General features: G+C 67.5%; 101 protein-coding genes, 1 tRNA gene and 1 pseudogene (2 of these 103 cut by a window edge). 54 read left to right on the plus strand and 49 right to left on the minus strand.

The genetic code is table 11. The features are described from left to right. The 7 genes from FHS28_RS11010 to FHS28_RS11040 form a co-directional block, all read right to left on the minus strand. Positions 1-1,320: the 5' portion of a penicillin acylase family protein gene (locus FHS28_RS11010; RefSeq protein ID WP_088452710.1), read on the minus strand. It extends 1,095 nt beyond the left edge of the window; 1,320 of the gene's 2,415 nt are visible here — the first part of the coding sequence; its start codon is at positions 1,318-1,320; the stop codon falls past the left edge of the window. Beyond that, complete coding sequence (locus FHS28_RS11015) at positions 1,317-1,931, minus strand: response regulator (protein WP_088452708.1); 615 nt, start codon at positions 1,929-1,931, stop codon at positions 1,317-1,319. Before FHS28_RS11015 ends, FHS28_RS11010 begins: the two co-directional genes overlap by 4 nt. A 194-nt stretch (positions 1,932-2,125) precedes the next feature. Next, positions 2,126-3,676, minus strand: a complete 1,551-nt coding sequence (locus tag FHS28_RS11020; RefSeq protein ID WP_088452706.1) for an ABC transporter substrate-binding protein — start codon at positions 3,674-3,676, stop codon at positions 2,126-2,128. A gap of 8 nt (positions 3,677-3,684) precedes the next feature. Next, complete coding sequence (locus FHS28_RS11025) at positions 3,685-4,524, minus strand: ABC transporter ATP-binding protein (RefSeq protein ID WP_088453131.1); 840 nt, start codon at positions 4,522-4,524, stop codon at positions 3,685-3,687. After that, the gene (locus FHS28_RS11030; protein WP_088452704.1) at positions 4,521-5,483 is read right to left on the minus strand and encodes an ABC transporter ATP-binding protein; all 963 of its coding nucleotides are present in this window, start codon (positions 5,481-5,483) and stop codon (positions 4,521-4,523) included. Before FHS28_RS11030 ends, FHS28_RS11025 begins: the two co-directional genes overlap by 4 nt. Then, a complete protein-coding gene (locus FHS28_RS11035) occupies positions 5,480-6,361 on the minus strand; it encodes an ABC transporter permease (protein ID WP_088452702.1) in 882 nt (293 codons plus the stop codon). Before FHS28_RS11035 ends, FHS28_RS11030 begins: the two co-directional genes overlap by 4 nt. Next, positions 6,358-7,350, minus strand: a complete 993-nt coding sequence (locus tag FHS28_RS11040) for an ABC transporter permease (protein ID WP_246409911.1) — start codon at positions 7,348-7,350, stop codon at positions 6,358-6,360. The genes FHS28_RS11035 and FHS28_RS11040 overlap by 4 nt, the downstream gene beginning before the upstream one ends. Positions 7,351-7,483: 133 nt before the next feature. Here FHS28_RS11040 and yjjJ point away from each other — a divergent pair, with 133 nt between their 5' ends. Beyond that, a complete protein-coding gene (gene yjjJ, locus FHS28_RS11045; protein WP_088452699.1) occupies positions 7,484-8,881 on the plus strand; it encodes a type II toxin-antitoxin system HipA family toxin YjjJ in 1,398 nt (465 codons plus the stop codon). Here the strand turns inward: yjjJ and FHS28_RS11050 are convergent. From FHS28_RS11050 to FHS28_RS11060, 3 genes are all read right to left on the minus strand, one after another. Beyond that, positions 8,867-10,210: an MATE family efflux transporter gene (locus tag FHS28_RS11050; RefSeq protein WP_088452697.1), complete on the minus strand. Its 1,344-nt coding sequence runs from the start codon at positions 10,208-10,210 to the stop codon at positions 8,867-8,869. The two genes, yjjJ and FHS28_RS11050, sit on opposite strands and share 15 nt — an antisense overlap. Positions 10,211-10,547: 337 nt before the next feature. Continuing rightward, the gene (locus FHS28_RS11055) at positions 10,548-10,793 is read right to left on the minus strand and encodes a hypothetical protein (protein WP_184294581.1); all 246 of its coding nucleotides are present in this window, start codon (positions 10,791-10,793) and stop codon (positions 10,548-10,550) included. 234 nt (positions 10,794-11,027) lie between these two features. Beyond that, on the minus strand, positions 11,028-12,155 hold the full coding sequence (locus FHS28_RS11060) for a phospholipase A (RefSeq protein WP_184294583.1): 1,128 nt from the start codon (positions 12,153-12,155) through the stop codon (positions 11,028-11,030). Between the two features lie 195 nt (positions 12,156-12,350). Here FHS28_RS11060 and FHS28_RS11065 point away from each other — a divergent pair, with 195 nt between their 5' ends. From FHS28_RS11065 to FHS28_RS11150, 17 genes and pseudogenes are all read left to right on the plus strand, one after another. Then, positions 12,351-13,526, plus strand: a complete 1,176-nt coding sequence (locus tag FHS28_RS11065; protein ID WP_184294585.1) for a phosphodiester glycosidase family protein — start codon at positions 12,351-12,353, stop codon at positions 13,524-13,526. After that, on the plus strand, positions 13,523-15,037 hold the full coding sequence (locus tag FHS28_RS11070) for a hypothetical protein (protein ID WP_088452689.1): 1,515 nt from the start codon (positions 13,523-13,525) through the stop codon (positions 15,035-15,037). The genes FHS28_RS11065 and FHS28_RS11070 overlap by 4 nt, the downstream gene beginning before the upstream one ends. A 93-nt stretch (positions 15,038-15,130) precedes the next feature. Next, entirely contained in the window at positions 15,131-16,015 is an 885-nt protein-coding gene (locus FHS28_RS11075) for an N-acetylmuramic acid 6-phosphate etherase (RefSeq protein WP_088453127.1), read from the plus strand. Positions 16,016-16,107: 92 nt separating this feature from the next. After that, positions 16,108-17,439 carry an MFS transporter gene (locus FHS28_RS11080; RefSeq protein ID WP_310736772.1) on the plus strand — a complete coding sequence of 444 codons (1,332 nt, stop codon included), beginning with the start codon at positions 16,108-16,110 and terminating at the stop codon, positions 17,437-17,439. A gap of 65 nt (positions 17,440-17,504) precedes the next feature. Continuing rightward, positions 17,505-19,049: a glycoside hydrolase family 10-like protein gene (locus FHS28_RS11085; protein ID WP_088452687.1), complete on the plus strand. Its 1,545-nt coding sequence runs from the start codon at positions 17,505-17,507 to the stop codon at positions 19,047-19,049. A gap of 593 nt (positions 19,050-19,642) precedes the next feature. Next, the gene (locus tag FHS28_RS11090) at positions 19,643-22,096 is read left to right on the plus strand and encodes a TonB-dependent receptor (RefSeq protein ID WP_088452685.1); all 2,454 of its coding nucleotides are present in this window, start codon (positions 19,643-19,645) and stop codon (positions 22,094-22,096) included. A 235-nt stretch (positions 22,097-22,331) separates the two neighbouring features. After that, on the plus strand, positions 22,332-23,516 hold the full coding sequence (locus FHS28_RS11095; RefSeq protein ID WP_088452683.1) for an N-acetylglucosamine kinase: 1,185 nt from the start codon (positions 22,332-22,334) through the stop codon (positions 23,514-23,516). After that, on the plus strand, positions 23,513-24,397 hold the full coding sequence (locus FHS28_RS11100; RefSeq protein ID WP_088452681.1) for an N-acetylmuramoyl-L-alanine amidase: 885 nt from the start codon (positions 23,513-23,515) through the stop codon (positions 24,395-24,397). Before FHS28_RS11095 ends, FHS28_RS11100 begins: the two co-directional genes overlap by 4 nt. 29 nt (positions 24,398-24,426) lie before the next feature. After that, positions 24,427-25,437 (plus strand): ABC transporter permease, encoded by a 1,011-nt coding sequence (locus FHS28_RS11105; RefSeq protein ID WP_088452679.1) that lies wholly within the window; start codon positions 24,427-24,429, stop codon positions 25,435-25,437. Beyond that, a complete protein-coding gene (locus tag FHS28_RS11110; RefSeq protein ID WP_088452677.1) occupies positions 25,434-26,336 on the plus strand; it encodes an ABC transporter permease subunit in 903 nt (300 codons plus the stop codon). Before FHS28_RS11105 ends, FHS28_RS11110 begins: the two co-directional genes overlap by 4 nt. A gap of 50 nt (positions 26,337-26,386) precedes the next feature. After that, positions 26,387-27,421 (plus strand): annotated as a pseudogene (locus tag FHS28_RS11115) (ABC transporter ATP-binding protein); the annotation flags it as partial. Next, entirely contained in the window at positions 27,418-28,416 is a 999-nt protein-coding gene (locus FHS28_RS11125; protein ID WP_088452673.1) for a dipeptide ABC transporter ATP-binding protein, read from the plus strand. The pseudogene FHS28_RS11115 and the gene FHS28_RS11125, both read left to right, overlap by 4 nt. Positions 28,417-28,797: 381 nt before the next feature. Further along, positions 28,798-30,393, plus strand: coding sequence for an ABC transporter substrate-binding protein (locus FHS28_RS11130; RefSeq protein ID WP_184294587.1), 1,596 nt, complete (start codon positions 28,798-28,800; stop codon positions 30,391-30,393). 6 nt (positions 30,394-30,399) lie between these two features. Beyond that, on the plus strand, positions 30,400-31,299 hold the full coding sequence (locus tag FHS28_RS11135) for a LysR family transcriptional regulator (protein ID WP_088452669.1): 900 nt from the start codon (positions 30,400-30,402) through the stop codon (positions 31,297-31,299). 36 nt (positions 31,300-31,335) lie between these two features. Beyond that, positions 31,336-31,956, plus strand: coding sequence for a M15 family metallopeptidase (locus tag FHS28_RS11140; RefSeq protein WP_088452667.1), 621 nt, complete (start codon positions 31,336-31,338; stop codon positions 31,954-31,956). Positions 31,957-32,066: 110 nt separating this feature from the next. Continuing rightward, a complete protein-coding gene (locus tag FHS28_RS11145) occupies positions 32,067-33,182 on the plus strand; it encodes a S66 peptidase family protein (RefSeq protein WP_088452665.1) in 1,116 nt (371 codons plus the stop codon). 60 nt (positions 33,183-33,242) lie between these two features. Then, positions 33,243-34,115, plus strand: a complete 873-nt coding sequence (locus tag FHS28_RS11150) for a hypothetical protein (protein WP_088452663.1) — start codon at positions 33,243-33,245, stop codon at positions 34,113-34,115. Here FHS28_RS11150 and dacB read toward each other — a convergent pair. Continuing rightward, positions 34,045-35,598 (minus strand): D-alanyl-D-alanine carboxypeptidase/D-alanyl-D-alanine endopeptidase, encoded by a 1,554-nt coding sequence (gene dacB, locus FHS28_RS11155; protein WP_088452661.1) that lies wholly within the window; start codon positions 35,596-35,598, stop codon positions 34,045-34,047. The genes FHS28_RS11150 and dacB overlap by 71 nt on opposite strands. A gap of 159 nt (positions 35,599-35,757) precedes the next feature. Between dacB and FHS28_RS11160 the strand changes: the two genes are divergently transcribed. Next, entirely contained in the window at positions 35,758-38,568 is a 2,811-nt protein-coding gene (locus FHS28_RS11160) for a TonB-dependent receptor (protein ID WP_310736773.1), read from the plus strand. Positions 38,569-38,755: 187 nt separating this feature from the next. On the opposite strand, the gene FHS28_RS11165 is transcribed toward FHS28_RS11160, so the two are convergent. The 3 genes from FHS28_RS11165 to FHS28_RS11175 form a co-directional block, all read right to left on the minus strand. After that, on the minus strand, positions 38,756-39,676 hold the full coding sequence (locus tag FHS28_RS11165; RefSeq protein ID WP_184294589.1) for a S66 peptidase family protein: 921 nt from the start codon (positions 39,674-39,676) through the stop codon (positions 38,756-38,758). Between the two features lie 18 nt (positions 39,677-39,694). Beyond that, positions 39,695-40,945 carry a D-amino acid dehydrogenase gene (locus FHS28_RS11170; protein WP_088452655.1) on the minus strand — a complete coding sequence of 417 codons (1,251 nt, stop codon included), beginning with the start codon at positions 40,943-40,945 and terminating at the stop codon, positions 39,695-39,697. A gap of 102 nt (positions 40,946-41,047) precedes the next feature. Further along, positions 41,048-42,238: an amino acid aminotransferase gene (locus tag FHS28_RS11175; protein ID WP_184294591.1), complete on the minus strand. Its 1,191-nt coding sequence runs from the start codon at positions 42,236-42,238 to the stop codon at positions 41,048-41,050. A gap of 127 nt (positions 42,239-42,365) precedes the next feature. Between FHS28_RS11175 and FHS28_RS11180 the strand changes: the two genes are divergently transcribed. Then, a complete protein-coding gene (locus tag FHS28_RS11180; RefSeq protein ID WP_088452653.1) occupies positions 42,366-42,773 on the plus strand; it encodes a PaaI family thioesterase in 408 nt (135 codons plus the stop codon). 60 nt (positions 42,774-42,833) lie between these two features. On the opposite strand, the gene FHS28_RS11185 is transcribed toward FHS28_RS11180, so the two are convergent. Continuing rightward, positions 42,834-44,237 (minus strand): glutamate carboxypeptidase, encoded by a 1,404-nt coding sequence (locus tag FHS28_RS11185; protein ID WP_088453121.1) that lies wholly within the window; start codon positions 44,235-44,237, stop codon positions 42,834-42,836. Between the two features lie 239 nt (positions 44,238-44,476). On the opposite strand from FHS28_RS11185, the gene FHS28_RS11190 reads away from it, so the two are divergent. After that, complete coding sequence (locus FHS28_RS11190) at positions 44,477-44,788, plus strand: putative quinol monooxygenase (RefSeq protein ID WP_088452651.1); 312 nt, start codon at positions 44,477-44,479, stop codon at positions 44,786-44,788. Between the two features lie 415 nt (positions 44,789-45,203). Here FHS28_RS11190 and FHS28_RS11195 read toward each other — a convergent pair whose 3' ends face one another. Beyond that, positions 45,204-45,692 carry a glutathione peroxidase gene (locus tag FHS28_RS11195; RefSeq protein WP_088452649.1) on the minus strand — a complete coding sequence of 163 codons (489 nt, stop codon included), beginning with the start codon at positions 45,690-45,692 and terminating at the stop codon, positions 45,204-45,206. An 81-nt stretch (positions 45,693-45,773) separates the two neighbouring features. Continuing rightward, positions 45,774-46,634: an EamA family transporter gene (locus tag FHS28_RS11200; RefSeq protein ID WP_088452647.1), complete on the minus strand. Its 861-nt coding sequence runs from the start codon at positions 46,632-46,634 to the stop codon at positions 45,774-45,776. A 650-nt stretch (positions 46,635-47,284) separates the two neighbouring features. On the opposite strand from FHS28_RS11200, the gene FHS28_RS11205 reads away from it, so the two are divergent. After that, a complete protein-coding gene (locus FHS28_RS11205; protein WP_088452645.1) occupies positions 47,285-48,226 on the plus strand; it encodes a hypothetical protein in 942 nt (313 codons plus the stop codon). Positions 48,227-48,381: 155 nt separating this feature from the next. Here the strand turns inward: FHS28_RS11205 and lplT are convergent, their stop codons facing one another. Next, on the minus strand, positions 48,382-49,659 hold the full coding sequence (gene lplT, locus FHS28_RS11210) for a lysophospholipid transporter LplT (protein ID WP_088452643.1): 1,278 nt from the start codon (positions 49,657-49,659) through the stop codon (positions 48,382-48,384). Between the two features lie 239 nt (positions 49,660-49,898). Between lplT and alr the strand changes: the two genes are divergently transcribed. Genes alr through FHS28_RS11225 form a run of 3 tightly spaced genes read left to right on the plus strand, consistent with a single transcriptional unit; the run spans position 49,899 to position 52,202 of the window. After that, entirely contained in the window at positions 49,899-51,002 is a 1,104-nt protein-coding gene (gene alr / locus FHS28_RS11215; protein ID WP_088452641.1) for an alanine racemase, read from the plus strand. Positions 51,003-51,022: 20 nt separating this feature from the next. Beyond that, entirely contained in the window at positions 51,023-51,430 is a 408-nt protein-coding gene (arfB, locus tag FHS28_RS11220) for an alternative ribosome rescue aminoacyl-tRNA hydrolase ArfB (RefSeq protein ID WP_088452639.1), read from the plus strand. Position 51,431: 1 nt separating this feature from the next. Continuing rightward, positions 51,432-52,202 carry a hypothetical protein gene (locus FHS28_RS11225; protein WP_088452637.1) on the plus strand — a complete coding sequence of 257 codons (771 nt, stop codon included), beginning with the start codon at positions 51,432-51,434 and terminating at the stop codon, positions 52,200-52,202. 60 nt (positions 52,203-52,262) lie between these two features. Here FHS28_RS11225 and FHS28_RS11230 read toward each other — a convergent pair whose 3' ends face one another. Further along, on the minus strand, positions 52,263-53,144 hold the full coding sequence (locus FHS28_RS11230) for a DMT family transporter (RefSeq protein ID WP_184294593.1): 882 nt from the start codon (positions 53,142-53,144) through the stop codon (positions 52,263-52,265). 196 nt (positions 53,145-53,340) lie between these two features. Next, complete coding sequence (locus tag FHS28_RS11235; protein WP_088452633.1) at positions 53,341-53,967, minus strand: LysE family transporter; 627 nt, start codon at positions 53,965-53,967, stop codon at positions 53,341-53,343. A gap of 144 nt (positions 53,968-54,111) precedes the next feature. Between FHS28_RS11235 and radA the strand changes: the two genes are divergently transcribed. From radA to FHS28_RS11270, 7 genes are all read left to right on the plus strand, one after another. After that, positions 54,112-55,473 (plus strand): DNA repair protein RadA, encoded by a 1,362-nt coding sequence (radA, locus tag FHS28_RS11240; RefSeq protein ID WP_088452631.1) that lies wholly within the window; start codon positions 54,112-54,114, stop codon positions 55,471-55,473. 176 nt (positions 55,474-55,649) lie between these two features. Beyond that, positions 55,650-56,081: a hypothetical protein gene (locus tag FHS28_RS11245; protein ID WP_088452629.1), complete on the plus strand. Its 432-nt coding sequence runs from the start codon at positions 55,650-55,652 to the stop codon at positions 56,079-56,081. A 31-nt stretch (positions 56,082-56,112) separates the two neighbouring features. Next, on the plus strand, positions 56,113-57,036 hold the full coding sequence (locus FHS28_RS11250; protein ID WP_088452627.1) for a branched-chain amino acid transaminase: 924 nt from the start codon (positions 56,113-56,115) through the stop codon (positions 57,034-57,036). A 14-nt stretch (positions 57,037-57,050) separates the two neighbouring features. Further along, positions 57,051-57,257 carry a zinc-finger domain-containing protein gene (locus tag FHS28_RS11255; RefSeq protein WP_088453119.1) on the plus strand — a complete coding sequence of 69 codons (207 nt, stop codon included), beginning with the start codon at positions 57,051-57,053 and terminating at the stop codon, positions 57,255-57,257. 14 nt (positions 57,258-57,271) lie between these two features. After that, the gene (locus FHS28_RS11260) at positions 57,272-57,733 is read left to right on the plus strand and encodes a YybH family protein (RefSeq protein WP_088452625.1); all 462 of its coding nucleotides are present in this window, start codon (positions 57,272-57,274) and stop codon (positions 57,731-57,733) included. Positions 57,734-57,741: 8 nt separating this feature from the next. Continuing rightward, positions 57,742-58,815, plus strand: a complete 1,074-nt coding sequence (locus tag FHS28_RS11265) for a YheT family hydrolase (protein WP_088452623.1) — start codon at positions 57,742-57,744, stop codon at positions 58,813-58,815. A 24-nt stretch (positions 58,816-58,839) separates the two neighbouring features. Then, entirely contained in the window at positions 58,840-59,379 is a 540-nt protein-coding gene (locus FHS28_RS11270; protein WP_088452621.1) for a DUF2946 family protein, read from the plus strand. Between the two features lie 131 nt (positions 59,380-59,510). On the opposite strand, the gene FHS28_RS11275 is transcribed toward FHS28_RS11270, so the two are convergent. Then, complete coding sequence (locus FHS28_RS11275) at positions 59,511-60,074, minus strand: c-type cytochrome (RefSeq protein ID WP_088452619.1); 564 nt, start codon at positions 60,072-60,074, stop codon at positions 59,511-59,513. A gap of 356 nt (positions 60,075-60,430) precedes the next feature. Between FHS28_RS11275 and FHS28_RS11280 the strand changes: the two genes are divergently transcribed. The 4 genes from FHS28_RS11280 to FHS28_RS11295 all read left to right on the plus strand — a co-directional run bounded on the left by FHS28_RS11280 (position 60,431) and on the right by FHS28_RS11295 (position 70,128). After that, positions 60,431-60,505 (plus strand) — tRNA-Arg (locus FHS28_RS11280). A 650-nt stretch (positions 60,506-61,155) separates the two neighbouring features. Continuing rightward, positions 61,156-61,551 carry a hypothetical protein gene (locus tag FHS28_RS11285; RefSeq protein ID WP_088452617.1) on the plus strand — a complete coding sequence of 132 codons (396 nt, stop codon included), beginning with the start codon at positions 61,156-61,158 and terminating at the stop codon, positions 61,549-61,551. A 475-nt stretch (positions 61,552-62,026) separates the two neighbouring features. Further along, the gene (locus FHS28_RS11290) at positions 62,027-67,846 is read left to right on the plus strand and encodes a HAMP domain-containing protein (protein WP_088452615.1); all 5,820 of its coding nucleotides are present in this window, start codon (positions 62,027-62,029) and stop codon (positions 67,844-67,846) included. Beyond that, positions 67,843-70,128: a hybrid sensor histidine kinase/response regulator gene (locus FHS28_RS11295; protein WP_246409916.1), complete on the plus strand. Its 2,286-nt coding sequence runs from the start codon at positions 67,843-67,845 to the stop codon at positions 70,126-70,128. The genes FHS28_RS11290 and FHS28_RS11295 overlap by 4 nt, the downstream gene beginning before the upstream one ends. Before the next feature lie 268 nt (positions 70,129-70,396). Here the strand turns inward: FHS28_RS11295 and FHS28_RS11300 are convergent, their stop codons facing one another. The 6 genes from FHS28_RS11300 to FHS28_RS11325 all read right to left on the minus strand — a co-directional run bounded on the left by FHS28_RS11300 (position 70,397) and on the right by FHS28_RS11325 (position 74,667). Next, the gene (locus tag FHS28_RS11300; RefSeq protein ID WP_088452611.1) at positions 70,397-71,173 is read right to left on the minus strand and encodes an anti-sigma factor family protein; all 777 of its coding nucleotides are present in this window, start codon (positions 71,171-71,173) and stop codon (positions 70,397-70,399) included. Beyond that, positions 71,170-71,721: an RNA polymerase sigma factor gene (locus tag FHS28_RS11305; RefSeq protein WP_184294595.1), complete on the minus strand. Its 552-nt coding sequence runs from the start codon at positions 71,719-71,721 to the stop codon at positions 71,170-71,172. Before FHS28_RS11305 ends, FHS28_RS11300 begins: the two co-directional genes overlap by 4 nt. Then, the gene (locus FHS28_RS11310) at positions 71,714-73,174 is read right to left on the minus strand and encodes a YncE family protein (protein ID WP_375140733.1); all 1,461 of its coding nucleotides are present in this window, start codon (positions 73,172-73,174) and stop codon (positions 71,714-71,716) included. Before FHS28_RS11310 ends, FHS28_RS11305 begins: the two co-directional genes overlap by 8 nt. A 14-nt stretch (positions 73,175-73,188) precedes the next feature. Further along, positions 73,189-73,599: a DUF305 domain-containing protein gene (locus FHS28_RS11315; RefSeq protein WP_246409984.1), complete on the minus strand. Its 411-nt coding sequence runs from the start codon at positions 73,597-73,599 to the stop codon at positions 73,189-73,191. A gap of 217 nt (positions 73,600-73,816) precedes the next feature. Further along, entirely contained in the window at positions 73,817-74,173 is a 357-nt protein-coding gene (locus FHS28_RS11320; protein WP_184294597.1) for a DUF4148 domain-containing protein, read from the minus strand. A 260-nt stretch (positions 74,174-74,433) separates the two neighbouring features. After that, positions 74,434-74,667 (minus strand): hypothetical protein, encoded by a 234-nt coding sequence (locus FHS28_RS11325; RefSeq protein WP_088452605.1) that lies wholly within the window; start codon positions 74,665-74,667, stop codon positions 74,434-74,436. 118 nt (positions 74,668-74,785) lie between these two features. On the opposite strand from FHS28_RS11325, the gene FHS28_RS11330 reads away from it, so the two are divergent. Next, on the plus strand, positions 74,786-75,025 hold the full coding sequence (locus tag FHS28_RS11330) for a hypothetical protein (protein WP_184294599.1): 240 nt from the start codon (positions 74,786-74,788) through the stop codon (positions 75,023-75,025). A 154-nt stretch (positions 75,026-75,179) separates the two neighbouring features. Continuing rightward, positions 75,180-76,211, plus strand: a complete 1,032-nt coding sequence (locus FHS28_RS11335) for an aldo/keto reductase (RefSeq protein ID WP_088452603.1) — start codon at positions 75,180-75,182, stop codon at positions 76,209-76,211. Between the two features lie 42 nt (positions 76,212-76,253). On the opposite strand, the gene FHS28_RS11340 is transcribed toward FHS28_RS11335, so the two are convergent. Next, the gene (locus FHS28_RS11340) at positions 76,254-77,168 is read right to left on the minus strand and encodes an AraC family transcriptional regulator (RefSeq protein WP_088452601.1); all 915 of its coding nucleotides are present in this window, start codon (positions 77,166-77,168) and stop codon (positions 76,254-76,256) included. A gap of 72 nt (positions 77,169-77,240) precedes the next feature. Between FHS28_RS11340 and FHS28_RS11345 the strand changes: the two genes are divergently transcribed. Next, positions 77,241-78,080 carry an SDR family oxidoreductase gene (locus tag FHS28_RS11345; RefSeq protein ID WP_246409920.1) on the plus strand — a complete coding sequence of 280 codons (840 nt, stop codon included), beginning with the start codon at positions 77,241-77,243 and terminating at the stop codon, positions 78,078-78,080. Between the two features lie 68 nt (positions 78,081-78,148). On the opposite strand, the gene FHS28_RS11350 is transcribed toward FHS28_RS11345, so the two are convergent. From FHS28_RS11350 to FHS28_RS11365, 4 genes are all read right to left on the minus strand, one after another. Beyond that, positions 78,149-78,880 carry an ATP-binding cassette domain-containing protein gene (locus FHS28_RS11350; RefSeq protein WP_088453113.1) on the minus strand — a complete coding sequence of 244 codons (732 nt, stop codon included), beginning with the start codon at positions 78,878-78,880 and terminating at the stop codon, positions 78,149-78,151. Positions 78,881-78,891: 11 nt separating this feature from the next. After that, a complete protein-coding gene (modB, locus tag FHS28_RS11355) occupies positions 78,892-79,560 on the minus strand; it encodes a molybdate ABC transporter permease subunit (RefSeq protein ID WP_088452597.1) in 669 nt (222 codons plus the stop codon). Between the two features lie 9 nt (positions 79,561-79,569). Further along, complete coding sequence (gene modA, locus FHS28_RS11360; RefSeq protein ID WP_246409922.1) at positions 79,570-80,466, minus strand: molybdate ABC transporter substrate-binding protein; 897 nt, start codon at positions 80,464-80,466, stop codon at positions 79,570-79,572. Between the two features lie 152 nt (positions 80,467-80,618). Beyond that, positions 80,619-81,371, minus strand: a complete 753-nt coding sequence (locus FHS28_RS11365) for an SDR family NAD(P)-dependent oxidoreductase (RefSeq protein ID WP_088452595.1) — start codon at positions 81,369-81,371, stop codon at positions 80,619-80,621. A gap of 133 nt (positions 81,372-81,504) precedes the next feature. Here FHS28_RS11365 and FHS28_RS11370 point away from each other — a divergent pair, with 133 nt between their 5' ends. Beyond that, complete coding sequence (locus tag FHS28_RS11370) at positions 81,505-82,416, plus strand: LysR family transcriptional regulator (protein ID WP_088452593.1); 912 nt, start codon at positions 81,505-81,507, stop codon at positions 82,414-82,416. A 57-nt stretch (positions 82,417-82,473) separates the two neighbouring features. On the opposite strand, the gene FHS28_RS11375 is transcribed toward FHS28_RS11370, so the two are convergent. Further along, on the minus strand, positions 82,474-83,373 hold the full coding sequence (locus tag FHS28_RS11375; RefSeq protein ID WP_088452591.1) for an MBL fold metallo-hydrolase: 900 nt from the start codon (positions 83,371-83,373) through the stop codon (positions 82,474-82,476). 87 nt (positions 83,374-83,460) lie between these two features. Here FHS28_RS11375 and FHS28_RS11380 point away from each other — a divergent pair, with 87 nt between their 5' ends. Genes FHS28_RS11380 through FHS28_RS11390 form a run of 3 tightly spaced genes read left to right on the plus strand, consistent with a single transcriptional unit; the run spans position 83,461 to position 84,756 of the window. Beyond that, the gene (locus FHS28_RS11380; RefSeq protein WP_184294601.1) at positions 83,461-83,823 is read left to right on the plus strand and encodes an ArsR/SmtB family transcription factor; all 363 of its coding nucleotides are present in this window, start codon (positions 83,461-83,463) and stop codon (positions 83,821-83,823) included. Positions 83,824-83,826: 3 nt separating this feature from the next. After that, a complete protein-coding gene (locus FHS28_RS11385) occupies positions 83,827-84,261 on the plus strand; it encodes a YeeE/YedE family protein (RefSeq protein WP_088452587.1) in 435 nt (144 codons plus the stop codon). Positions 84,262-84,282: 21 nt separating this feature from the next. Further along, the gene (locus FHS28_RS11390; RefSeq protein WP_088452585.1) at positions 84,283-84,756 is read left to right on the plus strand and encodes a DUF6691 family protein; all 474 of its coding nucleotides are present in this window, start codon (positions 84,283-84,285) and stop codon (positions 84,754-84,756) included. A 22-nt stretch (positions 84,757-84,778) separates the two neighbouring features. Here FHS28_RS11390 and FHS28_RS11395 read toward each other — a convergent pair whose 3' ends face one another. Together FHS28_RS11395 and FHS28_RS11400 are read right to left on the minus strand one after the other, a co-directional pair. Continuing rightward, complete coding sequence (locus FHS28_RS11395) at positions 84,779-85,132, minus strand: winged helix-turn-helix domain-containing protein (protein ID WP_246409924.1); 354 nt, start codon at positions 85,130-85,132, stop codon at positions 84,779-84,781. Beyond that, entirely contained in the window at positions 85,129-87,258 is a 2,130-nt protein-coding gene (locus tag FHS28_RS11400) for a sensor domain-containing diguanylate cyclase (RefSeq protein WP_184294611.1), read from the minus strand. The genes FHS28_RS11395 and FHS28_RS11400 overlap by 4 nt, the downstream gene beginning before the upstream one ends. 325 nt (positions 87,259-87,583) lie before the next feature. Between FHS28_RS11400 and FHS28_RS11405 the strand changes: the two genes are divergently transcribed. Genes FHS28_RS11405 through FHS28_RS11420 form a run of 4 tightly spaced genes read left to right on the plus strand, consistent with a single transcriptional unit; the run spans position 87,584 to position 91,591 of the window. Beyond that, on the plus strand, positions 87,584-88,981 hold the full coding sequence (locus FHS28_RS11405) for a circularly permuted type 2 ATP-grasp protein (protein WP_221193933.1): 1,398 nt from the start codon (positions 87,584-87,586) through the stop codon (positions 88,979-88,981). Further along, a complete protein-coding gene (locus tag FHS28_RS11410; protein WP_088452579.1) occupies positions 88,975-89,943 on the plus strand; it encodes an alpha-E domain-containing protein in 969 nt (322 codons plus the stop codon). Before FHS28_RS11405 ends, FHS28_RS11410 begins: the two co-directional genes overlap by 7 nt. Before the next feature lie 7 nt (positions 89,944-89,950). Next, positions 89,951-90,787: a transglutaminase family protein gene (locus FHS28_RS11415; protein ID WP_088452577.1), complete on the plus strand. Its 837-nt coding sequence runs from the start codon at positions 89,951-89,953 to the stop codon at positions 90,785-90,787. Positions 90,788-90,838: 51 nt separating this feature from the next. Next, on the plus strand, positions 90,839-91,591 hold the full coding sequence (locus tag FHS28_RS11420) for a proteasome-type protease (protein WP_088452575.1): 753 nt from the start codon (positions 90,839-90,841) through the stop codon (positions 91,589-91,591). A gap of 34 nt (positions 91,592-91,625) precedes the next feature. On the opposite strand, the gene FHS28_RS11425 is transcribed toward FHS28_RS11420, so the two are convergent. From FHS28_RS11425 to FHS28_RS11455, 7 genes are all read right to left on the minus strand, one after another. Continuing rightward, the gene (locus FHS28_RS11425) at positions 91,626-92,408 is read right to left on the minus strand and encodes an amino acid ABC transporter ATP-binding protein (RefSeq protein WP_088452573.1); all 783 of its coding nucleotides are present in this window, start codon (positions 92,406-92,408) and stop codon (positions 91,626-91,628) included. Beyond that, entirely contained in the window at positions 92,392-93,045 is a 654-nt protein-coding gene (locus FHS28_RS11430) for an amino acid ABC transporter permease (protein ID WP_088452571.1), read from the minus strand. The genes FHS28_RS11425 and FHS28_RS11430 overlap by 17 nt, the downstream gene beginning before the upstream one ends. Further along, on the minus strand, positions 93,038-93,754 hold the full coding sequence (locus FHS28_RS11435) for an amino acid ABC transporter permease (RefSeq protein WP_088452569.1): 717 nt from the start codon (positions 93,752-93,754) through the stop codon (positions 93,038-93,040). Before FHS28_RS11435 ends, FHS28_RS11430 begins: the two co-directional genes overlap by 8 nt. A 19-nt stretch (positions 93,755-93,773) precedes the next feature. Further along, positions 93,774-94,643 (minus strand): transporter substrate-binding domain-containing protein, encoded by an 870-nt coding sequence (locus tag FHS28_RS11440; protein WP_088452567.1) that lies wholly within the window; start codon positions 94,641-94,643, stop codon positions 93,774-93,776. Beyond that, entirely contained in the window at positions 94,640-95,425 is a 786-nt protein-coding gene (locus FHS28_RS11445) for a GntR family transcriptional regulator (protein ID WP_088452565.1), read from the minus strand. The genes FHS28_RS11440 and FHS28_RS11445 overlap by 4 nt, the downstream gene beginning before the upstream one ends. Positions 95,426-95,648: 223 nt before the next feature. Further along, a complete protein-coding gene (gene nadC / locus FHS28_RS11450) occupies positions 95,649-96,509 on the minus strand; it encodes a carboxylating nicotinate-nucleotide diphosphorylase (protein WP_088452563.1) in 861 nt (286 codons plus the stop codon). A 6-nt stretch (positions 96,510-96,515) separates the two neighbouring features. Beyond that, positions 96,516-97,214: a fumarylacetoacetate hydrolase family protein gene (locus FHS28_RS11455; protein WP_088452561.1), complete on the minus strand. Its 699-nt coding sequence runs from the start codon at positions 97,212-97,214 to the stop codon at positions 96,516-96,518. Positions 97,215-97,313: 99 nt separating this feature from the next. Here FHS28_RS11455 and FHS28_RS11460 point away from each other — a divergent pair, with 99 nt between their 5' ends. From FHS28_RS11460 to FHS28_RS11470, 3 genes are read left to right on the plus strand one after another with little or no spacing between them, the layout of a single operon-like run. Continuing rightward, positions 97,314-98,678, plus strand: coding sequence for a septal ring lytic transglycosylase RlpA family protein (locus FHS28_RS11460; RefSeq protein WP_088452559.1), 1,365 nt, complete (start codon positions 97,314-97,316; stop codon positions 98,676-98,678). 57 nt (positions 98,679-98,735) lie between these two features. Further along, positions 98,736-99,884, plus strand: a complete 1,149-nt coding sequence (locus FHS28_RS11465; RefSeq protein WP_184294613.1) for a GGDEF domain-containing protein — start codon at positions 98,736-98,738, stop codon at positions 99,882-99,884. Further along, on the plus strand, positions 99,881-101,110 hold the full coding sequence (locus FHS28_RS11470) for a GGDEF domain-containing protein (protein ID WP_088452555.1): 1,230 nt from the start codon (positions 99,881-99,883) through the stop codon (positions 101,108-101,110). The genes FHS28_RS11465 and FHS28_RS11470 overlap by 4 nt, the downstream gene beginning before the upstream one ends. Here FHS28_RS11470 and FHS28_RS11475 read toward each other — a convergent pair. Both FHS28_RS11475 and FHS28_RS11480 read right to left on the minus strand, forming a co-directional pair. Further along, positions 101,081-102,841, minus strand: coding sequence for a tetratricopeptide repeat-containing diguanylate cyclase (locus FHS28_RS11475; protein WP_088452553.1), 1,761 nt, complete (start codon positions 102,839-102,841; stop codon positions 101,081-101,083). The two genes, FHS28_RS11470 and FHS28_RS11475, sit on opposite strands and share 30 nt — an antisense overlap. Positions 102,842-102,883: 42 nt before the next feature. Next, positions 102,884-104,404, minus strand: coding sequence for a CoA-acylating methylmalonate-semialdehyde dehydrogenase (locus FHS28_RS11480; RefSeq protein ID WP_088452551.1), 1,521 nt, complete (start codon positions 104,402-104,404; stop codon positions 102,884-102,886). Positions 104,405-104,658: 254 nt separating this feature from the next. On the opposite strand from FHS28_RS11480, the gene FHS28_RS11485 reads away from it, so the two are divergent. Together FHS28_RS11485 and FHS28_RS24155 are read left to right on the plus strand one after the other, a co-directional pair. Further along, on the plus strand, positions 104,659-105,714 hold the full coding sequence (locus FHS28_RS11485; protein ID WP_088452549.1) for a LysR family transcriptional regulator: 1,056 nt from the start codon (positions 104,659-104,661) through the stop codon (positions 105,712-105,714). A 568-nt stretch (positions 105,715-106,282) separates the two neighbouring features. Then, a complete protein-coding gene (locus FHS28_RS24155) occupies positions 106,283-107,011 on the plus strand; it encodes a YecA/YgfB family protein (RefSeq protein ID WP_310736774.1) in 729 nt (242 codons plus the stop codon). A 216-nt stretch (positions 107,012-107,227) separates the two neighbouring features. Here the strand turns inward: FHS28_RS24155 and FHS28_RS11495 are convergent, their stop codons facing one another. The 3 genes from FHS28_RS11495 to FHS28_RS11505 form a co-directional block, all read right to left on the minus strand. Beyond that, positions 107,228-108,556, minus strand: coding sequence for an Hsp70 family protein (locus FHS28_RS11495; protein WP_088452547.1), 1,329 nt, complete (start codon positions 108,554-108,556; stop codon positions 107,228-107,230). A 96-nt stretch (positions 108,557-108,652) separates the two neighbouring features. Continuing rightward, positions 108,653-109,978: a D-amino acid dehydrogenase gene (locus tag FHS28_RS11500; RefSeq protein WP_088452545.1), complete on the minus strand. Its 1,326-nt coding sequence runs from the start codon at positions 109,976-109,978 to the stop codon at positions 108,653-108,655. A 14-nt stretch (positions 109,979-109,992) separates the two neighbouring features. After that, a complete protein-coding gene (locus FHS28_RS11505) occupies positions 109,993-110,607 on the minus strand; it encodes a LysE/ArgO family amino acid transporter (protein ID WP_088452543.1) in 615 nt (204 codons plus the stop codon). A 123-nt stretch (positions 110,608-110,730) separates the two neighbouring features. On the opposite strand from FHS28_RS11505, the gene FHS28_RS11510 reads away from it, so the two are divergent. After that, positions 110,731-111,663 carry a LysR family transcriptional regulator ArgP gene (locus FHS28_RS11510; RefSeq protein ID WP_088452541.1) on the plus strand — a complete coding sequence of 311 codons (933 nt, stop codon included), beginning with the start codon at positions 110,731-110,733 and terminating at the stop codon, positions 111,661-111,663. A gap of 98 nt (positions 111,664-111,761) precedes the next feature. Here the strand turns inward: FHS28_RS11510 and FHS28_RS11515 are convergent, their stop codons facing one another. Next, positions 111,762-112,001 (minus strand): hypothetical protein, encoded by a 240-nt coding sequence (locus FHS28_RS11515; RefSeq protein ID WP_184294615.1) that lies wholly within the window; start codon positions 111,999-112,001, stop codon positions 111,762-111,764. A 280-nt stretch (positions 112,002-112,281) separates the two neighbouring features. On the opposite strand from FHS28_RS11515, the gene FHS28_RS11520 reads away from it, so the two are divergent. Beyond that, positions 112,282-112,503, plus strand: a complete 222-nt coding sequence (locus FHS28_RS11520; protein ID WP_184294617.1) for a hypothetical protein — start codon at positions 112,282-112,284, stop codon at positions 112,501-112,503. 135 nt (positions 112,504-112,638) lie between these two features. On the opposite strand, the gene FHS28_RS11525 is transcribed toward FHS28_RS11520, so the two are convergent. Then, positions 112,639-113,043 carry the 3' portion of a universal stress protein gene (locus FHS28_RS11525; RefSeq protein WP_088452539.1) on the minus strand. Its footprint extends 18 nt past the window's final position, so only the last 405 of its 423 coding nucleotides appear in the window; its start codon lies beyond the right edge, outside the window; it ends in the stop codon at positions 112,639-112,641.

Genomic DNA, 113,043 nt, shown 5'->3' on the forward strand with positions numbered 1-113,043 from the left:
CGCATGGATCATCGACGCCGCCTGGCGGGCCTGATCCAGCGTATCCGCACGGTTGAGCCGGTAGAAGGCGTCCAGCACCGGATTCTCGGTTTCGAGGAAGGCCCACCACATGGCGATGGGCCGGCTGCCCTTGTCGCCGGGCAGCGCGTCGTTGACGATCGGGCCGTGCGGTGATCGGCGCAGCGTGATCATCTGGTCGGGCTGGCCCTTGACCTTCAGGATCTCCTGGCGGGACGTCATCGCCACCCATCGACCACCCACCCAGACCTCGTTCGGATTGGCCGGATTGACCTTCTCCGCGACGAAGTCGACGTCGTCGTTCTGGAACATGGTGAGCGTCCAGCCGAAGCGCTGGTTGTGTCCCAGCAGCGCCATCGGCGTCAGCGCCAGATGGTGGCCATACAGCTCGTATTGCGGCGTCTTGAGATGCGCTTCCCACCAGACGGCAGGCGCTGAATATGCGATGTGTGGATCCCCGGCCAGCAGCGGCTTGCCGCTGGCGGTGCGGCTGCCGGCCACCACCCAGCCGTTGCTGCCTTCAAACTGCGGCAGGCCGGCGAGCGAGGCGGCGCGGTCGCTCAGGGCCGCCAGGCGGGTCATGGTGCCGGTCCAGTCGCCGGGGCCGCCGCGGCGGGCCACCGGCGGCTCGGCCAGCAGCGCGCCGCCGGTTTTCCAGTCCAGATCGAAGATGCGCAGGTAGTCCGGACCGAGCTGGTCGCGGATGGTCGTCATCGCGGGTTCGGTGCGGAAGGCGGCAGCAAAACTGTAGGCCAGATAACCGGCCACGCTCAGCGTGTCCGCGACGGTGAACGGGCGCTTGGGGATGCCCAGCACCTCAAATTCCAGTGGCGCCGGCCGGCTGGCCTGGTACTGGTTGATGCCGTCCAGATAGGCCTGCAGGGCGCGCATCGCGCCGGGCTGGGCCAGGACGGCCGGAGTGACCTGCGCCGCCATGCGGTCCGCCCGTTCCCGGATGCCCAGGGCGCGGAACAGCCGGTCCGTCTCAATCAGCTTGGGGCCCAGCACCTCGGCCAGTTCCCCACGCGAGAGGCGGCGCAGCATCTCCATCTGGAACAACCGGTCCTGCGCATGCAGGTAGCCCAGCGCCCGGTACAGATCGTCCTCGTTCCCCGCCTCGATGTGCGGCACGCCCCAGTTGTCGTACTGAACCTGGACCGTGGCCTTGAGGCCGGGCAGTTGCAGTTCTCCGTCACGGACCGGCTGCTTGCGCTGCAGGTGCCAGGTGGCGCCGGCCGCGAACAGGGCCGACAGCACCGTCACCGACACCGCGCCACGGCGCAGCCAGGTCCCAACGGTCATGCCTGGACCCGCCTCATGGTCGAGAGGGTGTCCACGCGCTTGAGCAGCTCACGGTCATTCCAGGGTTTGTGGAACATGCCGTACAGGCCCTGGATCTGGTGCAGACGTGCATGCAGTTCCTCATGGCCGGTGATGGCGATGATGGGCAGGTCTTCCGTCTCCAGCGAGCCCTGCACCGACTTGATCAGCTCGAAGCCGTCCATGTTGGGCATCTCGAGATCGGTCAGCAGCACGCCGAAGCGGGTCTTGCTCATCAGCTCCAGCGCTTCGGTGCCATCCTTGGCGGTCTGCGCTTCATAACCGGCATCGCTGAACAGCTTCAGCAGCTTCGCGCGCACCACGGCGGAATCGTCCACCAGCAGCAGCGGCAGGCGCTCGGACGGGTCGGTCGAGACCGGGACGGCCGCGGGCCGCGCCGGCGCGGCGCCACGGGGCGATGCCACCGGGCTGTGAAAACCGTCCGGATGCGGACGCGCCGGCGGCGGGGGCACCCCCAGGTCACGATGGTCACCCCGGCGGACGGTAATGATCCAGATCAGCACGGCCAGCGGCACCGCAATCAGCAGGGGCAACAGGAACGGCTGCAGGTACTCGGGCAATTCAAACGGCATGCGGCTCTCCACTCCGAACCCGGCAGGCTAGCACCCGCCAGGGACGCCACTGTAGGGGAAAAGCCCGCTGGGCCGATGGTCGGCATCCGGCAGCCGATAAGCTGATCACGGCACCCTCATTCATGGGGGCTCCCGCTGTGGTTCGGCCGCATCGGACTGCATCCATCTGCAACGTTCAATTCGCAGTGTGAAAGTCACCAGCTCAGCCGGGACAGGTCATTGGCGAACAACGGCGATCGTTGCCAGACGCCCTTGAGCGGCGCCTTGGCCACGGTGATCCATTGCGGCTGATAGAGAAATCCGGCGACCGCGTCCTGCGCGACCATCCGCTGAGCCTCGCCGAACAGGCGCAGCCGCTCGGCCGGGTCGGCGCTGGACTGCATGCGCTGGTAGAGGGCATTGAACTGGGCGTTCTGATAACCCCAGTAATAGCCCGGTCGGGCCAGGTTGCCGAAGTCGTAGGGCTCGACGTGGGAGATCACCGTCAGGTCGTAGGCCTTGTTGGTGTAGACGCCGGACAGCCACTGGGCCCACTCGATCTGCTCGATGCGAACGTTCAGGCCGATCTGGGCGAGCTGCGCCACGATCAATTCGCCGGCCTGACGGGCGTAGGGCACCGGCGGCAGCTTGAGCGTCAGCGATTGGCCGACCGCGCGGGCCTCTTCCAGCAGTTTGCGGGCCGCAGCCGGGTTGTAGGCGTTGATGCCGGTGCAATCGACATAACCCGGGGTGTCCGGTGTCACATAGCTGCCGATGGGCACGCCGAAGCCGTCCGCACTGGCCTGGATGATGGCCTTGCGGTCCAGCGCCATGACGATGGCACGGCGGACCCGCACATCCTTCAGCGGCGTGCGCAGGTGGTTCATCGCCAGGATGGTCTTGGCGCGTGAGGAGGAGGTGATCACCTGGAAGCGCTGCGGCTGCGCCTTGAACTGGGACAGGGCGCGGGCAGCGGCCACCCGGGGGAACAGGTCCACATCCCCAGCCAGCAGCGCGGCGACCTGGGCGGCGGGCTCGCCGATGAAGCGGAACACCACCCGGGGCACCCGGATGGCCGCGGCATCACGGTACGCCGGCCAGGCAGTCAGACTGAGGCTGGCGCCGCGCTGCCAGCGTTCCAGCTGATAGGGGCCGGTGCCCACCGGTGTCTGGGCGTTGCCGGCCGCGCTGCGCGGTTCAACGATCACGGCGGTCGACTGCGCCAGCAGGGCCGGCAGATCCGGCTCGGGCTGACGCAGGCTGAGCACCACCGTCAACGGGTCCGGCGTCTGGATGTTGGCGATGTTCGCAAACACCCGGCGGTCCTTGTTGAGGCCGTGGTCCGCCGCCGCCCGTTCAAAGCTGAAGCGCACGGCCGCCGCGTTGAACGGCTCGCCGTTCTGGAAGCGGACGTTGGGTCGCAGCTGGAAGGTCCAGGTGCGCTGATCCGGGCTGGCGGTCCAGGCAGTGGCCAGCAGCGGTGTGGCGCTGCCGTCGTCCGCCACCTTGGTCAGCGGCTCCAGGATGTTGTAGAGCACGACTTCCGCGATGGCGGAGGCGGCGCCGGTGGTTGGGTCGAGGCTGTTGGGCTCCAGGGTCATGCCGAGCACCACCGCTCGGGCAGCGGCAGCGCCCGCCGCGGGCGCCTGGCCCTTGGCGGTGCCTGGCGTCTGGGCCTCGGCCAGGGAGGCAGCGCCCAGCAGCAGCGGGCTCATGGCACCGCCCGCCATGCCGGCAGCGCCCAGGGTGAATCGACGACGGTCCATGAGGCGCATCATGCCAAAGCGGCCAACAGGGCCTGGGTATAGGCGTGCCGGGGATCGCCCAGCACTGCGCGGGTGGGGCCCTGCTCCACGACCTCGCCATGCCGCAGCACCAGGGCGTGGTCGCACAGCACCTCCACGGCCGGCAGGTCATGGCTGACCATCACCAGGCTGATGCCCTCCCGGCGCTGCAGGTCACGCAGCAGCACGAGGATCTGCGCCTGCACCGACACGTCGAGTGCCGACAGCGGTTCATCCGCGACGATCAGTGCTGGACGCGTCGCCAAGGCCCGGGCGATGGCCAGGCGCTGACGTTGTCCGCCGGAGAACTGATGAGGAAAGCGCTCGGCGGCATCGGGCTCCAGCTGGACGGCGGCGAGCACTTCATGCAGGCGCTGCTGGCGCTCATCGGCGGTCATCCGCAGCAAATGCAGCGGCTCGGTGATGCTGCGCCCCACCCGCCAGCGCGGATCCAGCGAACTGTAGGGATCCTGGAACACCATCTGGACGCGGGCGCGACGGGCACGGAGCACGGCGGCAGGCAAGGCGTTCACGTCATCGCCGGACCAGCGGACGTGCCCCTGGCTGGGACGCTCCAGGGCCATCAGGAGGCGGGCGAGTGTGCTTTTGCCGGCGCCCGATTCACCGATGATGCCGAGGGATTCGCCGGCGGCGAGGCGGAAGCTGACGCGGCGCAGCACGTCACGTCCGGCATAGCGTTGGGCGACGTCGTCGGCTTCCAGTAGCGGCGTGGCGCCAGCGGCATGCGGCTCAGCTGGCTCCTGCAGGCCTGGGTGTCGGTGGGGCTGCGGCTGCGGCGAGCCTGTGGACCATGCGCGGCCCTGCGTCATGGCGCCACCTCCCAGCACGCCAGGTGCCCCGTCCACGGCGGCGCTTCCTGTGCGCAGCGGGCCTGCGCCAGCGGGCATCGCGGATGGAACGGACATCCCGGGCCGATCTGCGATAGCGACGGCACACCCCCTGGCAGGACCTGCAGCGGCTGGTCCCGCCCGGCGCCCAGCCGTGGACGCGCGGCCCACAAGGCCTGGGTGTAAGGATGCCTCGGATGGGCGAGCACGTCAGCCGCCCTGCCCTGCTCCATCAGCCGGCCGCCATACATCACCGCCAGCCGCTGGACGCGGCGCGCGGTGAGCGCCAGGTCGTGCGAAATCAGCAGCAGCGCCATGCCGCGCTCCGTCACCAGCGACTGCAACAGGTCGAGGATCTGCAGCCGCAGGACGGCATCCAGCGCGGTGGTCGGCTCGTCGGCGATCAGCAGCTCCGGCTCGGCGGCCAGCGCCATGGCAATCAGCGCACGCTGTCGTTGACCGCCGGAGAGTTCGTGGGGATAGGCCCGAGCGTGCGTCGCATCCAGGCCCACGCGGGCGAGTTGGGCGAGGGCATGCGCCCGTGCGGTGGCGCGGTCCGGCGCGAGTCGATGCAGAAGGATCGGCTCCATCACCTGCGCCAGGATGCGCTGCAGCGGATTGAGCGCAGTCAGCGGCTCCTGGAACACCATTGCCACACGGCGCCCGCGCCAGTGGCCCCAGGCGTCTTCGTCCAAGGCCAGCAGGGATTGACCCGAGAGCGTGACGTCCCCATCGACATGCGCACCTGGCGGCAACAAGCCCATCAGCGTCAGTGCGGTGAGCGTCTTGCCACTGCCGGATTCACCGATCAGTGCGAGGCTTTCGCCGCGGTCGAGGGTGAGGTCGACGTGGCGCAGCGCTTGCAGCCGCGTGCCCCTGGGGCCGGGCAACGAGACGGAGAGGTCGTGGATGCGGAGCAGGCGTTGCAGAGGTTCGCTCATCGCGGCATGCCTTTCGGATCCAGCCTGTCGCGCAGCCCGTCGCCCAGCAGATTCAGCCCCAGCACCGCCAGGGTGATGGCGACGCCGGGGGCGATCGCCAATTGCGGCGCCTCGAACATCAGCGTCTGCGCTTCCGCCAGCAGCCGCCCCCAGCTCGCCATCGGCGGCTGGGCGCCCAGACCGAGGTAGGACAGCCCCGCCTCGGCCAGCACCGCGAGCGCGAACTGCGTCGTGCACTGCACCAGCAGCAAGGGCGTCAGCTGCGGCAGCACATGGGATTGCGTGATGCGCCACGGCCCCAGTCCGGCCACCCGCGCCGCCTGCACAAAGTCCCGCGACCACCAGCTCTTGGCGCTGCCATTGACCAGTCGCGCAAAACTCGGCATTGCATGCAGCCCGATGGCCACCATCGCGATCACCAGGCCCGGCCCCAACGCCGCCGCCAGCACGATGGCCAGCAGCAGGGCCGGAAACGCGAACCCGAGATCGCACGCCCGCAGGATCACCGCCTCCACCCAGCCCCGGCAGGCGGCTGCCACCAGACCCAGCAGCGTGCCGCCGACCAGGCCCAGCCCGACCGCCAGCAGTCCCACCAGCCAGACGCTTTGCGCGCCCACCATCAGCCGGCTGAGCTGATCACGCCCCAGCTGATCGCAGCCCAGCCAGTGGGCGCTGCTGGGTCCGGCCAGGCGCTGGCTCATGTCGATGGCGTCGGGCGGATACGGCGTCCACACGAGCGACAGCAAGGCGACGGCGAGCATCAACGCCGTCAGCGACAGCCCCACGAACAGCCGGACGGATCCTCCCGTGGAAGGACGAAGGGTGGCACGCAGCGTCGGACCGACCGACAGGACCCGGGACGATGGCGAGCGGTTCATGATGCGGTGCGCGTACGCAGGCGCGGGTCGATCCAGCCATGCAGCAGGTCCACGACCAGATTCAGCACGAGGACGGTGGCCGTCAGCAGCATGACGCCATTGCGCACCACCACCAGGTCGCGGTTGGCAATCGCCTTGGCCAGCAACTGACCGAGGCCCGGCAGGGTGAAGACGTTTTCAATGACGATGGCACCGGCCAGCAGGTTGGTGAACTGGAGTCCGCCCAGGGTGAGCAGCGGGATGGCCGCATGGCGCAGCCCGTGCCGCCACAAGGCGGCCCGGCGGCTCAGGCCCTTGGCGCGTGCGCTGCGCATGAAATCTTCCTGGGCCACGTCCAGCAGGGCGGATCGGGCGATGCGCGCGAGGATCGCGGCCTGCACCAGCGCCAGTGACACCGCGGGCAGCAGCAGCGCCTTCAAGCCGGGCACGACGCCGCCGCCCAGCCCGCTGTGCCAGCCGGGGAACCCGCCGGCCGCCAGCCATTGCCACTTCACTGCGAAGAGCAGCACCAGCAGCATGCCCAGCCAGAAGCTGGGGACTGCCAGTCCCAACTGGGTCACGGCCATCACCAGCTGGTCGCCCCAGCGCCCATGCTGGCTGGCGGCCCACCAGCCGGCGGCCAGGGCCAGCACCACCGTGAGCGTCATGGCCAGCGCGGCCAGCGGCAGCGTGACGGCCAGGCGTTCGAGGAGCAGGTCGGCGACGGGTGTGCCGTCGTAGGCGGAGGACATGCCCATGTCGCCGCGGGCGAGGCCGGTGAGCCATTGCCCATAACGGACCCATCGCGGTTGATCCAGCCCCATCTGGCGCTCCAGCGCGAGCACGGCTTCCGGTGACGCGTCAGGACCGAGGGTCAATTGCGCCGCATTGCCGGGCAACCAGTCCAGCGCCACAAAGATCAGCGCGGAAGCGGCCAGCAGTGTGGTCAGGAGCAGGGCCAGGCGCTTGGAGAGATACACCATGCGGGGCGGATCATAGGGGGTGAACATCCCGGCCGTGGGGGCGTCCATGGCGCCGCCGTGCAAGGAGGGTCAGAATCGTTTCACGAATCGTTTCATGCAGCCTGCAAAAGCCTGTCATTTATGTTTTAATTCAATGGCTTAGAGATAACGGGATCGTTTCATGGATATTCTCAGCGTGCTTCGGCAGTCCGGCCCTCTCCAGGCCGGAGCCCTGGCCACGTCGCTGGGGATCAGCCGGGCCACGTTGAGCCGACAAGTCAAGCAGGCAGGGCAAGGACTCATCGCCCTTGGCCAAGCGCGTCGAACCGCCTATGCGGCCAGACGCCCGGTCCGGGGGAACGCGCTGCCGCTGAGCCTGTTCAGTGTGGATTCAGTGGGGCGGCTGGCCGAGGTCGGGCAACTCTCACCCGTCTATCCGGACGGCACTGCGCTGGCACTGTCGGGCCCCTTCGAATGGCCCCTGGACGGTGCCATGGCCGACGGATGGTTTGAGGGCCTGCCGTATTTCATGCAGGACCTGCGACCCCAAGGCTTCCTGGGCCGACACTTTGCACGGCGATACGCTGCCGTGCTGCAGGTGAGCGAAGATCCGAACACATGGTCCGATGACGATGCACTGCATGTGATGGCAGTGCTCGGCGACGACCTGCCCGGCAACCTGCTGCTGGGCGAAGCCTCCTGCCGCCGCTGGCTCGACCATGTGCAACAGGTCACTTCAGGTCGCCGGGAGGCGGGGATCACCGACGAGCGTGTGCTCGAGGCCTATCCGGCGTTGGCGGCAGAGGCTCTATCCACCGGCATCGTCGGTTCTTCGGCCGGCGGCGAGTTCCCCAAGTTCACCGCCTTGCGCCAGTCTGCCGACGGCCGGATGCAGCATGTGCTGGTCAAGTTCTCCGGCGCCGATGACGCTCCCGGCACCTTGCGCTGGTCGGATCTGCTGATCTGCGAGCATCTGGCGGCGCAGGTGGTGGCCGGACGACTCGGTCTGGCCGCCGCCCAGTCGCGCATCCTGCAGGCCGGCGGTCGCACCTTTTTGGAAGTCGATCGCTTCGACCGCCATGGCGCCCTCGGGCGCTCGCCTGTGGTGTCCTGGTTCGCCATCAACGCGTCCGTCCTCGGTCAGCTGGGCAAGCCCTGGCCCGAGGCCCTCACCACCTTGCTGCCGACAAAATGGTTCACCGCGGAGACGGTGGCGCAGGTGCGGCGGCTGTGGTGGTTCGGCCGCTTGATCGGCAACACCGACATGCATGACGGCAACCTGTCGTTCGTGCCGACCGACACCCCCACGGACGCGCCTGCGCCGCTGGCCCTGGCGCCCGTCTACGACATGCTGCCGATGGCCTACGCGCCGGTGCGGGGCGTCGAGCTGCCGCCCGGGACCTTCCAGCCCCAGCTGCCGTTGCCCGCCGATGCCCCCGCCTGGAGTGACGCGGCAGAGGCCGCCAGCGCGTTCTGGGACCTCGCTGCTCAGGACCCCCGCATCAGCGCCGACTTCCGCCGCCTCTGCGGTGAGAACCTCGAGCGGCTGCGCGCGCTGCAGTCTTCAATGCGCATGTGAGCGCTGCAGCCGGCGGTGCACCGCCCGCGCCTTCGGCACCCACCCCAGCCGGGCCCAGCGGCGCCACATCAGCAGGCCGCGAATCCACTCATCCGCCGCATAGGCGATCCAGATGCCGACGAGGCCCAGCCCCATCACTTCGCCCAGCAGCCAGCTGCCGCCCGCCAGCACCACCAGCATCGAGCCCGCGCCGACCATCACCGGATAACGCGCATCACCCGCCGCCCGCAGCGCATTGATCACCACCAGATTGAAGGTGCGGCCCGGCTCCAGGATGATGGTCAGCGCCATCAGCACCACGGCCGTCTGGACGATGGACGTGTCCTGGGTGAACAGGTGCAGCAGCCAGGGCGACGCGAGCGCCATGACGCCGGCCACCGCCACGCTGATCGCCAGCCCGCGTGCCAGCGCCCGTCGCACCAGGCGGTGGGCTTCATGCAGCTGGCCGGCGCCGATCAGATGGCCCACGACGATTTCTGCGGCGAATCCCGTCGCCAGACCCGGCAGCAGCACAAAGTACATCAGCTGCGAGGCGTAGCTGTGCGCCGCCAGCGCGGAGGCTCCAAGGCGCCCCGCGACCGCGATGCTCACCATGTAGGCCAGTCGATAGGCAATGTTCTCCGCCGCCCCGGGCAACCCGATGTGCAGCACCGCAGCCAGTTCCTTGCGCGGCAGGCGCCACCAATCCGGCCAGGACGACCGCAGCGACAGCCGCTCCCGCCACAGCCAGCGATGCAGCTGCAGCCCCAGCGCCCGGCTGATCAGCAGCGCCACCGCAAAGCCGGACAGGCCGACGCGCGGCATCAGCACCACGGAAAGTGTCAGCTGCACCACCTGCATCACGATCAGCACGACCAGCGTGTCCCGGCTGCGCAGGTGCGCCCGCATGACACTGGCCATCGACGCATTCCAGGCATCGAACATCATGGCCGGGGCCAGCGCCATCAGGAAGGGCTGAGCCAGCGGCAGCACCGACGGCGGCGCGTTCATCAGCTGCAGCAGCGGTCCGGCAAACACCAGCGCCATCAGCGCGGTGGAGCCGCCGAGCCAGGAACTGGCGCCCAGGGCTGCCCGGGCAGTGGCATCGGCCACCTGCCGGCTGCCGCTGCCCAGCGCCTGGGTGATCACCACACTGATGCCGGCCCCGATGATGCGGAACAGGATGAACAGCGTGGCGGCGACCTGATTGGCCAGCGCAAAAGCGGCGCCGGCGGCATCCGACACGCGTGCGGCCAGCATGGTGCCGACCAGGCCGACGGCGATGTTCAGGCAAAGCTCCAGGAACAGGGGCCAGGCCAGGGAGAACAGGCGCGGGGACGAGGACGACATGAGGCAACAGCAGCTGGACGGACACAACGACGGCAGCGGCCATCAGCCGTTCGTCTACGCGCGCTGATTGTGGCGCCCGAGGTGCGGGCACGGTGCATCGTCCGGGTTACCAATCGCGGGCAGGTGTGGCGAGAGTGGCACTCTGGCCGGTTTCGGCGGAGATCAGGCCGTGGCGTTGCAGGGAGGCGTTGTAGCGACGCTGCAGTGCGGGCGACGGGCGACGGGCGACGGGCGACGAGCACGGCGCGGCGCGGCGATCCGGCGGACGTCCCGGGCGATTGCCGCGCTGACCGCGTCGGCCGTGCGAAGGAGGCGCACGCGCATGCGCAAGCTTCAGCTAGGCAGGCGTGTCCCGCCCCGGCACCGGGGGCGGCTCGCCGCGGATGAAGGCCGCGCGCTCATCCTCCGTGGCCGCCCTCAGCTCGATCAGCTCCGCCCGGTTCCCATACAGCTCATCGAGCTCTTCCTGAATCAGCCCATGCGGCGGCGCCACGACCCGCAGGGCGCGTATCCAGCGGCAAGGGCGACCGTCCAGGCGGTAGTCCACCACCCAGAGCACGCACCCATCCAGTACATGAGCCATCGAGCCAGCCTAGCCCGAGCCGCCGCGAAGCGCCATTGGGAGGAGCCTGCGGAGACCCCGGGTTTCATGCATTCCGGCACACGCAACAGCATGTAACCAGAATAAATGCGCAGCGGCTGGCGACCTTCATGTCCTCGTCAACGGGCTGTCACCCGGGTCGGGCCGCTGGCCGGTCAGGGCGACACACCGTCCGTGCGCAGCCAAACCGAACAGGGCGTCGCGGCCCTGCCCCGCTTACTTCCACTCGACGACCGAAATGCCCAGTCCGAGCCGGGTTTCGCGGAAGTTGTAGTCGATCAGGCTTTCCCCGTAACCACTGAACAGCTGGGCATAGCCATGCAGCCCGCCGGTGATCGGGAAGGCCCACTCGAACTGCGCCGACCCGCGCGACCGGTCACCGCCCCTCAGCGAGTGGCGCAGTTGCAGCGCAAACACATGGCGGTTCCACTTCTGGGTGATCAGCGCTTCGCCGCGGCCGATGTAGTCCTGAATGTTCGGGTTGTCGTCTCCGGCGGCAGATTCCTTGATCCGCATCCAGGGCCGCAGCGCCACGGTGGTGTCATTGCGCTCCAGGCTCAATTCCCCGATCACCCGGTTCCAGCTGCGCGACAGCGGCTGCGCCCGGCCGTTGGACTGGTGGTTCAGGCTGACGCTGGCCATCCGGGCAGTCCAGCCGAAAGGCAGCGCCACGCCCATGCCGTGGGTCAGGATGATTTCGGGCTCGTAGTTGGTCTCACGGAAGGGTCGGGAGATCTTGCCGTTGTAGACCTGCCAGCGGGACGACTGGGTGTAGCCGCCCCAGACCGCGAGCGTGCCGTGGTCGTTCAGGCTCCAGAGCTTGGACTTCAGGCTGACCTGGAACTTGGCTTCGTTCTTGTCCAGGTTCAGCGCCTCCACCACGCTGTTGTCCGGCGATGCGGAGTTGCGTGGGGCCTGGTTGGCGCGAGAGGTCCAGGACACCGGCAGCAAATAGACCGGCTTGTAAGGACGCGGGATGAAGGCCGGCAACTGGTCGCTGCAGGACAGTTCCCAGCGCTCGGCCAGGGTAGAGCCGAGATAGTCGCGGGCGCTGCCGGGCGAGCCGGCGGGTTTGGCGCAGGGATCGCGGGTGTCGTTGGCCGCAGGCAGGTTGCTCGTGGCCGCCGGGACCACGGCGATGTCGTTGGTGGCCACGCCGCCAAGGGTCGGCGGCGCGGTGACCGGCTCGGGCAGGCGGCGTCCGTGGGCACGGTCATAACAGGCCAACCGGTCGCGAGCATCCGGGATGCGGGTGCAGGCGTCGGCGGACAGGGGCGGATCGGCGGCGGTGGCTGGGTCGGCGGTGGCGGTCACCGGCGCATCAGCACCGGCGGCAGGCGTCACGCCTTGCGCCAGACATGGCCCCATCCCGACCGTACCGATCAGGCCTCCCATTGCAATCACGGCGCCAAGGCCGGTCGGACACAAGTGTTTCACTGAAAACTCCCATCAAGGCCGCGCCTTACGGCAAACGGAATGCCCGGGTGGGCGGAGATCGGACAGCGGGAGATGAGCCTGCGCTTCCATAGAATCCGCCGCATGGCCCCTTGCCGCTCGAAGCCTTCCCTGTCCAACAGCCTGCCGGGCGAGGTGGGTCCAGGGGTGCCCCGTTCCCGGCCGTTGACCCGGATGCTGGGCCTGCTGGCGCTGGCCGCCGGGCTGCTGTCGGGGTGCGCCAGCCCTGTCGGAGAACCGTCGCCGACCGATGCGCGTACGGGGGCATACGGCTCTTCCGGCCCGTCTGGCCCAACGGCCGCCCCATCCGCCTCATCCGTTCCGGCGGCCCCGCCCGCTGCCGCCGTCGTCCTGAGCTGGAGCCCGGTGGATGGCGCCACCGGATTGCTTTACGCCAGGGACGCCGCCACGAAGGGGCAGGTATTGCACTGGCTGCGCCTGGATCTGCAGGACCCGACCCTGGCGCTTCGCCTCACCCCGCCGCGTGACAGAGGCCGTCCGCTGGACCAGTTCGAAGGGGCGACGCAAGCACTGGCGGCGGTCAACGCCTCGTTTTTCACCAGCCGCTTCGAGCCGCGGGGCTGGACTTTGTCTGCGGGAGAAGCCTGGACCTCCATCCTGGCGGCGGACGACAGCCCGTGGCTCCACTGCGATACCCGCCAGCATTGCGACATGCAGCTGACGCCGCCCGTTCCCGCACCCCCGCCGGGTGGCCTAGCGGTGGCTGGGACGCCCTGGCTCATCCGCGACGGCTCGCCGCGGCAGGCGTCCGATGACAACAGCTGCAACTTCTGCAAGGTCCGCCATCCGCGGACGGCGATCGGACTGGATGCGTCGCGACGTTTCCTCACCGTCGTCGTGGTGGAAGGTCGGCAGCCCGGCGCGGTCGGCATGACACTGGCGGAACTCGCGCAGCATCTGCGGTCGCAAGGGGTGGCGCAGGCCTTGAACCTGGATGGCGGCGGCAGCACGGCGCTGCTGCTGCAGGGCCGGCTGGTCACCGGCCGGCCGTTCAATGAGCCAGGCCTTCGACCGCTGGCCAACGCGCTGATGGTGAGCCGGGCGGCTGGAGCCGCTGCACCGCGGCATGGCAAGGACGGTTCTGCGTCGGGCGCGGACCTGTCGTCGCGGACCGAGCGGCCGCCTTCCTCGGCTTCGGCATCAACTTCTGCGTCGGAACCAAGCGCTCGCGGTAGCGTCCCCCCACGACCTCTCCTCCTGAACCTTCAGATGTCCGCTTCCACGCCCCCACAGCCATGATCCCTGCCCTGCCCAGCCTGCCCATGCTCTCGCTGCCCCGGTGGGCGCAACCGCTGCTGAACCCGTCGTCCACCTGGCCGCAAGCGCCCACCGCGCAGCGTCACCGCGCATTGCGGCAGCCGGCGTTGCTGCGCGGTGCGACCCCTCGCGCCCTTCGCTGGGCACCGCTGCTCGCCGCGGCGCTGCTGGCCGCCTGCGCCACCAAAACGCCGCTTCCCGCCCAGCAACCGCCGGGCGGGCGGCCTACCGCCCCCACCAACGACTTCAGCCCCGCCGCCCTGCAGGCGCTCCGCCCCGCGCAATTCCGCTCGACCTTGGGCAGCGCGGCCCAGGTGCGTGAGCGGCTGGAACTCGACCGCTCGCGCATTCGCGGTGCCTCGTCCGCTGCCCGCAGCGCCCCGCAGGACACCGCAGCGCTGCGGGAACTGGCCGAAGCGCTGCGCCTCGTCGCCCACTACAACCTGGAACAGGACACCGCCCGCCCTGCCCTGCTCGCCGCGCTGCCGGGCCTCGACCGTCAGCCGGTGGAGGTGCAGCGGCCCCTGCTGACCGCGGCGTATACGCTCTATCCGCAAGATGCCGCTCCGCTGCTGCGCGACCTGCTGCCCCGCCTGACGACGCCGCGTGAATTCGCGATCGCCGCCTACACGCTGCTGCGCAGCCGCCAGCCGTCCGACCTGGCGCTGGTCCGCTCGCAGGTGATGCAACGCGAAACGTCGGAGCCGCGGATGCAGGCGCTGGTCCAGGCTCTCCTTATGGCCGAAGGCCTGCCTCAGGCTGCCCGTCCGCCGCTGGCCGACCTGCTGGCGGTCCGCCCCGGCTTCCCGGTGGTGTTCAGCTTCCAGCGTCCAGGGCGCCAGCAGATGGGGTTGGCGCTGGTCCGGCAGGCCGACGGCCGCTTCGTGCGCCGCGGCGACGGCGGTCTGGTCAACATCGCGCAGCTGGCGCTATCCAGCAGCGGCCTTCCGGGCACCCTCACCCTGGGCAATACGCCGCAAGGCCTGTTCGCCATTCAGGGCGCGGGCCGTGCGGCGACCAATCCGTGGATCGGCCCGACCCCGTATCTGCATTCCAAGGTGCCGGTGGAAGCCAGCGTGGCCGACTTCGAGCAGCGGCCGGCAGGAAGCACCGAGCCGGGCTGGTCGATCGACCGGTATCGCGCCCTGCTGCCCGCCACCTGGCGGGACTACGCGCCGATGCAGGAAGCCTGGCTGGCCGGTCTGGCCGGCCGGGACGAGATGCTGATGCACGGCAGCACCATCGATCCGCGCTACTACCTGGGCAACAGCTTCTTCCCCGGCACGCCCTCGGACGGCTGCATGGTGGCCATGGAATACTGGGATGGCAGCGGCACGATGGTCCACAGCGATCAGCTCGCACTGCTGCAGGCCTTCACCAAGGACGGGCGGGATCGCGGTTATCTCGTCCTCGTGGAACTGGATGCGTCGCCCCGCCCGGTGAGTCTGGCGGAGGTGATCGACGCGGTGGTGCAGGCCGAGAGCCGCCTGTAACCGGGACGGATAGCCGCCGGTTATGAGCCCAGCGGCGCCCTGTATTGGCTGATGCGGGGAAGCGGGACTAGAGTGGGCCTCGCCATGCTCAACATCCTCAACACCGAGACCCCCAGCCAACGGCATCCGGATCTGGATCTGTACGACAGCACCCGGCTGGTCGCCGCCCTGGTGGAGGATCAGCAAGCCGCCCTGGACGCCCTGCGGGCCGCAGCGCCCGCTCTGGCGGCAGCGGTGGAGGCGGCGGTGCCGCGCATCAGCGCCGGCGGACGCCTGCTTTATGCGGGGGCCGGTACCTCCGGGCGGCTGGGTGTGCTGGACAGTGTGGAACTGACACCCACGTTTTCCTGGCCGGGCGAGCGGGCCGTGGCCCTGATGGCGGGCGGGCCGTCGGCGATGTTTGTGGCCGTCGAAGGCGCGGAGGATGACGAGGCGCAGGGCCGGCGGGATGTGGAAGCCGTGGCGCCAACCGGCCAAGACGTGCTGCTCGGCATCGCGGCCTCGGGCCAGACCCCCTACGTGCTGGGCGCGCTGGCCGCCGGTCGTGCGGCTGGATGTCTGTGCGTGGGGCTGGCCAACAACCCCGGCACGGCGGTGCTGGCTGCCAGCGACCATCCCATTTTGCTGGACACCGGCGCCGAGCTGATTTCCGGGAGCACACGGCTGAAGGCCGGCACCGCGCAGAAGATGGCGCTCAATGCGTTCTCCAGCGCGCTGATGGTCCGCTTGAACAAGGTCTACGGCAACCTGATGGTGGACATGAAGGCCACCAACGCCAAGCTGGTGCGACGCGCCGTGGCGCTGACGATGCGGGCGGCCGGCGTGGATGAAGCCAGCGCGCGGCGGGCGTTGCAAGCCTGTGACTTCAGCGTGAAAACCGCGGTGGTGATGTTGCTGAAACAGCTGCCGGCGGATGAGGCGCTGCGGCTGCTGGAGGACCACTCGGGCAGCGTTCGGTTGGCACTGGCGCGGCACTGAGTGCGATGGCCGGTGCGGGCGGGAGGGCTGTCGGACGATGTGCGCCCTCGCAGCGGTGCGACACTGCACCCACATTGGCACCGTCAACCCCCGTGACTGCTCACAAGCCCGCCTCCCCGCCCGCCGGTTCACTGGCCGCTGGTTCATCGCCCGCCGCTTCCCTGTCGTCCCCCTGGGGCTGGGTGCCCTCGCTCTACTTCCTGCAGGGCGTCCCCTACATGGTGGTGATGATGCTCTCCACCGTGATCTACAAGAACATGTCGGTCTCCAACACCGACGTGGCGCTCTACACCAGTGGTCTCTACCTGCCCTGGGTGATCAAGCCGCTGTGGTCGCCGCTGGTGGAGATGTTCGGCACCAAACGCCTGTGGACGGTGGTGCTGCAGCTCGGCATGGGCGCCGCGCTGGCGGCGGTGGCGCTGACGCTGCCGATGAATCATTTCTTCCAGCTCTCGCTGGCCATGTTCTGGCTGATGGCCTTTGCGTCGGCCTCGCATGACATCGCCGCCGACGGCTTTTACATGCTGGGCCTGTCGCAGCATCAGCAGGCCGCTTTTGTGGGCGTGCGCTCCACCTTCTATCGGCTGGCCAGCATCGCCTGCAATGGCGGCATGGTGTGGCTGGCCGGGGAGCTTCATGAAGAGGGGCAGGACTGGGCGCAGGCCTGGCGGATGGTGCTCGCCACGGCGGCCGCCGTGTTCATCGGCCTGGCGGCGTATCACGCGTGGCGCCTGCCGCGTCCGGCGCAGGACGTGCGACCCGCCCCGGCCGACCGACAAGGCGGGATGTTCCTCACCATCTTCGCCGGGTTCTTCCGCAAGCCCGGGCTGGCGGTGATCATCGGTTTCCTGCTGCTCTACCGCTTTCCCGAAGCCCAGTTGCTCAAGCTGGCCGCCCCCTTCCTGCTGGATCCGATCGACAAGGGCGGCCTCGGGCTGGACAACAAGGCAGTCGGTCTGGCGTATGGCACCGTCGGCTTGCTGGCGCTGACGCTGGGCGGGCTGCTGGGCGGCTGGATCATCTCCAAGGTGGGCCTCAAGCGGGCGCTCTGGCCGCTGGTGATGGCGATGCATCTGCCCAATCTGGTGTTCGTGGCCATGGCCTGGAGCCATCCGGGGTCGCTATGGATCATCAGCGGCGCGCTCGCCGTGGAGCAGTTCGGTTATGGCCTGGGCTTCACCGCCTACCTGATGTTCATGATCCATGTGGCGGACGGGCCTCACAAGACCGCCCACTATGCGCTGTGCACCGGCTTCATGGCGCTGGGCATGATGTTGCCCGGCATGTGGAGCGGCTGGCTGCAGTCCCAGCTGGGCTATCTGCATTTCTTCCTCTGGGTGCTGGTGGCGGCGGTGCCGTCCCTGGTGATGACTGCGCTGATCCGGGTGCCGGATGACTTCGGGAAGAAACAGCCTGAGGCCTGATTCGGCAGGACCTGCCCTCAGGCGCGGTATCGTGCGGACTTCCCGCAACGAGGACTCCTGAACCGATGCAACGGCGACACCTGCTTCATGCGGCCCTGGGCTGGCCGGCGCTGAGCGCCGGTGCAGGGACGGGTCTGCTGCTGGGGGGGTGCGCCGCCCGTCCTCAACCGGGCCGTCCGGTGCCGCCGACGAGCGAACCCGTGGACGGCCCACCCGCGGCGCCGCGAGAGTTCCGCGGCGTATGGATCGCAACCGTCGCCAACATCGACTGGCCGAGCAAACGCGGCCTGCCGGCCGCGCAGCAGCAGGCGGAGATCCGACAGCTGCTGGACACCGCGGTGGACCTGCGCCTGAATGCGGTCGTGCTGCAGGTGCGCACCAGTGCGGACGCCCTCTACGCTTCGACCCTCGAGCCATGGAGCGAATACCTCACCGGGGTGCAGGGCCAGTCGCCGGGCTACGACCCGCTGGCGGTGTGGCTGGATGAAGCGCACGCCCGGGGCCTGGAGCTGCACGCCTGGATCAATCCCTACCGCGCCCGGCAAAGCGGAGGGCGCTCGGCCCCGGCCACCTCACATGTCAGCCGCAGCCATCCGGAATGGGTGCGGAGTTACGGGGATCAGCTGTGGATCGACCCAGGCGAGCCGGCCGCCGCCGAGCACACGCTGGCGGTCTGCCGGGATCTGCTGAGCCGCTATGCGGTGGACGGTCTGCACATCGACGATTACTTCTACCCCTATCCGGTACAGGATGCGGCCAAGCAGGAAGTGGATTTTCCGGATGAGCCCAGCTGGTCGCGTTACCTGTCGCAGGGCGGGCGGCTGACCCGGGCCGACTGGCGGCGTGACAACGTGGACCGGCTCGTGCAGCGGCTGCACGCCCTGGTGCGCGAGCTCCGTCCGGCGGCACGGGTGGGCATCAGTCCGTTCGGTCTGCCGCGGCCCGACCTCCGTCCGGCCGGCATCGAAGGCTTTTCCCAGTACGACAAGCTGTATGCCGACGTCGAACTCTGGATGGCGCGGGGCTGGCTCGACTACCTGGCGCCGCAGCTCTACTGGCCCCGGGCGCAGAAGCCCCAGGCCTTCGAACCGCTGCTGCGGGCCTGGCAAGGTCTCAATCCCCAGCAGCGGCACATCTGGCCGGGACTGTTCACCAGCCGCGCGGTCACCGACGCGGCCGGGTGGACGCCGGAGGAAATTGCTGCGCAGATCGAGATCTGTCGGACGGCTCCCGTCTCCGGCGGCCATGTTCACTTCAGCATGGTGCCGCTGGCGCAGAACCGCCGCGGCCTGACGCAGCAGCTGCGCCAGGGCGTCTATGCCCAAGCTGCGCTGCCGCCAGCGACGCCGTGGCTCCAGGCTCCACCTTGCGGACCGGTGCAACTGCTGCGCCTCGCCGAGGGTCAGCTTCAGCTGGTGACCCAGGATGGCGCACCTGCCCGGGTGTTCGCCCTATGGCGACGCGCCACGCACCGCGGCGAAGCGAGCTGGCGGCTGGACGTGGTGCCCCCCCATGGCCGGGTCCCGGCAGCCGAGACCGGGGAAACCCTCGTCGCCCTGGCACTCAATGCGACCAACACGGAAGGCCCTGCCGCCACCTTCGTGGTCTGAGCGGCTGTAACCGCGCTGAAATCTGTCGATTCCGCGCAACGTCGCAGTGTCTCTAGGGGCGATCCTCAACCCCCGAGAAAACCCTGTTGAAAGGCGATTTCCAGCGCCCGGGATGCCAATGGTCATGGGGTCTGGCGGCGCTTGTGGCGCTGCGCCATCACCCCCCGAATCCTGTCATTTCTTGTCACAAACCTTCAACATCCCGCCGTGAGACTCGCGTCCGTGAATCCGGGTGGGGGACTTTCGGTGAGCCGAAAACCCCCGCTGGCACAAAGTCGGCAGGACAGGAGCAAACCCTAGTGCGGCGGTGTTGGTCGCATTGCTGGGCTGTGACTCGACTGGTAGGCTTTTTGCTTGAGATCAAGCTGGGGTCGAGTTTCGACTTCGCACACAAGTAGAGGGTGGCTGGTTGATAGAGACCGGCGGTCGGGATTTTTCGGGCCGCAAGAACAGATGCAAAACGTTTGCGAGGTGGTTGGCCACCCCGGTTTTGCGCCAAAGGTCCGGAAGGGGCGAGGGATGCCTTCCATTGCAGCCGCGGATTCGGTGGTTTTCGTTTTCAAAAAATCGGTTCGTCGCACAGGAGCGCAAGAATGAGTCAGAACAAGTGGTTGGGTTTTAGCAAGACGGCATTGGCCGCCGCCGCTGCCATGGTGGTGGTGATGCCGGCGATGGCCCAGGAGGCCAAGAAGAAGGCCGACCAGTCGGAAGATGAAGGCGCTCCGCGCGCCAAGGAAGACACCGTCCGTCTGGGCACCATCGTCATCACCGGCGAAGGCGGCAAGCTGGGCACCGGCCAGATGCTGAACGAAGACGCCGGCAAGGCCCGCAGCACCGTCACCCGCGCCGCCATCGACAAGGACCGCTCCACCGGCAACCCGTTCCAGGCCCTGGCCATGCTGCCGGGCGTGAGCACCTTCAACCATGACGCCACCGGCCTGTTCGGCGGCGGCCTGACGGTGCGCGGCTTCGGCTCGGACCAGATGGGCTTCACCGTCAACGGCGTGCCGGTCAACGACTCCGGCAACTTCGCCGTGTATCCGCAGGAATATGCGGACCAGGAAAACCTTTGCACCCAGTCGATCTCCCAGGGGAGCCCGGACGTGGATTCGCCGCATGCCGGCGCCACCGGTGGCAATGTCAGCATCACCAGCTGCGACCCGGAAGACAAGCGCCGCGTCCGCGTGAGCCAGACCCTGGGCGACCTGAACCTGACCCGCACCTTCGTGCGTTACGACACCGGCCGCTTCCTCAACAACAGCGCCAAGGTGTTCCTGAGCTACTCCCACACCCAGGCGGACAAGTGGAAGGGTGAAGGCGAAGCGAAGAAGGACCACATCGACGCGGCCTTCCGCTGGGACATCAATCCCGACAACACGATCCTGGGCTCGGTGCTCTACAACCGTGCAGTGAACAACGCGTTCTACACGCTGAGCGCGGCCCAGATCGCCACGAACTACAACACGGACTACTCCAACACGTTCGCCGGCCACGCTGCACCGTCGCCCGGTACCGCCGTGAAGGATCCGACGCAGAGCCCCAACTACTGGAAGCTGGCCAACAATCCGTTTGAAAACGCTGTGGTGTCGGTCTCCGGCTCCTTCAAGCTGGCCGAAGCCACCTATCTGAAGGTGCAGCCCTACCTGTGGTGGGGCTTCGGCAACGGCGGCTGGTCGCAGCTGGCAATGAGCGAATCCGGTTTCCTGGATCCTTCCAAGGGCACCAACACGGCCAAGAAGGACCTGAACGGCGACGGCGACACGCTCGACACCGTCACCATGGCCCGCGCCAGCGTGACCCGCACCTCGCGTCCCGGCGTGACCACCGAAGTGAACACGACCCTGGGCAACCACAACCTGCGCGTGGGTGTGTGGTTCGAGCGTGCCGAGCACAAGCAGACCCAGCCGATCGTTTCCATCGACAACGCCGGCAATCCGACCGACATCTGGCTGCAGAAGGGCCGTGTCGCCCGTCCGGACGGCTCGCTGTATGAAGGCCGCGACTGGGACACCATCAGCACCGCCTATCAGGCCTACGTCAACGACAACTGGTCCTTCGACAACGACAACGGCTCGCTGTCGGTCGGCCTGCGTGCCCCGCACGTGAAGCGTGACGTGACCAACTACGCCAACGAAACGCTGGGCGTCAACTACAACATCAACAAGAGCTACAGCGAGCTGCTGCCGCAAGTGGCCCTGCGCTACAACCTGGCGGCGGCCCACCAGGTGTTCTTCAGCATGGCGAAGAACTTCCGCGCTCCGGCCAACTTCGCCTTCACCGGTTCGAACATCGCCGTGACCAACGGTGTGGCCTCGCTGATCCGCGAAGCCAAGCCGGAAACCTCGGTCATGACCGACCTGGGCTACCGCTATCAGACCAAGAACCTGTCGCTGTCGGCCACCCTGTTCAATTCGGCCTTCAAGAACCGTCAGGCCAACGCCTACGACCCCATTGCCGACAAGAGCACCTATCAGAACGCGGGCGACGTGAACAACCGCGGCCTGGAACTGGAAGCCGGCACGGGCAAGTACAAGGGCTTCAGCGCTTATGCATCGCTGACGATGCAACACAGCGAGATCAAGAACGATCTGCTGGTGGCCAAGGGCACACTGAAGAACGGTGGCAAGGAGGACGTCTACCTGCCGCTGTCGGGCAAGCAGTTCACGCTGACGCCCGAGCGCATCGTCTCGACCTCGGTGCAGTATGAATACGGCAACTTCTATGGCCGTCTGAAGGTCAAGCGTACCGGCCGCCAGGCTGCCACGATGATCAACGACGAGTGGATCCCCACCTACTGGATGGCCGACTTCGACGCCGGCTACAACTTCGGTGAGGTGAGCTTCGCCAGCAACGTGCAGCTGCGTCTGAACGTGAGCAACATCGGTAATGCCAAGTACCGCAACCTGTCGTCGGGTTCGGTGACCAACGCACAGAAGTACAACACCACACTGAGCGATGGCAGCGCCTACTCGGTGGCCTCCAGCGGCGTGTTCTATTACGTTGGTGCCCCGCGCTTCGCCTCGATCAGCCTGAGCGCCGACTTCTAAATCCTGCGGACGGCACGGACAGCGGCTCACGCCGCTGCCCCAAAACCCTCCTCAACCGCCCCGGTTCGCCGGGGCGGTTTTTTTTCGTCCGTCGCTGCGTGGATCGGTGGCGTCGGCTCGACGTTCGGCCGGCCGCGGCGCTGGGTCACCCATGACTCCAGCTCATAGGCGGGACCCGCATTGACAGTGGCGCAGAGCCCGCGACGCGCCTACCCTGGCCTCCGATCGGACCTCCATGCGTTCAACTGCCCCTCCCGCTGCAACTGCCATTGCCACTGCAACTGCCAGTGCCACTTTGGCACCTGTGCCTGCATCTGCACCTTCGCCAGCACATGGACCTGCAGGCGCACCTCCGGCTGCACCGGCGCCTGCGATCACCACCGCGACCCCAGTTGCACCGGCATGGGTCTCCGCCCCGATCGAGGCCACCGCATCGGCCGCCACTGGCCGGCCGGTCCTGGGCCTCGGCCTCGATGCCGGCGGCACCCAGACCCGCTGGTGCCTGGCCCATGCCAACGGCCAATGCGTCGCCCGCGGCGCGGTCGGCGGGCTGACCGCCCTGCTGCTGGAGAGCAGCGCCGGCCGGGTTGCCCTGGCCCAGACCCTACAAACGCTGGCCGCCGAGGTCTGGGCGGCCGCCGGCCGCGGTGGCGTTGGCGCCCTGGAGGCCGGCATCACCGGCCTGGGTGAACCCGACGGACCAGCCGGTCAGCAGCTGCGCGCCCTTTTCGCTCAGCACCTCGGACTGCCGCCTACCACGCTACGCTGTGACAGTGACATCGCCGCCGCCTTCCACGCGCTGTTCCAACCCGGGGAAGGCCACCTGGTCTACGCCGGCACTGGCGCCATCGCGGCCCACATCGACACCGATGGCGTCCTGCACCGCGCCGGCGGTCGGGGCCCTCTGATCGGCGACGAAGGGGGTGGCCTGTGGATCGCCCGCGAGGCGCTCGCCCTGGTCTGGCGCCGGGAGGACGACGCGCCGGGTGCTTGGCAGCAGTCCCGCCTGGCCCGCGGACTGTTCGAGCAGCTCGGCGGCGCCGACTGGGCCCTCAGCCGCCAGTTCCTCTACGGCGGTGATGCGGCCACCCGTCGCGGCGCCCTCGGTCAGCTGGCACTGGCCGTCGGTTCAGCCGCCCACGACGGCGATGCCGACGCCCTCGCCCTGCTCCACCGCGCCGGCACGGAACTGGCCCGCCTGGCACTGGCGCTGTGCCGCCGCCTGGGCCCCCGCCCCATCAGCGCTGCCGGGCGGGTGCTGCAGCTGCATCCGGCCATTGCCACCGGCCTGCGGTCGGCGCTGCCGCTGCATCTGCCGCTGTCCCTCGCGCAACCGGACACCGCCCTCTCCGCCGCGCGCCGCGCCGCAGTCTCCGCTACATTGCGCAGCACACGCTCTGCACCACTCACGTCACCATGAACTTCCGCACCCGACTGCTCACCCTCGCCGCCGCCGTGTTTCTGGCGGCCTGCGCCACGCCGACGCCGCAGATCGACCGCACCCATGTGTCGGAGAACCAGGACAGCCGCGTGCAGTTCCTGATCCTGCACTACACCGCCATCGACTTCGACAAGTCGCTCAAGGTGCTGACCACCGGCGGCAAGGTGTCGGCCCACTATCTGGTGAACGACAACCCGGTGAAGACCTATCAGCTGGTCGATGAGAACCGTCGCGCCTGGCATGCCGGCGCCAGCTACTGGGCGGGCGCCACCAACTTGAACTCGGCGTCCATCGGTATCGAAATCGTGAACCCGGGCTTCACCGAGACGCCGGCGGGCCGTGTCTACGCCGGCTACCCACAATCCCAGGTGGACGAGGTGATCCGGCTGGTGCGCCAGATCGTCCAGCGCCACCAGATCCGACCGGACCGCATCCTCGGCCACAACGACATCGCCCCCGGCCGCAAGCAGGACCCGGGCCCCGCCTTTCCCTGGAAGCAACTGGCCGATGCGGGCCTGATCCCCTGGCCGGACCCGTCGCTGCTCGAAGTGCGCCGCGCCGTTTTCCAGATCGTGCCGCTGCCGGACGTGCCGTGGTTCCAGCAGAAACTGGCCCAGGTGGGCTATCAGACGCCGCAGACCGGGGTGATGGACGCGGCCACGCGTGAGGTGATCAGCACCTTCCAGATGAAGTACCGCCCGACCAATGCCTCGGGGGAAATGGATGCCGAAACGGCCGCGCTGCTCGATGTGGTGACCACGCCGGGCGGCATGATCACGCGCCTGCCGGTCCCCGGCACGCCCGACACCCGCACCGATACCCAAACGAACGGCCGCCCCGACAATCGCTCGCCCTACTGACGCCGACGCCTTTCGCGCCTCGCACGCCCTTGTTCCAATTTCTCCTCAAGCGCCTGGCCACGCTGCTGCCGACCCTGATCGGCGTCACGCTGGTGGCCTTCGGACTGATCCGGCTGGTCCCGGGCGATCCGGTCGCCATCATGATGGGCGAGCGGGCGCTGGACCCGGCCACCCACGCCCGGATGATGCGGGAGCTGGGGCTGGATCAGCCGCTCTGGCGCCAGTATCTGGACTACGTCGGCGGCCTGCTGCACGGCGACCTCGGCCAATCGCTGGTCTCGCACGAGCCGGTGTCGCGGGAGTTCCTGGCGCTGTTCCCCGCCACGGCGGAGCTGGCCCTGGTGGCCCTGCTGGTGGCCATCGTCATCGGCCTGAGTCTGGGCATGGCGGCGGCGCTGCGGCGCGGCTCCTGGCTGGACCAGGGCGTGATGGGTCTGGCGACGGTCGGTTATTCGATGCCGGTGTTCTGGTGGGGATTGATCCTGATCATGACCTTCTCGGTGGGCCTGGGCTGGACGCCGGTCTCCGGCCGTGTGGCGGTGGACTATGACGTGCAACGCCTCACCGGCTTCATGCTGATCGATGCGGCGATGCATCCGGAGCCGGGCGCCTGGTGGTCGGCGCTGCGCCATCTGCTGCTGCCCGCCGCCGTGCTGGCTACCTCCAATGCCGCGGTGATCGCCCGCATGACGCGCTCCAGCCTGCTGGAAGTGCTGCGGGAGGACTACATGCGCAGTGCCCGTGCGCGCGGGCTGAGCCCCATGCGGGTGGTGCTGGTGCATGGGCTGCGCAATGCGCTGATCCCGGTCATCACGGTGATTGGCCTGAAAGTGGGCAGCCTGCTGGCCGGTGCGGTGCTCACCGAGACGATCTTCTCCTGGCCCGGCATCGGCAAATGGCTGATCGACGCGATCGCCCGGCGTGACTATCCGGTGGTGCAGGCCGGCATCCTGATTTCGGCCTGCTGCTTCATCTTCATCAACCTGCTGGTGGACCTGCTGTATGGCGTCGTGAATCCGCGCATCCGGGGGGGCCGATGAACGCGGCGGTCTCTCCGATCGACGCGGCCGCACCCGTCGGCCCGTGGCGCGAAGCCGCGACTGCCTTTGCCGCCAATCGCGGCGCGCTGGCCGCGTTTCTGGTCTTCGCGCTGATGGCCCTGGCGGCGCTGCTGGCGCCGTGGATCGCGCCGCATGACCCGATCCATCAATACCGCCTGCAGATGCTGCTGCCGCCGGTCTGGATGGACGGCGGCCAATGGCAGTTCCCGCTGGGCACCGACGAGCTCGGCCGCGACCTGCTCAGCCGGTTGCTGCACGGGGGGCGGGTGTCCCTGGGCATCGGGCTGGCGTCGGTGCTGATGTCGGTGGTGCCCGGTGTCTTGCTCGGCCTGCTCGCCGCGTTCCATCCCCGCTGGCTGTCACCGGCGGTGATGCGGGTGATGGACGTGATGCTGGCGCTGCCCGGCCTGCTGCTGGCCATCTGCGTCATCACCGTGCTGGGCCCGGGCCTGCTGAACACGGTGATTGCGATTGCCATCGGCAGCCTGCCGGAATATGTGCGCCTCACCCGCGCCACCGCGCTGGCCGAACTGGGCAAGGATTACGTGACCGCCACCCGCCTGGCCGGCGCCTCGACGCTGCGACTGATGCTGTCGGCGGTGCTGCCCAACTGCCTGGCACCGCTGATCGTGCAGGCCTCGCTGGGCTTCTCCAGTGCGATCCTGGAGGCCGCGGGCCTCGGATTCCTCGGCCTGGGCGTGCAGGCGCCGACACCGGAATGGGGCACGATGCTCTCCTCCGCGCGGGACTACATCGTGCGGGCGCCCTGGGTGGTGACCCTGCCGGGGCTGGCCATCCTGGCGTCGGTGCTGAGCGTCAACCTGATCGGCGACGGCCTGCGGGACGCGCTGGACCCTCGACTCAAGCGGGTGAGCTGATGGCGACGCTGATGCTGGAGATGTCGCAGCTGCAGGTCCGCTTTGGCAGATTCACCGCGGTGGATGGCGTGGACCTGAGCGTCAGCGCGGGAGAAGTGCTGGGCGTCGTCGGGGAGTCGGGCTCCGGCAAATCGGTGGCGATGATGGCGCTGATGGGCCTGGTGGACGCGCCCGGTGAAGTGCGCGCGACCACCCTGCGCTTTGACGGCCAGGACCTGTTGACGATGTCACCCGCGCAACGCCGCCGCTGCATCGGCCGGGACATGGCGATGGTCTTCCAGGACGCGCTGGCCAGCCTCAATCCGAGCTACACCATTGGCTTCCAGATCGAGGAAGTGCTGCGCCATCACCTGGGCCTGCGCGGCCGGGCGGCGCGAGAGCAGGCGCTGGCGCTGCTGCGTCAGGTGGAGATTCCGGACCCGGAGCGGCGGCTGGATGCGTATCCGCATGAGCTCTCCGGCGGCATGAACCAGCGGGTGATGATTGCACTGGCGATTGCCTGCAGTCCGAAGCTGCTGATCGCCGATGAGCCAACGACTGCACTGGATGTGACCATCCAGGCCCAGGTGATGGACCTGCTGCTGCGGCTGCAACGCGAGCGCGACATGGCGCTGGTGATGATTACCCACGACCTGGCGGTGGTGGCCGAAATGGCGCAGCGGGTGGCCGTGCTGTATGCAGGCCAGGTGGTGGAGACCGGGCCGCTGCCGCAGGTCTTCGACCAGCCGCGCCATCCCTACACCGCAGCGCTGCTGGCTGCGATCCCCGAGCACCGCCGGAGCAGTGGCGACAGTGGCGGTCAGGGCGACAGTGCCAGTCATGCCGGCAGTGGCGGTCATGACGGGAGCGCGGGCAGCGGAGATGGCAGGGGCGATGCGGACAGTGCGCGGCACCGGCGGCTGCCGGCGTTGCCGGGCATGGTGCCTGGGGCATCAGACCGTCCGTCCGGATGCCTCTTTGCCCCGCGATGTCCGCAGGTGCGGGATCGTTGCCGCAGCGAGCGACCGGCCCTGGAGGCGGGGGTTCGATGCTTCTTCCCGTTGAACGGGCCGGCGGCGCATCCCGCTTCGGGAGGCAGCCGATGAACGACTCGACCCGCGGCCAGCCGGCGCCGATCCCGTCAGCGCCCTTGTTGCGCGCCGAAGGCCTGACGCGTCACTACGCCGTCAGCCAGGGATGGTTCAAGCCGAAAGCCACGGTGCGGGCGCTGGAAGGTGTGAGTTTCGATCTGCAGCCAGGACGCACGCTGGCGGTGGTCGGTGAATCGGGCTGCGGCAAATCCACACTGGCGCGGGCGCTGACCCTGGTGGAGACGCCCACCGCAGGCCGACTGTTCCTGCAGGCCCAGGACGTCGCCGCGCCCCTGACGCGAGACCAGCGACAGGCACTGCGCCGACAGGTGCAAATGGTCTTCCAGAATCCATATGCTGCGCTCAATCCGCGCAAGACCATTGCCGCGACGCTGGCCGAGCCGCTGGTCATCAACACCCGCCTCTCCGCTGCCGAACGGCGGGAGCGGGTGGAAACACTTGCGCAGCAGGTCGGCCTGCGGCCGGAGCATCTGCGCCGCTATCCCCACATGTTCAGCGGCGGTCAGCGCCAGCGCATTGCGATTGCGCGGGCCATGATGCTGCAACCTGGCATCGTGGTGGCGGACGAACCCACCTCGGCGCTCGATCTCTCCATCCAGGCCCAGATCCTCAACCTGTTCATGGACCTGCAGCAGGCCCATGGCACCGGTTATGTCTTCATCTCCCACAACCTCGCGGTGGTGGAGCATGTGGCCGACGACGTGATGGTGATGTACCTGGGCCGCGTGGTGGAGCACGGCCCGCGTGATCGGCTCTTCGCCCAGCCGCTGCATCCCTACACCCAGGCGCTGATCAGCGCCACGCCGTCCCTGCGCGCGGCGGACCGGCGGGTGCGCATTCCCATCCATGGCGAGCTGCCCTCGCCGCTGCGGCCACCGAGCGGATGCGCATTCCACCAGCGTTGTCCGAGAGCGGTGGCGCGCTGTGCGGAGGTCCGGCCTGAATTGCGGCCGGTGGACGGCCGACTGGTCGCCTGCGACGTGCTCTAAAGCCCGCGGACCGGCCGCGTCCGGTCGGCGTCCGGTCGGCATCCTCGCCCCCCGCGGCGAACCGCTCCCATCCGTGATCAGGCAGTCAGTGTGGCTCCGCACGCCATTCGCGTGGCGTCCGCCTGCTGGTGTCCACGGGTCAGCGCGCGTGCGCTGCCCGCGCCGCCCCGGCCACCCATCGCCCCAGCCGCATAACCGGGTGTTATGGTTGAAGCGTGCCATTTCAGTTGTGGCCTGCCCGCGCCGCTTCCAACAATGGCGCGCCGACTGCCTGCCTTCATGCACCTGATTCGTCCCCGCTCACCTGCTGCCTCGCGCCCGGGATCCGCCCGATCCGCCTCGCTGACCCGGCGGGCCGCGCCGCTGCAGTGGGCAGCGCTCATGCGGACCGCATGGATGGGGGCGGTGCTGATCGTCACGGCAGGCCTGGCAGGAGTCGCGAACGCGGCCACCCCCGCCGACAAACCGCTCGTCTACTGCACTGACGCCAGCCCGGAAGGCTTCGATCCGGGGTTATGGGATTCGGCCAGCACCAACAACGTCAACAACCAGATCTTCCAGGGCCTGGTGCGATTCGAGCGCGGCGGCACGGCGCTTCAGCCCGCATTGGCCACCCATTGGGAGATCAGCCCGGACGCCCGCGTCTTCACCTTCCACCTGCGCCCCGGCGTGCACTTCCAGCAGCGCCCATGGTTCACGCCCACCCGTGACTTCAATGCGGACGACGTGCTCTTCACCTTCGGCCGCTTCCTGCAACCGGACCACCCGTTCAACAAGGCCTTTCCCGCCACCTTCATCTATCCGCAGAACCTGGGCCTGGCCAAGGCGGTGGCGTCCATGGAGAAGCTGGGCCCACTGACAGTGCGCTTCACGCTGCACCAGCCCAACGTCACCTTCCTCAGTTATTTCGCGATGGCCTTTGCCGGCATTCAGCCGGCGGAATACGGGGCGCAGCTGCTGCGGGAGGGTCAGGCCAGCCAGATCAACCGGCTGCCGGTGGGCACCGGCCCGTATCGCTTCCGCAGCTATGCCAAGGACGATGTCGTCCGCATGGAGGCCAACCCCGATTACTGGGGCCCTCCGCAGAAGACCCGTCGCCTGATCTTCACCATCAGCCGCGAGGCGGCGGTGCGGGTGCAGAAGCTGCTGGCCGGGGAATGCCAGATCACCTCCCCGCTGCGGGACATCGACGTCGCCGCGCTCGACCGCCATGCCGACCGTATCCGGCTGATGAAGATTCAGGCGCTGAACATCTCCTACCTGTCCTTCAACCTGCGCAAGCCACCGACCAACAACCGGCTGGTGCGCGAGGCGCTGGACATCGCCGTGGACCGCGACGCCATCTTCCGCGCCCTCTTCCCGCGCGGCGACGCGATGCAGGCGGTCAATCCGTTCCCGCCCGCCATCCCGGGCTACAACACACGGCTGCGCAATGAATACAACCCGGCCCGCGCGCGGGAGCTGCTGCGACAGGCGGGCTACCCGGACGGGCTGGACATCGACTTGTGGGCGCTGCCGGTCACACGGCCCACCAATCCCAACGGGCAGTTGATGGCGCAGCTCATTCAGCAGGACTGGGCGCGCATCGGTGTGCGGGCCCAGATCCGGACCTACGAATGGGGCGAGTACCTCAAGCGCGCCAACGCGGGCGAGCATTCGGTCTACATGAGCGGCTGGTCCGGCGAGAGCGGCGATGCGGACGATTTCCTCTCCCCCAACCTCAGCTGCGCCACCAACAAGACCGGCGTGAAGTTCTGCAATGCCGACTTCGAGCGGCTGATCGACACCGCTCGCGCCACCCCGGATGCGGCGCGCCGGATCGCCCTCTATGAACAGGCGCAGGAGATCTTCAAGCGGGAGCGTCCGTGGATCACGATGGCGCATTCCACCGTCTACATTCCCACCAGCCTGGACCTGCGGGGCTTCCGCATGCAGCCCAATGGCGGCGTGGTGTTCGAGAACGTCTACCGAGAGTAAGCCACCATGCGGCTGCGCCATATCGAGGTCTTCCACGCCATCATGCAGGCGGGCACCATCAGCGGTGCGGCCCAGCTGCTGCACATCTCCCAGCCGGCGGTGACCAAGGTGCTGCAGCACTGCGAGCTGCAACTGGGCATGCCGCTGTTCGACCGGGTGCGCGGCAAGCTCTATCCCACGCCGGAGGCCCAGCGCCTGTTCGTGGAGATCGACAAGCTCAATCGCGATCTGGTGTCCATCCGCCGCCTCGCGGCCAACCTGCGTGCGGGCGAGTCGGAATCGCTGCGGCTGATCGCCACGCCGGCGCTCGGCGTGACCGTCATCCCCGCCGCCATGACGCACTGGGCCCGGGCCTTTCCGCGCAGCCGCTGCCAGCTCAGCACCCACCACACGCGGGAGATCGTGTCTGCCCTGCTGCTGGGAGAAGCGGATCTGGCGCTGAGCCTGCAGGACCCGCGTCATCCCGGCATCAAGGCCGAGGTGCTGGCCACCGGAGAGCTGATGGCGCTGTGTCCGCTCAGCAGTCCGGAAGCCCAGGGCGACGGTCCGCTGCGGCTGGCGGACATCGAATCGGAACTGATCGCCATGGCGGAAGACGATCCGCTGGGCCAGATGCTGCATCACGCCGGCGAGTCGCTGGGGCAGCATCTGGACAGCCGCATCACCGTGCAGACCTACCAGCTGGCTCGGTCGCTGGTGGAGGCCGGCGTGGGCATGACGGTGGTCGATCCCTTCACCGCCGCTCCGGCTGATCGCCAGCGGGTGCGGGTGCGACCGCTGGAGCCGACGATGTCGGTGCAGCTGGTGCTGCTGACCTCGGCGAGTGCGCCGCTGGCCCAGGCGGCGCGGCGGCTGGTCGGCTACCTGCGCGACGCTGCCCGCAGCCACCTGGACAGCCTGGCCTGACGGCCGGCCTCTGCAACCCACTGTCGCGGACCTCCCATGAGCTTCACCGAACGCACCATTGCCTGCGAAGACATCGCGGACCATCCGGAGTTCCTGCCGCTGCTGTCGCTGCCCGGGGTGGCAGTGGACCTGCGCTACGCCACGCCGGACAACTTCGTCGGACGCAACGTGTATGGCGGCCTGGATTGTGCCTACCTGCGGCGCGAGGCCGCGGAGGCGCTCAGCCGTGCCGTTGACTGGCTGGCCCGGCATCAGAGCGGGGTGCAGCTGGTGGTGCTGGATGCCCTGAGACCGCAGCGGGTGCAGGAAGCGCTGTGGTCCGAACTGGAAGGCACGCCGCTGACGAAATACCTCGCCCATCCAGCGCGCCGGTCCATCCACTCCTTTGGCATGGCGGTCGACGTGACGCTGCTGGACGCGCAAGGTCGCGAACTCGACATGGGCACCGGCTTTGACGAGATGACGCCGGCCTCGCATCCGGAATTCGAGGCCGAACAGCTGGCGCAGGGGGGGCTCACCGCTGCGCAACTGACCCATCGCGGCTGGCTGCGCGCGGCGATGCGTTTTGCCGGCTTCCAGACCATTCCGACGGAGTGGTGGCACTTCGACTTCGGGGATCGCGAGCTGGTCCGTCGCACCTTGCCGCTGGTGATCTGATCCGGGCCGCCAGCCGCCGGCCAAACGCTGGCGGCCTCACACCCTCGCGCACCGCCCTCACCCCCGCGCGCTCGCCCGCGCTCCATTCACATTCATTTCCAGGAGACCGCATGACTTCCTCCCGCCGCCAGATCCTGCGCACCGCCGTGGCTGCCACCGGGGCGGGGCTCGGTGCCCTGAGCCCGCTCGCCGGCGCAGCCGCTGCGGCCTCAGGGACGACTGCTCCGACCGTCGCGCCCTTGGCCAATGGCCGCCCCATCGCCGCGACCGACACCCCGCCCACCCTTCGCGCCCGTCGCCTGCAACCCGGTGACACCGTGGGTCTGGTCAGCCCCGCCAATGCCACCTACGAACGGGAGCCGCTGGTCATCGCGGCGGAATCGCTGCAGGCGCTGGGCTTCAAGGTGAAGTTCGGCCCGCATGTGCAGGCCCGTTATGGCCAGTTCGGCGGCACCGACGCCCAGCGCGCCGGAGACATCAACGACTTCTTCGCCGACGACTCGGTGGCCGGCATCCTGGCCCTGAGCGGCGGTTCGGGCTGCAACCGCATCGTTGACAAGCTGAACTACGCGCTGATCCGCCGCAAGCCGAAGTTCTTCGGCGGCTTTTCCGACCTGACCAGCTTGGTCAACGCCATCCATCGCCAGACCGGTCTCATCACCTTCCACAGCCCGGTCGCCAGTTCGGAATGGAATGAGTTCTCGGTGCAGCATTTCAAGGCCGTGGTGATGGACGGCGCGCCGGACCTGCTGCGCAATGTCAGCGACAAGGGCGACCAGCTGGTGCCGACGGAAGACCGCATCAGCACCGTGCGTCCCGGCGTGGCGCAAGGGCGGCTGGTGGGCGGCAACCTCACCGTGCTGGCCTCGCTGGCGGGCTCCGCCTTTTTCCCGGACTGCCGCGGAGCGCTGCTGTTCCTGGAGGACACCAACGAGTACATCTACCGCCTGGACCGCTGCCTCTCCACCTTGCGCCTGGCGGGTGCGCTCGATCAACTGGCCGGTGTCGTGCTGGGCAAGTTCACCCGCTGCGGCCCGGGCGACGGTTATGGCACCCTGACGCTGGACGAAGTCTTCGACGATTACTTCCTGCCGCTGAACGTGCCGGTGTACCGCGGGGCGATGATCGGCCACATCCGGCGCAAATTCACCGTGCCGGTCGGGCAGATGGCCGAGATGGATGCGCAGGCGGGGACGGTGCGCCTGCTGTCGTCAGCGGTGAGCTGAGCACCCGAACAAGCGGGGCGCCATTGGCACTCATGGGCATTCAGGCTTTGAGGACATGCCATGTGGCACCCCACCGGTCCGGTCTGGGCCTCGGCGGCCGCTTCCGCCGCGTTCGACAACGGTGATGATGGCCGTGAGGCCCATCATGAGACCCACCGTGATGGCGACCGTGATGCCAGTCATGAAGGCAGCAGGGACGGCATCGGCAGTGTGCTCTCCCACCACCGGGACCGCATCGGTGACCCTGCGGGCGCTGCCCAGGCCCTGCCCGCCGCGATGGTGGCCCTGCCTGCGAACCTGCACCCGATGCTCCACGAGCTGGCCCATTGGAACTGCAGCTGGCGAGCCCTGGCCTCCCTGCATGAGCGCGGGCGGGGCCCCCTGCGGGAGTCGATCGCGCAGTGGTGTCGGCAGCAGGCCGATCACGCCGCCTATTGCGCGATGGATGGAGACTGCGGCTTACTGATGGAAGGGGACCGTTACCTGCGGCGGGCGCCAGAGATCCAGCAGGCCTTGAACAGGCTGTGGGCCATCAGAACGGTGGCGACGGAAGACTTGAACGTCTTTCTGCAGAACCGCCTGGCTCTCCACGACGCTTTGACAACGGTGGTCATTCGCAAGCTGGCGCTTCGGTGCAGCCCGGCGATCTTTGAAAACTTCCGCAGGCTGACCGATTGCATCGACGCCTGCGAATCTGCCGACACGGGTCTGATGACCCTGAATCAGGCGGCCTCGGTCTTGCGGCTGCACGCCGTCAGTGCCGACAGGCCGGTCTGGACGGCGGACGAGGTCTTACAAAGACTGCTTGCAACGTTCGTTCACCGTGCAGATCCGGCGCCGCGGCGATCGCTCCTGGGGGCCTCTATTGCGCCGCCACCCAGCTCACCAGCGCATCCAGGGTCGGGCGGGCTGCCGCGGCCCGCTCATCGTTGATTACGGCCACCACCACCCAGAGCTGGCCAGACGCATCCGGCACATAGCCCGCCAGCGCCACGACGTCCCGCAGGGTGCCGGTCTTCATCCGGGCACGGCCTTCCGCCGGCGTACCCTTGAAGCGCCGGGACAGCGTGCCGTCCGCGCCCGCGACCGGCAGCGTCGCCATCAGCTCGGGACCGTGGCGTCCGCGATGAACCGAGGCGAGCATCGCCGCCATCTTGGCCGGGCTGATGCGCTCGACACGCGACAGCCCGGCGCCGTTTTCCAGCACCACATCCCCCGGGTCCACGCCCTGGGTCATCAGCCATTCCTTGACCGCCCGCTGCGCGGCTGGAAGGGTGTCCTCCCCGGGCAGCGCTGCGGCAGCACCCAGACGCTGGAAGATCAGACGGGTGGTGGCGTTGTCGGACGCCTTGAGCACCGGGCGCAGCAGCTCGGCGAGCGGGCGGTCCTGGTGGCGCACCAGCACCCGGGCCTGGGCGGGCGCCTGCCCTTCGCGAACCTCGCCGGACAGGCTGCCACCCAGCGAGGTCCACAACTGACGCACGGCCTGCGCAGTGGTCCATTGCCGGTCCAGGACGTTCAGGGACTGGCGGACCTGACAGTCCCGCGGGAACGTGCCGCGCAGTGTCAGGCGGGCCGAGGCGGGGGGAGTGTCTCCATTCACGGGCCCCGCATGGGTCGGCACCTGGGCAGGGAACGGAACGGCGGCGGTCGGCAAAGCCGGCAGGGGCTGGAATTGCGGAATCTGCCAGCGGTCGTCCCAGTCCTTGCAGGCACCGTCGGCCAGTTGCAACTGCTGGGTATCGACCTCCAGCCCCCCGAACAGCGGGAACGGCCGGACCTGTACCTGCTGCGCATCCGACTGCAGGTCAAAGCTCAGCAGGCTGCCGTTCAGATTGAGGGCATCGGGAATCACGTTGTAGGGAAATTCGGGCTGCTCGTCGAAGTCAGGCGCGCCCAGCTCCGGTCGTGCGGGGCGGAACATCGTGCGGTCCACCACCACACCGCCGTCCAGCGCCGAGATGCCCTGCCGCTCCCGCAGCTCCCGCAACATCAACCAGAGCGCGGACCAGTCCAGATCGGCGTCCGCTCCGCCCTTGAGGTAGAGCGGCGTGCGCAAATGGCCGTCTGGCGCGGGCAGCAAGGGCGCTGCCGTGGGGTCGCCGTCCACCAGCAGCTCGGTGCGTCCGCGGCTGTTGGGGCCGAGACGGTCCAGGGCCGCGGCGGCGGTGAGCAGCTTCATCGTGGACGCCCCCTGCATCGGCCGGTCGGCATTCAGGCGCAGGCCGCCCGACGGTTGATTCAGCGGATACGCCATCACCGCCAGGGCATCCAGCGGCACCCCGCTGCGGGCATGCACCGCGGCCACCGGAGCGGGCAGTTCTCCGGGCCGGAGGCGCTCGGGGCCGGTCGCGCAGCCGCTCAGTGCCAAGGCTGACAGGATGGCGAGCCGCAGGGGCGTTGAAAGCACTTGCATGGACCGAACTGTATCGGGCTCCGGCCTTCACATTCCGTCCGGTTATACACAGACGACAAGCATTCATCGTGGCGTACACAACAAACTCGTGACGGTCCTATGACAGCGCAGCCGCCCTGTGCTTGATCATGCCTTCAGCTCGCAACCCAGGAGAATGTCGTGAAACTCAAGCCGCTCGCTCGTTGCCTCGTTGTCGTGGGTCTCGGGGCCCACGCCGCCGCCTGGGCGCAGGAAGCCCAGAAGATCGAGCGCGTGGAGATCACCGGCTCCAGCATCAAGCGGCTGAAGGACGAAGGCGCCCTGCCCGTCCAGGTCATCACCGACAAGGAACTGGCCCGCAAGGGCATCACCAGTGCCGAGCAGATGCTGCGCCAGCTTGGGGTCAACGGCACCGGCGCGGACAACGCCACGTCCAACAACAACGTCTTCGGCGCGGAAACCGACCGGCTCACCGGCGGCACCGCCAACGCCAACCTGCGCGGCCTGGGCCCGGGCAGTACCCTGGTGCTGCTCAACGGCCGGCGAGTCTCCACCTCCGGCATGAGTGGCGGCGCGGTGGACCTGAATTCGATTCCGATGGCTGCCATCCAGCGGGTGGAAATCCTCAAGGACGGCGCCTCCGCCATCTACGGCACCGATGCGGTGGGCGGCGTCATCAACTTCATCCTCAAGCGCGACTATCAAGGGGCCAGCGTCAGCCTCGACTATTCCACGCCGTTCGAGTCGGGCGGCGGTCAGCAGCGCAAGGCGTCCATCACCGGTGGCTGGGGTTCGCTGGAGCGGGATGGCTACAACATGATGGTCAGCCTGAGCCTGACCGACAATTCCATCCTGCGCGGCTCGGACCGCGACTGGGCCTCCGGCTTCAACCCGGCGCTGGGCCTGTCGCCCAATTCCTCCAGCAGCCCGTTTGCCAACATCATCACCGGCACCGGGACGGCGCTGGGCAGCGGCTCCGCCGTGGCCGGCAGCGGCGATGCGGTCAAGTTCACCCGCATCAACCTGCTGAGCCTGCAGGGGGCCTGCGATCAGGTCACCAACGGCGTGCAGTTCCAGCCAGGCCTGTGGACGCCTGCGTCTGCCAGCGCGGCGACCAAAGCCGCCAACTACGCCAGCGGCCGCTATCTCTGCAACACCGACTACGGCAGCCAGTTCATGCTGGCCGCACCGCGCAAGGCGGAGAACCTGGTGGCGCGCAGCACTTTCCGGGTCAACGAGAACACCGAGGCGTTTCTGGAGATCACCGCCTCGCGCAACCGGGTGAAAGCGGAGCTGACGCCCGCGCAGTTCAGCACCAGCGCCAGCACCGGCACGCTGTATCCGGTCAATGGCCCGTATTACCTCAATCTGAAGAACTACGGCGTCACCGATTTCGATCCGACCAAGCCCATCGCCTATCGCTGGCGTGCGCAGGACTTCGGCAACCGGGTGATCGAAAACGTGGATGAGAACTCCCGCCTGCTGGCCGGGCTGGAGGGCGACATCGGGGCCTACAGCTACAAGCTGGGCGCGTCCATCGCCGGGGCCAAGGGCTATTCGAACCTGATCGACGGCTATGTCTACACCGCGCCGCTGGTCAGTGCCCTCAGCCAGGGTCTGATCAATCCGTTTGTGGCGCCCGGGCAGACCCAGTCCAAGGCGGCGATGGACCTGATCGAGTCGATGAAGGCCCGCGGTCGACTGCAGGGCGGGGAAACCACCCTGCAGCAGTTGGACGGCTCCATCAGCGGCGACCTGTTCCGCCTGCCCGCCGGCATGGTGCAGTTCGCCACCGGCGTGGACCTGCGGCATGAAACCTACGAGTTCGCGCCGAACGCCGATGGCTTCAACTGCATCTCGACGCTCGGCACCGGCGCGCGGGACGTGTTGCTGTGCCCGGGCAACACGGCGGTGCCCAAGGTGTCGCGCAACATCGGTGCGGTGTATGGCGAGCTGGCCGTGCCGGTCATCAAGAATCTGGACCTGCAGCTGGCCTTGCGGCATGACCAGTACAGCAAGATCGGCGGCACCACCAATCCGAAGGTGGGCTTCCGCTGGCAGCCGGCGCAGATGGTGCTGTTCCGCGGCTCCTACAACACCGGCTTCAAGGCGCCGAGCTTCCAGCAACTCAGTCCCAACACGGCACCGCGCGACTACACCGGCACCTGGAGTGACCCGGTGCGTTGCCCGACCGATCCGACGCAGTGCTCGATCATCGGACTGGACTACACCGACAGCGGCAATCCCAACCTCAAGCCGGAGAAGTCCAAGCAGGGGACGCTGGGGGTGGTGGTGTCCCCCTTTGCGGACTTCAATGCCTTTGCCGATTACTGGCGGGTGGACCTGGACCAGCGCATCCGCAAGCTGACGGTGACGGATGTGCTGAACAACTACGCCCTGTTCCCGAATCGGGTGCAGCGGGATGCGAATGGCAATGCCACGCTGGTGGAGGCAGGCTGGATCAATGCGGCGGACAGCACCACCCGCGGCATCGACTGGGGCATGAGCTACCAGTTCAAGCATTCGACGGGTACCTGGCTGGCCAACCTGACCGGCACCCACATGCTGCAGGCCAAGGAGCGCGCGTTTTATGGTCAGCCGCTGCTGGACTACGTGGGCAAATTCTCGACACGCACGCTGTACCTGCGGGACAAGTTGAATGCAGACCTGACCTGGTCCCGGGATGTCTGGAGCGCGACGCTGAGCACCGTGTACAAGTCGGGGTATACCGATCAGGACATGAGCGCCAAGGGCGTGCTGCCGGCGACGGCCAATACGCGGGTGGCCAGCTACACGACGTTTGATCTGTTCGGCACCTACAGCGGCTTCAAGAACACGACGCTGACGGTGGGCATCCGCAATCTGCTGGATCGGGCGCCGCCGTTCACGCACCATGACGTGGACGACGTGGCGGGTGCGGGTTGGGATCCGCGCGTGGCGGACCCGTATGGGCGCACGCTGGCGGTGTCGATGAAGTACGACTTCAAGTGAGGGGACGCGGCGGCACCACGGCAGCTGTCATCGGCAGAGTTCGGCTGGACCCCGCGGAGCACGCCAAGCTGTACGCAGCAGTCGAGCGCTCGCACCGCATCCCCCTCGGCGGACCAGCTGCTGCAACTCCGCTTCGCCTATGTAGAACCGCGGAGCGACGACCACGGCTACAGGCGTCTACAGCGCCTCACCCGCGAGACGCCACCACTGCCAAGGTTCTCGCCCTCGCATCCAGCGCCACGCAGGCGCCCATCGGCAGCGGCAGGTTCGGCGTTGCATGTCCGGCGGGCCAGCCTGCCATGATGGGGCATCCCAGCGGATGCAGATAGTCCGCCAGCACCTCGTCCGGTGAGGCGGCATCGCTGAAGCTGCCCAGCAGCACACCGGCCAGACCGTTCAGGTGCCCCCCCAGGCGCAGCTGGCAGAACAGCCGGTCGATCTTGTAGGGGTCTTCGCCCACATCCTCGAGGAACAGCACACAGCCACGCAAGTCCGGCATGAAGGGCGTGCCCATCAGCGCGACCAGCACCGCGAGATTGCCCCCGGTCAGCACCCCTTGCACCACCGGGCCACCACGCGTCAGCGGATGCGGCGCCGGGGTGGGTCCCAGCACATCGCCCACTCGCAGACCCTGGCGCAGACAGGCCGTCAGCGCCAGCGCATCCGCCCAGCCTTCTTCACCGCGATGCCAGTCAGAAGCCGGCATCGGCGCGTGCCAGCCGATCCGTCCGGCCCCCTGCCGCAGCAGATGCAAAGCCGTCAGGTCGCTGTAGCCGATCAATGGCTTGCTGCTGGACTGGAGCAGCGCCACATCCAGGCGATCCAGCAGGCGCATGCATCCGTACCCGCCGCGCAGGCCCACCACCGCATCCACCTCGGGGTCGGAGAAGGCCGCGTGCAAATCACTCACGCGCTGCTCGTCACTCGCCGCCAGATGACCCAGCACGGCCGGACCTGAGCAGCTCGGGTACAGCTTCGCCCGCCAGCCCAGACGTTCCATCATCGGCAGCACCTGCGCCAGCGTCCCTTCACGCGGCGGGCCCGCGGGGGCGACGACGCCCAGACAAGCCCCGGACGGCAGCGGCGGCAGCAGGAAGTCGCTGCTCATGACACGTCCGCGCGCCATTCAGGCCGCTCGCAAGCCAAGTCCCTCCAGGTCCAGCGGACTGGGGCGGCCGGAAACCAGATCCGCCAGGATACGGGCGGAGCCAAAGGAGAAAGTGAAACCCAAAGCACCATGACCCACATTGAGCCACAAGCCGCGAACCGGTGTGGCGCCGAGCATGGGCGCCCCGCTGGGCGTGGCCGGACGGAGCCCCGCCCACGGCACAGCCTGTGCATAGTCCGCCGCCTTGGGGAAACTCGCCCGCACGGTGCGGTGCAAGGCGGCCAAGCGGCCAGGGTCCAGCCGCGTGTCGTCCCCCACCAGATCCACCATGGCCGCCACCCGGAGTTGCTGGCCGATGCGGGCATACAAGGTCTTGCGCTCGAAATCGGTGACGCTCACCGCGGGCGGGCGGTGATGCCCGGCGATCGGCGCCGACAGGCTGTACCCCTTGAGGGGATACAGCGGCAAACGCAGGCCCAGCGGCGCCGCCAAGGCGGTGCTCTGCAAGCCTGCCGCCAGCACGACGTCGTCCGCAGCGATTTCCCCCATCGATGTCCGCACCGCCACCACCCGGTCGCCCTGCTGGAGGAAGCCGAGCGCCTGCGCATGCATCACCCCGGCAAACCCGGGATGCTGCGCCAGCCGCTGCGCGAGTTGCAGGCACAGCGCATGGCAGTCCGCCACGGCCTCGCCGGCCGTGAAGATGCCGCCCGCCAGCCAGGGGGTCTCGCAGTCCGCCAGCGAAGGCTCCAGCGCCAGGCATTCGTCGCGAGACAAGGCACGCTCCGGCCCGCGGCCATCCGCACTCGCCGCGGCGCGCGCAAAACTTGCCGGCTTGCGATAGGCCACCAGCTTGCCCGGGCTGCGCAATTCGATGGCATTGAGCGCCGCTTCGCGCTGCAGCGCCATGAAGCTCTGCTGGCTGAATGCGCCCAGCGCCAGCAGACGTGCGGTCATGCGCCGATTGACATCGCCGCGGCAGCGCGCCAGAAAGGCGGCCAGCCACCGCCACTGCGCCAGGGTGCCGTCGGGCCGGAAGCGCAGCGGACCGTCCCGGTCCAGCAGCCAGCCCAGCGCCTTGAGCGGCACGCCGGCATCGGCCAGCGGCGAGACATATCGATAACTGAGCTGCCCGCCATTGGCCCGGCTGGCGCCTTCGGCCAGGGCCTCGGCGCGTTCCACCAGGGTCACCCGGTGACCGGCCTGGACAAGCGCCCAGGCCGTGGTCAACCCCACGACCCCTCCACCGATCACAACGACTTGTTTCATCCCTGCGGACATTCCTGAACTGTCCAGCAGGGTAAGGAGTTGCGGCGGTGTCAGCCAATGAAAGCCAGCACCTCACCCATAACTGCGGCCTATGAACGGCCTTCAGATCACCTGGCTGATCGCATGCGCCGTGGCTTCGACATTGCGGGTGTTCAGGCCGGCCACGCACATCCGGCCGGAGCGCAGGATGTAGACGCCGAACTCTTCGCGCAGGCGATCCACCTGTGCCGGGCTCAGGCCGGTGTAGCTGAACATGCCGCGCTGGGTGAGGAAGTAGTCGAAATTGCGCCCCGGCACCTTGGCCGACAGCACATCAAACAGGGCATTGCGCATGGCCAGGATGCGCTCGCGCATTTCCTCGACCTCGCCTTCCCACAGGGTGCGCAGTTGCGGGTCGGACAGCACCTTGGCCACCACCTGAGCACCATGTTGCGGCGGGTTGGAATAGTTGCGGCGGATGGTGAACTTGAGCTGGCCCAGCACGTTGGCGGCCTGCGCCGCATCCGGGCACACCACGGACAAGGCACCGCAGCGCTCGCCATACAGGCTCATGTTCTTGGAGAAGCTGTTGGCCACCAGGAAGCTCAGACCGGCATCGGCCAAGGCACGGATGGCAAAGCTGTCGGCTTCCAGGCTATCGCCATAGCCTTGATAGGCCAGGTCCAGGAACGGAATCAGCTCACGGGACTTGAGCACCGGAATGAGTGCATCCCACTGCAGCTGCGTCAGGTCCACGCCGGTCGGGTTGTGGCAGCAGGCATGCAGCAGCACGATGCTGCGGGCCGGCGCCTCGGACAGCGCCTGCAGCATGTCGTCAAACCGCAGGCCGCCGGTTTCGGCGTCGTAATAGGGATAGGTGCGGCATTCGACCCCGGAGCCTTCGAAGACGGCGCGGTGATTGTCCCAGGTGGGATCCGACAGGTAAATGCAGCTGTCGGGGAAATAACGCTTCAGGAAGTCGGCCCCCACCTTCAGGCCGCCGGACGAACCCACGCCCTGGATGATGGCCACGCGCTGCTCCCGCAGGGCGGCGCTGTCAACACCGAAGAGCAGTTTGCCCACTTCGGTACGGAAGTTGGCGGCACCTTCCATCGGCAGGTAAGGGCGGGCGCCCGCCTGTTCCACCACGGCAAGTTCGGCGCGACGCACGGAGTCCAGCATCGGGATGCGACCGTCGTCATCAAAATAGATGCCGATGGACAGATTGATCTTGGCCGTGCGGGGATCCTTCTGGAAGGCCTCGTTGAGGCTGAGGATGGGATCGCCAGGGTAGGCGTCGACGTGCTGGAACATGCTGATCTCCACGATGCGGACAAAGGGCAGTCCGGCATTATCCGGCAGCCCCGACAATCGCTCACGGCGCCCAGGCGCCCAGCCTGTCAGTACAACGGTTCAAGACTCCAGAAACACTCAGCTTTCCATGATCGATCAGAACGCATTCAATGAGCGTGGCGCGGCTTGCCTGCCCGGCCACATGGGCATCGAGATCCTTGAGGTGCAGTCCGGCGCGGTGAGCGCACGCATGCCGGTGCGCCAGGAAGTAATGGCGCCCAACGGCTATCTGCATGCCGGCAGCGTCGTGACGCTGGCGGACACCTGCTGCGGCTATGGCTGCATCGCCAGCCTGCCGGAGGGTGCGCAGAGCTTCACCACGGTGGAGCTGAAGTCCAACCACCTCGGTACCGCCCGGGACGGGGTGATTGAATGCCGCGCCACCGCCGTGCACATGGGCCGCACCACGCAGGTGTGGGATGCAACGGTCACCCACAACGGCAAGACCATTGCCCTGTTCCGCTGCACGCAGATGCTGCTGTATCCGAAGGCCTGAACCGCCCGGGGCGCGGTGACCTGAGGCCACCGCAGCCCACCGCGCCGGCACGGCACCGGCTCAGGGCCGGGGGGTCGGCGCGCCCTGGGCCCCGAGCGTCATCAGCGTGCGCGCCACCAGCACCATCTTGGGCGCAATGCTGTCCAGCTGCACGTATTCCGCCTGGGTGCTGTGCGCGCCAAAGCCTCGCACGCCGAAGCCCTCAACGACCGGCGCCCGGGTCGATACCGCAGCAAATGCCGCATCGGTGCCACCCCCGGTGGGTACGTCCTTCACGGCGAGCGGCAGGCCTTGCTCACCCGCCAGTGTCTTGAGCACCTCCGCCAGCGACCTTGACGCGGGCGACGCATGCAGCGGCGGACGTCGCCGCTCGAAGTTGAGCGACACCTCCGCCTCCGGCAGCAGCTTGTTCTGGATGCGCTTGCGCAACTCGGCCTCGACCCAGTCGAAGTCTTCCACCCGTTCCACCCGTACATCGGCCGACGCCTCCGCGCTGGGCGGGATCATGTTGCGCACGACGCCGGATCTGGACACCGTCCAGTGCACCTGCCGGCCCACCTTGGGGTCGGACAGATCGCGCGACTGCAGCACCTGATGGGAGAGCTCGTACAGCGCATTGACGCCCCGCTCCGGCGCCGCTCCGGCGTGAGACGAGCGGCCCTTCACCATCAAGGTGGCCGCGCCAATGCCGCTGGTGGCCAGGCGCAGCGTGTCCGGCCCGTCGGGGCCGCCACCGCCTTCGAAGGACATCACCACATCGTGCTCGCTGCCCAGCTGGGTGATGCGATGGCGCGAGGCGGGAGAGCTGATTTCTTCATCTCCGTTGATCAGCACGGTGATCTCGCCGCAGTCTTTCCAGCCCACGGACTTGAGCAGGGTCAGCACATGCAGGATGGTGGCGACGCCTTGCTTGTCATCCGCAATGCCAAGACCGTAGGCCCGCTGGCCTTCGATGCGGAAGGGCTGCTGCGCCAGCATGCCGCGCGGGTAGACGGTGTCCATGTGCGCAATCAGCAGCACCTTGCCACGTCCGCCGCCGCCCTTGAAACGGGCCTGCACCATCGGGCCGGGCTTTTCGGGGGTGTCGAACATGCGGTAGACGTCGGCGCCGGGCTCGAGCACGCTCACCTCACCGCCCAGATCCTTGAGCCGGTTCGCAATGACGGCGGCAATGCGCTCGAGGCCTTCGCGGTCCGAGCTGCCGGATTCGATCTCCACCAGCTGCTGCAGCGTTTTGAGCAGGGCCGGTTGCTCGCGCGCGGCCATGGCCTGGAGTTCCTGGAGGGAGACGGCGATGGGCCGGGTCTGCGATACCGAGGGCGGTGGGGATGGGGTCTGGCCCTGCGCCTGCGCCGGGTGGCTGCAGATCAGGGCGCCGATCGCCAGGAACAAGGCGGGGATCTGATAGGCGGAGCGGGCGTGGGCGCGAAGCAAGGGCGCGGGCACGGGCACGGGCACGGGCATGAGCATGGGCAGGCACCTCCGATGAACGAGTTCAGCCGATGCTAGGCCAGCGTTGGCGTGCCCGCACCCCGCCAGGCGTGAGGGTGTGCGAAGGCGGGGCAGCGATTTCCCCAGGTTCGGTGGCAGTCGGGTGGCAGCTTTCACTGGCAATTGAAACTGTCTCTCGGCCCGGCACCTGACAAGAACAGCATGGGGCCCGTAGCATGCGCAAGCCATTCCCCTTTGACCATTCACGCCCCATGCCAGACACCTCCGCCACCACCCCCATCAGTTTCATTGCCGTGCTCAAGGCGCGTCCGGGCCAGCGCGACGCGCTGTGCGAGGGCTTAGAGGCGCTGGTGATGCCGACCCGGCAGGAACCGGGCTGTCTCGACTATCAGCTGTTCGAACTGACCGATGCGCCGGGCACCTTCTACATGCGCGAATCGTTCAAGGATGAACTGGCGCTGGAAACGCACCGGGAATCGGCTCACTTTCAGGCCTTCGCCGCCCGTGCAGACGGCTGGCTGGTGGCCCCGCCGGAACTGATTCGTCTGACAGCCATCCGTTGAAGCGAAAGCCCGTCCGCCATCAGGGTCTACGCCTTAGGGGTGGCAGACCCGACGCGCATGCGGCACTCTGGGGCTGAGATCGGTCGCCAGGCGTTGCACACAAGGCGCCCGCGGCCTGCGGATCACCTCAGATTTCAGGGGGAACCCATGCGACTCACTCTGGCTCCTCCGGTCAAGGCCACTGCCGCCACCGGACTCGTCATCACGCTGGCGGTTGCAGCCTTCATCGTGCTGGCCGCCTGGCCGTCACCGATCTGATCTTCGCTGGTCAAGGCAGCACTCGAGGGCGCGCCTGCGGCGCACGCCACGCGCCGGGGCGCTCGCGGTGTGAGCCGATTCGCCAGACATGCCATTAGGCCCACGCGCGTGCGACCGGATCGTTCCGGCGCGCTTTCGCTGGCCCGCAAGCTGCGCCTCACTGGCCGAGTGCGGCCTCGATGTCGGCCTTCAGGCTCGCCGGCGTGTCATTGGGGGCGTACCGCTTGATGACCTCACCGTCCCGGCCGACGAGGAACTTGGTGAAGTTCCACTTGATCACCTGCGTGCCCAGGATGCCGGGCTTCTCGCCCTTGAGCCAGCGCCACAGCGGATGCGCCTCGGCACCGTTGACCTTGATCTTGCCCATCATCGGGAAGCTCACGCCGTAGTTGAGCTGGCAGAAGGAGGCAATGTCATCATTGCTGCCCGGATCCTGGCCACCGAATTCATTGCTCGGGAAACCGACGATCACCAGGCCCCGCGCCTGGAATTCCCGCCACAGTTCTTCCAGACCTTTGAATTGCGGGGTGAAGCCGCATTCGCTGGCGGTATTGACCACCAACATCACACGGCCCCGGTATTGCGACAACGCGACCGGCTCGCCCGTGATGCTGACGGCTTCGAAATCAAAAGCAGTCTGGCTCATGGAATTCCTCTCCCAACGTGATGAAGCGATCGTAGCGCGGGGGCGTCGTCCGTGCCCAGACAAGGTTGTGTCGACCGGCGCTTAGCCGGGCCGGCGCTCCCACGCGGCCAACATCGCCGCCGCCAGGATGGCCAGGCCGCCCAGCGCCGTCGGCAGGTTCAGTGACCCGCCGCCCAGCCACAGGGCGGACAACGCGGCCACCGGCACCTCGGTGAGCATCACCACCGCCGTCACGTTGGCCGGCAGCCGGGTGGCGCCAAACTGCAGCGACATGTTGGACGCGAAGAACAGGAGCGCCATGCCGGCCAGCGGGACGCACCACCATGCGGACGGGAGGCTGGGCCAGCCCACGAGGCCCTGGCCCGCCATGACGCCCGCCGACAGGCCGGCCACGATCACGCCGCCGCTGAACATCGCCAGCGCCCGGGCGCCCGGGCTGCTGGCCGCCTGCTTGCGCAGCATCACGTTGTTGAAGGCAAAGGTCAGGCCGCCAAGCAGGCCCAGGCCATCGGCCAGCGTGCGGGGCACCGGCCAGCCGCCGCCCGACGGCGCCAGCACCACCAGCGCGCCGCCCAGGGCCAGCGCGATGCGGACTCCCGCCATCACCGTCAGCGGCTCCTTGAGCACCACGCGGGCCAGCAGCACCGCCCACAGCGGCATGAGATAAAACAGCAGCACGACGCGCACGACGTCGCCGGTGGCCACGCCCCAGTTGAAGGCGGTGTTGGTCGTGCCGGCCGCAAGCAGCACCAGCCACAGGCCCGGTGATCGCAGCAGTTCAGCCGCCGCGCCGCGCTGGCTCACCAGCACCACCCCCCAGGACAGGGCATACATGATGACCGTCGTCCACAGCGGATGCAGCCCAGCGGCTTCAAACTGGCGGAACGGCCACCAGGACAGGCCCCAGACCGTCGCGTTGAACATCAGCGCGAGGATGGGCATCGGCACGGGCAGGACACGCCCGGGCGGGGTGGCTGGCGTGGGGGAAGCGGGGGGAGCAGCGGCAGACAAGATGGCGGACGGAGAAAGAAAGGAGAACGGACAGGTCAGGCCCACCGACAAGACGGGACGCGTGGACCGCGGGCCATGCAATCGGAAAAGCCGATGACCCCACCTGAAAGGCGAAGGCGGCAGCCTTGCGACTGTCCACAAAAAGGGCGATAAAACGGCATGCGCAAGCGCATGCTTCCTTCAGAGGGCCGCCCGTTCGCCCCAAAAACGGGTACAAGAGACGCTGATCCGACGGACCTGACGCACGCCGGCTGCCCCTGGGCCTGTCTGCAAGCCGCCGGGACGCCGGGGGCGTGCAGTCGCCGACCCGTCAGGCCGGGAACAACCGGGAACGCCCCGAAGGACGGGGCGCATGGCGGCTCACGAGGCGTCGCTGATTGTCGGGATACGGACGCTCGGCGCTTGGATCGGGCGCGCCGCAGGCCAACAATGCCCAGGGTTTATAGCATGGCGCAAGCCCTGACCCTGACCTACAACCGGGGCGCCTCGCGCCTGTCATTCGGGGGGCCTACCCTCGGCTGACAGACGTGCGCCCCGCGCCGTGACGAGCATCACCACTCGAGCTATAGGGAGACTGCCTCTTGGACCACCTGGCCTGTTTTGCCCCGGAAGACCTCCACGCCGCGCAGGCGCCCGACCTGCAAGGCTTTCGCTGGCGACTGCTGGCGCAGGGCGACTCCTGGTTCTCCACCGCCCAGGCCAAACTGAGCGCGCACGCCAATCTGCTGCAGGAGCTGGTGCTGGCCAAACCCACGGCCGCCGTGAATTGCGCCGGCCAGCGGGAGAGTCTGGCCAAACTGGTGGAATTGGCCTCAGTGCCGGAATTCGTCGATCTGCTGACGGGACCGAACGCCCCGGTGTGGGACGGCATCCTGCTGTCGGTGGGCGGCAATGACCTGATCACGGCCGCCCAGACGCCCAGCCAGCTGGACGGCCAGCCGGTGCCGCTGGAGCTGCGCCTGCTGCGCCGCCAGACGGAGTGGGGTCCACCGTCAGCGGGTGTCGGCCGCTACTTCTCCGAGCCCGGCTGGGCCACCTTCGCGGCTTACCTGAAGGCCAATCTGCAGCACCTGCTGTCCCTGCGGGACCAGGGTCCGTCCGCCCGCAAGCCGGTGTTCATGCACTGCTATGCGGTGCCGATGCCGCGGCCGGCCGGGGCGGAAGACGCCGGGCATGGACCCTGGCTGTATCCGGCACTCAAGGCCTATGCCATTCCCTCGGCGGACTGGGCGGCGGTCAGCCGCCTGATGCTGATGCATCTGGCGCAGTTCCTGAAAGGGCTGATGGCCGACAAGGAAGCCTTCCCCGGCCTGTTTGTCTTCGACTCCACCGCCGTGCCACTGGCCCCGGCGGCACCGGGCGCCAGCGGCATCAGCGGCGACTGGCACAACGAAATCCACCTCAACCACAGCGGCTGCTTCAAGATCGGTCGGGCGTGGTCGGAGCATATCCAGCAAGTGCTGACCACCGGTGGTCTGGTCCAGGACAACCCCGGCGGCAAGGGGCGCCAGAGCCGGCGCTGAGCAAAGAAAAACCCGCCACTCGGCGGGTTTTTTTTTGGACGCCCGGGCGGTGGGGACCGTGCCAACGGAGAGTCGCACGGCCGGGGTGACCCCGGGGGCCCTCAGGGGCCGAGGTGCCCGCAGTCGCCGGCGTGGCCGATGGGCCCCCGCCTTCGTCAGTGCTTGTCGCTACGCGCGATGGCCAGCAGGCGGTCCATCTCTTCCGGATGCCGACGCAGGTTGTTGCGGTGCCAGCGGCCGATCAGCACCATGATGCCTGCGACCGTCAGACCGAAGATGGTGATCGACCCAAAAGCGGACACCCCAAAACGGGTGAGGATGGTGTAGAGCGCGCCCAGGCCCAGGATGCAGGCCTGCTCGTTGAAGTTCTGCACGGCGATCGAGCGGCCGGCACCCATCAGATTGTGGCCGCGGTGCTGCAGCAGCGCATTCATCGGCACCACCAGATAGCCCCCCACCCCGCCCAGCAGGATCAGGAAGGGCACGGCCAGCCAAAGACGGTCGATGAAGTTGAGCACCAGCATGAGCAGGCCCATGGCCACGCCCAGCGGAATCACGTTGGTGGCCTTGTCCAGCCGCACCGCCATCGATGCCACGACGGCGCCCACCGCGGTGCCGATGGCCACCACCCCCGCCAGAGCCGAGGCCTGGGTGGTGCCGTAGCCAAGGGCGGCGGCCGCCCAGGCGAAGACGATGTAGCGCATGTTGCCGGATACACCCCAGAAGAGGGTCGTCATGCCCAGCGAGATCTGGCCCAGCTTGTCCTGCCAGAGGCGCGAGTTGCAGCCGGCAAATTCCCGCACCAGACCGGTGGTGCTGGCATTGAGCGGTTGCAGCGGTGCGTCGGTGCGGGGGATGCGCAGGTTGAACAGCGCCGCGATGCCGTACAGCACCACCATGAAGGCGATGGCGGCTTCCGGCGCGGTGTCGATGCCGGTGTCCATGAACGGCATGTCAAAGCTCAGCAGCACCGACGAAGCGCGCTCACCGAGCAACTGCCCGCCGAACACCGCGCCCAGGATGATGGACGCAATCGTCAGACCTTCGATCCAGCCGTTGGCCTTGACCAGTTGGGAGGGCGGTAGCAGTTCGGTGAGGATGCCGTACTTGGCCGGGGAATAGGCAGCGGCGCCCAGGCCGACGATGGCGTAGGCGGCAAGGGGATGCACCCCCAGCAGCATGCTCAGACATCCCACCACCTTGATGGTGTTGGAGATGAACATCACCTTGCCCTTGGGAACCGCGTCGGCAAAAGCGCCCACAAATGGCGCCAGAACGACGTAGAAGAGCGCAAACATCGGCACTAGAGCGGCACGTTGCCACTCGGCGGAGCCATTGGTGCGCAGCATCTCGACGGCAGCCACGAACAACGCGTTATCAGCCAGCGAGCTGAAAAACTGCGCTGACATGATGGTGTAGAAACCTTTTTTCATGGACCCGGGCTACCTGGAACTGCGGCTGGCGTCGACTTGCGGCGGAAAACGCTGGTCCACGGAGGTCAGCAGCGCTGCGGCGGGTTTATAGCATGCGCTTGTTTTGGTAACGGACGTGAACGCCACCCACTCTGTGTGTTGTCTGTGTGATATGGAAGGGGGTAGCCCCCCACTGTGTGGCCGGGGAGGCCCCCCGCCGCGCTTTGTGAAGTGGAAGTTGGGGAGGGCACAATCACGGCATGCCGCGTCCCATTGAAGCCCTGATCCATCAGCCCGCCCTGGCCCACAACCTGCACCGGAGCCGCGAATGCGCGCCGGACGCCCAGGTCTTTGCCATCGTCAAGGCCAATGCCTACGGGCATGGCATCGACCGCGTCTTTGACGCTTTCCGGGCGGCGGACGGCTTCGCCCTGCTCGACCTGAACGAAGCCCAGCGCATCCGCGACCTGGGATGGCGCGGGCCGATCCTGCTGCTGGAAGGCTGCTTCGAGCCGCGCGATCTGGAACTGTGCTCCCGGCTGCGCCTCTGGCACGCGGTGCATTCCGAGCATCAGATCGACTGGCTGGCCATGCACAAGACCCATGAGCCGCACCGGGTGTTTCTGAAGCTCAACAGCGGCATGAACCGGCTGGGTTTCTCGCCCACCGGCTTCCGCGCCGCCTGGACCCGGCTGAACGCCCTGCCCCAGGTGGACGAAATTTCCCTGATGACCCACTTCTCGGACGCTGACGGCCCCAAGGGCATCGACCGCCAGCTGGCGGTCTTCCAGGAAGCCACCGCCGACCTGCCGGGTGAGCGCTCGCTCAGCAACAGCGCCGCGGTGCTGCGTCACAGCGAGCGGGCCGGCGTCCGCGCGGACTGGGTGCGCAGCGGCATCATGAGCTACGGCAGCGCCCCGGACTACCCGGAACACGACATCGCCCACTGGAACCTGCGCCCCACGATGACGCTGCGCAGCCGTGTGCTGGCGGTTCAGGACCTGCAGCCGGGTGATACCGTCGGTTATGGCAGCACCTTCACCGCCCCCCGGCCGATGCGCATTGGTACCGTGGCCTGTGGTTATGCGGACGGCTACCCCCGTCATGCGGGTACCGGCACGCCCGTCCTGGTGGGCGGCCAGCGCACCGGCACCGTGGGGCGGGTGTCGATGGACATGCTCGCGGTGGACCTGACCGGCCTGCCGCAGCACGGCACCGGCAGCGAAGTCACCCTCTGGGGACAAGGCCCGAACGGCAGTGTGCTGTCGATCGACGAGGTCGCCGCAGCCGCCGGGACCATCGGTTATGAGCTGATGTGCGCACTGGCGCCCCGGGTGCCGGTCCATGTGGACCCGATCCTCTGATCTGACCCGCGCCGCGCCTCATGCATCTGGCCTGGACGCCCGCCGACTGGGAACTGGACATCTCCGCCATCCGCGCCAGCGGCCCCGGCGGCCAGAACGTCAACAAGGTCTCCAGCGCGGTGCATCTGCGCTTTGACATTCGGCGCTCCACCCTGCCCGCCATCATCAAGGAGCGGCTGCTGGCCCTGTCCCACCAGCGCATCACAGCCGAAGGCGTGGTGGTGATCAAGGCCCAGGAATCCCGCAGCCAGGAACAGAACCGCGCGGACGCGGTCGCGAGGCTGATCGCTCTGGTGCAAAGCGTGGCCCACACCCCCAAGACGCGTCGTCCGACACGCCCCACCTTTGGGTCCCAGCAGCGCCGGCTGTCGGGCAAGGCCCAGCGCGGCGAAGTGAAATCCGGCCGCGGCAAGATCCATTGGGACTGACATGTTCAAGGTGATTCGAATCTTCGTGCTGCTGGTCATCCTGGCTGTTGTGGGCAGCACGGCCCTGATGCAGCGCTGGCAGTCCCAGTCCTGGCGCCGGCCGCAGGTGATCACGCTCTATCCGATCAATCTGCAAGGCGACGCCGCCACGGACGCCTACATCGACCAGCTCAGCGACGCCGCTTTTGCAGACATCGAGCCTTATTTCCAGGCGGAAGCGCGCCGGTATGGCCTGCCGCTCGACACCCCGGTGCGGGTGGTCCTGGGCCGCCGGATGCGGGAGCTGCCGCCGCCGGTGCCCCGCGAAGCCGGCGTGATGTCTGCCGTGACATGGAGCCTGAAGATGCGCTGGTGGGCCTGGCGCAAGACGCCGCCGAGCTCACCGGTGCCGGACGTGCGGCTCTATCTGGTCTACCACCCGGGCGACTTCAATGGCCCACTGCCCCACTCCACCGGGCTGGAAAAAGGCCGGATGGGTCTGGTCCACCTGTTTGCCAGCCGGGCGCAACAGGGGCCCAATCAGGTGGTGATTGCGCATGAGGCGCTTCACACCTTCGGCGCGAGCGACAAGTACGATCCGTCCACCTTGATGCCGGCCTTCCCGGAGGGGTATGCCTCGCCGGACCAGCAACCCACGCTGCCGCAGGCGCAGGCGGAGCTGATGGCCGGACGCATTCCGGTGAAGCCCACCGAAGCGCGTATTCCGGCCAGCCTGGGCCAGACGGTGATCGGCCGCCGCACCGCGGAAGAGATCAACTGGGTGCGCAAGTAACGCCGCACACAGACCCCGAGCGCGGCGGTGACCGCTGTCCCCCGCGAGGCGGTAGACGCCTCAACGCGTGCGCGTGGCGACGTAGATGCTGCCCAGGCACAGGCCCATGCCGGCCACCGACAGCACGCTGGGCTGCCAGCCTTCCAGCAGCGCCGACAGCACGAGCGCGATCACCGGAATCACCACGCCGGTCAGTGCCGCGCGCGCGGTGCCCTGGCGCTGCGCCAGCTTGAAATACAGCACAAAGGCCACTACCGAGCCGAACACCGACAGATAGAGCAGCGACCCGACATAGGACGGCTGCCAGGAGAACTGCAGCCCCTGCCCGGTCGCCAGCGACATCGTCACCAGGAACACCGCGCCGTAACCCATGCTCCAGGCCAGCACCGGCATCAGGGCCAGACCGCGACGGGTCAGCGTCAGCGTCAGCACATTGCCGATGCAAGCCGCCAGCACGGCCGCCAGACCCATCAGCAGACCGTAGGCCGCGGTGGGCCGGGCGCCGGTGGAGGCAATCTCCGGCCAGAAGATCATCACCACGCCCAGCACCCCGCCGACCGACGCGGTCAGGAAGCGCAGCGACACCCGCTGCCCAAAAAACACCCGGCCCGACAACGCGTTGCCGAACACCATCAGGCAGAACAGCACGGCCACCAGTCCGGAAGGGATATGGCGCTCCGCCTCATACACCGAGTAGTAATTGCCGCTGTACTGGACGATGCCGGTCGCCAGCATCAACCCATGCGCCGACAGCGGCAGGCGCAGCGACAGGCCCTGCCAGCGGCTGAGCCCCACCAGGATGATCGCCGCAATGCCGAACCGCCAGGCCACCGAATTCAGCACCGGGACCCCGGAGGCCAGCTGATACAGGATGATGTGCCAGGTGCTGGCCCAGATGAGGGTGGGGCCCCAGAACAACCAACGATCGGACAACTTGGACATTGCAGGAAACAAGGAAACGGCCCCGGGAGACGGGGCCGCTGGGTCAACGAGTGGGGAAGAAACGGGACCGGCGACACTGCGGCGCATCGCCATCGAGCCGCCAGGAGCCGCCTGGACACGCCCGGGCGCGTTCCAGGGACGGCAGGGTCGTCCCCGTGAAGAAAGCAGTCGCGCGAAGCCGGGGCAGACCTTCGGATCAGCTCCGCTTGATGGTCGCCAGCAGCGCACCAGCCGCCACGAAGAGCGACCCGAAGACACGGTTCAGCATCTTCAGATGGGCTTCCGAGCGCAACGCCGACAGCACCCGTGAGGCCAGCGCGGTGTAACCGGCCATCACCACGGCGTCGGTGAACCCCAGCGTGGCGGCGATGACCGCGTACTGCGGACCCAGGTGCTGATTCAGGTCGAGGAATTGCGGGACCACGGCCAGCAGGAAGACGGTGCCCTTGGGGTTCACCGCATTGATGCCCCAGCCGCGCATGATCAGCTGGCGGCGGGTGACCGGCTTGCTTTCACTGGTCTGGGCCACCAGGGGCTTGCCGGGAGAGCGCCATTGCTGCACGCCGAGGTAGACCAGATATGCCACGCCGGCCCACTTGACCAGCATGAAGGCCTGCTCGGAGGCGGCAATGAGCGCCCCGAGCCCGGCACCGACCAGCACGATCTGGGTCAGGATGCCCAAAATCAGGCCGATGGTGGTGAAGTAGCCGCGCTTGAAACCGTAATTGAGTCCGGAGCTCATGGCTGCAATCGCCCCCGCGCCCGGGGACAGGCTGATGGCCCATGAGGCCGCGAAAAACCCCAGCCAGACTGAGAACTCCATGATCGACTCCTTGAGGAGTCAGGTTTTTAGCATGCCAACTTCGGATTGACGATGGTCACGGCCAGTCAATTGTTGGGGGATGTGGCATCCACCGGAAGGCGGTGTGCCGGAGTTGGCATCCGCAGCAGCGGCGACAATCGGCCCATGGCTTCTCCCAAGACCCAATACGTCTGCTCCGAATGCGGCGCCACCAGCGCCAAATGGCTGGGCCGCTGCCCCAACTGCAGCGCCTGGAACACCCTGGTCGAAACCGTCGCCGAGAGTGGCGGGGCCGGAAAAAACCGTTACCAGTCCCTGGCGCGCAGCCAGCCGGTGGCAACCCTCTCGGAAATCGAAGCCAAGGACTTCGACCGCACGCCCACCTCCCTGGAAGAGCTGGACCGGGTGCTGGGCGGCGGCATCGTCACCGGCGGGGTGGTGCTGATCGGTGGCGATCCGGGCATCGGCAAGTCCACCTTGCTGCTGCAGGCGGTGGACGCACTCTCCCGCCAGATGAAGGTGCTGTATGTGACCGGCGAAGAATCCGGCGCCCAGGTCGCGATGCGCTCGCGGCGGCTCGGCCTGGACGGCAGTCAGGTGCGGGTGCTGGCTGAAATCGGCCTGGAGAAGATCCTGGCCACGATCGAGGTGGAAGCGCCGGATTTCTGCGTCATCGACTCGATTCAGACGCTGTATTCAGAACAGCTGTCCTCGGCACCGGGCTCCGTCGCTCAGGTGCGGGAATGCGCCGCCCAACTCACCCGCACCGCCAAGGCCACCGGCTGCGCGATGGTGCTGGTGGGCCACGTGACCAAGGAAGGGGCGCTGGCCGGACCCCGGGTGCTCGAACACATCGTGGATACGGTGCTGTACTTCGAAGGGGACACCCACAGCAGCTATCGCCTGGTGCGGGCGATCAAGAACCGCTTCGGCGCGGTGAACGAGATTGGCGTCTTCGCCATGACCGAGAAAGGCCTGAAGGGGGTCACCAATCCCAGCGCCATCTTCCTCTCCACCCACGGCGAGCCGGTGCCGGGCTCCTGCGTGCTGGTGACGCTGGAAGGCACGCGGCCGCTGCTGGTGGAACTGCAGGCGCTGGTGGATGGTGGCGGACCCAGCCCTCGGCGGCTGTCGGTCGGCCTGGACCGAGACCGCCTGGCGATGCTGCTGGCGGTGTTGCACCGCCATGCCGGGGTGGCGACCATGGACCAGGACGTGTTTGTGAATGCCGTGGGCGGTGTGCGGATCTCCGAACCGGCGGCCGACCTGGCCGTGCTGCTGGCCATCCAGAGCTCGCTGCGCGGCAAGGCGCTGCCCAAGGGCTTCATTGCCTTCGGCGAAGTGGGCCTGGCCGGGGAAGTGCGACCGGCCCCCCGCGGTCAGGAACGGCTGAAGGAAGCCGCCAAGCTGGGTTTCTCCGTCGCCGTGGTGCCCCAGGCGAACGCGCCGAAAAAACCGATCGACGGGCTGACGGTGCATGCGGTGGCCCGGATTGAAGACGCGATCGAGATCCTGCGCGGCATGTGACACTTCGGGTCCCGACGCCCGCCTGGGCGCCGGATCCGTCGTTCAGCATCGCCTGTTTTTGCCATGCGCCCCGAATTCCCATTTCAGCCGCCGTATTACGCCGTGATCTTCAGAAGTCAGCGAACCCCTGCCCGACCGGATGACGGTCAAGGTTTCGATCCACACGGAGGTCAGGCATGAATCGCTGGTTCGGCATCGCACTGGCCGTGGCGGCCGTGGTCATCGGCGTGCTGGCATTCGGCTGGAAGGGCGCCATCCTGGCGCTGTCGCTGATCGTCTTCTGGCTGCTGCTGCAGTTCAGCCAGCTGATGAAGGTCATGCGCACCGCCAATGAGTCGCCGCTGGGTCATGTGAGCAGCGCGCTGATGCTGCAGTCCCGCCTGCATCCCGGCATGACGCTGGTGCAGTTGATCCGCCTGTGCCGTTCGCTGGGGGTGAAGGTCGCGCCGGACACCTACCGCTGGGCCGACACCGGCGGCGATGCCGTCGAAGTGGTGCTCAAGGGGGGCAAGGTCACGCACTGGACGCTGATCCGGGCGCAGGGCGACGCGGTGGTGGACGGCGTCGTGAACGAGGTGCCGCCACCACCCGTGGACCGGGCTGCATAAAATCCCCGACTTTGACGCACAAGGAATTCCCATGTCTTTGGACGACCGCGACGGCAAGATCTGGATGGACGGCGAGCTGGTGGACTGGCGCGATGCCAAGATCCATGTGCTGACCCACACCCTGCATTACGGCTGCGGCGCCTTCGAAGGCGTGCGGGCCTACCAGACCGACCAGGGCACGGCCATCTTCCGGCTGCGTGAGCACACCGAGCGGCTGTTCAACAGCGCCAAGATCCTGCGCATGAAGCTGCCCTTCACCATCGAACAGGTGGAAGAAGCGCAAAAGCAGGTGGTGCGCGAGAACCAGCTGGCCAGCTGCTACCTGCGTCCGCTGACCTGGATCGGCAGCGAGAAGCTGGGCGTCAGCCCCAAGGGCAACAAGATCCACCTGATGGTCGCGGCCTGGGCCTGGGGCGCCTATCTGGGTGAGGAAGGCCTCAAGCGCGGCATCCGCGTCAAGACCAGCAGCTACACCCGTCACCACGTCAACATCACCATGACGCAGGCCAAGACGGTGAGCAACTACACCAACTCCATCCTGGCCAACATGGAGGCCACCGACGACGGTTACGACGAGGCCCTGCTGCTGGATGCCTCCGGCTTCGTCTCCGAAGGCGCGGGCGAGAACCTCTTCGTGATTAAGAACGGCGTGGTCTACACCCCCGACCTGTCGGCCGGCGCCCTCAACGGCATCACCCGCAACACCATCTTCCACATCTGTCAGGACCTGGGCCTGAAGCTGGTGGGAAAGCGCATCACCCGTGACGAGGTCTACATCGCCGATGAAGCCTTCTTCACCGGCACGGCGGCTGAAGTCACCCCCATCCGCGAACTGGACCGCCTCGAGATCGGCATCGGCAGCCGCGGCCCGATCACCGAAAAGATCCAGTCGGCCTTCTTTGACATCGTCAATGGCCGCAATCCCCGTTATGCCCACTGGCTCACGCTGGTGTGAAAGAGAACCCCATCATGACCCAACCCAAATCCGTCGTCGAAGTCACCGCCAAGGACCTGCAAGGCCAGGGCGTCGTGTTCTGCCCCAATCCGAAGATGCCGCTGTGGAGCAACCATCCGCGCGTCTTCATCGACCTGACGCATGGCGGTGAAGGCCAGTGCGCCTACTGCGGCACGGCCTATCGGCTGAAGGCCGGTGAAGTGCTGCCGGCCGGCCACTGACCGTTCGCGACTGCATGGTGCGCAAGACCGAGTCCGCGCTCCTGCTGGCCACCCCGGAAGACACCGAGGCCCAGTTCTACGAAGCGCTGCAGACCGCTGACCTCGAGCGGCTGATGGCGCTTTGGGGGGACGAGGACGAGGTCGCCTGCGTCCATCCCGGCGGGCCCCGGGTGGTGGGCGGACCGGCCATCCGGGCCAGCTTCGAAGCCATCTTTGCGCGGGGCGCGATCCCCGTGCATGCGGAGTGCCAGCGCCGCTTGGTGGTGGGGGACACCGCCATCCATCATGTGCTGGAGCGGGTGGAGATCGCCACTGGAGCGGGCACGGAAAGTGCCTGGGTGGTGGCCACCAATGTCTACCTCCACACCGCGCTGGGCTGGCGCCTGGTGTCGCACCATGCCAGCCCGGGCACCACGCAGGACGTGAAGCAGGAACCGTTGATCGTGTCATCGGGAACCCCCACGACGCTGCACTGAAAGTCGCCATGCAGTATCACGCGCCGTCCTGGCTGCCGGGCGGTCATGCCCAGACCATCTGGCCCGTGCTGTTTTCCAAGCGGTTTACCGGAGAGGCACCGCAGTTCAAGCGCGAGCGCTGGACCACGCCGGATGGCGACTTCGTTGATGTGGAGCGCCTGGTGCAAACCGGGCCCGCCACCTCCACGGCTGCGGACGGTTCGCCGGTGGCGCTGCTGACGCCGTCCGTCCACGGCGGTCCCGTCGCCGGGGCACCCTCGGCGGCGGCGGCCGATATTGGGTCGGAACGCCCACTGCTGGTGCTGTTCCATGGGCTGGAAGGCAGCGTCGATAGCCAATATGTGCAGGCCTTCGCCGCCGTCGCTGCGGAGCGGGGCTGGGCGTTCGCCATGCCGTATTTCCGCGGCTGCTCGGGAGAGCTCAATCTCGCCCCGCGTGCGTACCACTCCGGTGATTATGAAGAGATCGGCTGGATGCTGAGCCAGCTGCGGGCAGCCCACCGCGGGCCGATGATCGCTGCGGGGGTGTCCCTGGGCGGCAATGCCCTGCTGCGCTGGGCGCAGGAAGCCGGCGAGGAGGCGCGCCGCACGGTGCAGGCGGTCTGCTCCATCTGCTCGCCGCTGGACCTCACCGCCGCCGGCCATGCCATCGGCAAGGGATTCAACTACTGGGTCTACACCCGCATGTTCCTCAAGACCATGCGGCCCAAGGCCCTGAGGAAGCTGCGTCAGCATCCGGGCCTGTTCGATGAAGAGAAGCTGCGGCGCGCCCGCAACCTCTACGAGTTCGACAACATCTTCACCGCCCCGCTGCATGGCTTCCGCGACGTGGACGACTACTGGCTGCGGGCGTCGGCCAAGCCGCATCTGTCGCGGATCCGGGTCCCGGCGCTGGTGCTGAATGCCCGCAACGACCCATTTGTGCCGGCGCACAGCTTGCCCGAACAGTCTCATGTGGGTCCGTGCGTCACCTTGTGGCAGCCGCAGCATGGTGGCCATGTCGGCTTTCCGTCCGGCAAGCCGCCGGGTCATGTGCGGACGATGCCGAACAAGGTCTGCGACTGGCTGGCCTGCGCGCTCTGAACCGTTTTCGGAGGCTTGACGCCCATGGATCCGATTGTTGAAGCGGCCCTCAAGAAGTGGCCCAACGTTCCCCATTGCTACGGCTGGCTGGCGCTGGATGCGCGCGGCGACTGGTACATGCGGGATGACCGCATCCAGGCGGCGGGGCCGTTTCCGGCGGTCAAGGGCAGCCGCATCACCCATGACAAGCTGATCGGCTTCATCCATCGCAACTATGCGGTGGACGAGCGCGGCTGCTGGTTCTTCCAGAATGGTCCGCAGCGGGTGTATGTCCAGCTGGAAGCGGCGCCGTGGATCTGGCGCCTGCAGCCGGATGGTCGGGTGCTCAGTCACACCGGGCAGGAAGCGCGGGTCGAATCGGGCTGGCTGGATGAACAGGAACGGCTGTTCTTGGTCGCAGACATCGGCCTGGGGCTGGTGCACACCCAGGACATGGGGCCAGCGGCGGATGCCATTGAGGCCGGTCGGTGGACGGTGGAATCAACCACCCGTCAGGCGCTGCTGACGCGCTGCGGGGTGGTGTTGGCGCCGGCGCCGGAGGCGGAGGCGGATTCGAGCGCCTGAGGCGAGGCTTGGGAAGGGGCAGACGCAGCGGCCACCGGCCCGGCCTCAAGACCCTTGGTTTGGCCGCATCGGTGGCTTTCCCGGGTCCCTCGGACCGGGCGCGTCAGGAGCGCCCTGCGGGAACAACCGCCTTACTGCGACGCTGCAGAGGCCGCCGCCACGGGCGCCTTCGGCTCTTCGAGCTTGCCGCCGGCATGGTTGGCCATGTAGACCACGGCGCGGGCGATTTCGAAGTCGCTGGCGTCACCGCCGCCTTGCGGAGGCATGGCCCCCTTGCCCTTGAGGGCGGAGTGGACCAGCGCGTCAAAACCGGTCTTCAGCCGGGGGCCCCAGGCGTCGGCATCACCAAATTTGGGAGCACCCAGGGTACCGGTCGCGTGGCAGGCGGAGCACTGGGCCTTGAAGATCTCTTCACCGGTGCGGAAGGCAGCCGGGTTGCTCAGGTCCTTGAGTTCGATGCTGCCCACCGGCTGAATCCGGGCGGCGACGGCTTCCGCGTCCGAGATGTCGCTGCCGGCGGCGGGCTTGACGTCGCTGGAGACGTAGTTGGCGGCCAGCACCAGAACGGCGATCGGGATGATGAAAGCGAAGAAGACAGCAACGATCAGCTGCTTGGGCGTCTTGATGGGCCCTTCATGCGCGTCATGCGCCTCGGCGGCGTGCGTGGCGGGTGCTTGATCGTGGGTTCCGCTCATGGAGTCCTCGTTGCGATGGGCGTGTATCGAGAAAGGAGCTGGCCCGCGGACCAGTGCCGCAGGCAGGCCCGGCGAAAAGAACCGGGCGAAAAACCGAACAAAGTATAGCCAGCGCACCTGTTTGGCACCCTGGGGCTTTCGTCAAGAACGAGCGATGTTGGTGCGCAGGTGTTGGACCCGGGATGAAGCTTCAGCCAGGCCAGGGTCTGGTGTTGCCTGCGGCAACTGGCGGACCTGGTCCTGCGGAGCCGTAGGGGCTGGGACCGGGCCGCCAGCGAAGGTGCGCAAGGGCGGGAAGCGCTTCTTTTCGCGAATCCGCGAGGAAGGCTCAGAACATGGCTAGAATGCGGGTCTCCGCGACCGTGGTGAAGTGGATATCATTGGGCCCTCCGAAGGCCTAGTCGCAAGTTCGATTCTTGCCGGTCGCACCAGTTTTTGCTGTCTTGATCCGCCGTAGCGTGTGGCATCCGGCGTTTCATGAGCGTTTGCTCAGCAATTACCGGAACCGCAACACGCTCACGAACTGCCGGAAGCGTGTTCGACGGAAGCTGGCGCGCTTTCGCTAAGTCTGTCCGCTCCCTGAGATGCAATGTGCTCGCGCACGATGGAATTGAGGACGCGCAACCTTGGCCAGCCGAGCACAAAGCCTCTCCCCTTCAGATCCGCAGTGACGCGTTGACGCGTCGGGCGTGACTTCGAAGCGATAAGCCCGTCGACGATCTCAACGACGGCAGCTGCCAGTCGCAGCTCCTCACTCGCCTTCTTTTGTACGGCCTTAGCTTTGGGCTGCTGCCGGTTTCAAAGACACCCTGTCAAGGTGGAAGATGAAACCGGAGGTGGTTTATGGGAACGAGGCGGCAGTTCAGCCGGGAATTGAACGTCGAGGCTGTGAAGCTGGTGACCGAGCGCGGCGTAGCCTCGCATCAACTCGCATTTTTGGCTGGATGTTGAGAGCTCAGGCGCACTTCCGTCGCCTCTCGATGAGTTCGCCCTGGAGTCCGACGCCAGCTCACTCCTGCGGTGCCTGAAGTTCAGGTTAGGCGTTCTTCCAGACCAAGCGGACCTGTTCGTTCGCGAGACAATGCTCGATCACGAGAATCCCGAGCTACGCTGGGTCTATCTAATCGGAGCGGCCGCCGGTCATCTTCAGGCCATGCCGACAGACGGTCTGTATCGCGTCGGCTCAAGCGGTGTCACGCTGATCTCCTCCAACCCGTATACCGGCCAGTCGCCGAGCCGTATTCTTCGTGAAGCTATCTGGAGGCCTCAGGGCGACACCGGGTTCGCCACGAGCATGCAACCGGCGTACCACGCGCAATGGCTCGGCGCTGAGCGGCGCCGCAACTTCAAGCACGACGCCAACTTCGAGTCGTACCTCACGCTGATGGGTGTGAACTGGCGCCATCCAAGCCGGTCTACACGGCAGCCGATCAAGTTAGGCGTGACTCGATCTCTCGACGAGTTCTTGCGGAAGTAATGGCTGCCGACCACCGCTTCCATGAGCTCCCGATAGCGGCAGCAGGGCCGATTACAGGACCTTCGTCACGAACCACGCGCGCGAAGCCCTTTCACCCGCCGTAAAGACCCGGAGCCAGAGCGCGCCGAGCCGAGCTCGAGCTCGTCCTGAATCATCCGACCCGCCTATGTAGCCAGAACGGACGAGCACCCGGAAGTCGATGGGCGAATCATCGGTCATGCATCAATGCTCCGGGTGAGCGTCGCCGCCGAGCAACGTTTTGTCGGGTTGCGCGCATCAGCGGCAAAACACGTGCCTGGCACCATCGTCTAAACCCGTCCCTTGGGGAGGGTGTAGGGGAATACATTCCCGAGGTTGCGCTGCCAGCTGACGACTGCCGCGGGCATACGCCCACGCACGGCCAGGCAAAGCGACCAGTCGTCACAAACACAGCATGTATCCGTCACGGGCGGGAGCCGGAGTTGGGGAGAACCAAATGAGCGTCTTGGAAGAAGATGTGGCCGTGGTGCCGGCGGAGAATCTCAACGGCATGCTATTGGCGCTGCATGCCCTGCGTCGCGGAGAGTCGGACATCCGGCTGCCCTTTCACTGGACGGGCGTCGCCGGCAAGCTGGCGGATGCCTTCAACGAGGTGGTGGAACAGAACGCCAGCATGGCCGCCGAACTGGCGCGCCTTCGCCAGGTGGTGGGCAAGGAAGGCCGGCTCAAGCAGCGCGCGGCGCTGCCGGAAATGCGCGGCTTCTGGGGCGAATCCATCGACTCCATCAATGCGCTGATCGACGATCTGGTGCATCCCACCAGCGAGGCCGCCCGCGTCATCGGCGCCGTAGCCGAGGGGGATCTGACCAAGAGCATGGCGCTGGAGGTCGACAATCGCCCATTGCAGGGTGAATTCCTGCACACCGCCAAGACCATCAACCGGATGGTGGAGCAGCTCGGAGACTTCTCGGCCGAAGTGACCCGGGTGGCCCGCGAAGTGGGCACCGAAGGCAAGCTCGGCGGCCAGGCCAAGGTCAAGGGCGTGGCGGGCACCTGGAAAGACCTGACCGACTCGGTCAACTCCATGGCCTCCAACCTGACCAGCCAGGTGCGCAACATCGCGGACGTGACCACGGCCGTGGCGCAGGGCGACCTCTCCAAGAAGATCGAGGTGGACGTCAAGGGCGAGTTCCTGACGCTGAAGAACACCATCAACACCATGGTGGACCAGCTCCGTTCCTTCGCCTCCGAAGTGACGCGGGTGGCCCGGGAGGTGGGCACGGAAGGCATCCTGGGAGGTCAGGCCCGCGTCGAAGGCGCGTCGGGCACCTGGAAGGACCTCACCGACTCGGTCAACTCCATGGCCGGCAACCTGACCAGCCAGGTGCGCAACATCGCGGACGTGACCAAGGCCGTGGCGGCCGGTGACCTCTCCAAGAAGATCACGGTGGACGTGAAGGGAGAAATCCTGGAGCTGAAGAACACCGTCAACACGATGGTGGACCAGCTGCGCTCCTTCGCCGCGGAAGTGACCCGCGTGGCGCGGGAAGTGGGCACCGAGGGCAAGCTGGGCGGCCAGGCGGATGTGCAAGGCGTTGCCGGTACCTGGAAGGACCTGACCGACTCGGTCAACCTGATGGCCAGCAACCTCACCAGCCAGGTGCGCAACATCGCCGACGTGACCAAGGCCGTGGCGGCCGGTGACCTCTCCAAGAAGATCACGGTGGACGTCAAGGGCGAAATTCTGGACCTCAAGGCCACCATCAACACCATGGTGGACCAGCTCTCCTCCTTCGCCTCGGAAGTGACCCGGGTGGCCCGTGAAGTGGGCACGGAAGGCAAGCTGGGCGGCCAGGCGGACGTGCAGGGCGTGGCGGGCACCTGGAAGGACCTGACCGACTCGGTCAACTCCATGGCCTCCAACCTCACCAGCCAGGTGCGCAACATCGCGGACGTGACCAAGGCGGTGGCCGCCGGTGACCTCTCCAAGAAGATCACGGTGGACGTGAAGGGCGAGATCCTGGAGCTCAAGGCCACCATCAACACCATGGTGGACCAGCTCTCCTCCTTCGCCGCCGAAGTGACGCGGGTGGCGCGTGAGGTGGGCACCGAGGGCGAACTCGGTGGCCAGGCCGACGTGCAGGGCGTGGCCGGCACCTGGAAGGACCTGACGGAGTCCGTCAACTCCATGGCCGGCAACCTGACCAGCCAGGTGCGCAACATCGCGGACGTGACCAAGGCCGTGGCGGCTGGTGACCTCTCCAAGAAGATCACGGTGGACGTGAAGGGCGAAATCCTGGACCTGAAGGCCACCATCAACACCATGGTGGACCAGCTGCGCTCCTTCGCCGCCGAAGTGACCCGCGTGGCGCGGGAGGTGGGCACCGAAGGCAAGCTGGGCGGCCAGGCCGACGTGCAGGGCGTGGCCGGTACCTGGAAGGACCTGACCGAATCGGTGAACTTCATGGCCGGCAACCTGACCAGCCAGGTGCGCAACATCGCCGAAGTGACGACTGCGGTGGCAGCCGGTGACCTGTCCAAGAAGATCACGGTGGACGTGAAGGGCGAAATCCTGGAGCTGAAGAACACCATCAACACGATGGTGGACCAGCTGCGCTCCTTCGCGGCGGAAGTGACCCGCGTGGCGCGGGAAGTGGGCACCGAGGGCAAGCTCGGGGGCGAAGCCGATGTGCAGGGCGTGGGCGGTACCTGGAAGGACCTGACCGACTCGGTCAACCTGATGGCCAGCAACCTCACCAGCCAGGTGCGCAACATCGCCGACGTGACCAAGGCCGTGGCGGCCGGTGACCTCTCCAAGAAGATCACGGTGGACGTGAAGGGCGAAATCCTGGACCTGAAGGCCACCATCAACACCATGGTGGACCAGCTCTCCTCCTTCGCCTCGGAAGTGACCCGGGTGGCGCGGGAAGTGGGCACCGAGGGACGGCTGGGCGGCCAGGCCACGGTGCAGGGCGTCAGCGGCACCTGGAAAGACTTGACCGACAACGTCAACTTCATGGCGGGCAACCTGACTGGCCAGGTGCGCGGCATTGCCAAGGTGGTGACCGCGGTGGCCAACGGTGACCTCACCCAGAAGCTCACCGTGGAGGCCAAGGGCGAGATTGCAGCGCTGGCCGACACCATCAACAGCATGACGGACACGCTGGCCATCTTCGCCGACCAGGTCACGACCGTGGCCCGCGAGGTGGGCGTGGACGGCAAGCTGGGCGGCCAGGCCAAGGTGCCGGGCGCCTCGGGCACCTGGAAGGGCCTGACGGAGAACGTGAACGAACTGGCCGCCAACCTCACCACCCAGGTGCGCGCCATTGCAGAGGTGGCCACCGCCGTGACGCAGGGCGACCTGACGCGTTCCATCACGGTGGAGACACAAGGGGAAGTGGCCTCGTTGAAGGACACCATCAACGAGATGATCCGCAACCTGAAGGACACGACGCAGAAGAACACCGAACAGGACTGGCTCAAGACCAACCTGGCCAAGTTCAGCCGGATGTTGCAGGGCCAGAAGGATCTGGTGACGGTGGGCCAGCTGATCCTCAGCGAACTGGCGCCAGTGGTGGGCGTGAAGCAGGCCGAGTTCTATGTGCTGCGCATGTCAGGGGACACGCCGCGGCTCAAGCTCTTCGCCAGCTATGCCTCCGGGGGCCAGGGCACGCACGGCAAGGAACTGGATCTTGGCCAGGGGCTGGTGGGCCAGTGCGCACTCGACCAGGAAAAGATCCTGCTCACCAATGTGCCATCGAAGGCCCTGCGCGTCGCCTCAGGCCTGAGCGAATCGGCCGCCATGGAGGTGCTGGTGTTGCCGGTGGTCTTCGAAGGCAAGGTGCGGGGTGTGCTGGAGCTGGCCTCGCTGGAGCGCTTCAGCTCCACCCACCAGGCCTTCCTGGACCAGCTGACTGAATCCATCGGCATCGTGATCAACACGATTGAGGCCAGCACCCGGACGGAAGACTTGCTGATCCAGTCACAGTCCCTGGCCGAGGAACTGCAGCGCCGCCAGCAGGAGCTGCAGCAGACCAACGAAGAACTGCAGGAAAAGGCGCGCCTGCTCGCCCACCAGAACCAGGAGGTGGAGCGCAAGAACACCGAAGTGGAGCAGGCCCGCCAGGCGCTGGAAGAAAAGGCCGAGCAGCTGGCCCTGACCTCCAAGTACAAGTCGGAGTTCCTGGCCAACATGTCGCACGAACTGCGCACGCCCTTGAACTCGCTGCTCATCCTGTCGGACCAGCTTTGCAAGAACAGCGATGGCAACCTGACCCACAAGCAGGTGGAGTTCTCCAAGACCATCCATGCCTCGGGCAATGATCTGCTGATGCTGATCAACGACATCCTGGACTTGTCCAAGATCGAGTCCGGCACGGTGGCGGTGGATGTCAGCGAACTGCGCATGGACGAACTGCAGCGCTCGGTGGAACGCAGCTTCCGCCACTTCGCCGAGTCCAAGCATGTGGGCTTCAGCGTGGAGATCGAGCAGCCGCTGCCGGCTTCCCTGGTGACCGACGTGAAGCGCCTGCAGCAGATCATCAAGAACCTGCTGTCCAACGCCTTCAAGTTCACCCACCACGGCCAGGTCCGCTTCACCATCGCCGCGGCAGACAGCGGCTGGTCGCAGGACAACGACACCCTGGCGCATGCCGGCCAGGTGATTGCCTTCTCCGTGTCGGACACCGGCATCGGCATCCCGCCGGACAAGCAGCAGATCATCTTCGAGGCCTTCCAGCAGGCCGACGGCTCGACCTCCCGCAAGTACGGCGGCACCGGCCTGGGCCTGGCCATCAGCCGCGAGCTGGCGCGCCTGCTTGGCGGTGAGATCCGCCTGGTGAGCGCCCCGGGCAAGGGCTCCACCTTCACCCTCTTCCTGCCCGCCAGCTACAGCCCGGCGCGCGTGGCGCGCCATGCCCGGCCGAGCCATCCGCAACAGGTCGCGGCCAACGCCGCGGCGGCCGCCGAGGTGGCTGAAGCCACGGTGCAGCGCGCCGCCACCCGGGCGCTGCGGCGCGCCACCTTGCCGGTGGACGCCGGCACGGAACTGGCCGCTGCCCGTGAGGCCAGGCGCGACCTGCAGGACTCGCCGCAGGACAGCGTGGTGTTTGCCAACGTCGCCAAGGACGACCGCGACGACATCGCGGCCGGCGACCGGGTGCTGCTGATCGTGGAGAACGACCTCGCCTTTGCCGAGGTGCTGCTCGAGTCGGCCCGGCAGTCCGGCATGAAGGGCCTGGTGGCCACCACCGGCGCAGGCGCGCTCACCATGGCACAGGAATACCACCCCAGCCTCATCACGCTGGACATCTTCCTGCCGGACATGCAGGGCTGGCGCATCCTGGACCGTCTCAAGGCCGACCCGTCGACCCGCCAGATTCCGATCTGCGTGGTCTCCACCGACGAATCGCGCGACCGCGCGCTGAAGGCCGGTGCCCTGGGCTTCCTCAGCAAGCCGCTGCAGTCACGCGACGATGTGGACACCGCCCTGCGCGAAATGACGCATTACCTGGACCAGCCGTCCCGTCGCCTGCTCGTGGCCATGCCGCCAGGGCCTGAGCGCGACAGCCTGCTGTCCCAGCTGGCGCCCTCCGTCGAGCCGGTCTTCATCGCCGACCTGGACGCGGCGCGAGAAGCGGTTCAGACGGCCGACGCGATACTGCTCGACGCCTGCTGCAGCCCAATAACGCCGGGGGAACTGCGGGAGTTGGTGGAGCAGCGCGGCCGCACCATCGCCCTGCCGGTGGTGGCGCTGGACCCGACGCAGACTGACGCACCGGACCATCCGTGGTCGCGCCCCCATTCCGGTCTGGCCATCAGGCCGGCGGCAGGACCAGCAGGGGCTCTGGCTCAGCTGAGCCTCGCCCTGCACCGCAATCCGGCCGAGCTGAGCGAACCGGAACGCGAGGCCCTGCAGGCCCTGCGGGACGCCGCCGGCTCGCTCGCCGGGCGCAAGGCGTTGATCGTGGACGACGACATGCGCAACATCTTCGCCCTGGCCACCGTCCTTGACGCGCATGGCATGGTGATCGTCTCCGCCGACAATGGGCGTGAGGCGATCCGGCTCGTGCAGGAGGACCCTGCCATCGACATCGTGCTGATGGACATCATGATGCCGGAGATGGACGGGATGGAGACGATGCAACAGATACGCAAACTGCCCCGCGGGCGCGAGCTGCCCATGGTGGCCGTGACCGCCAAGGCCATGAAGGGCGACCGCGAGAAATGCATTGAAGCCGGCGCCTGGGACTACCTGTCCAAGCCCGTAGACCCCTCCCACATGCTGACGGTGCTGCGAGGCTGGCTATGCCATTGAACGGACTTCTGGACGGCGATACGCCGCCTCCCCTGGAGGATCGCGCCAACATCCTGATCGTTGACGACCTGCCTGAAAAACTGCTCGTCTTCGAGACCATCCTGGAGGACCTAGGCCAGAACCTGGTGATCGTGCGATCAGGGAGCGAGGCGCTGCGGGAAGTGCTGCGGCGAGAGTTCGCCGTGATCCTGATGGACGTAAACATGCCGGGCATCGATGGGCTGGAAACCGCCCGCCTGATCCGCGGCTACCGCCGCTCGGCCCACACGCCCATCATCTTCGTGACCGCCTACGCGGATGAACTGCAGACCTCCCAGGGCTATTCGCTCGGCGCGGTGGACTACATCCTGTCGCCGGTGATTCCGGATGTGCTGCGCAGCAAGGTGCGGGTCTTCGTGGACCTCTACATCATGCAGCAGCGGCTGCAGCAACAGGCGCTGGAGCGCATTGCCATCGCGCGGGCCGAAGCGGCCCAGCGGGCGGCGGAGGAGAACACACGCCGCTCCATCTTCCTCGCCCAGGCCGGGCGCGTCCTGGCCGACTCCCTGGATGCGGACGTCGGCATGCGCCGCCTGCTGGCCCTGCTGGTGCCGCGGTTCGCGCCGCGCGCGCTCCTGTGGTTGCGGGACACCGGACGCGGGCACGAGCGAGTGCTGCGCTGCGATGCCCCCGCCGGCCAGCCCGAGACCCCCATCTATACAGAGGGGCGTGAAGACGTGCTCTCGGAGGTGCTCTACAGCAGCACGCGTGATGCGCTGGAAGCCCTGGCTGCGCCAGACGCCCGCTGCGACGAGGGCAGCCCCTCAGGCCAGGCCATGCCGCGATGCGACACCGGCCACGGGGTCGTGCTGCCGCTCGTCACCGGCGAGCGTGTGCTGGGAGGCCTGCTGCTGTGCGACCCGCATCGACCGCCCGACTGGCCCACGCTGGAGGAACTGGCAGGCCGCGCGGCCATTGCCTTCGAAAACGCGCGGCTGTATGGGGCGCTGCAGGCGGAGATCATTGAACGCCGCCAGGCAGAGAACAGTCTGCTGGAGGCGAGCCGGCGCAAGGACGAGTTCCTGGCGATGCTTTCCCACGAATTGCGCAACCCGCTGGCGCCGATCCGCAATGCGGTGGAGGTGATGCGGCAACTCGGCGCGGCGTCCGACGCCCGGCTCGGCCAGTCCATCTCGGTGACCGACCGACAGGTCAAGCACCTGACCCGCCTGGTGGACGAACTGCTGGACGTGGCGCGCATCAGCCAGGGCAAGATCGTGCTCAAGACCGAGACGGTGGACCTCACCGAGCTGGTGTCCCAAGGGCTGGAGCCGGTGCAGCCCCTCATCGCCTCGCAGGACCAGACGCTGGTGGTGAGCATGCCCGAAGGCCCCGTGTGGATGCGTGGCGACGGTGCCCGCCTCATCCAGGTGGTCACCAACCTGCTGCACAACGCCGCCAAGTACACCGGCCCGCAGGGCCGCATCGAACTGACGCTGAGCACGAACGAAGCGGGTATTGACCTGATGGTGCGGGACAACGGCCGCGGTATCGAGCCGAGCCTCCTCCCCCATGTCTTCGACCTGTTCGAGCAAGGCCCGCGCGGGCTGGACCGCACCCAGGGAGGCCTGGGCGTCGGGCTGACCTTGGTGCAGCGCTTGGTGGAGCTGCACCATGGCACCGTCCGCGCGCACAGCGCCGGGCCGGGACAGGGGTCGGAATTCCATGTGCACCTGCCAGTGCCCCAGCAAGACGAGGTGCCGGCGGCCAGCGTGGCTCCCGCACTGGCTGCGGCAGCGCCGGGCGGCTGGGCGGACAAGCCCCGCGCCACGCCGGCCCGCGCATGCCGGGTACTGGTGGTTGACGACAACCGCGATGCGGCAGAGTCGATGGCCGTCTTCCTGGAACTGGCAGGCTTTGACACGGCCGTCGAGCTGGATGGGCCCGGCGCCATCCAGCACTGCGCTATCGGGACGCCCCGAGTGGTGCTGCTGGATATCGGCCTGCCGGGCCTGGACGGGTACGAGGTGGCGCAGCGCATCCGTGCGCTGCCGGCCATGGCGGATGCGCTGCTGATCGCGCTGACCGGCTATGGCCAGATGGACGATCGCCGCCGGGCCCACGAGGCGGGCTTTGATGTCCACCTCGTCAAGCCGGCCGACCCGGATGCGGTGGTGGACTTGATCGAGGAATGGCGGCTGCGGGACCAGGCCGCCAGGGAGACCGCACCCCAGACCGAAGCGCAAGCGGATGGACAGACGGACGGCCAGCGCGACGGCGACATGAGGGCCGTCGCCTCGTGAGATCGGAGGGCAGCCCAGGCGCCAGCGCCCCGGTGCCGGCGCTCATCCGTAATTTTCACGCGTTTGATCCAGATTGATTTCAGGTACCGGTGACCCATGCGATCGTCAGGCGAGCCATGCATAGGACGGATCCTCCGGAAACAATATTTTCTCTAGCGCAAGATGTACAGCGCTCTAGTGTTTCACGCGAGCGCTGCCCTCCAAACACTTGATCGTGACCGAACCCCGCATTGACCGCGCCAGTGGCACAGCCAAATTGCAGCGCGGCTCACACCTTGGCGTTGCGAAGTTGGCGCCTCACCTCATCGGCGATCGGATGTAACAGATCGGTCGCGGCGGTGCCGACAACGCTATAGCCCAACCCCTTCTCGGCCCAGGTGAATCCGCCCACCGACCCCGCGGTCTGCTTCATCATGGGGGCTTCCTTGTCGACCTGCATCGGTCGCACCATCATCGCGATGCGTGTGCCATCCTCGCGCTCATAAAAGAACAATCCACCTGTCCCATTGGCCGTGGACACCAGGCGCCCTCCGACATAGCGGTAACCCGACGCGCCAAGGTCGGGGATGTCGATGCTGCGCTGCAGCTTGTCCGAGACCAGCCGCAGCAGCGTTGAACGATCGGTCTCGCCCGGATCGTCGTGCATGTAAGCCGCAAAGCTGCTGCGGGCCTCTCCGGCCAGTGCCGTGACACCGGCGGTCGGTGCCGCATCCCAGGCGCCGTGCAGCTGCCAGCCGCCGAACGATCCCATGCCCAGCGCCATCATGACCGCGGCAGCCATGCGCCAGCGCCACTGCGGGGGATCGTCACGGCGGGCGAGCAGCGCATGGATCTGCAAGCGCTCCGGTATCGGCTCGTCGGCGATGGGCGCAAGCGCGGATCGCAACAGTTGCCGCTGTTCCCGGTAGATGCCGACACACGCGGCATCCTGCGGGTGGCGGTCCAGATGATCCTGCACTTCCCTGCGGCGCTGCTCATCGAGCAGCCCATCCACATAGGCATGCAGGTCGTCCTCGTCAATCTTGCGCGTGGTCTGCTTGTTCATTTCAATCTCCGCAATGGCGACGGTGCGGTGACCGGCTCCCTCCGGCTCAGGCCGCCTTCCAACGCACGCGCGAGTCGCTCCCGGGCACGCGCCAGGCGTGACATCACCGTCCCGATCGGGATGTCCAGGGTCTGCGCAGCCTCGGCGTACGACAGGTCCTCCACCGACACCAGGGTGATCACCGCCCGCTGGTCTTCGGGCAGGGCCGCGATGGCGCGCAGAAGCTCCTCATGTCTCACGCGAGATTCCTGCGGCGCCGGCGCCGCGACGGCCGCCTCGTCAACATCGGCGATGTCGATGTGCTGACCCCGTCTCGCGTCCTGGCGCAGCCGGTTCACGATGAGATTGTGCGCAATGGCGAAGACCCATTGCCGCGTGTTCTCGGCCTGCTTGCGCGTCTTCCAGTTGCTGATCGCCCGTTCCAGGCAATCCTGCACCAGGTCGTCGGCCAACTCGCGATTTCGGACCATCGCGGATGCATAGCGTCGTAACGCCGGGATCAGCGGCTGGAGTGCCGTCAGCAGCTCCAGGTCCTCGCTTTTACTCATTCCCGACGATCTGCGTCTGCACCGGTTTGCCGGGGCCGCCGTCGACCACTGGCGCGATCACCAGATAGCGCCGGGGAGAGACCCCATCGGATTGAACGATCTGCCGGATCGGGCCAACGGCATTGACGATGGCCGCCCCGGCTGGATTCGTCATGAAGTTGGCCAGGGGCTGGAGCACACCGGCGCCGTCCTTCGCCTCCGCCAACGCCAACACGTAGGGCTGTTTGGGCACCAGGCCAGTCACCGACGCCTGGACCACCTGCAACAGGCCCTGATCGAACATCGACACACTGGTGCGCGGCGCCGAGCCTGTGGCCCCCGGTTCGGAGAGCGCGAGCGTTGCGACCTGACCGGCCACGCCAAGCGCCTGCAGGCCCTGCCTGCCCTCACCACTGGGCACGGCGTTGGGCACATAGGCGATGGCTTGTGGCGCCTGGCCGATGGGCACCTGTCCGACGACGGTGTTGCGGGCCGTGTCGATCACTGCGAGCGCATCGTCATTCTCCAGGCCGACGTAGATTCGGCTGCCGTCTCCGGACGGCCACACCCCGTGAGGCAGTTTGCCTACCGGGATCGTGGCCACCTGCGAGAAATCGTCGGTGCGGAACACCTTCACCAGGTTCAGCCCGCCCACCGTGACATAGGCGAAGGTGCCTGCGGCCGTCTTGGCGAAGTTCACGTGATTGGTGATCGGTCCGGTCTCAAACGACGAAATGACGTTGAACGGTGGACGCGCATTGAAAACCATCGTGCGACCCACATCCTTGAGCGTGAACCACACCTGTTTGCCATCGGGCGTCGCTGCGATGTTGGGACAGAAGGGGCTGTCCTGCCTGACCTTGGCGACGATCTGGTGGGTCGCCACCTCGACGACGGCGGTCTCGGGATTGAAGGACGAACACACATAGCCGTACTTGCCGTCAGGCGAGAAGATCTGCATGCCCGGCCCTGCCGCCGTCACGATGCGGGTCTTCTCCTCGAATGTGGCCGCATCGATCACCGAGACGTAGTTTTCGCCTCGAACCGTGACCCAGACCTCCTTGCCATCGGGCGTGAAGAATGCTTCGTGCGGCGACCGGCCGACATAGGTGGTGTGCTTGACGGTGTTGGACTGCGTGTCGATGAAGGTGACCGAATTGGATCCGATGGAAACGACTGCCAGCGTTCGGTGGTCCGGCGAGAAGCCCAGGCCGTGCACCAGCACCTGGCCCTTGTAGAGAGGGCTGAAGTTGCCCGGCGAGGGGTCGCCCAGGCGGATCACGCCGAGGAGCCGGTTGTCGACCGGGTCCGTGACGGACAGCGTGTTGGAGAACTGCTCAGCCGCGTAGACGCGGTCACGGTGGCTGATGGGGATGTCGGCGTCGGAGGCAGGTCCCGGCGCTTGTCCGGCAAAGGCCGCGCCGGCACACAGTGCAGTCAGCGCGAGCGAAGCGCGCAACGAATTCTTCATCATGGCGGATCCCTGACTCAGTGGGAGTGGTGATGGGTGGGGGACGCGGACGGCGTGCCCGGAGCGGATTCGGTGATGGCTGCAGGCCCGGCCTGCGTTGGCGCCGCGGCAGACGGCGGCGGGGGTTCGCCGAGTGCGAGCTTCATCGCCGCGATTTCCTGTTGCTGCTCCACGATGATCTCCTGGGCGATGCGCCGGAGCTGCTCGTTTTTGCCGTATCGCAGCTCGGCCAGGGCCATGTCGATGGCGCCCTGGTGGTGAGGGATCATCATGGCGGCGAAATCGCGGTCAATGTCGCCCGAGGGCCTGACCTCCATGGCGGACATCATTCGCTCCATGGCAGCATCGTTCTCTGCTTTGAATGCCTGCTGCGGCGTCAGTGCGCTGCAGTACGCGCCGGCGGTCGCGGCTGTGACGGTCACTACCATCCAGGTCGGCCAGTGTCGGAATCGAGACATGTTGGGCATGGCGGGGTGGGCTGAAGGGAGACGTGTGGAGATTCCCAGGCTTGCGGGGCTGTCGCCTCTCTCGTTGTAGACAGCGGGAGTACCGACTTATTCCCGCCGCCCAGGCAGGCTGGCCCGGCGGCGACGATGGCGTTGAAAGAACGCGACATCGGCCGGCGCCGGTTGACTGCTCATGCCATCACTGGGAGGAAGCGACTCGCGAGGCCTCCGCAGCGACAGCGGTCTCGCCTCGTTCATGGGCAATGCGCGCGACGGCCGTCGCGAACCCGGGCGCGCTGCGCAGCGCCTTGTAGCGGGCTTGGGCCTGCTGATAGTCAGCACCAAAAACATTCGGCGCGTCACGGCTGTCCAATGCAGCCAGGCCGGATTGGCGATAGATCTCCAGATCCGCCAGGACCTCTGCGCGCGTCACGGTCGCTTGCGCAGGCGAGGCGCCCGGGACCGCCGCTCCTTCCCCGGCCGAGTGGTTGCCATGGGCGAAGGCGACGGTGCTCATCATGAACGCGGTAGCGACGAAGGCGAAGGGTTTATTCATGGTCCCGGTCCAGTCAATCGAAGGTCGTTCGAGCCTGCAGAGGCAGACCCGGCAGTTCAGCTGTGGCATCCGGAATCGCCTGTTTGTCTGGCGACCCGTCAGTTTCAGTTGGCCTGTATCGATGTAGACGCTGGACGCGAGGCGTTATTCCGCGAAGAAGGGAAGATGTCTGCGAGCTTGGCGCTATGCGCACGACCGCGATGCGAGGCGGAACGAATCGAGACGGAGGGAGTCCGTGGTGTCCCCCTGCCGAGCCACGTTCAGACGTTCAGATCCAGCCCCAGCATCTTCCCCACGGTGAAGGTCACGAACAGCAAGACCACCACCAGCACAAGAAAGAGCGCCACCAGCTTCGCGCTGTTGCGCAGCACCGCGCGCTGGACTTCGGTCCCCCTCTTTTTACCTTGGTCGTAATGCCATTTGACGGCGTAGAACATGCCGATGGCCAGCACAACCACCTTGAAGGTGATGAAGACGGTGGGGATCCATTCCATGAGGGTCAAACTTCCGGTCAGTCGGCGGTGACACGTGGCAACGCCATTTCAGATCGGGACTTTGCGCGAAAGCATCGCGGCAGTACAGACTCAGATTTGGCGAGAAAGACCGGATCAGATGAACTCCAGGCAAGGTTGCAATCGACGCTCGCACCCAACGGGTCCCCCGGGCGAGAGTGTTCCCGACGCCGCCTGCGGCCATCCGAAGGCCGCTCGTACAAGTGGGTTCAATAGCGGCTGCGCAGGTGTCACGAATCCGTCGGCCACCACCCTGTCTGACATGGTCACGCCGCTGACGTACGACCTGCGCCTGAACAAGGCCGCCTACGACAGCATCACCGGCGCGCTGAAGATCTGACGCATGGCCGTGCGCCGCAGTGCGCGACCTTCAGAGGGCTCCCTCCCGGGAGCTTTTTTTTCGCCCGTCGCCCTGCCCATGCCCCTTGGCCTGCCGGGACTTTGCTGCTTCACTTAGGGTGCGACTCTTCTCACATTCACACAGGAAGGCAGCCATGGAACATCGACAACTCGGCCGCTCGGGCCTGAAGGTCCCCGCCCTCAGCCTGGGCACCGGCACCTTCGGCGGCAGCGGCGAATTTTTCGAGCGCTGGGGCAGCACCCAGGTGGACGAGGCCGGCCGCATGGTGGACATCTGCCTGGACCACGGCCTCAACTTCTTCGACACCGCCGATGTCTATTCCGCCGGACGCTCGGAAGAAGTGCTCGGCCAGGCGCTCAAAGGTCGCCGCGACCGCGTGCTGATCTCCAGCAAGGGCACCTTCACCATGGGCGACGGCCCGAACGATGTGGGCTCGTCCCGCTATCACATCACCCGCGCGGTCGAGGCCAGCCTGCGGCGCCTGGGCACCGACCACATCGATTTGTATTTCATGCATGGCTTCGATGCGCTCACGCCGGTGGACGAGACCCTGCGCGCCCTGGACGACCTGATCACCGCCGGCAAGATCGGCTACATCGGCGCCTCCAACTTCTCCGGCTGGCATCTGATGAAGTCGCTGGCCACTTCCGAAAAATGGGGGCTCGGCCGCTACGTAGCGTATCAAGGCTATTACTCGCTGATCGGCCGCGACTACGAGTGGGAACTGATGCCCCTGGCGCTAGACCAGGGCGTGGGCACCATGGTGTGGAGCCCGCTGGGCTGGGGACGTCTCACCGGCAAGATCCGGCGGGGCCAGGACAACAGCAGTGGTCGCATCGCATCCGGTGGCGCCGTCGGCGGACCGCCGGTGGACGATGAGCAGCTGTTCCGGGTCGTTGATGTCCTGGATGAGATTGCGCGCCAGCGCGAGAAGACCGTGGCCCAGGTGGCCCTGAACTGGGTGCTTCGCCGTCCCTCAGTGGCCAATGTGGTGATCGGCGCCCGCAATGAAGAACAGCTCCAGCAGAACCTGGGGGCGCTGGGTTGGGAACTGTCCGCCGAGGACATTGCACGACTCGATGAAGCCAGCCACAAGGAGCCGGTTTATCCGTATTGGCACCAAAAGGGATTTGCGTCGCGCAATCCGAAGCCAACGCGCTGGTGATGAAACCGTGGGCGGGGGCTCAGGATCTGCCCGCGTCCACCCTCAGGCCGCAGCGCGCCGCTCACGGACAAACCGTCCCGGCGGCGCGCCCACATGCCGGGTGAATGCCACGCCAAAGGCGCTGACCGAGCGGTACCCCACCCGCTCGGCCACGTCCGCCACCGCCTGCCCCTGCCTCACGAGCATTTGACGGGCCAAGGCCATGCGCCAGGCCAGCAGGTATTCATGCGGCGCCAGGCCCACCACCCGTCCGAATCGCTCAAAGAAAGCCGATCGGGACAGCGCCGCCTCCCGTGCCAGGGCCTGCACCGTCCAGGCCCGCTCCGGCTGTTCATGCATCGCGCGCAGCGCCTGTGCCAGCCGGGGATCGGCCAGACCTCGCACCAGCCCTGGCGATGAGGCGGTTTCCGCAGAAGCGCGGAAAGCCTCGATCAGCAGCACCTCCAGCAGCCGCGCCGTGATGAGGTCCCGGCCCGGACGCTGGGCCCTTGCCTCGTCACCCAGCAGGTGCACGAGGCTTGCCAGCCGGGCGTCGCCGCGCACCTGAATCCATCGCGGGAGCAGCGACACCAGCAATGCCGCATCCGGGGCCCCGAACTCACAGCTGCCCACCAGCAGGCGGGTGTCCACCGGACCGTCCGGATCGCCCAGTCGCGCGCCGGAAGCCGTCTGAGCCACAGGCGTGGTGACCGTCTCGTCCGCCCGGGGCGGCGCGCGGTCCAGGCTGCAGGTGGCGAAACCCTGCGACGCCGGCAGCAGCACAAAGTCGCCCGCGGCCAGGGTCAGCACTTCCTCCTCATCCACCCGCAAATGACAGCCGCCCTCCAGCACCACCAGATAAAAAGGCCGCCCCAGCTCCGAGCGACGCACCGCCCACGGTGCGGTCGCCACCACCTGCTTGGAAAACGGTGCCGTGGGTTGGAGCAAGGCCACCACGTCGGCCAGGGGGTCAGTCATCTGGACGATCTCGACAAATTCATGGAGCTTGCAGTGTAGTCAGTCCGGCGCCCGCCCCCTATCGTGACGGACATGTCCACTTCAACCGCTCCGCACACCATGACCGCTTCCAATACGACCCCGGCGTCAGCTTCGGCGACTTCCGCAGGCTTCACCCCTGCCCCCGGCCACACCCCCACCGTCCTCATCACCGGCTGTTCCTCCGGTTTCGGCCTCGACGCCGCCCGCCTGTTCCTCGACCGCGGCTGGCAAGTCATCGCCACGATGCGCACGCCGCAGCCGGACCTGCTGCCTCGCTCGGAACGCCTGCGCATCCTTCCGCTGGACGTCACCCGTGAGGACAGCATTGAGGCTTGTCTGCGCGAAGCCGGCCCCATCGATGCGCTGGTGAACAACGCGGGGGTCGGCATGCTGGCGCCGCTGGAAGGCACGAGCCTGGCCGCCGCACGTGAACTCTTCCAGACCAACACGCTCGGCACCATTGCCATGACGCAGGCCGTGCTGCCGCAGTTCCGTGAGCGGCGTGCGGGCGTGGTGGTGAACGTGACCTCTGCGGTCACGCTCAAGCCGCTGCCGCTGCTGTCCGTCTACACGGCCAGCAAAGTGGCGGTCAATGCCTTCACCGAATCGGTGGCGCTGGAACTCGCGCCGTTTGACGTGCGGATGCGCCTCGTGCTCCCGGGCCGTGCGCCGACCACGCGATTTGGTGCCAATGCACAGTCGCGGATGGGCGGATCGGTGCCTGAAGCCTATGCGTCGTTTGTGCAGTCGGTGTTTGCTGGCGTCCCCGGAACCAAGGCGCTGACGACTCAGTCGGAAGATGTGGCCGAGGCCGTCTGGCGTGCGGTGACAGATGTTGATGCGCCGATGCGCATTCCTGCTGGCGCGGATGCGGTCGCGATGGCAGGGTGAATTGCCTTGGCGCGGCACGACGTGACATCGATGCCCGCGCACCGGCACACACCGCCCGGCGGCTTCGCTCAGCCGGTTGCTGAAGGGCCCGCCGCCTGGGCACTGCCGTGATCACCCATGCCCAACAGCGCATCCGGCCCGCTGATCCGCCCCTCCGCCAGATGCAGGGCCTGCTCGCCGAAACGTGCCAGGTCGGCGGGATCGTGGGTGATCATCAACATCGGAATGGCAATGTCATCGAGCAGGGCCTGGAGCTCCGCCCGGGTCTGCTCACGCAGGGACGGATCGAGCGCAGAGAACGGCTCGTCCAGCAACAGCGCCCGCGGTTCGTTCACCAGCGCCCGAGCCAGCGCCGTGCGCTGACGCTGTCCTCCGGAGAGTTGGTGCGGATACTGATCCACCACACGGGTCAGCGCCAGCGCGGTGATCCATCGGTCCACCGCCGTGCCGCCGGCCGACGGGCGGGGATTCCACCAGCCGCGATACAGGCCGAAGGCGATGTTCTGACGCACCGTCAGATGCGGGAACAGCGCGTAGTCCTGAAAGAGATAACCGAGCCGCCGGGACCGGGCCGGCAGGTCGATCCGCTGCGCCGAATCGAACACGGCCTGCCCGTCCACCCGGATGCTGCCGCTGTCCGGCCGCAGCAGGCCGGCCACCGCCTGCAGCGTGAGGCTCTTGCCCGCGCCGGACGGACCGAAGAGAACGGTGCGCCGCGCCGACGTGCGGAATTGCACCTCCAGGTCGAAGGTCCGCCCCGGTTCGCCGACCCGCTTGCGGATGTCCACCTCAAAGCTCAGGGTCGCCCCACTCATGCTGCGCTCCTGGGCCGGGCCAGCCGGCCGGCACTGAGCAGCACCGCGACACAGGTGACCGAGATGATGATCACCAGCAGGTTCGCGGTGTCGTCCTGTCCCGCCTGTACCGCTTCATACACGGCGATCGACAGCGTCTGCGTCTTGCCCGGGATGCTGCCAGCCACCATCAGCGTCGCCCCGAATTCCCCCAGCGCGCGGGCGAAGGCCAGCAGCACACCGGCCAGCACGCCGCGCCAGGCCATCGGCAGGGTGACACGGAAAAACAGCGCCCATTCGCCCAGGCCCAGCACGCGTGCGGCCTTTTCCAGCTGCGGATCCACGCCTTCAAAGGCCGCGCGAGCCGACTTGGCCACCAGCGGAAACGAGACGATGGCCGCAGCCAGCACTGCGCCCTGCCAGGTGAAGATCAGCTGGATGCCGAACTGGTCATGGAGCCAGCCGCCGAGCCAGCCGCGTCGGCCGATGACCACCAGCAGGTAATACCCGAGCACGGTGGGCGGCAGCACCATCGGCAGTGTGAGCACGGCGTCCGCAAGCTCGCGGCCCGGGAAGCGCCAGCGCGCCAGCGCGTACCCTGCCGCCAGCCCGAAGATCAGGTTGAGCAAGGTGGCCCACCCGGCCACCTTCAACGACAGCGCCAACGCGATCCAGGCAGCGTCCATGCGTCGCGATCAGGGTTTGCCGAAGCCGAAGGTGGCCAGTACGGCCTGCCCGTCGGCGGAGAGGAGGAAGTCGATGAAGGCTTTCGCGCCAGCAGGATTGGGACCTTGCTGAACCGCGGCCACCGGATAGCGGATCGGCGTGGCGGTGGGCACCGTCAGGACCATGCGGACCTTGTCCTTCTGCACCAGCGCATCGGTGCCATACACAAAGCCGGCTTCGGCTTCGCCGCGCGCCACATAGTCCAGCGCCTGGCGCACATTCTGGGCGTAAACGGCCTTGGGCTCGACGGCCGGCCACAACCGGGCGGCTTCCAGCGCGCCCTTGGCATAACGTCCGGCTGGCACGCCTTCGGGCTTGCCCAGGGCAATGCGTTTCACGCCGGCCTGCTGAAGATCGGCCAGCGAGCGAAGCGGCAGCGCTCCATCCGCCGGCGTGATCATCACCAGTGAGTTACTGACGAAATCCCGCCGGCTGCCCGGCATCAGCAACTGCTGCTGTTGGGCACGGTCCATCGTCTCCTGATCGGCGGAGGCGAACACGTCCACCGGTGCGCCCTTGGCGATCTGCGCCAGCAGCGCATCAGACGCGGCAAAGTTGAGCTGCACCTTGGTGCCGGGATGGCGCGATTCGAAGGCCGGGGCCAGCGCCTTGAAGGCGTTGGTCAAGCTGGCGGCGGCCGAGACGGTGATGTCTCCGGACTGCGCCACAGCGAGGAAACTGGTCAGGCCGAGGATGACCCCCACGATCGACATCAGCGCGCCCCGGCGGGTGCCCGGGTGGATCCCGGTCAGGGCGCCCTCGCGGCGCGTGTGCCGGTGACCCGACGGCCCCGGCAGCGACGCTGCGTTCGGCGGGACGCTCACAGCAGGCAGAGGGACAGACACCGGACCGAAGAATCGACGCATGAGCGCTCCTGAAAACACCGGCGGACAGGGCACGATGTCGGAGCGCAATATATCTCAGGATATGACGCCGGGGGCGGGCGAGGGCACTGACAGCCGCTTGAGATGTGCCCGCAGCGGCTCTGACCGCGCACCGCCCCCGGCGGCTCTGGCGTTCAGATCTGCGCCATGCCGCCATCCACGAACAGCTCAATGCCGTTGATGAAGCTCGCCGCATCCGATGCGAGGAAGGCGACGACCGCGCCGACCTCGGACGCTTCACCCAGACGACCCAGCGGCACCTGCCCGGCGAGGTAATCGAACAAACCCTGCCGAGAGGCGTCGTCCTGCGCCAGACCGCCCAGGCCCGGCGTACGGATCGGGCCCGGGCTGACCGCGTTGACCCGGATCGCGCGATCCTTCAGTTCCACCGCCCAGGACCGCGCAAAGTTGCGCACCGCGGCCTTGCTGGCACTGTAGACGCTGAAACTGGCACCGCCCTGCACCGACGTGGTGGACGAGGTCAGGATGATCGACGCGCCCTGACTCAGCAGCGGCAGCGCCTTCTGCACGGTGAACAGGACACCGCGCACATTCGTTGCGAAGATGCGGTCGAAGTGTTCTTCAGTGATGGCGCCCAGCGGCAGCATGTCGCCGCCACCGGCATTGGCGAAGAGGATGTCGATGCGGCCGGCACGCTGGGCGATCTCCGCGTACACGCGGTCCAGGTCGCTCAGCACCGAAGCATCGGCGCGGAGACCGGTGGCCTGAGGGCCGATCTCGGCGACTGCCGCATCCAGTTCCGCCTGGCGGCGGCCGGTGATGAAGACGCGCGCGCCCTGGGCGGCCAGGGCCTTGGCCGATGCGAGGCCGATACCGGTGCTGCCGCCGGTGACCAGGGCGATCTTGGATTCGAGGGGCTTGTTCATGAGGATCTCCGAAGTTGAGGGGAAGGGGTGCGGCGCGAAGGCCGCATGTCCTCAATGTAGGGAGTTGCGATTGATCGAAAAACCGGCCCGAATCGAAATGACTATTCATCGCCATGGATAATGAACTGAAGCCATGGATCAACTTCAAGCCATTCGCGTCCTCGCGCGCGTCATCGAAACGGGCAGCTTCACCCGCGCCGGGGATTCGCTCGGCATGCCCATCGCCACCGTCAGCAAGCTGGTGCGGGACCTGGAGTCCCATCTGGGTGTCCGGCTGCTTCAGCGCACCACACGGCGCGTCACGGTCACGCCCGAGGGGGAGGCCTACTACGCCAGCAGCGGCCGGATCCTGCGCGATCTGGAAGACATCGACGGCTCCTTCAGCGCCGTCCGTGGCAAGCCACGCGGCCATCTCCGGGTGGATGTGGGCGGCTCGACGGCGCGCGATGTGCTCATCCCGCTGCTGCCAGACTTTGTGCGGCGCCACCCGGACATCCGCATCGATCTGAGCGTGTCGGACCGTTCGGTGAACCTGATCAGCGACAACGTCGATTGCGTGATCCGTGGGGGCGGGCTGCCCAGTTCCACCCTGGTGGCGCGACCGCTGGGGGCGGCGGTGATGATCACTTGCGCGTCACCGCAGTACCTCAAGCATGCTGGCATTCCTGCCACACCGGACGAGTTGAAGAACGGACACCGGCTGATTGCCTATGTCTCGAGCGATACCGGACGGGCGGTCCCGTTCCGCTTTGAACGTGATGGGGACCGAACAGAGATCAAGCTCGACCACCGGATCGGCGTGAATGAAAGCAATGCCCACCTGGCGGCCTGTGTTGCCGGGCTCGGGATCGTGCAGACCTTCGGTTATGCGGCGGCCAGCGCGCTGCGGGCGGGGCAGCTGGTGGAGATTCTTCAGCCGTGGCGCCCCGCGCCCTACCCGTTCCATGTGGTGTACCCGCAGGCCCGGCACGTCACCCCGCGCCTACGGGTGTTCATGGACTGGCTGCTGGAGGTGTTCCCGCAGCCACTCAGCCTGCCCGGCTGACCTCCGTAGGCCGCCACCGGCAGCGATGTCAGGACCTGCCGCGGGCCTGCGCCCCCATCAGCGAACCGTGCTGTCCGCCCCCGCAGACCGGCCCAGCACATTGAGCGGAATCTTTAGATAACTCACACCGTCCTCCTCTGCCGGCGGCAACTGGCCCGCGCGGATATTCACCTGCAGCGACGGGAGGATGAGGGTGGGCACTTCCAGGGTGGCATCGCGGGTCGTGCGCATGCGGACGAAGTCGTCCTCGCTGATGCCGTCGTGCACATGGATGTTGTGGGCGCGCTGGTCGGCCACCGTCGTTTCCCAGGCGGGCGCCCGGCCGGCCGGCGGATAGTCGTGACAGACAAAGATCCGGGTCCGCTCCGGCAATGCCAGCAGCCGCCGCACGGAGCGGTAGAGCTGCCGGGCATCCCCGCCGGGGAAGTCCGCCCGCGCCGTGCCGACGTCCGGCATGAAGAGCGTGTCGCCCACAAACGCCGCATCGTCCATCAGGTAGGCCATGTCGGCCGGCGTGTGTCCCGGCACCAGCACCGCCTGAGCCTCCATCTGGCCGATGGTGAAGATCTCGCCGTCCCGGAACAGATGGTCGAACTGGGCGCCGTCCGGCAGGAAGTGGCGGTCCAGGTGATAGAGCGTCTTGAAGGTGCGCTGCACCTGGGTGATCTGCTCCCCGATGGCGATGCGCCCGCCCACCTGGCTTTGCACATACCGCGCACCGGACAGGTGGTCCGCATGGGCGTGGGTCTCAAGGATCCATTGCACCGTCAGGTCATTGCTGCCCACGTAGGCCAGCAGACGGTCCGCCTGCTCGGTGGAGGTGCGGCCGGACTTCATGTCGAAGTCCAGCACCGGGTCCACCACGGCAGCGCAGCGGGTGGCGTTGTCGCTGACGACATAAGAGACCGTCCAGGTCTTGTCGTCGAAGAACGCTTGAACGGTGGCGCGTGCAGACATCACATCCCCTTCTTTCAATCTATTGATTGATAGTTTATTGCTTGATATATTGAAGTCAAGTTGTCCGGCGTTTTCAGGAGGCCTTTCATGTTGACCCATCCCGGTCCGGAGTCAGTCGCTGTTCCTTCGCCCGATGTTCCGCCCCATGCGCTGGATATGGAAGCCCTGCGGGCCGCCGCCGGCCAGGCGGTCAGTGCGCTCAAGGTGATGGCCAATGAAGACCGGCTGCTGCTGCTGTGCCAGCTGTCGCAAGGTGAGATGAGTGTCGGGGAACTGGAGTCGGCGCTGGGCATCCGGCAACCGACCTTGTCCCAGCAATTGGGGGTGCTGCGCAATGAAGGCGTGGTCAACACCCGGCGCGACGGCAAGCGCATCTGTTACAGCCTGGCCGATCCGCGGCTGCTGCAGGTGTTGCAGCTAATGCATACGCTTTATTGCCCCAAGGAGTGAGCCATGACGATCGACTGGCAGGCCTTCACCCCCTGGGCCTCCCTCGCCGGCGGCGTGCTGATCGGCCTGGCGGCGGCGCTGCTGGCACTGCTCAATGGCCGGATTGCCGGCATCAGCGGGATCGTCGGTGGGCTGCTGGCACCGCGGTCTCATGAAACCTCGTGGCGGTTGGCCTTTGTGCTGGGTTTGATCGCCTCTCCGGCGGTCTATGCCCTGCTCACCACCGTACCGGCGCCGAGCGTGTCCGCCAGCGGGCCGGTGCTGGCAGTGGCCGGGCTGCTGGTGGGCCTGGGCACGCGGTATGGGTCGGGCTGCACCAGCGGCCATGGCGTCTGTGGGCTGTCCCGCCGGTCGCCGCGTTCGCTGGCAGCCACGGTCGCTTTCATGGCGGCGGGTTTTCTGACTGTCTTCATCGTCCGGCATCTGCTGGGTGTCTGACACGCCTCGGGAGGCATCGACATGACGCTTTTCACTGCCCTGCTCTCCGGCCTGATCTTCGGGCTGGGACTGCTGCTTTCCGGTATGGCCTCGCCCGCCAAGGTGCTTGGATTCTTGGATCTGGCCGGCGCGTGGGATCCATCCCTGGCGCTGGTGATGGCGGGCGCGATGGCCGTCGGGCTGATCGCCTTTGGCGTGGCCGGTCAGCGGTCACGGTCCCTGCTGGACCAGCCGATGCAACTTCCGTCCACCCGTCAGATCGACCGCCGGTTGGTGGGTGGCAGCGTGCTGTTCGGCATCGGCTGGGGCCTGGCCGGCTTCTGCCCCGGCCCGGCGCTGGTTGGGCTGGGCTTGGGCAGCGGACCTGCCCTGCTGTTTGTGGCCGCCATGCTGGTCGGCATGAAGCTGTTCGACTGGCTGGAGCGGCGTCAGGCGACTGCGCGCGTGGCCGCGGCGACGGCTTCCGTCGCTCAGGCCGATGGGCCAGGCCATTGAACCAGCGACACGCGGCCAGCCGCTACTCGGCCAGCATTTGCATCAACTGACCGATCCGGCCCGCGCAGTGCGTCTGCGCCTCGGCCTCGATCTCCCGATACAGCGTCACCAGCGCCCGGCCACTGTCCGTCAGCCGGCTGCCGCCGCCTTGAGCGCCTCCCGCTGCGGTCGCCACGGCCGGTTCCCGCAGCGACTGATTCAGCTCATCGATCAACAGCCACGCCCGCCGATAGGACATGCCCAGCGCCTTGGCCGCTGCGGTGATCGAGCCCGCTTCATCCAGCGCCTCCAGCAGCGCGATCTTGCCGGGCCCGATGGCGATCAGCTCGCCCTGCGTGATGCGCATGCGCAGCTTGAACTCCGGCGCCACACTCATCCCCAAGGCGTCTCGGTCGACGCGATCACCGGTGGCGCCGCCAGATGCCAGCGGCCCCGGCCCGCGGCCTTGGCGGCATACAGGGCATCATCGGCGCGGGCCAGGAAGGCCACATCGCTTTCCGCATCGGCGGTGGTACAGGCCACGCCGATGCTGGTGGACATCCGCACCGCTGCGCCCATCACCGTCAGCGGCGCGCCGACCGCGTCGAGCAGCTTCTGCGCCAGGTTGCCAGCCTCCTGCGGCTCGTTCAGGTTTTCGACGATCAGCACGAACTCATCCCCCGCCAGACGGCAGAGCACGTCGGTCTCGCGCACGGCGCCGCGCACCCGTGCGGCAAAGGTCTGCAGCACCACATCGCCCGCCGCATGACCGAGGCTATCGTTGATCTGCTTGAAGCGGTCCAGGTCCATGAACATCAGCGCCAGGATGCGACCGCTGCGTCGGGCCCGCGACAGGGCTTCGGACAGGCGTTGATCGAACTGCCGCCGGTTCGGCAGGCCGGTCAGCGGGTCCACCCGGCTGAGCTGATCCAGCTCGCGCTCCACCTGCTTGAAGGCCGTCACATCGGTGCTCAGGGTGTAGACCCCGGCCACGGTGCCATCGGCGCGCAGGTCCGGCACGTATTCGGTCAACAGGTCCCGCACCACCCCATTGGACTCGGAGCGCGTCTCGAAGCGCTGCCGCACACCCGCCAGCGCGCCCTTGAGCGCCGGCAGGCGCTGCTCGTACAGCACCGGACCGATGGTCTCCACCAGCGTCCTGCCCAGCGCCGCGTCCGGTTCGGTGCCCAGCCAGGTGCGGAAGGTGGCATTGAGGAAGCGCAGCCGCTGCTCCGCATCGATATAGGAGATCAGCACCGGCAGGTTGTCGGTGATGGTGCGCAGCCGGCGCTCGCTGGCCTCCTGCCGCTGCATCGCGTCTTCCAGCTCCAGCGTGCGTGACCGCACCCGCTCCTCCAGCGAGGCATTGAGCTGCGCCAGCGACGCATCCTGCTGCGCCTGCCGCCGGGCCAGCTCGGTGAGGGCGTGGGACAGCACCGCCGCCTCACGGTAGCCGCCCACCTGCGGCAGCGCGTCTTCACTCAGGTGGTGCCGCTTGGCGATGGCGCGGGACAGCTGATTCAGCGGCCGCGCGAGCCGGCGCGCCTGCCACCAGCACAGGGGCACGGCCAAGGCCAGCAGGATCAGCGCCGTATAGAAGATCTGGCGGCGCAAGCGGTAGTAGTCTTCCAGCGCAACGCTCACCGGCTGGCGCACCATCACCGTCCAGCCCAGGCCGGGGTACGCGCCATAACCCTGAGTCGGAATCGTCACGGCGAAGTAGTCCACACCGTCGAAGTTATGGTGGCGCAAGGCCGCGGTCGTATCCTTCGGCACAGGCAGCTTCTTGCCTTCCATGTTGGCGGGCCCCAGGATGACCGAGCCGTCGCGGGCCAGGATCAGCGCATCGGCCTGATGACTCGCCATGGTGGAATCGATCAGCTCCGATTTGATCTGGCGCGCCCAGCTCCAGCTCAGATGGGCCCCGAACACGCCCCGCAACTGGCCGCTGTTGTCCACCAGCGGCATGGCGAAGTCGACAAATCGCCAGGGATCGCTCTGACGCGGCAGCAGCCGCTCCAGCAGTACCGCCGCGTGCACGTCGCCCACATACGGCTGGCGCTGGGCGCCCTGGAACCAGGGTCGCTGGGAGACGTTCACCCCGTCCAGCAGCCCGCCGGCGGCGGCCAGCACCGTGCCCTGGGTGTCCGTCACCCCCAGCCAGGCAAAGTGGTCGAAGCCGATCTGCATCTGGTCCAGCGCCCGGCGCATTTCGGCGGAATTGCCGCCGCGGAAGGTGTCCAGCCGCGCCAGCACCCGCACTTCCTTGAACTGCTGGGCCATGCCCCGGTCCAGCGCATCCCGGAAATCCATGCCGACCTGCCGCAGCGACTGCACCGCGCGGCGCTCCGCATGGGCGCGGGCGAAGGTTTCGATCAGCACAGCGGAACTGAGCAGCGCGACCGCCACGGCGGTCAGCACCACCGCGGTCAGCCAACGGCCCATGGAGGCCCGGGAGCCGCGCTGGGGCACGAAACCGTCGTCGATGTCTTCGTCCGCAGGGCCTGACGGGCGGGCGCTCATGGGCCCGCTCGGGGGGACGCTCGGAGGGGCGGACGGATGGCCGGGCATGTCGGCCGGAGTCGAACTCTGCATGTGGCATTGTGACGAGTTGCGCCCGGCCCGTGCAACGCGGGATAGTGCCAGCGCACCACACCGGGGACGTGGCGCCCCGCCCGGAAACCGTCCCGGCACCGCCCCGGATCGCCAATCGCACCAATATCGGTCATGCTGGGGCCCCCACCCCTGGGCACGCCCCTTGCAATCCCCCGGACCGGCCCTCTCGCGGCCCGTCTCTGGAGCCTTCATGCATGCGCTGACCTTGCCGCCTTCCGGCCATTACGACGAAATGTTGCTGCAAAGTGGTGCCATCCGGCCCAGCTACCAGGCATTCGCCGAGTGGCTGCATGCGCAAACCCCCGAAGCCCTGGCCAAGAAGCGGTCCGAGGCCGCCCTGCTCTTCCACAAAGTGGGCATCACCTTCGCGGTCTACGGGGACGAAGCCGGCGCCGAGCGGCTGATCCCCTTCGACACCGTCCCCCGTATCGTGCCCGCCGACGAGTGGACGATGCTGGAAAAAGGCCTGCGCCAGCGCGTCAATGCGCTCAACCGCTTCCTCTGGGACATCTATCACGACCATGAGATCGTCAAGGCCGGGATCATTCCCGCCGAGCAGATCTTCGCCAATGCGCAATACCAGCCAGCCATGCAGGGGCTGGACCTGCCGCTGGGCGTCTACGCCCACATCACCGGCGTGGACCTGATCCGCCACGCCGATGGCGGTTATTACGTGCTGGAAGACAACCTGCGGGTGCCGTCGGGCGTGAGCTACATGCTGGAGAACCGCAAGATGATGATGCGGCTCTTCCCCGAGCTGTTCGCGCGATATGCCATCGCCCCGGTGGCCCACTACCCGGCCCTGCTGCTGACCACGCTGCGTCAGGCCAGCCCGGCCGAGAATCCGACAGTGGTGGTGCTGACCCCCGGACCCTTCAATTCCGCCTATTTCGAGCATGCCTTCCTGGCGCAGCAGATGGGGGTGGAGCTGGTCGAAGGACAGGACCTGTTCGTCAAGGATGGCTTCGTGTTCATGCGCACGACCGTCGGCCCGAAGCGGGTGGATGTGATCTACCGCCGCATCGACGATGCCTTCCTGGACCCGCTGGCCTTCCGTGCCGATTCGATGCTGGGCGTGCCCGGGCTGCTGTCGGTCTACAAGCAGGGCCATGTGGTGCTGGCCAACGCCATCGGCACCGGCGTGGCGGACGACAAGTCCATCTATCCCTACGTGCCGGACATGATCCGCTTCTACCTCGGCGAGGAACCGATCCTGCACAACGTGCCCACCTGGCAGTGCCGCAAGCCGCAGGACCTGGACCATGTGCTCAACCACATGGCCGACCTGGTGGTGAAGGAAGTGCACGGCGCCGGCGGCTACGGGATGCTGGTCGGCCCCGCTTCCACCGCGGCCGAAGTGGCCGACTTCAAGGAGCGGGTCAAGGCCAACCCGTCCAACTACATTGCGCAGCCGACGCTGTGCCTGTCGAGCTGCCCGACGTTTGTCGAGCGCGGCATCGCCCCGCGCCACATCGACCTGCGGCCGTTTGTGCTGTCGGGCCGGGAGGTGAACATGGTGGCGGGCGGCCTCACGCGGGTGGCGCTCAAGGCCGGGTCGCTGGTGGTGAATTCGTCCCAGGGTGGCGGCACCAAAGATACGTGGATCCTGGAGAGGAGCGCCGCATGCTGAGCCGGACCGCCGCGCAGCTCTACTGGATGAGCCGCTACCTGGAACGCGCCGAGAACCTGGTGCGGATGCTCGATGTGACGCACTCGCTCTCCCTGCTGCCGCAAAGCCGCGGTGCCGTCACCGAGCTGGCCGCGCCGCTGGCCGTGACGGGCACGCTGGAGGCCTATCAGTCCCGCCTTCCGAGGCTCAGTGCCGAAGAACTGTTCCGCTTCATGGGCATTGATCTGGACAACCCCGCCTCGGTGCTGTCGAGCATTCGGCAAGCGCGGGAGAACGCCCATGCGGTGCGGGGCCAGATCACTGCGGAGATGTGGGAAGCCATCAACACCAGCTGGCTGGAGGCCCGTGAACTGGCGCGCCGCGGCGTGGTGGATCCCTCGTCCTTCTTCGACTGGGTGAAGGAACGCTCGCACCTGTTCCGCGGTGCCACCTACGGCACCCTGCAGCGCAACGATGCCTACTGCTTCATCCGCCTGGGCACCTTCATCGAACGGGCCGACAACACCGCTCGTCTGCTGGATGTGAAGTCGCAGCTGATTGCCCCGGCGGTCGATTCGCTGGCACCGGTCGATGTGCCCAGCGAAAGTGCGCCGGACTTCTACGCCTGGAATGCGCTGCTGCGCTCGTTGTCCGCCTTCGAGGCCTACCACGCGGCCTACCGTGACAGCCTCAACGGTCGCCGGGTGACCGAGCTGCTGATCCTGCGCCCCGACGTGCCGCGCTCGCTGCGGGCCTGCTGCGATGAGATCCGCTCGATCCTGCCGCAGATCGAATGCCGCCAGGGCGCGCTGGACGCCGGCCGTAAGGTCAAGCAGCTGGCCGGTGAACTGGCCCTGCGCCTGGAATATGGCTCGGTGGACGAGATTCTGGATGCGGATCTGCATGACTGGCTCACCGGCTTCCTGGAAGACTCCGCCCGGCTGGGCATGGCCATCCAGCGCGCCTACTTCGAAGCCCAGTGAGGCGGCCATGCACCTGCACATCGCGCATGACACGGTCTACAGCTACGAAGCCCCCTTGAGCCGCAGCACCCAATATCTGCGGCTGACCCCGCGGCCCGGCGCCGGGGTGCGGGTGCTGAACTGGTCCCTGTATCTGCCGGCGCAGGCCAGCGTCTGCCAGGACGCCTTCGGCAACACGATGCACGTGCTGAGTCTGGATGGTCCGCGCGGCGAGATCCATCTGCAGGCGGTCGGCGAGGTGGACACGGACGATGCGCCCCCGCACCCGGAACCCCACGACGACTTTCCGCCCCAGGTCTTCCTGCGCGACACCGCCCTCACCCGCGCCGATGCGACGCTGCGTGATTTCGCGCACGGCTTTGCCGAGGCGGCTGGTCAGGACGCGCATGTGGCGCTGCTGGCCATGATGGCGGCGCTGGTCCGGCACATGCCGTATGTGAAAGGCTTCACTGACGCGGCCACACCGGCCGCCGAAGCCTTCGCCTCCGGCCGCGGCGTCTGCCAGGACCATGCGCAGGTGTTCGCCTGTTGCGCGCGCTTGCTCGGGCTGCCGGCGCGTTATGTCTCTGGCTACCTCGCCACCGACGCTGAACATGTCGCCAGCCACGCCTGGACCGAGGTGCGCCTGCCGAATGGTGGCGCTTTGTTTCCGGATGCAACGAGTGGTGGCTGGGTCGGCTACGACATCAGCAATCAATGTCTGGCCGATGGACGGTATGTGAAAGTGGCCATCGGCGCCGACTACCTCGATGCCTGCCCGGTGCGCGGCGTGCGGCTGGGTGGGGGCACGGAGACGATGAGAGCGCAGGTCCTCGTGAAACCCGGCACGCCGGACCAGCAATGATGGCCCGCGCACCCTGCCGGCATCGGCAGTGATGCGCTAATCTTTTGAGCCATGACTTACTGTGTTGCCATGCGGCTGCGGGCCGGCCTGCTGTTCGCCTCGGACTCGCGCACGAACGCGGGTGTTGACCACATCGCCACCTTCCGGAAGATGAACCTCTTCGAGGTGCCGGGCGAACGCCTCATCACGCTGCTGAACGCGGGCAACCTCGCCACGACGCAAAGCGTCATCAGCCTGTTGCGCCAGCGCACCAATGGCGGCGGGCGGCATCTGCTGAATCTCCCCTCGATGTATGACGTGGCGGAACTCGTGGGGCGCACCGTCAAGGAAGTGGTGTCGCGGGACAGCGAAGGCGGCGGCCAGCTGAGTCAGGGCGTTGACTTTGGCGCCAACTTCATCATCGGCGGACAGATCCGGGGCGAGGCGCCGCGCCTCTTCCACATCTATCCACAGGGTAACTTCATCGAAGCCACCGAGGACACGCCGTATCTGCAGATCGGCGAATCCAAATATGGCAAGCCGATCATCGATCGGGTGGTGGACTTCGACACCAGCCTGACCGAAGCGACCAAGTGCGCGCTGATCTCGTTTGACTCGACCATTCGCAGCAACCTGTCGGTGGGCCTGCCGCTGGACATCCTGCTCTACCGCACCGACAGCTTCGCACCGGCGCGACCGCATCGCATCACTGGCGATGACCCCTACTTCAGCCGGCTGCGGCAGGGCTGGGGCGGTGGTCTCAAGCGAGTCTTCGAGCAGTTGCCCGACGCCGACTGGTTCACGGCGGATCACGTCGGGGACTGAAGCGGCCTGCGCCGCAGCTGCGGTCTGAGGGTGCTCAGTCGTGCAGGGACGCCAGGAACTGCTGCAGCTCCGGCGTGCGCGGCGCGCCGAAGATCTCCGACGGCGGCCCGATCTCATGCACACGGCCCTGATGCATGAAGATCACCCGGTCCGCCACCTTGCGAGCAAAGTTCATCTCGTGGGTCACCATCAGCAGCGTCATGCCGTCGCGTGCCAGTGACTCGACGACGCGAAGCACCTCGCCGACCAGTTCCGGATCGAGCGCGGACGTGATCTCATCACACAGCAGTACCTGCGGCTCCATCGCCAGTGCCCGCGCAATGGCCACCCGCTGCTGCTGACCGCCGGAGAGCTGCTCCGGCAGCGCATCGAACTTCTCCGCCAGACCGACCCGCGCCAGCAGCGCACGCGCCTGCTCGGCCGCGTCCGCCTTGCTGCGCTGCTTCACCAGCGTCGGTGCGAGCATCACGTTGCGGCCGACGCTCAGATGCGGGAACAGATTGAAGCTTTGAAAGATCATGCCCACCTGCTGCCGCAGGGCGCGCATGGCCATGGCGCTCTCATGCAGCAGCGGCTTGCCGGCCACGGTGAGCGATCCGTCCTGGAACGGCTCGAGCCCGTTGATGCAGCGCAGCAGCGTGCTCTTGCCCGAGCCGCTCTTGCCGATCAGGGCGATGACCTCGCCGCGCATCACATCCAGGTCGATGCCCTTGAGCACCTCATTCGTCCCATAGGACTTGCGCAGCGCGGTGATGCGCACGATGGGCACACGCGGCGTCTGGGTCTGCGTGAGCACGGCGTCAGGCTGGGCGGCCATGGCGGTTCCTTTCGAAATGGCGGGCCAGCAGGCTGACCGGGAAACACAGGGCGAAGTACATCAGCGCCACGCAGCCGAAGACGAGGAAGGGCTTGAAGCTCGCATTGGCCATCATGCTGCCGGTCTTGGTGAGTTCCACGAAGCCGATGACCGAGGCCAGCGCGGTGCCCTTGATGACCTGCACCAGAAAACCCACCGTCGGCGCGATGGCCAGGCGCATCGCCTGCGGCAGCACCACGTGCCGCATCTGTTCACCGAAGCTCATGGCCAGGCTTCGGGCCGCTTCCCACTGGCCCTTGGGCACCGCCTCCACACAGCCGCGCCAGATCTCGACGAGATAGGCGCTGGTGTAGAGGGTGAGTGCACAACTCGCCGCCGTCCACGCGGAGACTTCCACGCCCAGCAGCGACATGCCGAAGTAGGCGAGGAACAGCTGCATCAGCAGTGGCGTGCCCTGAAAGATCTGCACATAGAGCCCGACCAGCCGACCGGTGAACCGGCCCAGGCCCAGCCGCAGGCACAGCAGCAGCGCCCCGACGAGGCCGCCGCCCGCAAATGCGATCAGCGACAGCACCACCGTCCAGCGCAGCGCCAGCAGCAGGTTACGCAGAATGTCCCAGAGGGTGAATTCAACCATGGCGCGCTCCCAGCCAGCGCCGCAGCATCGGCGGCCGCGGCGTGACCCTCGGCGCACTGCCGAAGAGGAATCGCGCACCGATCCACAACAGCAGATGACGCACCACGACGCTCAGCGCCAGATACAGTCCCACCGCGATGAAGGTGGCTTCAAACGCGCGGAAGTTGCGGCTGTGGATGAGATTGGTGGCATAACTCAGCTCCTCGGTGGAGATCTGGCCGCAGACCGCCGTCCCCAGCATCACGATGATGATCTGGCTGGTCATGGCCGGCCACACCCGCCTGAAGGCCGGCGGCAGCACGACGCGTACGAAGGTCTGCACCGGTCCGAGCGCGAGGCTGTATGCGGCCTCCCACTGGCCGCGCGGGGTAGCCTGTATGCCGGCCCGCAGGATCTCGGTGCCGTAGGCGCCCAGGTTCAGCGTCATAGCGATGACCGAGGCGGTCGCTGGCGACAGCGTCACGCCGAGCGTTGGCAGGCCGAAGAAGATGAAGAACAGCTGCACGATGAAGGGCGTGTTGCGCAGCAACTCCACATAGACGGCCACCAGCCGGCCCAGCCCCGCCGGGCCGCAGGCGCGCGCCCAGGCGCCCGCCGTGGCCGCCAGCAGCCCCAGCGGGACGGCCACCGCCGTCAGCCCGACGGTCCAGCCCAGGCCGCGCAGCAGCAGAGGCCATTCCGCCAGCACGGCGCCGAAGTCGAAGTCCATGGCAGCGTCCCGCGCCGCCTCAGAGCGGCAGCTCCCCGGTGCCGCGACCGAGCCACTTCTTCGACAGCGCTTCCAGTTCGCCCGCCTGCTTGGCGGCCGCGATGATGGCATTCACCTTGGCCAGCAACGCATCCTCGCCCTTGGCCACGCCCACATAGCAGGGGCTGTCCTTGAGCAGCAGCTTGTATTCGATGTTCAAGCCGGGATTGCGCTGCATCAGGTTGGCTGCAACGGCAGCGCTGGTGGCCAGTACCTGGGTCTGTCCGGCGGAGAAGGCGGCAATGGTGGCGTTGTTGTCCTCGAAGCGTTTGAACTCCAGCGAGGCCGGCGCCACCTTGCCCAATTCCTGGTCCTCCATCGCGCCGCGGGTCACGGCGACCGTCTTGCCGGCGAGATCGGCGAAGGACTTGATGCTCAGGCTCTTGGGCGCAAACACCGCTTGATAGAACGGCGCATAGGCGGCGCTGAAGCTGATCACCTTTTCTCGCTCCGGGTTCTTGCCCAGCGAAGAGATGACGAGGTCCGCCTTCTTCGTCTGCAGGTACGGGATGCGGTTGGCACTGGTCACCGGCAGCAGCTCCACCTTCACACCGAGCTTCGCCGCGATCAGTTCCGCCATGGCGATGTCCAGGCCTTGCGGCTTCATGTCGGGGCCGACAAAGCCATAGGGCGGGTAGTCGGTCGGCACCGCGATGCGGATGGTCCTGGACTTGGTGATGGTGTCCAGCGCGGTCTGGGCCTGCACACCGGCGACGGCCAGGCCGAGGCCGGCGGCCAGCAGCAGGCGGCGGGTGAGGGCACCGCCCAGGCGTGTCGGGACGGACCGGGTCGTCCGAGCGTCGGCAGTGACGGGAGAGGCAGGAGAGACAGAAGCGACGGGACGGCTCATAACAAGGCTCCTAGATAAGCGGCGGGAGGGTCGGAGGAAGGGTCGGAGGAAGCGTCAGTCGAGCGATCTGTCGATCGATGGACAGCGGCATCGGAAGTCGTTTCTGCCATGGGCGCCAGGGCTTGGCGCAGCAGATGCAGCGGATCGCTGGCGGCCGGCGCCTGCAGGCCCGCCTGGACGTGGCGGAGGTGGTCGGCCATCAGCGTCTCGGCGCTGGCCAGATCCCCACGCTCGAGCGCATCCACGATGGCGACGTGCTCTTCACAGGACTGGGCCGCATCGTGGGACGACTGATAGAGCATTGCAATCAGCGTCGTCCGCGCGGTGAAGTCACGCAGTGTGTCGGCCAGCAGCCGGTTGCCCAGGCAGTCGGCGAGGCACACATGGAAGTCGCCCAGCAGGAAGCTACGGGTGCCGACGTCATCGCTGCTGAGCGCGGCGCGTTCCTGCTGCAGATGCCGCCGCAGGCGTGCCAGGGCGGTGGGCGCCAGTCCGGACTCACGCGGCTGCCCGCGGATCAGGCCCAGCTCGATGACGCGCCGCGCCTCGAAAGCCTCACGCGCCTCCTCCTGGCTCGGTGCAATGAGATACCAGCCCCGCCGCGCACTGACGGTGACGATGCCCCGCGCAGCCAGCCGGGTCAGTGCCTCACGGACGATGGTGCGGCTGCAGTCGAACAGCAACGCCAGCTGCTGCTCGCCGAGGCGGGTGGCCGGCGGCAGCTTCTGCGCCAGCACCGCTTCGAGGATGCGCTGGCTGATGTCGGTGGCGGAGGTGCCCATGCCACGGGCTTTGCAGCTTCCGTGCCAGGCCGTTCATCTGTCTTGTATGCAAGCGCTGCGCACAGGCTTGGTGTGCGGCGGGGCGTTGGAGCGACCGCAACGCCATCGCAGGGCGCGCCGATGCACTGGCGCGGTGCTTCACAAAGCAGACAGCCGATGCTCCAGTGACAGAGACATCGGCTGCTGCAGAGGGTCCGACGGCGGGCGATGGTGCCGTCTGCGTTCAGCCGTCCACCCGCATTGAATAATCGACGGCCTTCACATCCTTGGTGAGGCGACCGACGGAGATGCGGTCCACGCCGGTGGCGGCAATCCAGCGCAGCTGATCCAGCGCCACGCCGCCGGAGACCTCCAGCAAGGCGCGGCCCCCCGCGACGGCCACTGCCTCGCGCATCATCGGTTCGCTGAAGTTGTCCAGCAGCACGCTGACCGCGCCCGCCGCCAGTGCTTCACGCAGCTGGTCCAGCGTCTCGACTTCCACCTGGATGGTCACACCCGCCTGCAGCGCTTGCGCCTGCTGCAGGGCCTGGGTGACCCCGCCCGCCGCGGCGATGTGGTTCTCTTTGATGAGGATGCCGTCGTACAGCGCCAGCCGCTGATTGGCACCGCCACCGACCCGGACCGCATACTTCTGCGCCAGGCGCAGGCCGGGCAAGGTCTTGCGCGTGTCCAGCACCACGCAGCCACGGGGATTCGGGCTGGCACCCTCGATCGCCCGCGCATGGGCGCGGGTCAGCGTGGCGGTGCCGGAGAGCAGCTGCAGGAAGTTCAGCGCCGGCCGCTCGGCCGACAGCAGCGCACGGCCATCGGCTTCGATGCGGCAGACCACCGTGTCGGCGGTCATGTCGGCGCCTTCGTCATACAGCCACTCGATGCGGCTGCCCGCATCCAGCTGCCGGAAGACCCCGTCGAACCAGTCTCGGCCGCACAGCACCGCCGCTTCGCGCACCCGCACATGGGCCTTCACCCGACGGCCGGCCGGGACCAGACGGGCCGTCCAGTCCGCGATGCCGATGTCCTCGAACAGCGCGTCGTGGATGTTGCGGGCACGCGCCTCGTCCAGGCGCTCGTTGTGGTCAAACATGGGGATTTATTCGGCCTCGCCGATGGTGATCTGCAGCGTGCCGAAGCCTTCGATCACGCCTTCGATCGAGTCACCCGGCTTCACCGGACCGACGCCTTCGGGCGTGCCGGTGTAGATCAGGTCGCCCGGCTCCAGGTGATAGAACTGCGACAGGTTGGCCACCAGCTCGGGAATGCTCCAGATCATGTCGGACAGGTCACCGCGCTGCTTTTCGGTGCCGTTCACGCTCAGGGTGATGGCGCCGGCCTTCAGCTCGCCCAGCTCGCTGCGGGGCACCAGCGGCGTGATGACGGCGGAATGCTCGAAGCCCTTGCCCAGGTCCCAGGGACGGCCAATGGCCTTGGCTTCGTTCTGCAGGTCGCGGCGGGTCATGTCCAGGCCCGCGGCATAGCCCCAGACGGCTTCACCTGCCTGCTCCGGCGTGGCGCGGAACACCGGCTTGCCGATGGCCACCACCAGTTCCATCTCGTAGTGCAGGTTCTTGGTGCCCGGTGCGTAGGGAATGGTGCCGCCGGACGGCGCCAGCGCGCTGGCGGGCTTGGTGAAGTAGAACGGCGGCTCGCGGTCCGGGTCGCTCCCCATCTCCCGGGCGTGTGCGGCGTAATTGCGGCCCACGCAGAAGATGCGGCTGACGGCGTAACGGGCATCGGAGCCGCGCACCGCCACGGAGGCTTGCGGGGCTGGAGGGAAGATGTAGGCGCTCATGGCTGACGGAGGTTGTGGTGTGGAAACCAATCGTTCGTTTGCACGAACCCGTGCAGCATAACCTTGGCAAAAGCAGGCAGCATTGCTAGGGTTGCGCCCATGTTTGAAGCCCGCCCCGCCGGCCAGCGCCTGGCCGTCCTGACGAGTGCCCTGATCCTGGCCGCCTGCGCCAGCCGTGGTCCTGCCCCCTCCAGCCGCCCCGCCACGCCCGCTCCGGGCGGTGCCAAGGTCACCCAATGGCCGTCCAAGGACGGTCCCGAGGCCATCGTGCCGGCCGATCTGGACAAGATGCCGGACGCCCTGCCCCGGCTCGAGAGCATCCGCAAAGGGGGTCCGAACAAACCCTATGCCGTGGCGGGCCAGCGGTACGAGCCCCTGACGGACGACGACCCGCTGGTCCAGCGCGGTCTGGCGTCCTGGTATGGCCGCAAGTTCCACGGGCGTCCCACCGCCAGCGGGGAGCTCTACAACATGTATGCGATGACGGCCGCGCATCCGACGATGCCCATCCCCAGCTATGCCCGGGTGCGCAATCCGAAGAACGGCCGGGAAGTGATCGTGCGGATCAACGACCGCGGGCCTTTCCACAGTACCCGCATCATCGATCTGAGCTACACCGCCGCCCTCAAGCTGGACCTCCTCCGAGGGGTGGCCGAGGTGGAAGTCGAGCGGATCACCTATGAAGACATCCGCAGCGGCGCCTGGCTGCGCGGCAAGGAGCCGCCGGTGTTGCCGGGCGACCGTGCGGTGCCGGACGCGCCGGTCTTTGCCGCGGCCACCCCGAATGGCGCGCCGGAGGTGACCACCGGGGCGCAGATGCGTGACGCGGATCCCGCGCCCGGAATGAACCGGCCGGTGGCGTCCGGCAAGAGCCGCGCGTCGGCACCTTCGGCTGCGTTGACCTCCGCCCGGGGGGCCGCAACCGGCGTCCCTGCCGGCACGGGCACGGGCGCTGTCACGGTCGCCACCAGCGCCGCCGGCACGACCGCCGGCACTGCGGCTGGTGCCAGCGCCGGCATGGTGCCGATCCCGGTGGTGGCCCTGCCGCCCGGGACCGATCTGGACAGCCAGCGCGACTTCCCGAATGCCAATGGCCGGAACCCCGGCACCCCGGTCGGCCCGGTCGCAGCGGCGGGCGGCAACAGCGCCCCCTCCGCCGCCGCCACCGCCGAGGCCTCCGCATCTCCAGGCCCCAACGACCCGGTGCCCGCCATGAAGCTGGCCGCCGCGCCGGGCTTTTGGCTGCAGCTCGGTGCCTTTTCCCGACTGGAAGGTGCCGAAACCCTCCGCGAGCAGTTCAACCGCAACCTGGACTGGATGGCCCCCATGCTGACCATCTTCAAGGACAAGCAACTGCACCGCCTGCAGGCCGGGCCGTTCAGCAGCAGGGAAGACGCCCGGGCAGCCGCCGACAAGGTGCGCACCGCCATGGCGCTGACGCCGGTCCTGGTCGAACGGCGCTGATCCCCCGTACGGGGGACGTGATTGTGCGCGGGGGAGCGCTTTGCGATGATGACGTCAATGCCTGCCCTGGACGCCGCCACCCTCCTGATGGTGCTCACCATGGTCGACGGGTTCGCCTGTGTGGTGTGGCTGCTGCTGGGAGAAGCCCTGCGCATCGCACCGCGCTCGGCGCGCCGGGTGGCGCTCTATCACGGGCTGCTGGTGCTGGCCTGGTGGCCCACGCTGCCGGACTGGACCGAGCCGGTGCTGAGCCTGCCGCTGTCCATCATCTGCGCGGGTCTGCTGACGGCCGGCGTGCGCGGCCTGATGCGGCTGCAGCACCAGCTGACCGATGTGGTGGCGGTGGTCGTGCTCGGACTGGTCGTCCTGGCGCTCGTGAATCCCAACCTCAACACCGCCCGCGCGGTGGTCAATCTGGTGTCCTGCATCCTGGCCTTGATGGCCGTGGCGGACATTCTGCGCGGCACCGGCTTTCGTCTGCACATCACCGGCCTGCTGGTGCTCCCTTACCTGGTGCTGGCCGGCGCGGGCCTGTGGCGCGCCGGCGGCCTGCTCGGCTGGATGCCGGCCGGCATGGGCCTGCAGGGGCTCTCCGTCAATGCGCCCCTGGCGCTGCTGCGGCTGGTGGTGAACCTGGCGGTGACCACCGGCCTGGTGGCGCTGGTGCTGCAACGGCTGATTGCACGGGTGCGCCACCTCACCCGGCGCGACGCACTCACCGGCCTGCTGAACCGCCGGGCGCTGGAGGAGCAATTGCAACGGCTGCAGGCGCAGGTCGACCGCGGCCGCACCCACGCGCTGCTGGTCCTGGATGTGGACCACTTCAAGCGCATCAATGACGAACTCGGCCATGCCGGCGGTGATGCCGCCTTGCGTCACCTCGCCCAGGTGTTGGGCGAAGCGCTGCGCACCACCGACAACTTCGGCCGCATCGGCGGCGAAGAGTTCGCGGTGCTGATGCCGGACACCGACGAGCCCGGCGCCGTGCTGGTGGCGGAGCGGCTGCGGCGGCTGCTGCAGGAGCGTCCGCTGACCTGGGAAGACAAGATCTGGCCAATGAGTGCCAGCGTCGGGGTGGCCGCGATGCGCGCCAAGGACCTGCACGGCCGCGACGCCATGGCCCGTGCCGATGCCGCGATGTATGCCGCCAAGGCGGCCGGCCGGAACCGGGTGCACTGCGCCGCGGCCCTGGGAGTGGCCGCATGATGTCCAACGACCCGGTCACGATGGTCGCCGCCCTGCTGGCGGTGATGGGCGTGGCCATGGTCATCTGGCTGCTGATTGCGGCCGGCTTGCGGGAATGTGCCGCTTCCTGCCTGTGCCTGGCGGGCGCCAATGCGCTGCAGGCGCTGGCGCTGGTCGTGCGCTGGCTGCCGGAATCGCAGTGGCGGACACCGGGGCTGATCGCCGATGTCCTGCTGCTGGGCGCCTTTGCAATGTTGCATCTGTCCGTACCGCTGATGGACGACAAGCCGACCCGATGGCCGTTGCTCGCCTCGGCGCTGGCGCTGCTCGCGGCGCTGCTGACGCAGCTGCCCACCGGTCCCCACCACGCGGCGCATCATCTGGTGGTCAACGGGGCGGGGGGCCTGTTCTGCTTCTTTGCGGCGCGCAACACCGTCCGCCTGCTGAGGGACCGGGAGCTGCGCCCGGCGCTGAGCCGCATCTTTGGACTGCCCTTCCTCGTCATCGGCGGCCTGCTGCTGGTGCGGCCGCTGGCCACGCTCTGGATGCCGGATGTGCCGGCCTCGCTGGACACCCGGGGCGCCTTCAACATCGCCTGGCTGTGGGCGGCGCTGGTGATGACCTTGACGGTCAACGGCACCCTCGCCTTCCTGCTGATGCTCAAGCTGGTGCTGCAGATCCGCCGGCTGACGCTGCGCGACCCGCTGACCGATGCATTGAACCGGCGAGCGATGGCCGAGGCGATGGCCGCTGAACATCAGCGGGTGCGCCGCGGGCACACCTATGCGGTGGTGCTGCTGGACATGGACCGTTTCAAGCAGCTCAACGACACCCTCGGTCATGCAGCGGGCGACGAAGCGCTGAAGACACTGGTGGAGGTGCTGCGGCCCTGTCTGCGGGAAGTGGACCTGCTGGGACGGCTGGGAGGCGAGGAGTTCTGCGCGCTGCTGCCCTACACCGGCGTGGCCGGTGCCGCGCTGGTGGCCGAGCGCATGCGCCAGTTGCTGGAGACCACCGACTTCCGCTGGCAAGGCCGGTCCTGGCCGCTGAGTGCCAGCTTCGGGATCACCGAATCCGCGCCGTCTGATGAAGATCCCACCGAAGTGCTGCGCCGTGCAGACGAAGCGCTCTACCGGGCGAAGGCCCAGGGCCGGAATCTGGTGCAGGCGGTGGAGGCCATCGACCAACCCGCTCAGCCGCCTCGGCCGCAGTCCGCCTCAGGCCAGGGCGACCCGGTTGCGTCCTAGGTGCTTGGCCCGCTGCACCGCCTGGGTGGCGCGGGCCACGAGCAGGTCGGTGGCATAAGGCGGTGCGCTCGCCAGGCCCATGCTGAGCGTCACATCCAGGCCCGCGGACAGCCGCTGCCAGGGATGCACCGACACACTCGCGCGGATGCGTTCACAGACCTCGAAGCCGCGGTCGGCGATCGTGTCCGGGAAGACGATCAGGAATTCCTCGCCGCTCCAGCGCAGCGTGAGGTCACTGGTGCGGGTGTTCTCCCTCAGCAGCTGGGCCAGCTCCTGCAGCACCCGGTCGCCGATATCCCGGCCATGACGTTCGTTGATCTGCTCCAGGCCGTCGGCATCGATCAGGGCCACCGTCAGTGGCCGCTCGTCCTGCTCGGCGGCACGCAGCAGCGGCGGCAGACGGGTTTCCAGGCAGCGGCGGTTACCCAAGCCGGTGAGCGGGTCGCGGAAGGTGGCGGGATCGCGGTCGGCGCAGGCGCCGCCATCGACCTGGATCTCGGCTTCCAGTCGCGAGACGAAGTATTGCGACTGGGCCATCAGCTGCAGCACGCCGCGCCGTCGTTCGATGCCGCGGGCGGCTTCCAGGTGGGCCAGTGCCGGATCGATGAGCCCCAGGGCCTTGGCCGCGCGGTAGGCCGCCTGGTGCAGACGCAGATGGAGATGCGGCGGCAGGTGATCGAGTCCGGGTAATGCAGACAGTGCGGTTGGTGCGGACAGCGCGGATGGTGCAGCCACGTTGGACGGTGTGGGCGCTGCTGCCGACGCCGGCCCAGCGGCCATCGGCGGTTCGAACGCAGCGCGTCGCTCGGCCGAGGCAGGTGCCGCGGCCAGTTCGGCCATCAGGTCCTGCAGTCGCTGCCAGGCCTCGGCCGCCTCGCCGCGCATCAACAGCAGCTCGGCAAGCGTGCAGCGCACCCGCCATGCCAGCAAGCGAAAACCGGCCCGCGTCGAATGATCCAGGGATTCCTGCAGCAGCGGCTCGGCCTCCTCCAGACGGCCCATCAGCAGCAGCACCTCGCCGAAGTTGCTGGCGGTGAGGGCGATGCCGTAGAGATCGCCCAGTTCCAGGGAAAAGGGCCGGGCCTGACGCGCCAGTTCCAGCGCGCGTTCCAGCGTGCGGGCGGCCGGCTCGGGCGTGTCGGCGTCACGCTGCAGGTGGTAGGCCCCCAGCGCGACGGTGCATTGGTTGGTGAGCGTGACGACACGCTCGAACGGGGTGGCGGAGTCGCGCACGAGGCTGGCTGCTTCGCCCATCAAGCGCTCGGCCTGCCACGGGTCGCCCATGCGCTCGAAGCAGGCACCCAGGCCGTTGAGGGCCACGGCGCGCAGCCGGGCATCCCCCAGATCCGCCGCCTGCCGCAGGCATTCATGGGCGCAGGCCAGGCCCTGTTCATAGTCACCCAGTTCGCAGGCAGCCAGGCTCATCCAGCGCAGCAGCTCGCACAGGGATACCGATGGCCCCAGCGGTCGCAGCAGATGCAGAGCGCGCTGCCCCGCCGCCAGCATGCCGGCCAGGTCGCCCTGGCGCAGCAGGAAGTAGCTGCGCAGTTTTCCGGCTTCGGCCTGCTCGACGATATAGCCCTCGGCTTCCGCCCGGGCCCAGATGCGGTCCGCCAGCTGGAGACCTTCGTCCAGGCGCGCGTCACGCTGCGCCTGACGGGCACGGTCCAGCCAGTCGCTCAGAGGGGCGTCATCCGCCAGGTCAGCCAGGGCAGTCAGGGAATCCCGCATGGGGCAGGAGGATACACCCCCATGCGGGCAGGGCCGCGCCCGTCAGCGGCTCACCGGCATGGCGAATTCCGGGCCTTTGGCAATGGTGGCGGGCCAGCGCTGCATCACGCTCTTCTGACGGGTGTAGAAGCGCACGCCTTCTTCGCCATAGGCATGCATGTCGCCGAACAGGCTCTTCTTCCAGCCACCGAACCCCTGCCAGGCCATCGGCACCGGAATCGGCACGTTGATGCCGACCATGCCCACCTGCACACGCCGGGAGAACTCGCGGGCGATGTGGCCATCGCTGGTGAAACAGGCCACGCCGTTGCCGAACTCGTGGGCATTGACCAGGTCCAGCGCCTCGCTGAAACCGTCCACCCGCACACAGGCCAGCACCGGGCCGAAGATCTCTTCCTTGTAGATGCGCATCTGCGGCTGGACATGGTCGAACAGCGTGGCGCCGGTGAAGAACCCGTTCTCCTGCCCTGGCACCCGCAGGCCGCGGCCATCCACCACCAGGGAAGCGCCCTCTTCCACACCCAGGCCGATGTAGCCCTCGATGCGGTCCCGCGCCTCGCGGGTGACGATGGGACCCATCTCGGCGTCCAGGTGGATGCCGTCCTTGATCTTCAGGGACCGGGCCCGCTCGGCCAGGCGCGGCACGATCCTGTCGGCCACGTCACCCACCAGCACCGCCACGGAGATGGCCATGCAACGTTCGCCCGCGGAGCCGTAGGCGGCGCCGATCAGCGCATCCACGGCCTGGTCCACATCCGCGTCCGGCATCACCACCATGTGGTTCTTGGCGCCCCCCAGCGCCTGCACCCGCTTGCCATGGTGAGCGCCGGTCTCATAGATGTACTGGGCAATCGGCGTGGAACCAACGAAGCTCAGCGCTTTCACATCGGGATGGGTCAGCAGGGCATCCACCACCTGCTTGTCGCCTTGCACCACATTGAAGATGCCGTCCGGCAGACCGGCCCGCTTGAAGAGGTCCGCCATCAGCAGGCTGGGCGACGGGTCGCGTTCACTCGGCTTGAGGATGAAGGCATTGCCGGTCGCAATCGCCATCGGCGCCATCCACATCGGGACCATGAAGGGGAAGTTGAACGGGGTGATGCCGGCAACGACGCCCAGCGGTTGCCGCATCGTCCAGTTGTCGATGCCGGTGGAGACCTGCTCGGTGTAGTCGCCCTTAAGCAACTGCGGCACCCCGCAGGCAAATTCGACGATGTCGATGCCGCGGGTCACCTCGCCCTGCGCATCGGTGAAGACCTTGCCGTGCTCGGCGGTAATCATTGCGGCGAGTTGGTCGCGGTGCTGGTTCAACAGTTCCAGGAACTTGAACATGACGCGGGCGCGGCGCAGAGGGGGTGCATCGGCCCAGGCGGGGAACGCCTTGAGACCGGCGGCGACGGCGGCCTGTACATCGTCCACGCTGCCCAGTTGCACCTGGCGGGCGACCGCACCACTGGCGGGGTGGTAGACCGCCTGGCTGCGGCCGGACGTCGCGGGGTAGCGAACGCCGCCAATGAAATGGGTGATGTCGGCCGGGTCAGTGTAGGGAACGGGGGCAGTCATGGGGTCTCCGGAGGCGGCTGGGGGATGTGAGCACTTGAGAGCGAGTCTAGGCAGCGCGATGAGCCTTGCCTAGGCCGCTGGGTCGGCCAGACTGTTCAGTACACTGAACAATCATGGCCCCACCTAAACCGACATCCCCGCCCGAATTCCCCGGGCGCCCCCGTCCATCATGCGATGGGAGCGACGGGGACGGTGGGGCTGATGGGGGCGATGGGGGCCGTGGGCGTCGTGGACTCGTCGGGTCCGACGGGCGCATGGTCTCCGCCGGCGACGTTGAAGGTGAGCCCCCCCGCGATGCGGGTAGCGACCTGGCGGCGCCCGGCCTTCCGGCTTCGTCGCCGCTACGTCCGGAGGCGCGTGATGAATTGCTCTGGCCGCAGCTTCAGGCGCTGGTGGCCATCGGACGGCTGGGGAGCTTCACCAAGGCCGCGCAGCGCCTCGGCCTCTCCAAGGCGGCGATCAGCCAGCGAGTCGCGGACCTGGAACATCACCTGGACCAGCAATTGGTCCAACGCACCACCCGCTCCGTGCGACTGACCGACGCGGGCCAGCGGCTGATGGAACAGGCCGAACCCGGTCTCGCGCTGCTCAACCGCAGTCTCAGCGAGGCCCGTGAGGCGGCCGGGCAACCCCGGGGCGTGCTGCGCGTCACCGCACCGGTGGCGCTGGGCCGTCAGCATGTCGCGCCGGCCCTGGTGGACTTCTTTGAGCGCCACCCTGCCCTGCGCATCGAACTGGACCTGACCGACCGGCTGGTGCCGCTGGCGCAGGAAGGCTTCGACCTGGCCATCCGCCACACCAGTCAGCCGCCCGACACGCACGTCGCCACCCGGTTGTGCCCCTCCCGGGCGCTGCTGCTGGCGAGTCCGTCCTATCTGGGCCGTTTTGGCACGCCCGAGCACCCGGCGGAACTGGCGCAGCACCGCTGCCTGCCGTATCTGCGACCTGGTCCTGCCCAATGGTTCTTCGAGCGGCGCGACGGTCCGCGTGACGGTCCCCGGGACGGCCCGCGAGAGGGCCCGCTGGAGCGTCTGCGGGTGCCCGTTCAGGGGCTGCTTCGCGCGGGCAACAGTGAGGTGCTGCGGGATGCGGCGCTGTCCGGCCTGGGCCTGGCCCTACTGCCCGACTTCAGCGCACGGGACGCGCTGCGCCGTGGCGACCTGGTGGAGGTGCTGCCGGACTGGCGAGTGGTGGGGTTCTTCGGGGATGCGATCTACGCGATCCATCCCTGGAGCAGCCACACGCCGCAGGGCGTGCGACTGCTGGTGGAGCATCTGCGGGAGGTGATGGGGGGCGGCTTCGCGGCGTGAGATGAGGGCCGACGTTCGGAATGACCGCGACGTCCGGCTAGCGCCGGCTGTTGCCTCGTCAGGCAGACCTTGCCTCGCGACCTGAGGCCCAGAAAAAAGGACGCCCGACCAGCAAGCTGATCGGGCGTTGCAAGTCCTAGAAAGGACGTCGTTGGGATCGGTGCGCCCCGGGGAGCGCTTGAAATGAACTCTAGGGCGAACCCTGAGCGACGCACATCCCCAGGAGGTAGGAGAGCTGTGAAAAACCGTCAGCAGGTGTAAGCGGGACTTCATCATGCGGAAAAGCGCCCGGGCGGAGCGATGCGTGTCCGTGGCGCAGAGCGTCCCGGATAATGACGCCATGAGTGTCTCCAAGCCGCCGTCGAAAAAGCCCGCCCCGCGCGGAACCGGCACCGCCGCCAAGCCTTCGGGCTCGCGGTCCGCATCCTCTACCTCTTCCAGGGGCCCTTCCGGATCTGCGGGCGGCACCGCTGGCGGGAGTCGGCGTCAGGGGGCCACGACGGGGCCTGCAGGGTCGGGCCACGGCGCCAGTCGCTCCCAGGCGCAATCGCAGCCCTCGCGGCCCGCGGTGCCGCAGCGCCCTGCGTCCGCACCGGCCCATGCCGCGCGTGCGCCCCTGTCACCCCCGCGTTCACCGGCGCCGCCGGAGCCCTGGAGCGACGAGGATCTGGACGAACTCCAATCGCTGCTCGACGAAGTCGCAGCGCACGCCGAGCCGCTGGACGTCTCCATGCTGGACGGCTTCCTGGTCGGTGTGCTGCTGCAGCCCCGGCCGGTGGCCCTGTCGGCCTGGTGGCCCTGGGTGCTGGACAGCGAAGAGGGGCACGCGCCGGAAGGCGTCGATGCCCAGGCCTTGCTGCAGCTGGTGCATCGTCGCTACGGTGAATTGCGCCAGGCGATCCACGACCGGCAATGGTTCGACCCCTGGGTCTTCGAGCTGGACGAGGAAGCGTCCCCCTCCGACACGGTGCTGCCCTGGGTGGCCGGTTTTGCGCTGGCCACCGATGTCTTCCCCGGACTGATGGGTCTGGATGAAGGCCAACTGACGGAGCCGCTGGCGCAGCTCTACATGCACCTGGATCCGGAGGATCTGGAAGACGCCGACGCGCTGCTGGATGAAATCGAAAGCCTGGAGCCGCCGGAAGAGCTGGAGGAAGCGGTGGAGAGCCTCGTGCGGGCCAGTCTGCTGCTGGCGGATGTGTCGCTGCCGCAGGCCGCGCCGCGGCCAGCCCACCGCCCGGGCGCGCGTGGTGCCGGGCCTCGGCGAGGCGGCCCCCCGCACGGCCGGCGTGGCTGACAGGCGCGGGAAGCCCGCGTTCAGCCGCGCGTTCACATAACGCCGCCACCCCCATCGCCTCGCACTATCAGCGGGGAAGGGAAGAACGCGGCGCGAGACGACGTTCCGGCTGGAGGACGCGAAGCCTTCCTGCGAGCGGTCGCAGGCGAACGCCCTGACGGCCGACGGCTGACGGCTACAGGCGCCACGGGCCGCTGACGCAGCCTGTCCCTGCGCCTACAGCGAGAACAAACGCGCGGCGTGCAGTCCCAACCCGGTGGCGACCGACGCAAACCGGTCGCCGCGCACCTGCTGCGCCTTCGGATAGTCCGACGCGATGCGCTCGGCCAGCAGCCGCAGGCCGGTGGAGCCACCGGTGAAATACAGCGCATCCACGTCGGCCGGGGTCAGTCCCGCCATGGCCACCGTCTCCCGACCAGCCGCGGCGATGCGCTCGATGTCCGACTGCAACGCACCCACCGCCGTCTCTTCCAGCAGTTCCACGTTCAGGCCCGACTCGATCAGCCCCAGGTCGATCTGGGTCCCGCCCCCGCCGGAGACGGCAATCTTGGCCTCTTCGGCGCGGTGCGCCAGCTCATGGCCCAGCCGCTCCTCCAGCACCGTCATCAGGCGCTGGTGGTGGCGCACGTCGCCGTAGAACGGCTTCATGTTGCGCAGCTCCATCACCCGCTGCGGGCTGTAGCAGGTGTTGATCAGGTGCCAGGTGGCGAGGTCGAAATAGATGCCGCTGGGCACTTCCCGCGGTGGCTGTCCCGGACGCGTCGGACCCAGGGCCCGGTATCCAAATTCCCGCAGAATGCCGGCCAGCTCGATGTGACGGTCGAAGTCAGTACCCGCTATGTGCACGCCATGATTGGCCAGGATGTCGTCCCGGCGCTCCAGCCGCTGCATCCGCTGCGGACCGACGCGCACCAGCGAAAAGTCGGAGGTACCGCCGCCGATGTCGGCCACCAGCACCCGCTGTTCACGGGTGGCCTGCTGTTCGTAGTCGAAGGCGGCGGCGATCGGCTCGAACTGGAATTGCACGTCCTCGAAGCCCACCGCACGCGCGGCGTCCGTCAGCGACGCCTGAGCGGCGGCATCACGCGCCGGCTCGCCGTCCACAAAATACACCGGCCGGCCCAGCACCACCCGGCGCGGCTCGACGCCTTCCTGCACCGCCTGACGGCGCAGATGCTTGAGGTAGCCCGCCAGCATGTCCGCATACTTGACGCCCCGGCCGCCGCCCACATCCGTCACCTGGTCGATCAGGCTGGAGCCGAGGATGCTTTTCATCGACCGCATCAGCCGGCCATCCACGCCTTCTTCATAAGCCGCCATTGCGGCCCGGCCGAAGGCGCGCGGCGGGCCGTCCGCATCGTGACGGCCTTCGGCGAAATAGAACACCGCCGTCGGCATGGTGGTGTGTTGGCCTTCCAGCGGCACCAGTCGCATGCCGCCGGTGGTCTGGCCGCCTTCCTGGGCAGGCACGGCCACGGCCGAGTTGGAAGTGCCGAAGTCGATGGCGCAGATGTCGCGCGGCAGGGCGGAGGAGGTGAAAGCCATGATGCAGGCCGCGGGACCGCCGGCAGCAGCGCTACGGCGGCCCCTCGAAGATCAGAAGGGGGGCGCGGATTCTAGACCGGGTTGCCCCCCGAATGCTCAGGCCGCGACCTGGCTGCGGACCTTGGCTGCGGGCAATGCGTCACCATAAAAGCCGAAACTGAGTGCCGGACGCTGTCCGCTCATCAATTCGGCCAGCGCGCGGCCGGAGCCGGCGCCATGCGTCCAGCCCAGGGTGCCATGACCGGCATTGATCCACAGGTTGGACGCCTTCTGGCTGCGGCCGATGTAGGGCACGTTGGTCGGCGTGCTGGGCCGCAGGCCGGTCCAGAAGTTCGGCTCGGACGTGTCCGCCACGCCGGGGAACAGTTCCTCGTAGCGGCGCACCAGCGACTCGCAGCGCACTTTGGAGGTGGGGCTGTCCAGGCTGGTGTCCAGGCCCACCAGCTCGGCGGTACCGGCGATGCGGACATGGTCCCCCAGGCGCGAGATGGCGATCTTGCGGGCATCGTCCAGCAGCGAGATGGTGCTGGCCTGCTCCGGCTTGAGCAGCCGCATGGTGGCGGAATAGCCCTTGGCGGGATAGATGTTGAGCGTCTCGCCCAGCGGCTTCATCAGCCCCGGCGCATACGAGGCCAGCGCCACGACGTAGGCATCGCCCTTGAGCCATTGCGACTGTCCGGTCTCCCGGGAGGTGACCTTCACGCCGCCCACTTCCTGGCCGCGGGCACCCGCCTGGGGCTGCAGCAGGTTGATGTCGTGATTCCACAAGAACTGCACGCCTCGCCGGGCGGCCAGCTGCGCCAGCGCCTGGGTGAACACGCGGGCATCGCCCGATTCGTCGCTGGGGGTGTAGGTGCCGCCGTGCACGTACTGCGAGGCATTGCGCAGCGCCGGCTCGATGGCCAGGACTTCCTCGCGTGACAGCACCCGGCGGTCCACGCCGTGACGGCGCATGATTTCCGCGCCCTGCGCACCGGCTTCGAAGTCGGCCTGGCTGCCAAAGAAATGCAGGATCCCGCGTTCCAGCCGGTTGTATTCAATGCCGGTCTCGGCCACCAGGGCCTTCAGCGACTCATGGCTGTAGCGCCCCAGATGCACCAGCTGCTCCACATTGCGCTCGAAAGCGGAGGTGGTGCACTGGCCCAGGAAGGACAGGCCCCACCGCCACTGGGCCGGATCCAGCCGCGGGCGGAAGAGCAGCGGCGCATCGTCCTTCAGCAGCCATTTGGCGACCTTGAACGGCGCACCGGCATTGGCCCAGGGCTCGCAGAAGCAGACCGAGATCTGGGCGCCGTTCGCGAAGGAAGTTTCCAGCGCCGCGTCGGGCTGGCGGTCCACCACGACCACGTCGTGGCCCTGCTCCATCAGATACCAGGCGGTATGCACGCCGATGATGCCGGCACCCAGGACGATGACTTTCATGCGGAACTCCTTGTTCAGCCCAATGGGCGCAGCAGCAATTGCAGGCCCAGGCAGGCCATCACCAGGGCGATCACGGCATCGATGCCGCGCCAGACCGCCGCACGGCGCAGGGGCGCCGCGACTGCCGCTGCGCCGAAGCCCAGCAGCGAAAACCACATCACCGAGGCCACACAGGCGCCGGCCGCAAAAGCCGCCCGGTCGCCGGACGGCTGCTGGGCCCCCACGGTGCCGAGCAGCACCACGGTGTCCAGATAGACATGAGGATTGAGATAGGTCATGGCCAGCGTGCTGCCCAGCACGGCGCCCAGGCTGGCCGACCCCATCTGGGCCTGCAGACCGGCCTTGGGCGACAGGGCGCGACGCGCGGCGCTGGCGGCATAGACCAGCAGGAAGGCCGCGCCGCCGTAGCGGAACAGGGTCAGCAGCAGGGGGCTGGCGGCGATGAGGCTTCCCAGACCAAACACACCCAGGCAGATCAGCACCACATCCGACAGCGCACACAGCGCCACCACTGGTGCGACATGCTGCCGCATCAGGCCCTGTCGCAGCACCAGCGCATTCTGGGCGCCGATGGCCACGATCAAACCGGCCCCGGTGAGCCAGCCTTGAAGGAGCGCGGTGCATGCCATGGGTGGATGAAAAGGGGCGAGTGCGGCCGTCGGCCACGAGGGAGGTCGAGTGGCGAATTGTGGTGGTGCGCTCTCCGTTCATGAAGCGGCATTAATATCTCAGCGAGATCATTAGGACAGCTTATGAAAGACCTGGACGCCGCAGGCCTTGACTGCCTGGCCGCGCTGGCCGACGAGCGCAGCTTTGAGCGGGCCGCCGAAACGTTGGCGATCACTCAGAGTGCGGTGTCGCAGCGGCTGCGCAGCCTGGAAGCGCAGGTGGGACAACTGCTGGTGGTGCGCTCCCGCCCGCTTCGGCTGACCGAGCCGGGCAAGCGGCTGCTGCGCTACGCCCGCCAGCTGCATGCGCTTCGTTCGGATGTGGTGCGCGAGCTCGGCGTGCGAGGCGCCACGCCGGAGCGCCTGCCCATTGCGGTGAATGCGGACAGCCTGGCGACCTGGGTGCTGCCGGCGCTGGACCCGCTGGTGCAACGGGGCTTGCAGGAGGGTTTCGGCCTGGAGCTGGTGGTGGACGATCAGGACTTCACCCACGACTGGCTGCGTCAGGGCGAGGTGCTGGGCTGTGTCACCACCGTGCGGCAGGCGCTGCGCGGCTGTGTGGCCCTGCCTTTGGGCGTGATGCGGTATGTGGCGGTGGCGAGCCCGGGCTTCGTGCAGCGGGAGCTGCCCGGAGGGCTCGGGGCTGCGTCAGTGGCCCAGGTGCCGTTCCTGGTCTTCAATCGGAAGGACGACACCCAGCAGCACTGGGTGCGGCAGGCGCTGGGTTTGCGGGCGGCTCGGCTGAATGCGCGTTATGTCCCGTCCAGCGAGGCCTATGTGCAGGCCGTCACCCGGGGATGGGGCATCGGCGTGGCGCCGGAACTGCAGATCCGGCCCCTGCTGGAGCGCGGTGAGCTGGTGGTGCTGCGGCCCGACGTCCATGTGGAGGTGGCGCTGTATTGGCACCAATGGAAGCTGGGCGCGGACGGGGATGGCGCCCAGAAAGGACCGCCGTCCTTGCTGGACGAAATCGGCGAAGCGCTGGCGCTAGGCGCGCGGGAAGCGTTGGAGCGCTGAACACCGCGTTCAGCGGCGCTCATGTCTAAGGATCGGGTCCGGTGGTGCTAGTCGATGACGACCGCGTTCAGCGGTCCCCTTACGGGAGGGAACCCCGCTCAGCGATTCGAGGCCAGCTGGACCGGCGCCTCGGTGTCGCTTTGCACCGCCGCCCGAGACATGACATGAGGTGTGCGAGTAGCGGCGGGCACGGCCATTGCCGGATGCGGCGCAGCCACACCCAGACGCAGGCCTTGGCGCTCGTGGGCCTGTTGAACGTTCCCAGCGAGCCAGGTGGACAGGGAGACGACAGTGCCGACGATGGTCCAGGTCAGCGATCGATGAATCAACGGAGACATGACGGGGGCACCAAAACACCAGTGCGCAAAAAGACACAAGGGTGGAAGCATAGTGATCCCCGTGGTCGGGGGGGCTCCTACCTAAGCGGGAGGAGTGGTTATTTCGCAGCACCCTGTTGCACTCTCAAGCCAATTTGTGTGGATTTGTGAACTGGTTTTTCTTGAGCCCCCAATTTGGGGATTTGCCTGAGGACAACTTCCCCCACACTGTGGCATAGCAACGGCGCAAGGAGCACCTCAGCGCCGGGCATCCACCCCGTGCTTTTTGACGAGGTCCATCATGCGAATCGCCTCTGCTCTGCGCCTGTTCCGTCGTAACAGCTCTAGCACCCATGAGCCGGAACCGGCGGATATGGGCACCGCATTCGGCATGGAGGCGAGCTTCGGTGACGCCAGCGAATATGAAGATTTCCGCCGCAGTGACTACGGCCTGGAATCTCAGACCACGCCGACCGCGGCGGTGGAATCGCCGCTGTCCTGGATGACGTCCCGGCGCAACTGAGCGCCTCCGTCCGTCCCCAGACGGAGGGATGAACTTCCATGTGCGGTGGCGGATGGCTGAGCGGCTGATCAGCCGGAACGGCTCAGGCGGCCGCGTGGATGATCAGGCCCGTCTTCCGATCCGCAGATCAGCGGATCAGCGGATCAACAGCACCGGCACGTCGCAGGTGGCCATGACTTTCGTTGCCACCGAACCCAGCACGAGGTTGCCCAGCGTGGTGTGCCCGTGCGAGCCCATCATGAGCAGGTCGAACTTGTTCTTCGCCGCGATGGTGGAAATGACTTCCGACGCATGGCCGGTCTTCACCACGTATTTGACGTTGATGCCGCGCTTGTCCATGAAAGCGCGGATCGGTTTGAGCACCTTGGCGGCTTCGTCGTCGTAGTACTCCTGCAGCGTGGCCTTGTCGAGCACGGCCGCCGCCCGGGGCGGCACCGGGGCCACCACATGCACCACGGTGAAGTCATGCACGTTGCCCAGCCATTCATCGTGGGTGGCCAGATAGGCCAACATGCGCTTGCTGTAGATGCTGCCGTCGAC

Origin of the sequence: Roseateles terrae (assembly GCF_014192155.1) — a bacterium.
Lineage (GTDB): Bacteria > Pseudomonadota > Gammaproteobacteria > Burkholderiales > Burkholderiaceae_C > Roseateles > Roseateles terrae.

Excerpts from the sequence above, each read along its gene's own strand:
- FHS28_RS11265 (WP_088452623.1), top strand. The coding sequence starts at position 57,742 with ATGCAGTATCACGCGCCGTCCTGGCTGCCGGGCGGTCATGCCCAGACC.
- FHS28_RS11330 (WP_184294599.1), top strand. The coding sequence starts at position 74,786 with ATGAACTCCAGGCAAGGTTGCAATCGACGCTCGCACCCAACGGGTCCC.
- yjjJ (WP_088452699.1), top strand. The coding sequence starts at position 7,484 with ATGGATATTCTCAGCGTGCTTCGGCAGTCCGGCCCTCTCCAGGCCGGA.
- FHS28_RS11035 (WP_088452702.1), bottom strand. The coding sequence starts at position 6,361 with ATGAACCGCTCGCCATCGTCCCGGGTCCTGTCGGTCGGTCCGACGCTG.
- alr (WP_088452641.1), top strand. The coding sequence starts at position 49,899 with ATGCCGCGTCCCATTGAAGCCCTGATCCATCAGCCCGCCCTGGCCCAC.
- FHS28_RS11040 (WP_246409911.1), bottom strand. The coding sequence starts at position 7,350 with ATGTTCACCCCCTATGATCCGCCCCGCATGGTGTATCTCTCCAAGCGC.
- FHS28_RS11065 (WP_184294585.1), top strand. The coding sequence starts at position 12,351 with ATGGCCCCTTGCCGCTCGAAGCCTTCCCTGTCCAACAGCCTGCCGGGC.
- FHS28_RS11315 (WP_246409984.1), bottom strand. The coding sequence starts at position 73,599 with ATGGTAGTGACCGTCACAGCCGCGACCGCCGGCGCGTACTGCAGCGCA.
- FHS28_RS11130 (WP_184294587.1), top strand. The coding sequence starts at position 28,798 with ATGCGGACCGCATGGATGGGGGCGGTGCTGATCGTCACGGCAGGCCTG.
- FHS28_RS11460 (WP_088452559.1), top strand. The coding sequence starts at position 97,314 with ATGTTTGAAGCCCGCCCCGCCGGCCAGCGCCTGGCCGTCCTGACGAGT.
- FHS28_RS11345 (WP_246409920.1), top strand. The coding sequence starts at position 77,241 with ATGTCCACTTCAACCGCTCCGCACACCATGACCGCTTCCAATACGACC.
- FHS28_RS11395 (WP_246409924.1), bottom strand. The coding sequence starts at position 85,132 with ATGAGTGTGGCGCCGGAGTTCAAGCTGCGCATGCGCATCACGCAGGGC.
- FHS28_RS11290 (WP_088452615.1), top strand. The coding sequence starts at position 62,027 with ATGAGCGTCTTGGAAGAAGATGTGGCCGTGGTGCCGGCGGAGAATCTC.
- FHS28_RS11050 (WP_088452697.1), bottom strand. The coding sequence starts at position 10,210 with ATGTCGTCCTCGTCCCCGCGCCTGTTCTCCCTGGCCTGGCCCCTGTTC.
- FHS28_RS11370 (WP_088452593.1), top strand. The coding sequence starts at position 81,505 with ATGGATCAACTTCAAGCCATTCGCGTCCTCGCGCGCGTCATCGAAACG.
- FHS28_RS11510 (WP_088452541.1), top strand. The coding sequence starts at position 110,731 with ATGAAAGACCTGGACGCCGCAGGCCTTGACTGCCTGGCCGCGCTGGCC.
- FHS28_RS11340 (WP_088452601.1), bottom strand. The coding sequence starts at position 77,168 with ATGACTGACCCCCTGGCCGACGTGGTGGCCTTGCTCCAACCCACGGCA.
- FHS28_RS11400 (WP_184294611.1), bottom strand. The coding sequence starts at position 87,258 with ATGAGCGCCCGCCCGTCAGGCCCTGCGGACGAAGACATCGACGACGGT.
- FHS28_RS11365 (WP_088452595.1), bottom strand. The coding sequence starts at position 81,371 with ATGAACAAGCCCCTCGAATCCAAGATCGCCCTGGTCACCGGCGGCAGC.
- FHS28_RS11305 (WP_184294595.1), bottom strand. The coding sequence starts at position 71,721 with ATGAGTAAAAGCGAGGACCTGGAGCTGCTGACGGCACTCCAGCCGCTG.
- FHS28_RS11185 (WP_088453121.1), bottom strand. The coding sequence starts at position 44,237 with ATGCCCGTGCCCGTGCCCGTGCCCGCGCCCTTGCTTCGCGCCCACGCC.
- modB (WP_088452597.1), bottom strand. The coding sequence starts at position 79,560 with ATGGACGCTGCCTGGATCGCGTTGGCGCTGTCGTTGAAGGTGGCCGGG.
- FHS28_RS11320 (WP_184294597.1), bottom strand. The coding sequence starts at position 74,173 with ATGAATAAACCCTTCGCCTTCGTCGCTACCGCGTTCATGATGAGCACC.
- FHS28_RS11465 (WP_184294613.1), top strand. The coding sequence starts at position 98,736 with ATGCCTGCCCTGGACGCCGCCACCCTCCTGATGGTGCTCACCATGGTC.
- FHS28_RS11030 (WP_088452704.1), bottom strand. The coding sequence starts at position 5,483 with ATGAGCGAACCTCTGCAACGCCTGCTCCGCATCCACGACCTCTCCGTC.
- FHS28_RS11110 (WP_088452677.1), top strand. The coding sequence starts at position 25,434 with ATGAACGCGGCGGTCTCTCCGATCGACGCGGCCGCACCCGTCGGCCCG.
- FHS28_RS11410 (WP_088452579.1), top strand. The coding sequence starts at position 88,975 with ATGCTGAGCCGGACCGCCGCGCAGCTCTACTGGATGAGCCGCTACCTG.
- FHS28_RS11445 (WP_088452565.1), bottom strand. The coding sequence starts at position 95,425 with ATGGGCACCTCCGCCACCGACATCAGCCAGCGCATCCTCGAAGCGGTG.
- FHS28_RS11505 (WP_088452543.1), bottom strand. The coding sequence starts at position 110,607 with ATGGCATGCACCGCGCTCCTTCAAGGCTGGCTCACCGGGGCCGGTTTG.
- modA (WP_246409922.1), bottom strand. The coding sequence starts at position 80,466 with ATGCGTCGATTCTTCGGTCCGGTGTCTGTCCCTCTGCCTGCTGTGAGC.
- FHS28_RS11430 (WP_088452571.1), bottom strand. The coding sequence starts at position 93,045 with ATGGTTGAATTCACCCTCTGGGACATTCTGCGTAACCTGCTGCTGGCG.
- FHS28_RS11335 (WP_088452603.1), top strand. The coding sequence starts at position 75,180 with ATGGAACATCGACAACTCGGCCGCTCGGGCCTGAAGGTCCCCGCCCTC.
- FHS28_RS11025 (WP_088453131.1), bottom strand. The coding sequence starts at position 4,524 with ATGACGCAGGGCCGCGCATGGTCCACAGGCTCGCCGCAGCCGCAGCCC.
- radA (WP_088452631.1), top strand. The coding sequence starts at position 54,112 with ATGGCTTCTCCCAAGACCCAATACGTCTGCTCCGAATGCGGCGCCACC.
- FHS28_RS11520 (WP_184294617.1), top strand. The coding sequence starts at position 112,282 with ATGCGAATCGCCTCTGCTCTGCGCCTGTTCCGTCGTAACAGCTCTAGC.
- FHS28_RS11235 (WP_088452633.1), bottom strand. The coding sequence starts at position 53,967 with ATGGAGTTCTCAGTCTGGCTGGGGTTTTTCGCGGCCTCATGGGCCATC.
- FHS28_RS11260 (WP_088452625.1), top strand. The coding sequence starts at position 57,272 with ATGGTGCGCAAGACCGAGTCCGCGCTCCTGCTGGCCACCCCGGAAGAC.
- FHS28_RS11175 (WP_184294591.1), bottom strand. The coding sequence starts at position 42,238 with ATGTTCCAGCACGTCGACGCCTACCCTGGCGATCCCATCCTCAGCCTC.
- FHS28_RS11275 (WP_088452619.1), bottom strand. The coding sequence starts at position 60,074 with ATGAGCGGAACCCACGATCAAGCACCCGCCACGCACGCCGCCGAGGCG.
- FHS28_RS11415 (WP_088452577.1), top strand. The coding sequence starts at position 89,951 with ATGCACCTGCACATCGCGCATGACACGGTCTACAGCTACGAAGCCCCC.
- lplT (WP_088452643.1), bottom strand. The coding sequence starts at position 49,659 with ATGAAAAAAGGTTTCTACACCATCATGTCAGCGCAGTTTTTCAGCTCG.
- FHS28_RS11455 (WP_088452561.1), bottom strand. The coding sequence starts at position 97,214 with ATGAGCGCCTACATCTTCCCTCCAGCCCCGCAAGCCTCCGTGGCGGTG.
- FHS28_RS11390 (WP_088452585.1), top strand. The coding sequence starts at position 84,283 with ATGACGCTTTTCACTGCCCTGCTCTCCGGCCTGATCTTCGGGCTGGGA.
- FHS28_RS11500 (WP_088452545.1), bottom strand. The coding sequence starts at position 109,978 with ATGAAAGTCATCGTCCTGGGTGCCGGCATCATCGGCGTGCATACCGCC.
- FHS28_RS11070 (WP_088452689.1), top strand. The coding sequence starts at position 13,523 with ATGATCCCTGCCCTGCCCAGCCTGCCCATGCTCTCGCTGCCCCGGTGG.
- FHS28_RS11440 (WP_088452567.1), bottom strand. The coding sequence starts at position 94,643 with ATGAGCCGTCCCGTCGCTTCTGTCTCTCCTGCCTCTCCCGTCACTGCC.
- FHS28_RS11485 (WP_088452549.1), top strand. The coding sequence starts at position 104,659 with ATGGTCTCCGCCGGCGACGTTGAAGGTGAGCCCCCCCGCGATGCGGGT.
- dacB (WP_088452661.1), bottom strand. The coding sequence starts at position 35,598 with ATGCAAGTGCTTTCAACGCCCCTGCGGCTCGCCATCCTGTCAGCCTTG.
- FHS28_RS11250 (WP_088452627.1), top strand. The coding sequence starts at position 56,113 with ATGTCTTTGGACGACCGCGACGGCAAGATCTGGATGGACGGCGAGCTG.
- FHS28_RS11225 (WP_088452637.1), top strand. The coding sequence starts at position 51,432 with ATGTTCAAGGTGATTCGAATCTTCGTGCTGCTGGTCATCCTGGCTGTT.
- FHS28_RS11480 (WP_088452551.1), bottom strand. The coding sequence starts at position 104,404 with ATGACTGCCCCCGTTCCCTACACTGACCCGGCCGACATCACCCATTTC.
- FHS28_RS11020 (WP_088452706.1), bottom strand. The coding sequence starts at position 3,676 with ATGGACCGTCGTCGATTCACCCTGGGCGCTGCCGGCATGGCGGGCGGT.
- FHS28_RS11180 (WP_088452653.1), top strand. The coding sequence starts at position 42,366 with ATGATCGATCAGAACGCATTCAATGAGCGTGGCGCGGCTTGCCTGCCC.
- FHS28_RS11325 (WP_088452605.1), bottom strand. The coding sequence starts at position 74,667 with ATGGAATGGATCCCCACCGTCTTCATCACCTTCAAGGTGGTTGTGCTG.
- nadC (WP_088452563.1), bottom strand. The coding sequence starts at position 96,509 with ATGTTTGACCACAACGAGCGCCTGGACGAGGCGCGTGCCCGCAACATC.
- FHS28_RS11195 (WP_088452649.1), bottom strand. The coding sequence starts at position 45,692 with ATGAGCCAGACTGCTTTTGATTTCGAAGCCGTCAGCATCACGGGCGAG.
- FHS28_RS11375 (WP_088452591.1), bottom strand. The coding sequence starts at position 83,373 with ATGTCTGCACGCGCCACCGTTCAAGCGTTCTTCGACGACAAGACCTGG.
- FHS28_RS11420 (WP_088452575.1), top strand. The coding sequence starts at position 90,839 with ATGACTTACTGTGTTGCCATGCGGCTGCGGGCCGGCCTGCTGTTCGCC.
- FHS28_RS11385 (WP_088452587.1), top strand. The coding sequence starts at position 83,827 with ATGACGATCGACTGGCAGGCCTTCACCCCCTGGGCCTCCCTCGCCGGC.
- FHS28_RS11095 (WP_088452683.1), top strand. The coding sequence starts at position 22,332 with ATGCGTTCAACTGCCCCTCCCGCTGCAACTGCCATTGCCACTGCAACT.
- FHS28_RS11470 (WP_088452555.1), top strand. The coding sequence starts at position 99,881 with ATGATGTCCAACGACCCGGTCACGATGGTCGCCGCCCTGCTGGCGGTG.
- FHS28_RS11310 (WP_375140733.1), bottom strand. The coding sequence starts at position 73,174 with ATGATGAAGAATTCGTTGCGCGCTTCGCTCGCGCTGACTGCACTGTGT.
- FHS28_RS11085 (WP_088452687.1), top strand. The coding sequence starts at position 17,505 with ATGCAACGGCGACACCTGCTTCATGCGGCCCTGGGCTGGCCGGCGCTG.
- FHS28_RS11300 (WP_088452611.1), bottom strand. The coding sequence starts at position 71,173 with ATGAACAAGCAGACCACGCGCAAGATTGACGAGGACGACCTGCATGCC.
- FHS28_RS11270 (WP_088452621.1), top strand. The coding sequence starts at position 58,840 with ATGGATCCGATTGTTGAAGCGGCCCTCAAGAAGTGGCCCAACGTTCCC.
- FHS28_RS11140 (WP_088452667.1), top strand. The coding sequence starts at position 31,336 with ATGAGCTTCACCGAACGCACCATTGCCTGCGAAGACATCGCGGACCAT.
- FHS28_RS11200 (WP_088452647.1), bottom strand. The coding sequence starts at position 46,634 with ATGCCCATCCTCGCGCTGATGTTCAACGCGACGGTCTGGGGCCTGTCC.
- FHS28_RS11150 (WP_088452663.1), top strand. The coding sequence starts at position 33,243 with ATGTGGCACCCCACCGGTCCGGTCTGGGCCTCGGCGGCCGCTTCCGCC.
- arfB (WP_088452639.1), top strand. The coding sequence starts at position 51,023 with ATGCATCTGGCCTGGACGCCCGCCGACTGGGAACTGGACATCTCCGCC.
- FHS28_RS11380 (WP_184294601.1), top strand. The coding sequence starts at position 83,461 with ATGTTGACCCATCCCGGTCCGGAGTCAGTCGCTGTTCCTTCGCCCGAT.
- FHS28_RS11495 (WP_088452547.1), bottom strand. The coding sequence starts at position 108,556 with ATGGCTTTCACCTCCTCCGCCCTGCCGCGCGACATCTGCGCCATCGAC.
- FHS28_RS11015 (WP_088452708.1), bottom strand. The coding sequence starts at position 1,931 with ATGCCGTTTGAATTGCCCGAGTACCTGCAGCCGTTCCTGTTGCCCCTG.
- FHS28_RS11425 (WP_088452573.1), bottom strand. The coding sequence starts at position 92,408 with ATGGCCGCCCAGCCTGACGCCGTGCTCACGCAGACCCAGACGCCGCGT.
- FHS28_RS11515 (WP_184294615.1), bottom strand. The coding sequence starts at position 112,001 with ATGTCTCCGTTGATTCATCGATCGCTGACCTGGACCATCGTCGGCACT.
- FHS28_RS11245 (WP_088452629.1), top strand. The coding sequence starts at position 55,650 with ATGAATCGCTGGTTCGGCATCGCACTGGCCGTGGCGGCCGTGGTCATC.
- FHS28_RS11230 (WP_184294593.1), bottom strand. The coding sequence starts at position 53,144 with ATGTCCAAGTTGTCCGATCGTTGGTTGTTCTGGGGCCCCACCCTCATC.
- FHS28_RS11100 (WP_088452681.1), top strand. The coding sequence starts at position 23,513 with ATGAACTTCCGCACCCGACTGCTCACCCTCGCCGCCGCCGTGTTTCTG.
- FHS28_RS11405 (WP_221193933.1), top strand. The coding sequence starts at position 87,584 with ATGTTGCTGCAAAGTGGTGCCATCCGGCCCAGCTACCAGGCATTCGCC.
- FHS28_RS11165 (WP_184294589.1), bottom strand. The coding sequence starts at position 39,676 with ATGAGCAGCGACTTCCTGCTGCCGCCGCTGCCGTCCGGGGCTTGTCTG.
- FHS28_RS11135 (WP_088452669.1), top strand. The coding sequence starts at position 30,400 with ATGCGGCTGCGCCATATCGAGGTCTTCCACGCCATCATGCAGGCGGGC.
- FHS28_RS11145 (WP_088452665.1), top strand. The coding sequence starts at position 32,067 with ATGACTTCCTCCCGCCGCCAGATCCTGCGCACCGCCGTGGCTGCCACC.
- FHS28_RS11055 (WP_184294581.1), bottom strand. The coding sequence starts at position 10,793 with ATGGCTCATGTACTGGATGGGTGCGTGCTCTGGGTGGTGGACTACCGC.
- FHS28_RS11285 (WP_088452617.1), top strand. The coding sequence starts at position 61,156 with ATGCTCGATCACGAGAATCCCGAGCTACGCTGGGTCTATCTAATCGGA.
- FHS28_RS11090 (WP_088452685.1), top strand. The coding sequence starts at position 19,643 with ATGAGTCAGAACAAGTGGTTGGGTTTTAGCAAGACGGCATTGGCCGCC.
- FHS28_RS11190 (WP_088452651.1), top strand. The coding sequence starts at position 44,477 with ATGCCAGACACCTCCGCCACCACCCCCATCAGTTTCATTGCCGTGCTC.
- FHS28_RS11435 (WP_088452569.1), bottom strand. The coding sequence starts at position 93,754 with ATGGACTTCGACTTCGGCGCCGTGCTGGCGGAATGGCCTCTGCTGCTG.
- FHS28_RS11170 (WP_088452655.1), bottom strand. The coding sequence starts at position 40,945 with ATGAAACAAGTCGTTGTGATCGGTGGAGGGGTCGTGGGGTTGACCACG.
- FHS28_RS11475 (WP_088452553.1), bottom strand. The coding sequence starts at position 102,841 with ATGCGGGATTCCCTGACTGCCCTGGCTGACCTGGCGGATGACGCCCCT.
- FHS28_RS11255 (WP_088453119.1), top strand. The coding sequence starts at position 57,051 with ATGACCCAACCCAAATCCGTCGTCGAAGTCACCGCCAAGGACCTGCAA.
- FHS28_RS11125 (WP_088452673.1), top strand. The coding sequence starts at position 27,418 with ATGAACGACTCGACCCGCGGCCAGCCGGCGCCGATCCCGTCAGCGCCC.